The sequence below is a fragment of the Archangium primigenium genome, from assembly GCF_016904885.1.
In the GTDB taxonomy this organism is placed as follows: domain Bacteria; phylum Myxococcota; class Myxococcia; order Myxococcales; family Myxococcaceae; genus Cystobacter; species Cystobacter primigenius.
The window spans coordinates 3,993,192-4,108,534 of record NZ_JADWYI010000001.1 but is presented as its reverse complement, the minus strand read 5'-3'; the positions used below and the strand labels follow the sequence as shown (position 1 = coordinate 4,108,534).

Here is a 115,343-nt window from a genome sequence, read left to right as displayed (position 1 = left end):
CACCTCGCGGAAGCGCGCCGGCTCCTGCTGCTCCAGCACGCCGTCATCCAGCACGCCCGCGCAGTGCAGGACGCCGCGCAGTTGGGGCAGCTCGCCGTGCGTGCGGCCCACCACCTCCGAGAGCCGGGTGGTGTCCGCCATGTCCACGCGCTCCACCTCCACGCGCGCGCCCTCGGCGCGCAGCGCGTCCAGCTCCGCCAGGACGGACGCGGACGGCGCCCGACGCCCGAGCAACAGGAGGCTGCGCGCCCCCCGCCGCACGAGCCACCGGGCCGCCGACAGGCCCAGGCCGCCCAGGCCGCCGGTGATGAGGTAGGTGCCCTCCGCGCGGACGCGGAAGCCGGGCCGGGGCGGCACGATGCGCAGCTTGGGATCGTCCAGGGTGACGACGAGCTTGCCCACGTGCTGGCCCTGCGCCATCTCGCGGAAGGCGTCGGACACGCGCGACACCGGGAAGGCCTGGTGGCGCACGGGCTTGAGCTCGCCGGAGGCCATGAGGTCCATCACCTCGCGCAAGAGCCGGGCGCAGACCTTGGGCCGATGCTCGCGCAGACCCACCAGATCGATCGCCGCGTAGACGAGTCGGCGGCGGAACTGCGACAGGTCGAGCGCGCGCCCGTCGTGGATGTCGCGGTTGCCCACCTCGAGGAAGCGGCCGTCCGGGGCGAGCACCTCCATGCTCCGGGTGATGGCGTCGCCGGACAGGGAGTTGAGCACCACGTCCACGCCCTCCCCGCCCGTCACGCGCAGCACCTCGTCGGCGAAGGCGAGCGTGCGCGAGTCCATCACGTGGCGGATGCCCAGACCGCGCAACAGCTCGCGCTTCTCGGGCGTGCCCGCGGTGGCGAACACCTCCGCGCCGAGCGCCTGGGCCACCTGCACCGCCGCGAGCCCGAGGCCGCCGGCCGCCGAGTGGATGAGGACCCGCTCGCCCTCTTGCAGCCGCCCGAGGTCATTCAAGGCGTACCAGGCCGTCATGAAGACGCTGGGAATGGCGCAGGCCTCCTCGGCGCTCAGCGACGCGGGCCGGCGCACCGCGAAGCGCGCGTCGGTGACGACATGGGACGCCATGGCCGAGGGGGTGAAGGCCACCACCTCGTCGCCCACGGCGAGCGCCGTCACGCCCTCGCCCACGGCCACTACCCGGCCCGCGCAGTCCAGGCCCAGGGGCAGCCCCTCCAGGGGCACGCCCTTCTTGGCGTCCTTCATCACGTACAGGCCCATGGTCTTCATCACGTCGATGAAGTTGAGGGCCGAGGCCTCCACGGCGATCTCCACCTCGCCGGGGCCGGGCCGACGCCGCTCGGCCATGCGCACCACCACCCCGCCGAAGGAGCCCGCCGGGGGCGTCTCCACCTGGAAGGCCCGGCCCAGCACCGGCAGCAGGGGCTCCTGGTGCGGCTCGCGCGTCCCCGAGCGCCGCACCAGCCGCGCCGCCAGTCGGCTGCCCGCGCGCAGCGCCACCTGCTCGTCCTCGGCGCGCGCCAGCAACTCCCGGCCCAGCGCCTCCACGTCCACCAGCGCCGAGGAGGGATCCAGGTCCACGCACGTGCACTGCAACTCGGGGTGCTCGTGCCCCACCGTGCGCCCGAGCCCCCAGAGCGCCGCCTGGAGCGCGCCCGTCATGGGCGTGCCCAATACCGGCGTGGCCCCGCGCGTCACCAGCCACAGGCGCGGAGGATCCCGCCAGCCCAGCTTCACCACCTCCTGCACGGCCCGCAGCGCGCCGCCACAGGCCCGCAGGGCCGCCTCCAGGGCCCGCTCGCCCGTCACGTCCGGCTCCGGCGCGTCCAGGCCCCACAGGTACACCACGCCCGCGCACGAGCCCTCCTCGGGGAAGCACTGGCGCAGCACCGTGTTCAGGTCGTCGCGCGAGCCGGGCGCCACGGTGTAGTGCCGGGAGGAGAGTCGGCGCAGGCTCGCGCCCGCCTCCACGCGCACGCACGGCAGGCCCCAGGACTCCAGCGTCTCGCACAGGGCTCCGCCCACGCCCGAGGCGTCCTGGAAGACGAGCCAGGGCACCTCGGACGGGCCGGGCTCGATTCCGGCGGGCAGCGCCGCGCGGCGCCAGGCGAACTCGAAGAGGGAGCGATCCTGCTCGGCGCGCACCCGGCCCAGGCTCGTGGCGAGCGCGGCCAGCTCCAGGCCCGTCACCCGCGCGAGCTCCAGGCCCTGCGCATCCATCAGGACGACCTCGCCCTCCAGCACGGCGCCCGGACGCCAGGACTCGCGCGGAGGCAGCCGCGCCTGGGCCCACACGGGCGTGCCCCGCCGCCGCACCTCGAAGCGGCGCAGGCCCACCGGCACGAAGGACGTGTCGTCCGAGGGCAGCGCCTGCAGCACCACCTGGAGCGCCGCGTCGAGCACGCTCGGGTGCAGGGGATCCACCGTGCCCAGCACCTCGGGCAGGGCCAGCCGGCCCACGGCCTCGCCCTCCGCGCGCCACACCTCACGCACGCCCCGGAAGGCGGGGCCGTACTCCAGCCCGCGCCGCGCCATCTCCTGGTAGTGCGACTCGCCGATGAGCACCTCGGTCGCGCGCTGGCGCAGCGCCTCCAGCTCGGCGAGCGACGCCGCGGTGGGCCCGGTGTCCTCCGGCGTGCGCACGCGGCCGTGCGCGTGCACCGTCCACATCTCCGGCCCCCCGCCCCCGCCCGCGGGCACGAAGCTGGACACCTTGAAGGAGATGGCCCCCGTGGAGCCCACGTCCACGAGCAGCTCCATGCGGCGCGCGCTGTCGCCCACGAGCGTCAGGGCCTCGTCGATGCGCAGCTCCTCCAGGCACCAGGGCCCGGGGCCGAGCGCCACCTGCACCGCCGTCATCACCCAGTCCAGGTACGCCGTGGTGGGCAGCACGAGCGTGCCCTGGACGCGGTGGTCCGTGAGCCAGGGCACCTGCCGCACGCTCAGCTCCACCTCCCAGAGGAAGGCGCCGGGACGCAGCGAGGAGCGGCGCACCGGGCCGAGGAACGAGGCGCCCGCCGAGCCGCGCGCGCCCGGGCTCGCCCCGCCCACCGGCGGGGCGTCCTGGACGCCGGGCTGGAACCAGCACTCCTGGCGCTGCCAGGGGTAGTCCGGCAGCCGCACCCGCCGGCCGCCCTCGGGGAAGAGCGCCTTCCACTCCACCTCGTGGCCCACGGCGAACAGCGCGCCCAGGGTCTCCAGCAGCACCTCGCGCTCGGACTGCTCGCGCCGCAGCGAGGGCAGCACCGTGCCCTCCAGGCCCAGGTGGGCGATGGTCTGCTCGATGGGGGGCAGCAGCACCGGGTGGGGGCTCACCTCCACGAAGAGCGAGTGGCCCGCGGTGGCCAGCTTCTCCACCACCTGCGAGAGCAGCACGGGGTCTCTCAGGTTGCGCACCCAGTAGGCGGGCGTCATGTCCGCGCCGTCGAGCACCTGGCCCGTCACGGTGGAGTACAGGGGGATGTCGCCCTTGCGCGGCGAGAGGTCCTCCAGGGCGCGCAGCAAGTCCTCGCGCAGCACGTCCATCTGCGGGCTGTGCGAGGCCACGTCCACCTTGACGCGGCGGCAGAAGACCTGGCGGGCCTCGAGCGCGTCGAGCACCTGGCCGAGCGCGTGCGGCTCGCCGGAGAGCACGCACGAGCGCGGGCTGTTGCTCACGGCCACCGCGAGCCAGTCCTCCAGCCCGGCGATGGCGGCGCGCGCCTCCTCCAGGGACAGCTCCACCACCGCCATGCCGCCCTGGCCGCTCACGCGGCGCAGCAGCAGGCTGCGGCGGCAGATGACCCGCGCCGCGTCGTCGAGGCTCAGGGCGCCGGCCACGTGCGCCGCGGCCACCTCGCCCATGCTGTGGCCCACCACCCCGTCCGGGACGATGCCCCAGGAGCGCCACAGCCGCGCGAGCGCCACCTGGATGGAGAAGATGGCCGGCTGCACCTGATCCACGCGCTCCATCCACCCGGGCGCGTCCGAGCCGAGCAGCGTCAAGAGGGACCAGTCCACGTAGCGGCGCAGCGCCGCGTCACACTGCTGGAGGGCGTCGCGGAACACGGGCTCCTCGACCATGAGGCGCCGCCCCATGCCGGCCCACTGCGAGCCCTGGCCCGGGAAGACGAACACCACGGGCTGGTGCCGTCCGTCCGCGTGGCGCGTGGTGGACAGGCCCGGGGGCAGCTCCCCGCGCAGGAAGGCGCCCAGGCCGTCGTGCACCTCGGCGAGCGAGCGCGCCCGGAGCGCGAGCCGGTAGTGCAGATGGCCCCGGTGCGCGGCGGCCGAGTAGCTCACGTCGTGCAAGGACAGCGGGCGCTCGCGCAGGCGCGTGAGGAGCAGCTGCGCGGTGCGCGCGAGCGCCTCGGGCGTCTGGGCGGACAGGGGCAGCAGCTCCGCGCGTCCGCTCGCCGCCATGGGCCAGGGAATCAACCCGCCCTCTCCGGACGGCCCGAGCACGGGGGACTCGGGCGGCGGCATGGCGGACCAGCGGATGCGCACGCCCCGGGCGAACAGCGCCCCGAGCGCCTCGCACAGGGCGGCCCGCGGCTCGTCGCGCCGCAGCGAGCCCACCACCACGCCGGGCCGCGCGGCCTTGCGCAACAGCTGCTCCACCGGGCGGCAGAGCACCGGGTGCGCGCTCAGCTCCACGAAGACGTCCACGCCCTCGGCCACCAGCCGCTCGGCGGCCTGGGCGAAGCGCACGGGCTGGCGCAGGGTGCGGCACTTGGCCTCGCCCTCGCGCGCCACGGTGGACACCCAGCGCGGCCCCGCGTCCCGGGCCTCCAGGCGCGTGAGGGCGGCCTCCAGCTCGTCGCGCAGGGGCTCCCACTGCCGCAGGCGGCACGCGCGGTACACCTTCCACACCGCGTCCGAGGCCTCCAGGCCCCCGGCGATGCACGCCGCGGCCACCTCGCCCACGCCATGGCCCAGCACCACCTCGGGCTCCACGCCCCAGGAGCGCCACAGCGCGGCCAGGCCCATCTGCACCGCGAACGCGAGCGGCTCGGCGGCGTCCTCGTCCTCGGCCATGCGCGCGCTCGGCTCGCGCACCGTCTCCACCAGGGACCAGCCCGCCAGCGGCATGAACGTCTTGTCCAGGGCCTCCAGGGCCGCGCGGAACACGGGCTCGGTGGCCAGCAGCTCCCGGCCCATGGCGGGCCACTCCGAGCCCTGGGGCGCGCACACGAAGGCCACGCGCGGCGACGGCCCGCCGGGCTCCCCGGTGAAGAGGCCCGCGCGGCGCTTGCCCTGGCGCAGGCTCTTGAGCTGCGCCGTCAGCTCCGAGCGCGTGCCGAAGCTCAACGCCGCCCGGTGGCCGCCCGTGCCCGCCGCCAGCGCCCAGGCGCGGCACAGGTCGCGCACGCCCGCGGGGGCCTCGCGGTGCTGCACGCTCTCCTCCGCGCGCGCCGCCTGGGCCAGGAGCTGCTCGGCGCTGTCGGCCGCCAGCACCAGGAGCTCCTCGCCCCCGAGCGGCGCCTCCTCCAGCACCACGTGCGCGTTGGTGCCGCCCCAGCCGAACGCGCTCACGCCCGCGGTGGCCGGCCCCTCCTCGCCCGGCCACGGCAGGAGCTGCCGGGGCAGGCTCAGGCGCAGCTCGCTGAAGGGGATGCGGGGGTTGGGCTCGCCGTGCAGCAGGTGCGGCGGCACCAGCCGGTGTGACAAGGCGAGCGCCACCTTGATGACGCCGGCGATGCCCGCGGCCCCCTCCAGGTGGCCGATGTGCGACTTCACCGAGCCGATGTACAGCGGCCGGTCGATGGCGCGCCCCTCGCCGAGCGCCGCGCCCAGGGCGCTCGCCTCGGTGGGGTCTCCCAGGGCGGTGCCCGTGCCGTGCGTCTCCACGTAGTGCACGCGCTGGGCGGGCACCCCCGCGCGCGCGTAGGCCTCGCGCAGGAGCGCCGCCTGGCCGGGCACGCTCGGCGCGGTGAGGCCGTTGCCCAGGCCGTTGTTGTTCACCGCGCTGCCGCGGATGACGCAGTAGATGCGCGCGCCCGCGGCGAGCGCCGCCGACAGGGGCTGGAGCACCACGAGCCCCGCGCCCTCGCCCCGCCCGAAGCCGTTGGCCCCCGCGGCGAACGCCTTGCTGCGCCCGTCCGGCGACAGCCCGCCGAACTTGGACAGGAGCACGTTCGCCTCGGGCGAGAACATCAGGTTCACGCCGCCCACCAGCGCCAGCCGGCTCTCCCCCGAGCGCAGGCTCTGACACGCCAGGTGCACCGCCACGAGCGACGAGGAGCACGCCGTGTCCACCGTGAGGCTCGGCCCCTTGAGCCCGAGCACGTAGGACAGGCGGTTGGCCACGATGTTGAGCGACTGGCCCGTGGCGCTGTGCAGCGTCACCGCCGCGCGCTCGCGCAGGTGCCGGTCCGCGTAGTCGTGCCAGATGGAGCCCATGAACACGCCGGTGCGGCTGCCCTTGAGGCTCGCCGGCGGCAGGCCCGCGTCCTCCAGCGCCTCCCACGCCACCTCCAGCATCATGCGCTGCTGGGGATCCATCTCCGCCGCCTCGCGCGGGGAGATGCCGAAGAAGAGCGGATCGAACCCGCTCACCCCGTCCAGGAAGTAGCCATGGCGCGTGTTCATCCGCCCCGGCGCGCCCGGGTCCGCGTCGTACCAGGCCCGCGCGTCCCAGCGCTCCGCGGGCACCTCGCGCAGCAGATCCTCCTGGTGACACAGCAGCCGCCAGAACGACTCCGCGTCCGGCGCTCCCGGAAACCGGCACGCCAACCCCACGACCGCGATGGGCTCGCGTGAGCCCTCCTGCCGCGCGACGCCTTCGTCCTGGGCCTCCTCCTCCTGCCATTGCGGCTTGGTGGAAGACTGGGCCCCGGCCCCCTGCGAATTGTCGCTCCCCATCATATTTCGCCTTCCTGTGTCCGCATCGAGGCGCCCGCCCGCCGGCGGAGGCCCCTCAATGACTTGCGCTCTTCGCCGGTTTCGCCGCGCTCGCGCTCCGGTCTGGGCAAACCCCTACCCTGGACAGCCCCCCCCGGAAACATCCGCTCTCCTCACCGCGCCGGGCATCCCTGCCTCCGAGGAGAGCGCGCACAAAATCGCACGCCTCGCCCGATGATGGGGAGCGGGTAAAGGCAGACCCCATCTCCAATGGAGACGCCTGGATTTCCGAGCGCGATCCACTCCTGGACTGGGTCAACCAATTGCTGGCATGACCTACTTCACGAGCTTTTCAATCTCTTCATGATTGAAGCCCGCGTCCGCGAGGATGGCGCGCGAGTGCTGACCCAGCGAGGGCGGCGCACGGGGGGGCACCTCGCCCAACCGCAGGGGCGTGCGCAGGTGGGTCGGCCCGTGCCCAGGCGGGGTGTCCTCGGACCGCAGAAAAAGACCGCGTGCGCGCAACTGTGCGTCCGCGAGCACCTCGTCCCCCTCCAGTACGGGCTCGACGCACACGTCCCGGTCCGCGAAGAGGGCCGTCCAGTGCGCGAGCGGCCGCTCGGCGATGAGCCGCGTGAGCTCCGCCTTGACGCGCGCGGCGCCTCCATCAGACGCGTAGGCGTCCTCCATCCATTCCGGATGCCCGAGCGCCTCGCACACCCCGGCGAAGAAGCGCGGCTCCAACGCTCCCACGGCGAGCGCACGACCGTCCTGGGTGCGGTACACGCCGTAGCAGGGCAGGCCCCCGTTGAGCGCCTCCTCGCCGCGGCGCAGCGCCGCCCCCTGCTCCCCCATGAACAGGCGCGCCGCCAGATGCATGTGCAGGAAGGCCGTGGCTCCGTCCGTCATGGAAATATCCACGAAACGGCCCACGCCGGTGCGCTCGCGCTCGTACAGCGCCGCGAGCACGCCGGTGAGGGCGAAGAGGCTGCCGCCGATGTCGCCCATCTGCACGCCGGGGAAGGCGGGCGGGGCGTCCGGCGCGCCGCCGTAGCCGAGCACGCCCGCGCGCGCCACGTAGTTGAGGTCATGCCCCGCGCGCAGGCGGTCCGGGCCCGTCTGGCCGTAGCCGGAGATGGCGCAGTAGATGAGCCGGGGGTTGTGCGCGCGCAGCGCGTCGTAGCCCAGCCCCAGCCGCTCCATGACGCCGGGTCGGAAGGTCTCCACCAGCACGTCGTAACGCGTCACCAGGCGCCGCAGCGCGGCGCGGCCCTCGGGTGACTTGAGGTCGAGCGTGAGGGAGCGCTTGTTGCGGTTGAGCCCATGGTGCAGCGCGCTCTCGCCGTCCCGGAAGGGCGGCATGTGCCGCACGGGATCGCCCCCGTTGGGCTCCTCCACCCGGTCCACCTGGGCGCCGAGGTCGGCGAGCACCAGCGTGGCGTAGGGGCCCGGCAGCAGGCGGGAGAGATCCAGGACCTTGAGTCCGGCGAGCGGCGATGTGTTCATGGCGAGGGGGGCGGTGGGGGTGACCGGACAAAAAAGAAGCGGCGCGGCTCCCAGCGAGGAGCACGCGCCGCCCGTTGGATCGCCGCGCCCGGGGGGACGCGGCGTTCCGTGTACTCTACCCCAGCAGCTTGGCCAGCTTCATGGCCAGGCCCATGTCCATCGGCTTGAACTTGAGCTTGCCCTGCATGGCCGCCATCTGGGCGTTGAGCTGCTTGGAGACGATCTTCACGAAGTCCTCGTTGGACACGGAGACGGTCATCTTCGACGCGCCCGCGTCGCCCTCGGACACCCAGCCCTCGCTCTTGGTGGTGTCCAGCGTCCACTTGCCGCCACCCTCGCCGCTCACGTCGAAGAGGATGACGCTGTTGATCTCCTTGGCCAGCGCGGGGTTGGCCCGGAGACGCTCCGGGATCTGGGTCTCGAGAATGTCCTTGGACGTCATGACGCACTCCGTTGAGGTGGGTTGATTACTGAATCAACGTCGGGGCGGACCGTAATGACGCCGCCCCGGCAGGTCAAGCCCGCACGTGTCGGGGACTAGGCCGGGTGGACGGGCAGCGCGAGCGTGCGGCGCACCATGTCCAAGAGGTCGTTGAGCTCGAAGGGCTTGGCCAGGTGTCCCACCGCGCCGATGTCGTTGGCCTTGCTGCCCACGTTGCGATCCGCGCTCAGGACGATGATGGGGATGTGGGCCACGCGCGGCCGCTGGCGCATGAGCTTGGCGAACTCCCACCCGTCCATGACGGGCATCATCAGATCCAACAGGATGAGCCTGGGCGGGTCCGGCTCCAGCCGCTCCAGCGCTTCCTGACCGTTGCGCGCGCGGCGGATCTCGAAGTTCTCGGCCTCGAGGATCTCCGAAAGGGCCTCGAGGATATCGGGGTCGTCATCGACGACGAGCACCACGGTGCCCTGGGGTGGCATGGGCTGGCTGTTGGCGGAAGACAGATTCTTCTCCATGAAGTAGCGCGCGGACTCGATTTTCCCTCAAGGCGCGTCAAGGTGAGGGAGAAATCCACCCGCCGGGGATGGGGTGTCACTGGCCCGTTGCAAAATCGACAGTGACGACCCACTCTTGCATTGATCCACGGACCAGGAGACGGCAGGCGTGACGGGCGATCTCGACAGACAGCGGCTGGAGGACGACGGCGAGCCCGGCTTCGCCATCCTCTCGCGGCGAGGGGTCTTGCGGGAGCTGGACGATCGGCTGCGGGGCTGGCTGGGGTGCGAGCGGCTGCCCGAGTCGGTGGCGTCGGCATCCGAGTTGCTGGCCGGCGCGGGCTTCCACTCCCACGGGGGCGCGGGCGTCTGGGAGCGGGGCGAGTGGGCCCTGCGCGTGGGCGAGCGGCGGCTGCCGGATGGCGACCTGCTGGTGTGGGCGCGGCCGGTGACGAGTGGCACGTGTGGCCTGCAGCGCCGCATCCGCTACCTGGGGCTGGCGTCGCACGACCTGCGTGGCTCGCTCGCCAACGTGCGCTCCTACGCGGCCTTGCTGCTCAACGGGCGCATCCCCCTGGAGGCCAAGGCCAAGCGGGGCCTGGAGACCATCCTGCGCAACACCGACAAGGCCCTGTCCTTCGCGCAGGACTTCTTCGATGCGAGCCGGGCGGACCTGGGCATGCTCGCGTACGAGCGGGAGCGGCAGGCCCTGGAGCCGCTGCTGGTGACCGCGGTGGAGCGGCACATGGAGCTGGCGGGAGGCGCGAGCGTGGCGCTCGGCCTGGAGCTGCCCGAGCGGCCCCTGCCCGAGGTGGACGTGGACGCGGGTCGGGTGCAGCACGCCGTGGAGGCCTTCCTGCGCCACCACCTCTTGCGCGCGCAGGCCGGCGAGCAGCTGCGCGTGCGGGTGCGTTCCGAGGGCGCGTGGCTGCGCGTGGAGGTGCGCCGCGACGGCGTGCCGCTCACCCCCGAGGAGCTCGCCCTCACCTTCGTGCGCGAGGAGCGCGCCTTCCAGGAGAAGAAGCTCGAGGACTCCCTGCGCATGGCGCTCGCGCGCCAGGAGGTGGAGGTGCTCGGGGGCGCCGTGGACGCGAGCACCGACGCGGGTGGCACCACGCTGTCCCTCACGCTTCCCATCGCGCTTGCTACCTCCACGAGCGTCCAGGTGTAGGTGCCCCTCGACGTGGCGCTGGCGATGGCGGGGCGCTGGGGCTATCCTGGGCCCGTCTTTGCCAAGGAGCCCGTGATGGGTCTGAAGATGTCGGAGATTCTGCTGATCATGGGAGTGCTGCTCCTCCTCTTTGGAGGCTCGCGCCTGCCGCAGCTCGGCTCCTCGCTGGGGAGCGCCATTCGCAACTTCAAGCGCGGCTTCGGGGGCGAGGACGCTCCGGCCGACGACAAGAAGCCGGCGGCGACGCTCGCCCAGGGTGGCACCGTGGACAAGGACGTCGGCGCGCGCACCACCAGCCATCAGGGCTGAAGCCCCGCCGCTCCCCTCCCCGCTTTCGCGTCTTCCCACGCCCGTGCGAGTGCGACCCCGACCCGGGGCCTCTCGCCCGGGCGTCGTCGTTGGGGCGCGCTACTTGAGCTCCGCCTCGATGGTGGGCTTGAGCTTCCGGGCCTCGGCCAGGGCGCGCTGGGCCTCGGGCGGATCGTACGCCGTGCTCCCCGCGAGGGCCTTGTCCACGGCCTCCAGCGCGGCCTTGGCGTCCCCGTCCTTGAGGCGCGTCTCGGCCAGGTACGTCCAGGCGCGCAGGTTGCCCGGGTGCGCCGCGAGCACCTTGTCGTAGAGCTGGGCGGACTTCTTCAGGTCGCGCTTGGGCCAGGGCAGCTCGAAGTAGTAGCGCCCCTTGGCGATGAGCGGCGCGCCGCGCTCGTACTGGGCATCCAGCTTGATCGCCTTGTCCAGGCGCTCGTTGAACTTGCCCTCGAGCCCCTCGCCCAGGGCCTTCATGATGCCCACCGCCTGCGAGTAGGCGCCCACGCCCGCGGCGCCGTAGTAGTGCCCCTCCACGCGCTCGGGGGCCGCCTTGATGGCCTGATCCGCCACGTCCCAGGCCTGCTTGCCGAGGCTCTTCTTGAGCTTGGGATTGTCGCCGGCGCCATCCGCCTGCCACTGCAGTAGCCGCGCCTTGCGCCAGAGCAGCTCGTAGTCCTGGGGCTCGGCGGTCAGGGCCTTCTTGAGCGACTCCTCCTGCTCCTTGACCGCGACGGCGTCATCGCGCCGCTTGTACTGGGCATCCAGCACGGACAGCTCTTCGGGGGTCGCGGCCAGGGACGGCGAGGCCATCATCAGGGCGAGGACGGACAGCAGACGCGGAGAGGGCATGCGCCGGGTGTTAGCACGCCCCTCCGGCAAAAACGAAGGCGGTGCCCCAGGCACCCGTGAGCCTGGAGACACCGCCCGAAGCGCGGCACGTCATGGGAGCGGTCCTCCCGTTATGCGGCGTCCACCGAGGAAGGCCCCATGCCCTCTTCGTCCTGGTTGAAAGCCGCCAGGTAGCGCTCGAGGAAGTTCTTCGTCTTGAGCTCCACCTGCCGCACGCGCTCGCGCGACACGCCCCAGCGCTGCCCCAGCTCTTCCAGGGTGCGCGGCTTCTCCTGGGTGAGGCGCTCCTGGAGGATGTCCCAGCCCAGGTCGCCAATGCGCTTGCGCACCTTGGCCAGCGCCTCCTGCACCTCGCCGTCCTGCTCGCGCGACAGGAAGATGGCCTGGGGCGAGGGCCCCGAGTCCTCCAGCCGGTCGAGGAACGTCGTCTCGCCGTCCTCGTCGATGCTCGCGTCGAGCGAGAAGTCCGTCATGCTGCCGCGCTCGGACTCGCCGCCGCGCACCTGGCTGCGGTTGTCCTTGAGGTAGCGCGTGATGTAGGCGCGAATCCACCACACCGCATAGGTGGCGAAGCGCACGTTCTTCTTCGGGTCGAAGTGCTCGATGGCCTTCATCAGGCCCACGTTGCCCTCCTGGATGAGGTCATCCAGCCGGGCGCCGCGGTTGGCGAACTTCTTGGCCACCGCCACCACGAACGCCAGATTGGACGAGGCCAGCAACTGCCGCGCCGCCTCGTCACCCTTGCGGGCCCGGCCCGCCAGCTCGTACTCCTGCTCCCGGGTCAGCTGCGAATGATCCCCGAGGTGGCGCAGGTAGTGGGAAAGACCCTCGGCTCCGTACTTCATCGTCCTGGTCGCCATGTTCTCGCGTCCTCCGTAGTCGTTCGAATCGGACGCGCTCGCCCCCTTTTCCGCGTCCACACACAAATAGGACGCACCGGGGCCTAAATGGTTTCTCGGCCGCACACGGGAAAGGAGGCGAGGGGTATTCGTCTGGCTTAAGCTGTCTACAAGCCGTCCGCACCTGCTCCCCCAGGGGCGACCTCGAGCGAGCGCGCGTGCCCACAAGGGCTAGGAACGCACGGGCACGGGAAAGATCTTCTCCGGGTTGAGCAATCCCTTGGGGTCGAAAAAGAGTTTCAGGTTGCGCTGGAACTCCAGCAGTCCCGGGGATTGCTCCAGTGACAGGTATTCCCGTTTGGCATGCCCGACGCCATGCTCGCCGGTGATGGTGCCGCCCAAGGAGACGGTGATCTCCAGCATTCTCCGGATGCCTTGCTCCACGAGCGCCCGTTGGTGCGGCCCCTCGTACAGCAGGTTGGCGTGCAGGTTGCCGTCCCCCGCGTGACCATACGTGGCCACGAGCAGGCCCAGCTCGGTCCCCATGTCCTTGAGGGCGCGGATGACCTCGGGGATGCGCGAGCGCGGCACGGCGATGTCCTCGGAGATTTTATGGGGCCGCAGCGCGCGCAGCGCGGGGGACACCTGGCGGCGCACGGCCCAGAGCTTCTCGCGCTGGGAGGCGTCCTGGGCCACCAGCACCTCGCTCGCGCCGTGGCGCTCGCACACCTCGCCCAGGTGCACGAGCTCCGCGAACACCCCCTCCTCGCCGTGCCCGTCCACCTCGAGGATGACGGCCGAGCCCGCGCCCGGGGGGAAGGGAAAGCCCCGGTCGCGCACCGCCAGGAGGGCCGTGTCGTCGATGAGCTCCAACGTGCGCGGCACGCTGCCGGAGGCCAGCACCGCGGTGATGGCGTGCGCGGCGGTGTGCACCGAGTCGAACACCGCCAGGGCCGTCTTCACGTGGCGCGGCAGGGGCAAGAGCTGCACGGTGATTTCCGTGGCCACGCCCAGCGTGCCCTCCGAGCCCACGAACAGACCCACCAGATCGTAGCCCGCCACGCCCTTGAGCGTGCGCCGCCCCACGCGCAGCACCTCACCCGAGGGCAGCACCCACTCCAGGCCGATGACGTAGTCGCGGGTGACGCCGTACTTGAGCGCCCGGGGGCCGCCGGCGTTCTCCGCCACGTTGCCCCCCATGGTGCAGAGATCCCACGAGTTGGGATCCGGCGGGTAGAAGAGGCCCTGGGCCTCCACCGCGCGCATCAGGTCCCCCGTGATGACGCCGGGCTGGAGCACCGCCGTGAGGTCCTCCGCCGAGACGGAGAGGATGCGGTTCATCCGCTCCAGGCTCACCGACACGCCACCGCGCAGGGGCAAGGAGCCCCCGCTCTTGCCGCTGCGCGCGCCGCACGGCGTGAAGGGCACCCCGAGCGCCTGACACACGCGGAAGACGGCGGACACCTGGGCGGTGTCCTCGGGGAAGACCACCACGTCGGGCGGGTACACGCCCGAGTCGGACTCGTCCCGGGCGTAGCGCTCGAGCGTGGCCTCGTCGCGGCGCACCTGCCCGGCGGAGAGCACCTCCAACAGGGCCGCGTGCGCGCGCTCCACGAGGGCACGATCGGGTCGGGGAAAGGTCCGCTCGGCGGGCAGGCTCATTGGATGGACTCCACGGCGGAGGAGATAACGGGCACGGGCCCGGACTTCAGCGGCGCGCGAGCGTGAGTCGCGCCCACAGCTCACGACGCAGGGCGCCATCGCCGCGCAACAGGCCCTCGTAGGCCTCCGAGTGCGTGACGGCGTCGCGCTGCCGCGGGCCCCGGAGGCGCAGGCACGCCTGCTCCGCCTCGATGATGCAGGCGGTGGCGGGGCTGTCGAGCACCCGGGCCAGGGACTGGGCCACCTCGCGCGCCAGGTCCTCCTGGAGGATGAGCCGGTGGGCGAAGCAGTCCACGAGCTCGCCGAGCCGACCAAAGCCCGTCACCTGCTTCGACGGCACGTAGGCCACGTGGGCCCGGCCCGCGACGGGCAACAGGTGGTGCGGGCACATGGAGTGGAAGCGCAGGTCGGTCACCACCACCAGCTCCCCCACCGAGTCGCGCGGGGCCGGGAACAGCTCACCGAGCGCCTCCTCGGGCGTCCGGCCGTAGCCGTCCAGGAACTCCTCCGTCCAGGCCTCGGCGACCCGCTCCGGGGTCTGCGCGAGGTTGGGGTCGCCCTCGGTCCGCAGGCCCGCCGCGTCGAGGAAGGCCTGGATGGCGGCGGCCATGGCGGCCCGATCGGGTGTCGCTCGGCGATGTTCCATGGAGGCGCAACCTACAGCGAAGCCCCCGCCGGGTCTCCAGGAAGACGTGGGGGACGGATGGCTTGACACCCCCCGGAGGCGTCAGTAGAGCCATCCCACCGTCCCTCATCGATGCGCTCCCGAGCCCACATCGCAGGCCCTCTCCTCGCGCCGCTCCTGGTGGCGCTGTGGCTGGCCCAGTCGCTGGCGGTGCTCGGTCATGGGCGGGAGCACGGCCACCGCTACTGCCCGGCCCACTCCGCGTTCGAGGAAGCGCCGGCCGCCTCGGGCGTCATGCGCGGCGAGCCGCTCGCCGAGGGCCCGGCGGTGGAGCAGCCCACGGAGCTGGCGTCGGACGCGGGCCACCAGGTGTGCCCGTGTCTGTCCTTCAACGAGCGCAAGGGCGTGCTCGCGAGCACCCCCGGAGGCCTGTCCGTGCCCGCCGTGGGGCCTCGGGACGCGCCGCCTCCGCCCGCGCCAGGCCCCGCCCATTCCTCGCTGGCCATCCTCGATCTCGCCCCCAAGGCCTCCCCGCCCGCGCGCGTCTGACGCCGTGGCAGTGGAGTCGTCGGGTCGACGTCCGCCTTCGCGCGGGACGTGTCGTTCGAGGAGTGTTCCGTGTTCCTGTCTTCATGCCGGCTCGCCGGCATCACCGTCTGTCTCGCCTTTCTTCCGCCCGGGTCCACCTGGGCCCAGTCCGCGCCGGAGCCGGCGCCCTCCCCGCCCCCCGCGGACGTCTCCGCCGAGGACCTGGCGGACATCGAGAAGGCCCTCGGTCAGGAGGCCGCCGAGGCCGCCCGGACCTCGGGCACCACCCCGCCGCCGCCCTCCGCCTCGCCCACCAGCTCCAGTGGCATCCTGCTGAGCCCCTCGAACATCAACTTCCGGGGCCTGGAGCTGTCCTTCATCCTCGACGCCGCCGCGGCCGCCTTCACCGCGGAGAAGCCCTTGCAGTCGGGCGGGCACGACCCCACCGCCAACGGCTTCAACCTGCAGCAGTTGGAGCTGTCGGTGCACACGGCGGTGGACCCCTACTTCCAGTTCACCGGCAACATCGTGTTCAGCCAGTTCGGCGTCGAGGTGGAGGAGGCCTACGCCTCCACCAGCGCGCTGCCCGGGAGCCTGCAGCTGCGCGCCGGGCAGTTCCTCACGCGCTTTGGTCGGCTCAACCCCACGCACCCGCACAGCTGGGACTTCGTGGATCAGCCCTTCGCGCTCGGCCGGATGTTCGGCGGCGAGGGCAACCGCGGCCTGGGCGTGGAGGGCTCCTGGCTCACGCCCCTGCCCTGGTACGTGGAGGTCATCGGCTCCGTCACCGACGCGAGCGGCGAGAGCACCGCGCGCAGCTTCCTCGGCTCGGGGGGCGGGGGCGTCTCCTCTCCGCTCGACTTCCAGTTCACCGGCGCCGTGAAGCAGTTCTTCCCGCTGTCGGACGACCTGTCGCTCATCTGGGGCCTGTCCGCGGCCGATGGCCCCACGCCCTCGGGCTACCGCAACCGCGCCGACGTGTTCGGCACGGACGTCTACCTCAAGTACCGGCCCTTGTCGGGCGGCAGCACCACCATCGTGACGCTGCAGGGCGAGCTGTTCTACCGGCGCCGGCAGGTGCCCCAGGACGTGCTCTCGGACGTCAACGGCTATGCCCAGGCGCTCTGGCGCTTCTCCCAGCGCTGGGCCCTGGCGGCGCGCTATGAATTCGGAAGCCCCGCGCGCGGCCTTGGCGGCGCGGTGGCGGACGATCCGCTGGATCCCGAGTGGACCGACTCGCGCGAGCGCCTCTCCGCCAACGTCACCTTCTGGCCCACCGAGTTCTCCCGCCTGCGCCTGCAGGCCGCCACCGACAACGCCCGCTGGCGCGAGCAGCGCGACTCCTCGGTCTTCCTCGCCCTCGAGGTGGTGATGGGTGCCCACGGCGCCCACGCCTTCTAGTCCCTTCCCTCTTTTTGTCTCGGAGTTCCCATGAACCCGCTTCGTTCGCTCGCGGCCCTGAGCGCCGCCCTCTGCGTCCTGCTGTCCCTTCCCGCCCGCGCCGACCTGAGGGTGGTGGCGACCCTGCCGGACCTGGCCGCCCTGGCCAAGGCGGTGGGGGGCGACCACGTCCAGGTCACCGCGCTCGCCCTGTCCACGCAGGACCCGCACTTCGTGGACGCCAAGCCCAACCTGGCGCTCGAGCTCAACCGCGCCGACATGCTGCTCGCCATCGGCTTGGAGCTGGAGGTGGGCTGGCTGCCCACGCTCCAGAACGGCGCGCGCAACCCGCGCATCCTCATCAATGGCGCGGGCTACCTGGACGTGTCCCAGTTCGTGCAGAAGCTCGAGGTGCCCGCGGTGCCCATGGATCGCAGCAACGGGGACGTGCACCCGGGCGGCAATCCGCACTTCCTCTATGATCCCCGCGCCGGGCTGGCGGTGGCCAAGGGCATCGCGGACCGGATGATCACCCTGGACGCGAAGAACGCGGACGCCTACCGCGCCAACCTGGCCCGCTTCACCGACGAGATGCAGAAGGCCATGGGGGGCTGGCAGAAGCGCCTGGAGGGCCTCAAGGGCCAGCCGGTGATCGCCTACCACCGCACGACGGCGTACCTGTCCAACTGGCTGGGCTTCGAGGTGTTCGCCTACCTGGAGCCCAAGCCGGGCATCCCGCCCACGCCCGCGCATGTGGTGGAGGTGCTCGCCCAGGGGCGCCAGCGCAAGGCGCGCCTGCTGCTGCAGGAGGAGTACTACCCGTCCACCACCTCCAAGCTCGTGTCGCAGAAGATTCCCACGCCCCTGGTGCTCATGCCGGGAGGCACCAACTTCCGCGCGGGCGAGACGTACCTCCAGCACATCGAGGACGTGGTGAAGCGGCTGGAGAAGGGCCTGCAGGGAAAGGGGACCTGAGGCATGCGCGCGCGCCTTCTCTTCATGCTGGGGGGCCTGACGCTCGCCGGGTGCGCCTGGGAGCCCGGCCAGGGCTTCGCGGTGGTGGAGCCCACCGTGCGCGCCACGTATGAGCCCGTGGCGGGCCGGGACGCGGGTGACGGCTACCAGCGCCTGAGCTCGGACTACCAGGTGCGCCTGGACGAGGCCTCGCTGACCCTGACCGGCATCGAGCTCATCAGCGCGGGCAGTGGTGGGGCCTCGTTCGATCCCGCCCATCCGCCCCCGGGCTACACCCTGTGCCACGGCGGCCACTGCCACCGGAACGATGGCGCGCTCGTGCCCTACGAGCAGGTGGCGGCGGAGGCCGGCGGCGGCACGGCGGCCAGCGCCGTGGTGACGCTCCTGTCCAGCGCGCCGTGGAACCTGCTCGCGCCCGAGACCCGCGCCGTCGGATGCACGCCCGGCTGCGCCCTGCCCGAGACCCAGGTGGCCCAGGGGCGCTGGAGCCTCCAGGCCCTGCGGCTCACGGGCACGGTGCGCGATGGCCGGGTGCCCGCGCGTTTCTCCGGCGAGCGCCGCTTCGAGATCGATCGGACCGCGACCGGGGAGACGCCGGTGGCGGTGCTCGGGGGCGCGGTGGATCTGCCGTCGGACCGCAAGACGCCGCCCCTGGCGAAGCTGGACCTGACCCTGGCGCTGACCCCGGCGCTGTTCGACGCCGTGGACTTCGACAAGCCCCTGGGCGACGCGGAGGTCTCGGCGCTGCTGGAGCGGCTGGCGAAGGTGGCCCCCCGGGCGGAGGTCACCCGTGGAGACCCCTGAGCCCCGGACCGCCTCGCACGCCCACTCGGATGATCTGCTCCTGTGCTGCGAGGAGCTGCGCATCGGCTATCAGGGCAAGCCCATGCTCCCGCCCATCAACCTCCAGGTCCACCGAGGCACTTTCCTGGCCGTCATCGGGCGCAACGGCTCGGGCAAGAGCACGTACTTCAAGACGCTGCTCGGCCTGCTCAGCCCGGTGTCCGGACGCGTCTTCCGCTCCAGTCCCCAGGTGCGCAGCGCCTACGTGCCCCAGAGCACGGGCATCGACGCGCTCCTGCCCGTGCGCGCCAAGGAGCTGGTGCGCTGGGGGCGGCTGTCGGGGTGGAACTTCCTCAAGCCCTTCTCCTCGCGCGAGGACCGGAGCGCGGTGAGCGCGGCCATCGAGACCGCCGGCGCGGGCCCCATCGCCCAGATGCCCTACCGCGAGCTGTCCGAGGGCCAGAAGCAGCGGGCCCTGCTCGCGCGGGTGCTCGCCACCGAGGCGGACCTGGTGCTGCTCGACGAGCCCACCGCCGCCATGGACGCCGTGGCCGAGCGCGAGACGATGAAGCGGCTGGCGCAGCTCGCGCACGAGCGGCGGCTCGCGGTGGTGGTGGTGAGCCATGACCTGCGCGTGGCCGCCGAGTTCGCCGACCAGTTGCTCTTCGTGGACCGGGAGACGTCCTCCGTGGTGCTGGGAGACGCGAACACGGTCTTCTGCCACCCCGCCTTCCGGCACCAGTACGGCGACGACTACTGCCCGCGCCATCCGCCGTCCCCGCACGACAGGACCGCCCCGTGAATCCGCACGTCGAGACGCCTACCTGGGCCCAGTTCTGGGACGCCTACGAGCTGTTCGAGGATCCCATCCTGTGCGCCCTCATCGCCGGGGGCGTGTTGGGCTTCCTGGGCGTGTACGTGGTCCTGCGGCGCATGGTGTTCGTGAGCGCGGCGGTGACGCAGTCCGCGGGGCTCGGGGTGGCGCTGGCCTTCTTCGCGGAGATCCACCTGGGGATGCACGTGGACCCGACCCTGGGCGCGGTGGTGCTGGCGCTCGGGGCCACGCTGGTGCTGATGTTGGATCCGGCGCGGCTGCGGCTCACGCGTGAGAGCGTGCTGGGCCTGGCTTATGCGCTCACGGGCGGCGCGGCCATCCTCGTGGGCGACCGCATCTCGCAGGAGGCCCATGACATCCAGGGCATCCTCTTCGGCACGGCGGTGCTGGTGGAGCGGCCCCAACTGCTCGCCGTGATGTGGGCGGGCGGGCTCATCCTCGTCATCCACCTGTGGTGGTTCCGAGGCCTCACCTTCGCGAGCTTCGATCGCACCGGGGCGCACGTGCAGGGGCTGCCCGTGCGGATGCTCGACGGCGTGCTGATGATCTCCATCGGGCTGATGGTGGGCGTGTCGGCGCGGGCGCTGGGCGCCCTGCCGGTGTTCGCCTTCTCCATCCTCTCGGCCATCGCCGCGCTGATGCTGGACCTGCGCCTGCCGTGGACCTTCTTCCTGTCCACGCTCGCCGGAGCGGCGGCCGGCGTGGGCGGCTACCTCGTCGCCTACTTCTACAACTTCCCCGTGGGTGGCTCGCAGACGGTGCTCGCGAGCGCGTTGGTGGTGCTGGCGCTCGCGGTCCGCACGGTGAAGCAGGCCCTCACCCACGGCCGGGCGTGAGCCAACCGGGTCACGGACTGGCGCTCCTGGCCCTGGTCGTGCTGGGCCTGGGTTGCGCCACGGGACCCGTACGGGGGGTCCCACGCCTGGGCGCCATGGCGGCACCCGCGGCCGCGCTGTCTCCCCGGGAGGACGTCCGGCGTGACGAGGTCCGGGCGGATCCGGGCTGGCCTGACCTGTCCGCCGATGCCGAGGCGCTCCTGGCGCCGTTCCTGGCGTGTGCCTCGCCCGCCGATTACGTGGCGCTCCAGCGGCGGGTGGACATGCCCCGGGTGGTGGAGGCTCTGGATGACTGGAGCGCCGTGCGATTGGGGGCCTTGGGACCCATGCGCGCGGACGCAGCCGCAATCCTCCAGCGCAAACGCGCCGCGTTTCTCGTCACCACCACCGAGCGTTATGGCGTCCCGCACGCCGAGGTGTTCGCGCTCTTCGTGTTGCACACGGCGCATGACGATGAAGTGGATGCGGTGTTGCGACTGCTCGCTCGGGACAAGCGGTTGGGACAAACGCTGGCGCTCATGCCCACCGTCCTCGCGCAGTTGGAGGCGAGAGGCCTGCCGCTCTCGGCCTACCCCGAGCGTGGAGAGCAGGCCTCGGACGTGCCGCGGGGTCTGGGCAGGGCCGTCCGGGACCTCGTGCGCACCAGTCCCCTGAGCGATGGCGGCCGTTACGCCGAGTTGTCCGCTCGGTGGGCCCTTCTGCCTGCGCCCTACCAGCACGCCGCGAGCGAGGTGGAACGAGCCCTGGCGAGGCGGCACTTCGCGCCAGGCAGCATCGCGACGGGAGGCTTCGACGCGATGACATTCGGCGTGCCGCTGGGCTTCTACTACCTGGTGGCCAGCACGGGACACGGCGTCAGCGCCCTCGCTCGAGGCCAGTACGAACGGGCCACGCAGGAACTGGCGCCCGCGGCCCTGATGGTGGGCCTGTACGCGAGCGGTCGCGGCATGCGTGCTCCACGGCTGGAAGCACTCCAGGAACTGGGACGCCAGTGGGAAGCCCGCTGGGGCGTGGAGGGCATGCGGGAGCTCTTCGGGAATATCCGCGCCCGGAGAGAAGCGGGTTTCTTCGTGGCCGAGGGCGGCATGGACGCGGCGCTCGCCCTGCACGAAACCCGAGGCGATGTGGCCAGGGCCCAGGCGTGGATGACCCAGGGGAAATCCCCACGCGCGGGTCCCTCCTCGGTGAAGAGTGGACGGGCCGCCCTGGTGGACGAAGGCGCGGGTCTCACACGCGAGGTGGTGGAAGCACGCCTGGCCCTGGTGGAGCGGGAAGCCACGGGGCCGCGTCTTCCCAGGGACGTCTCCCTGTTGGAGCGGCAGCAGTCCGCCCTGAAGGCGCCGCCCCCTGAAGCCCAGGGCAACCCTCGATGGATCGAGTACGTCGCCTACCGGGAGCAGCGCCTCGGAGATCTCCGGCGGGGCACGGCCGCCGAGGGACCACTGCTCTGGGACGCCTACGAGGCGATGCGGGGAGGGTTCGCCCGAGGCCTCGCCTTCGAGCGTCATATGGTGGAGCAACTGCGAGCCGACGCGGCCCTGCCCCGGGCCTCGCGTCGCTTCCTCGAGAACTTCGAGCGCCCACGCGTCGAAAGGTTCGTGGGTGTATGGAAGCCAGGGAGCGGTTTGCGGTTCGTGGACGTGCTCGTCATCGAGGAACACCCAGGCGCTGGTTCTCCGCCGCGCGTGGAGACGTTCAGCTTCAAGAGCCGCGACCTCTCGGATCTGAAGTACGAAGCCCTGCAGTCCCAGTTCACCGCTGACGCCAGAGAGGCGCTGCGCAAATATGGCGAGACGCTGGACATCCGCCGAGAATCGATTCAGTCCCTTCTCCACCATGAGCGAGAGGTTCCCGTCATCAGGATCCGCCTCATCTACGAGGGCGGTCGTCTCATGCCCGACCGCCTGGACCCGGTGAGGGCCGCCCTGCGAGATGCGGAGCGAGAGGTCAAGGGCGTGGAGGTGTCCGTCCAATGAAGGAACTGGAACTCTCTCGGCGGGAAGACAGCCTGGTCCTGGTTTTCGACGGCGCCTTCGACCCGCGGGCCGCGTGGGAGCACGAGCTGACGCCTCTGGTTCAATTCCTCGAGGAGTACGCGGGCGAGTGGATGCCGGAGCTCGTGAGTGGCAAGCGACGACGTCGCTACTCCCGCGCCGCCATCCGGAAGTGCTGGGAGGAGAAACGCGGTGAGAGGACCGCGTCCCTCTTCTTCTACCGAACGAAGCTCCCGGCCCTTGAAATGGGGACCAGCCTCACCTTTCCGCCACTCGCTCCCGAGCTGAACATCCTGCTCGAAATCCAGCCCCTCTCCCTGTTCGCGGACGAGGCACGCTGTCAGCGGTTCACGGAGTTGGTGCGCGCATGGGCGTCGCGCTACCCGGGCACCCATGCCGCGGCGCACAGTCTCGCGGACAGGGCCCTGGCGGGTGCGCCCTCGTTCGGCCGGGACGAAAGGCGCTCGCGCCAGGATGGGTTCGATCAGATCTACGAGGTGTCCTGGCTGAACGTCTTCGGTCCAAGACTGGTGGAGACCGTGGGTCGCGACCGCATGCTCTCCACACCCGCCCATCGGGTGGAGTCCTTGCCCGATGGCTCCGTCCTCCTGGTGACGTGGCCCACCCTGGCGGACTTCGCCAGCGCCCCCGCACGCGAGGCCCAGGCGCGCGCCCACGCCCACCTGCGACCGGACCTCGACCTGACCACCGTGCGGCGCACCCTGCACGCGCGCAGCGCGGCCCTCGCCCCCGTGGAGCCACGCTTTCCCTCGGACGTGGCGCCCCTGCTCGCCCGCGTGGTGGACCGTGCCGCGCTCCACGAACGTCAACGCCAGATCGCCGACTTCAACGACTGGAGCCCCCCCGCGCCAGAGGAGTGGCGCCCCGCCAGCGCCGCCCTTCCCTCGGACGTGGAGGACGAGGAACAGGCCCGTGCGCACTACCGCACCCTCGCCGAGCATCTCGTCGCGCTGTTTCACACGAAAGTGCCCTCGGTCCTCGAGGCGACGCCCGAATCGCTCACGGACGTGGACTTCCAGTTCTGGCGGGAGGAGTTCCCTCGGGTGTTCCAGCGCGAGCACATCGAGGCGCACGCGGTGCCCGCCGTGGGCGCCTACCTGGGACAGGTGCTGGTGCACCACCTGGGCGGCCAATGGATTCCCCGCCGACGCATGGAAGAAGCCCAGGTGCTCGTGGGTGAACGTGTCTGGTTCCCTTTCGCACGGGCAGCGCACTACCTGGGCTCGTGCCAGTCGCTGCTGGACTTCTCCCTCACCCAACTCTTCCAGGTCGCCGCGCGGCATCGCCGCTGAACCTCACGGCGTGAGCAGGCCCTCGGCCACGAGCAGCGCGTCCAGGCCATCCAGGAGCCGCGTCCGGCCCCCTCACCGCACCGCCGCGGACACCTTCTTGAACTCGGGCGTCCCCGCGACGCCGAGCAGGTCGAAGAGCGCGGCCTCCACGGTGAGCACCCGGGCGCCCGCGTCCCGGCACATCTCCAGGCCCACGCGCCGGTCCTCCGGGTGGCGCGACAGCACCGCGTCCGCGCACAGCACGGGCGTCAACCCCCGCTCGGCCAGGTCGCGCACCGTCTGGTAGACGCACACGTGGGTCTCCATGCCCACGATCAGCACCTGCGTGCGCGCGCCGAGCGCGGCCACCACCTCGGGCACACAGGCGCTGAACATGAGCTTCTCCACCGGGGTGTACGCGCCCAGGTGCGCCGACAGCCGCGCGTCCGTGCGTCCCAGGCCCTTGGGGTACTGCTCGGTGACCAGGAGGGGCAGCTCCAGGGCCCGGGCCCCCTGGAGGGCGGCATTGGTCCGCTGGAGCATCCGCTCGAGCGCGCCCGGCTCCATGGCGGCGCACAGCCGCTCCTGGATGTCGACGACGAGCAGCGCGGCCTGGTCTCTTTGGAGGCGGAAGGAGGGCATGGGGGCAGTCCATTCCCCACCGGACCGAATCGTCAAGCAGCCCGCCACCTCGCTTCAGGGAGATTGACGCCTCCCCGACGCGTGACCAAGCTCGCGGACATGAAGGGACATGCCCGACACTTGATGACCTCTCCCGTGAAGTCCGTGGCGCCGCACACGCCACTCTCGGAGATCGCCCTGATCCTGGCCGATGCGCGCATCGCCGGCGTGCCCGTGATGGAGGACGAGCAGGTGGTGGGGATGATCAGCGAGCCCGACATCCTCAACGCCCTGCTGGAGAACCGGGCACTGGACACTCCGGCGCGCGAGCTCATGTCCTCGCCGGTGTTCACGGTGAACGAGTTCGAGACGAGCGACGAGGTCTTGGCGCGCTTCCGCCGACACGGCATCCACCACCTGCCCGTGGTGCGCGAGGACAAGCTGCTGGGCATCATCACGCCCGCGGACGTGCTGCGCTACCTGGCGAAGGATCTCGACGAACCGCCCCAGGTGGGCTGAGCGGCGTGATGAGTGATGCCTTGAGGCTGGAGGACCGGGGCGGCCAGGGGCCCGTGCTGCACTTCGCGCACGCCAACGGCTTTCCCCCGGGCAGCTACCGGCGGCTGTTCGACACGCTCACGCCCCACGCGCACGTGTACACGCTGGAGAGCCGCTGCCTGGTGCCTGGGGCGGATCCCCTCTCGATGAAGGACTGGGACGACATGGCGGAGGACCTGGTGCACGCCCTGCGCGCCCGGGGCCTCACGGACGTGGTGGGCGTGGGGCACAGCATGGGCGGCGTGGCCACGCTCATCGCCGCCGCGAACCATCCGGACCTCTTTCGCGCCGTGGTGATGTTGGATCCCGTGCTCTTCACCGGGGGGCGGGCCCTGGCCCTCCAGCTGCTGAGCCTGCTCGGGCTGCGCGGCCGTGTGCCGCCCGCGAGCCTCGCCCGCCGACGCCGCGAGCACTGGGGCTCGCGCGAGGAGGCCGCCGCGAGCTACGCCAAGAAGGCGCTCTTCCGGGGCTTCGATCCGGCGTGCTTCCAGGACTACCTCACCCACGGCCTCACGGAAGCGCCCGGCGGCGGACTGCGGCTCACCATCCCCACGGCCTGGGAGGCGCGCATCTTCGAGACCTCGCCGCGCGCCATCTGGAAGCGGCTGCGCGAGGTGAAGGTGCCGGTGCTCGTGCTGCGGGGGATCCACTCGGACACCCTCACCCCCGAGGCCCTCGGGCGGGTGCGGAAGGCCCAGGCGGGCCTCCAGACGGACGAGCTGTCCGGCGGCCACCTCTTCCCGCTGGAGCAGCCCGAGGCCTGTGGGCGGCGCATCCTCGCGTTCCTCGAGTCGGTGGGCCCGCGGACCACGGCCTGAGGCCAGGGCTCACGCCGGGGCGTTCTCCACGGGGGGCACCAGGCGCATGCGGGACACGGGGCGCGGCGAGGCCCCGCGGAAGGACCGGGCGCGCTGGACCTCGGGCAGGTGGGCCTCCGCGTCCCGCCAGCACGTCAGGCACGAGGAGAAGGCCATGGCGGCCTCGGCCACCGCGCCCCGGGCGAGGTGGATGTCGGCCAGCAGGAGCCAGGCGTGACCGGAGCCCGGCCGTTCCTCGACGAGGGCGCGCGCCAGCTCCAGCGCCTTCTCCTCGCGGCCCAGGCGCAGCCGGTGCCGGGCCAGGGTCTCGCGGACCGGGCGGGAGAAGGCCGGAGGGCCCGCCGGGCGCAAGCGTCGCTCCAGGCGCAGGGCGCGGGTGAGCGTGGCCTCGGCCCGGGCGGGGTCTCCCTGCCGGGCCTCCAGCGCGCCGCGCAGCTCGCACGCCGCCAGCTCCACCACCCGGGTGACATCCCGGGGGCAGAGCAGATGGCCCTCGCTCCGGGACTCGTCGGTGAGGGGCTGCGCGAGCTGCTCGAGCGCCGTGCACAGCCGGTCGGCCTCCGCGAGCGGCCCGGCCTCCAGGGCGCGCAGACCCCGGGCATACAGCTCCATGCCGGACAGCAGCACGCGATCCGCGGGGCGGGCCTCGGGTGACAGCTCCACGCGCGGCTCGGCCGCGGCGCGCAGGAACCCGAAGCGCAGGTGCAGGCCGGACAGGGCCCCCGCGGCGAACACGAGCGCCTGATCGACCCGGGGCGTCACCTCCTCGGCGCGGGCGCGCAGCCGGCGGGCCCAGGTCTGGGCCTCGCCATACCGGCCCGCGTCGGCGCAGGCCTGCACGAGCAGCCGCAGGGCCACGCCCGCCACGGGCGCCGCCGCGCCGGGCAGGGACTCGCGCGCCCGCCAGGCGTCCTCCACGGTGACGGCCTCCTCGAGCACCTCGCGGGCCTCCTGGAGGTGGCCGGTGCGCAGGAACAGGCGGCCCGCGGCGAGCAGGGCCGGGGCGGCCTGGGGCGCCAGCACCCGCAGCCGGCGCGCGCTCTCCAGGGCTTCCTGGGGCCGGGTGCTCTCCTCGCGCAGCCGCACCCAGGCCAGGTGCACGCCCTCGTGCTCCGGGTGGGTGCGCAGGAGTTCCCGCACGAGGAGCTGGGCATACGTCTGACCGGGCCCGGGGCGACCATCCGCCTCGAACCCATCCGCGAGCAGCCCCGCGAGCAAGAGCCGCGCCTCGGCGTCCTCGGGGCAGCGCTCCAGGTGCCCCTCCATCTCCCGCACGAAGCCATGGCGGCCATTGGCGGGGCCCTTGTTGGCCAGGAAGGTGGCCGCGACGATGTAGCGCTGCTCGGCGTCCGGCCCGCCCTCGCTGAGCGCGAGCGCCTTGTAGATGGCCTCGGCGCGCGAGGCGGCGCGGCGGGCGCCCGCGCCCCGGGTCAGCGCCAGGCCCCACCAGGCCATGGCGAGCTGGGGATCGCACCGGGCCGCCTCGGCGAAGGCGCGCCGGGCCTCGCCCCGCCAGCCCAGGTGCAGCAGCCGCAGGCCCTGATCGAACCAGCGCTGGGCCTGGGGCACGCGGGTGTTCACCGGGAGGTGCGCCCGGCCCAGGCCCTCGCACGGCGTGGGCGGGGGCAGGTCCAGGTCCGCGACGTCGTCCCAGGGGGCGGCGGGGAAGAGGGAGGACTCCTCGTTTCGCAGAAGGAACGCCAACATGCTGTCTTCCTCACACCCCGGCGAGCGGGGCCCACGACGTGTCCACGACGGACCGCTCCAGCGCCTCGACCCGCGCCGCCCACCGCCGCCAGGGCGCCGCCAGACCCTCTCCGGGCCAGACCGGCGCCTTCTTCATCGCCGCCAGGCACTCCCGCCGCCACCCGGGACCCAGCCGCGCGTCGATCCACTCCTCGTGTCCGGCCAGCCACCGCGCCAGCGTCACCAGCGCGGCCCGGGCACACGCCCGCTCCCCGTCGGTGGTGGGCAGGCGGGGAAGGCCCAGGTCCATCGCGTTGAAGAGCGGCCGCGCGAGCCGCGCCTCGTCCACCAGCAGGGGCTCGAAGCGGGAGCGCGGCACGTAGACGGACGTGGCGCCCTCGCGGCACACCACCCCGAAGCCCCACAACGTGAGGGCCCCGCCCTCCCCCGGCGCCGTGCGGTAGGCGCTGGTGCCCTTCTGTCCCGCGGGCAGGCGCTCGCGCGACAGGCCCCGGCTCAGCAGCAGGTTCTCCGGATGGAGCACGTCGCGGCCGAGGCACCACATGGACAGGTCGAACAGCCGCTCGCCGTCACGGCGCAGCGCGTGCGGCACGGACAGGGGAAGGGAGGAGCCCATGGTGCCTCAGCTCGCCTTCTTGGCCGTGGGACCCTTGCTGGCCTTCACCTCGCCGAACAAGGCCGGGAAGGTCACCGCCGCGCCGCCCTTCTTGGCGAGGGCGGCGTTCACCGCGCGCACCAGCTTGCCGCGCACCTTGGGCGACAGGGGCTCGTCCGCGATTGCCGCGCCCACCTGCTGGGCGCTCACGCCCCGGCCACTCCGGGGCTTGGCGATGCCCTCGTAGGCCTTGCCCTGCCGCTCCTTGTCGCGGCGCGTGTCCGCCCGCTGCCGGGACAGCGTGCGGTCCGCGTCGTCGCGCGCCTCCACCTGCGAGGACAGGCGCACCAGGGTGCTCGGCTCCAGCTTCTGCTCATCGAGGAACTGCTTGAAGGTACCCATGGGGTTTCTTCCTTGGCGTGAGGGGGGAACGGGAGGGACTTCAGTGCGCGTGGTCCTCGTGGCCCGACTCCTCGATGACGAGGGAGACGGTGCCGGAGCCGGGACCGAACGTCAGGGTGTAGGTGCCCACCTCGAGCGGCGCCACGTGGCGGCCCTGGATGGTGGTGCAGGAGGCGGAGCTCGTCGCGGAGGACTCGAACGTCACGGCCTGGCCGGAGGCGCTCGCGATGCGCAGGGGCACCTCAGTGTTCAGGTAGAACACGTAGTCGGCGGCCTCGCCGGACGCGAACGACACCGAGCCCGTGCCCCCCGAGGGCAGGGTGATGTCGTAGCGCTTGTGATCGTTGCTGACCGCGGGGGCGCCGCTGGCCGTGGCGCTCGCGGTGACGGCCACGCCGGGCCCGTTCCGCAGGTGCTCGCAGCCCTCGCTGTCCGCGTCCTCGGTGTGACCACACCCCACGAGCAGGGCACTCGACAGCAGGCACGCGGACAGCAGCTTCTTCATCATCATGGGAACTCCAGGGGTTGGGTGTGAACGACGCGGAGGTACGACGAAGCCCTCACGTGCCCGAGGCCCCCGGAAAGAGGTGGACGGGACGCGACGTGAGGAGACGAGGCCGTGCGGAGGACACACGGCCACGAGGGGGTGGAGCCGCCAAGGCGCGCGCCTTCCCGGGACACACGGCGCCCGGTCGGGAGCGCGCCACGCGAGACCGGGACCGCCGGTGAGGACGGGCTCGGGCACGCGTGGACGGACCCCGGAGGGAGCCGTCACGGGACGGAGGACTTCAGCGGTTCAGGGAAGGACGGGCGTCGGCGCGAACGCGCTCAGACGCGGGGCGGAGACGCCTTGGGCGCCAGATGCAACCAGGCCACGGGCGGCGCGACGGCCTCCCGCACCGGGGCCAGACCCGGCCCCTCGGGAGGCGTCACCTGCCGCACGGACAGCACGTCCACCGAGGCAGGCAGCTCGCGGCGCGTGAGCGCCTGGGCACAGTGGGCGTCCGAGCCATGCCCGGCCTCCACCGCTTCCGCACCCGTGAAGCGCTCGTCCTCGAAGGAGAGCGCCTGGGCGAGCGAGACACCCGGCGCCGCCGTGTCCGCGTGCAGCAGATCCCCGTGCTCGAGGCACGTGCGGTGCTGGACGAGGACGAAGTGGGCCATGCCGCCCAGGTAGGCCAGCGCGCACAAGAGCACCACGGGCAGCGCCAGCAGGCGCGGCCATCGGTGCTGTGCTTGCTCGCGGCGGGCGATCACGGCGGAACGGCTCCTGGTGCAATCCAGTTGCGACAACTCGGTTGTACGCGAGGCCCCGCTTCGGTGCAAGTGATTGCGGACCGGTGCCAGGCGGGCCTGGGCTCCTGCATTGAACGCGGGCCCACGGAAGACATTTCCGGCCGGGCGGGGGCGGAGTAGGAAGGCCCCCGACAGCAGAAGGATTCCCCGTGCACCCATTCCTAGACGTGTTGCGGCAGCAGGCGGTCCACTTCGGCCCTGGACTGGCGCGTGCCGCCTACGCGCGAGGCCTCGCCGTGACTCAGCGCGACGGCACGACGCGGCCCATTCCCGTCACCGCCACCCCCGTGCTGCTCGACGCGGAGGAGATCCACCGCCGGGCCCGGCTCTCCGCGCACCTGGCCTCGGCCACCCTGAAGATGACGCGCGCGGTGCTCGCGAGCGAGCGCCGCGAGTGGATCCTCGGGGGCCTGTCGCCCATCGAGCGGGCGCTCACCGAGCGCACCTTCGCGAACGTGACGCGACTGGCCACCACGCGCGTGGACTACTTCGTGGACACGCAGCCGCGGGCCCTGGAGGTCAACGCCACCATTCCGGCCATGCAGGGCTACTCGGACATCGCGGCCCACACCTTCATCGAGCACGTGGCGCGGCACTTCGGCCTGCCCGAGCAGGCCCTGCCCGCGCTGCTCGCCGCCAACGGCAGCAACGCGCGCGCCCTGTATGACGCGCTGCTCACGGGCTACGCGGCCGAGCGCGACGGCCAGACGCCCCGCACCCTCGCCCTGCTCAGCCGGCGCCACGACGCCCAACTCACCGAGCAGCACTACCTGTGCGCGCGCTTCCGCGAGTTCGGCGTGGACGCGGACGTGGTGCACCCGGACGAGGTCTCCGGCGAGGAGCACTTCGAGGTGCGCGGCAAGCGCTACGACCTGGTCTACCGGCACCTCTTCTCGCGCCGCCTGGAGGAGACGCCCGCCCCCTGGGTGGAGGACTTCTTCGGCACGGTGCCGGGCCGCAAGGCGGTGCTGCTCAACCCGCCCGCCTCGCCCGTGGAGGTGAAGACGACGTTCGCGCTCGTCTCCCAGGCGCTCGAGGACCCCGCGCTCGCGCACGCCGCAGCGCTCACCCCCGAGGAGCTCGAGGCCATCCAGGCCTCGGTCCCCTGGACGCGGCCCTTCCGCCATGGCCCGGGCCGGGGACCGGAGGGCACGTGGGAGACGGACCTCGTGGCCCGCGTGGCGGCCGAGCCCGCGCGCTTCGTGCTCAAGCGCGCCTGGGACTACGGCGGCCGGGCCGTCTACCTCGGGCGCTCGGTGGGCACGCCGGCCTTCGAGGAGCGCGCCCGGGCGGCCTACGGCGAGAGCCTGTCCTGGGCGGCCCTGTGCGAGCGGGCCGCCACGGACACCGTGGGCGGAGGCTTCGTGGTGCAGGAGATCGTGGAGACCCAGCCCGAGGAGCACCTGCTGTGCGAGGCGCACGGGCTCACCCCCCTGAAGCTGCACGTGGACTACTCGGCTTATGCCTCCGTGGGGCTGGGCGGTCAGCCGGCCTGGGGCGGCGTGTGCCGGGGCTCCACGTCCGAGATCGTGAACATCGTGGGAGGGGGCGGTGTCCTGCCGCTCCTCACCACCGAGGTGGCCAGTCAGTTGCTCCATGCATGGAAGGCCCGCTAATTCCCGCCATCCCACATTCGGGAAGAGCCCGGCCGTTCGTGGGTTGTGCCGACGCGAAGACGCTTTATAGATGAAGGACCGGGTGGAGCTTTCCGCCCAACCTTTACGAAAGGACGAGAAATCCATGGCTTGGGAATCGGAGCAGGGCTGGCAGACGGCTCGAGGAGGCGGGGTCGTTGACGTTCTCGAGCAGGAGTCCCGGCGCGCCTTCATGTCGCGCGTGTACAGCTGGATGTTCGGTGGCCTGTTGGTGACGGGCCTCGTGGCGATGGTCACCGCCGCCACGCCGGAAGTCGTGAATCAGGTGGCGCGCTTCCGCTGGCTGCTCTTCTTCGGGCAGCTCGGCCTGGTGTTCGCCATCTCGGGCCTGGCCACCCGGCTGTCGGGCGTGGTGGCGGGCGCGCTCTTCCTGGGCTACTCGGTCCTCACGGGCCTGACGTTCTCCGTCCTCTTCTACGCCTTTACCCAGGCCTCCATCGCCAACGCCTTCCTCATGGCGGGCGCGACCTTCGGCGCGCTGAGCGTCTACGGCACGGTCACCAAGCGGGACCTGAGCCCCATGCGCACGTTCCTCTTCATGGGCCTCATCGGCGTGGTGGTGGCGAGCATCGTCCAGGTGTTCGTGCAGAGCTCCGCGCTCAACTTCGTGCTCGGCTGCGCGGGCGTGGTCGTGTTCGCGGGCCTCACCGCCTACGACACCCAGAAGCTGCGCGAGATGCACGCGGCCGGTGGCTACCGCTCGGCCGCCGCGGCGAGCATCAACGGCGCCCTGGCGCTCTACCTGGACTTCATCAACCTCTTCATCTCCCTGCTGCGCCTGACCGGCCAGCGCCGCGACTAGTCCCCCGCGCGCACGACATGAAGCACCCCGGCGGTGGGCTCGCACACGGGCCCACCGCCTTTTTCGTGTCCGCCGGGGGGCCTATCCGGCCGCTTCGTGCCCGAACTAACGTGGCGCCCCATGAGCGAGCAGCCAAAGTGGGCCACCGAGGACAGTGGGCTGGAGCTGGACTGGAAGGACCGCACGCAGCCGGAGCAGCGCGCCGAGGCCGTGGCCCGACAGGACATCTCGGGCGCGGGCAAGGGCCTGCCCGGAGAGCCCCGCTACATGGGCCCCGCGCTCACGCACGCGCTCGCGGGTCTGTTCGAGGGCCCGGGCCTGCAGGTGCGCCAGCAGCGCGAGTGGGGCGAGGCCCTGCTGGGTTGGGAGACGCGCAACCGCTACGAGGTCATCGACGCCGACGGCCGCTTCCTGCTGTACGCGGGCGAGACGGGCCAGGGCCTGGGGGACGCGCTGCTGCGCAACTTCCTGCCCATCCGTCCCGTGGAGATCGAGTTCATGACGAGCGGCGGCACGCTCGCCCTGCGCATGGCGCGCGTCTTCACCTTCTTCTTCACGCGCGTGGAGGTGACGGCGTGGGACGGCCGCCCCCTGGGCTACATCCAGCAGCGCTTTGGCCTGCTCAAGCGCCACTTCGAGCTGTGCACGCCCGCGGGCGGCGTCATGGCCCGCCTGGAGGGCCCGATCTGGAAGCCGTGGACCTTCCACGTCTATGTGCATGACGAGGAGGTGGCCACCATCCGCAAGCGCTGGAGCGGCTTCGTCAGCGAGGGCTTCACCGACGCGGACAACTTCGGCGTGGAGTTCCACGCGGGGCTCAAGGACGGGCGGCTGCGGCAGATGGTGCTCGCCGCCACGCTGATGGTGGACCTGTGCTACTTCGAGGAGCGCAAGGGCTCGGGCACCCTCACGGGCCTCTTGAGCGACTGAGCGCGCCCTACTCCTGGGGCTTGGGGCGGCTGAAGGGCATCAGCAGCCGCTCCACGGGCGTGCCCCCCACCAGGTGCTCCTCGACGATGGCCGGCACGTCCTCGGGCTTCACCCCGCCGTACCAGGTGCCCTCCGGGTAGACGATCACCGACACGCCGAAGGCGCACGTGTCCACGCAGCCGGCCGCGTTGGCGCGCATCTGCCCCTTGAGGCCGCGCTTGTCCAACTCCTCCTTGAAGCGGGCGCGCACTTCCTCGCCCCCCTTCGTGGCGCAGCACCCCTTGGGGTTGCCGTCGGGACGCCGGTTGGTACAGACGAATACGTGACGTTTGAACGGAGGCATGTCCTCCTCCTAACGCGGCTTCCGTTCAAAAGCGACGGTTGAGCCCTCGCCTCCCCCTCCCCTTTGTTGCGCCCACCCCTGGCCGGGGGGAGTCTCCGTGCACAGACTCCCAGCAAACATCCGCTTCTGATCACATCCTCTACCCCGAGAGTGACCCTACATGACTCGTCACCCAACGACATGCGGACTTTCAAGAGAGTTGATCAGCGCGGCACATGGCTTTAGATCGCGTCCGGTGAGCGCCTCGCCTGGCTTCCAGGCGAGCCGTCAGGACAGCGTTCGCCAGGCCACAAACCCCTAGCTGTAGGTGGTGCGATCATGACGTGCACAAGATCTAGGGGTGTGACCTTGACGATTTCCGGAAGAGGATCGTACCTTTGCCTACCTGCCCGGTGTACGAGCGGGCAAGCGCGACGACGGCGCGGCTGATTCACCCAGATTCTCCCCGGCCCCTCCCCTGGCGGAGCGGCGAGGGGCTCCGACGAGTCGTCTCGATCCCGAGCGATCTCGCGGACTTGGCTTTGCGCGAATTTCGCAGTCATACCCAGAGTGAATGCGACTGAGGGACCCATGGAACACCACGAGCTGAACGCCACGGCGGGAGTGTTGGAAGGCAAGGAGCTGACGGGAACGAAGGCCCGGGGCGCGGGGCTGCCGGTGGAGCGCTTCTTCACCACGCCCGGCGTGGACCCGGCCGACGAGCTCGCGTGGGAGCTGCGCACCGCGGGCATCTCGGGCGAGGACGGCAAGTCCGTGTTCCAGCAGAAGGACGTGGAGGTGCCCAAGTCCTGGTCCATGCTGGCCACCAACGTGGTGGCCTCCAAGTACTTCCGGGGCACCCCCGGCACCGCCGAGCGCGAGACGAGCGTGCGCGGCCTCGTGGCCCGCGTGGTGGACACCCTCACCCGCTGGGGCGCGCAGGGCGGCTACTTCGCCACCGCCACCGACCGCGACACCTTCCACGCGGAGCTCACCCACCTGCTCCTGCGCCAGAAGGCCGCCTTCAACTCGCCCGTCTGGTTCAACGTGGGCGTGGAGGAGCACCCGCAGTGCTCGGCGTGCTTCATCAACTCGGTGGACGACTCCATGGAGTCCATCCTCGGCCTGGCCAAGACCGAGGGCATGCTCTTCAAGTACGGCTCGGGCACGGGCAGCAACCTGTCCACGCTGCGCTCGAGCAAGGAGCTGCTCGCCGGCGGCGGCACCGCGTCCGGCCCCGTGTCCTTCATGAAGGGCTTCGATGCCTTCGCCGGCGTCATCAAGAGCGGCGGCAAGACGCGCCGCGCGGCCAAGATGGTGATCCTCAACGCGGACCACCCGGACATCCTGGACTTCGTGCGCTGCAAGTCCAACGAGGAGAAGAAGGCCTGGGCGCTCATCGAGGCCGGGTACGACCCGAGCTTCAACGGCGAGGCCTACGCGTCCGTCTTCTTCCAGAACTCCAACAACTCGGTGCGCGTGACGGACGAGTTCATGCGCGCGGTCATCAACGACGGCCCCTGGACGACCCACGCGGTGCGCGACGGCCGCCCCATGGAGACGCTCAAGGCGCGCGACATCTTCCGGGAGATCTCCGCCGCGGCGCACCTGTGCGGCGATCCGGGCATGCAGTTCGACACCACGGTGAACGCCTGGCACACGTGCTCGAACACGGCGCGCATCAACGCGTCCAATCCGTGCTCGGAGTACATGTTCCTGGATGACTCGGCGTGCAACCTGGCGTCGCTCAACCTGATGCACTTCCGCACGCTGGACGGCGACTTCGACGTCACCGCCTTCAAGCACGCGGTGGACGTGGTGCTGCTCGCGATGGAGATCATCGTCGGCAACTCCAAGTACCCCTCCAAGAAGATCGAGGAGAACAGCCACGCCTACCGGCCGCTGGGCCTGGGCTACGCCAACCTGGGCGCGCTGCTCATGGCCGCGGGCCTGCCGTACGACTCGGACGTGGGCCGCAACTACGCGGGCGCCATCACCTCGCTCATGTGCGGCCAGGCGTACGCCATGAGCGCGCGCATGGCGGAGAAGCAGGGCGCGTTCGCGGGCTACCAGAAGAACGCCGAGCCCTTCCTCGGCGTCATCCGCAAGCACCGCAAGGCCGCCTACAACATCCCCGCCGAGGGCGTCACCGAGGAGCTGTACGACGCGCAGAAGCGCGCGTGGGATCAGGCGCTCGCGCTCGGCTCGGACCACGGCTTCCGCAACAGCCAGGTCACCGTGCTCGCCCCCACCGGCACCATCGGCTTCATGATGGACTGCGACACGACGGGGATTGAACCCGACATCGCGCTCATCAAGTACAAGAAGCTGGTGGGCGGCGGCATGCTGAAGATCGTCAACCAGACGGTGCCCTTCGCGCTCGAGAAGCTCGGCTACCGCCAGACCCAGGCCCAGGAGATCATCACCTACCTGGACAAGCACGAGACGATTGAAGGCGCCCCGCACCTCAAGCCCGAGCACCTGGCGGTGTTCGACTGCGCCTTCAAGCCGGCCAAGGGCCAGCGCAGCATCCACTGGATGGGCCACCTGCACATGATGGGCGCGACGCAGCCCTTCCTCTCGGGCGCCATCTCCAAGACGGTGAACATGCCGTCGGACGCCGCGGTGGAGGACATCGAGAAGGCGTACATCGAGGCGTGGAAGATGGGGCTCAAGGCCGTGGCGGTGTACCGCGATGGCTGCAAGCGCACCCAGCCGCTCAACACCTCGAAGGACACGGTGAAGGACACGAAGCTCGCGGTGGCCGAGCCCGCGCTCGCCGCGGCGCGCGACGCCAACGCCATGCGCCGGCGGCTGCCGGACGAGCGCCAGGCCATCACCCACAAGTTCTCGATCGGCGGCCACGAGGGCTACCTGACGGTGGGCATGTACGAGGACGGCACGCCGGGCGAGCTGTTCTGCGTGATGGCCAAGGAAGGCTCGGTGGTGAGCGGCCTGATGGACAGCTTCGCCACGGCGGTGTCGCTGGCGCTGCAGTACGGCGTGCCCCTGCAGGTGCTCGTGGACAAGTTCTGCCACGTGCGCTTCGAGCCGAGCGGCTTCACGGGCAACCCGGCGGTGCCGATCGCCAAGTCGATCGTCGACTACATCTTCCGCTGGCTGTCGCTGAAGTTCCTGCCGGCCGAGCAGGAGGCGGACGGCGTGGAGGCGGCGGTGGAGCAGCAGGTGGCGGCGGCACCGGTCGAGGTCAAGCCCGAGGTGAAGGCGGCCCCGGTGATGGCGCTGCCGATGGCGACGCCGCGGCGCACGTACCTGAACCAGGCGGACGCCCCGCCCTGCCACACCTGCGGCGAGATCATGGTGCGCAACGGCGCCTGCTACAAGTGCAGCAACTGCGGCACCACGAGCGGCTGCAGCTGAGAAACCTGAAGTGAATGAATGAGCCCCGGTGAGCCACACAGGCCCACCGGGGCTTTATTTATGTTGCACTAGACGCACACGAAAAAGGATCAAATGACCACCGCAGCAGTAACCCACCAAAACATACAGCAAATCTACAACATCGCGCAAGAATGCCTCACGCGGTGCGAGAGGACACCCTACCCGTCCAAGGAACGAATCAATCGAATAATGAACGCAAGGGCAGAACTAGCCACGATATCGCTGAGAGCCGACACAATACGCAACGAGATATTGCTACCAGCCAACAAAGCCATCTCCGACACCGCAGAACAGCAGCAGGCCCTTCAATCAACAATAAACAACCTCTCACAAGAATTAGACACACTAAGAATTGATATATCAAAAAAAGAAACCAACTACCATTCGGAAACAAGCAAGATCCCCAACAGCGCCATTGCCATCGAGCGCCTACGCGACGACCTTGAAAAATCCAAAAACGCATACCACAGTCGACAAAAAACCATCAACGAACAATTAAGGCAATCACACACGGAGAACCAAGCCCTTCAAAACAGACTCAGCAACCTACACTCCGAAATTCAAACGAAACACCAGTCACTGCTAATTCCATCCAACACGGCGCTGGAGGAGATTGAACAGCAGATCAGCAACAAGCTCACAGAGCTTGGCGAACTTGAGACAACAATCAAGAATGAAGGCAGAATAAGCGAGGAGTTGGGACAATCGACCCGCGCTGATTTTGAGTCGAAATCAAAAGACTTTGAATCCGCCATGCATCTCCATCAAAAGCAGGCAGGCACCACATTCGCATTTATGGTCATCATGGCCATCATTTTCGGCGCCTTGATCTTCTTCATATTCATCAAGTTCTTGCCAGAAATACCGACTACGTCAACCCTGGCGGCCATCGCAGCTCTGGCATTTTTTGGCCTGGGCCGCATAGCATTATTGGTGCTTTGCGGATGGACAATGAAGTATTTGGCTGAACTCCATCGTTCTCACGCAGAACAATCAATCATCTACAGAGATAGGCGAGCCGCATTGGGTGTAGCCCAAAATCTACTTAACGCCTCCCCAGAGCTCGCGCAAAAACAGGAACTACTTAAAACACTGGCAATTGGTTACTTGGACTTTGAAAAAATGCCTTTCGGGCACACCGCTCAGTGAGCGAACAGGCCATTGGTAATTACGAAATCAAGCAATTAAGAAACCTTGTCAAGGCCATCCACCCCCTCATTGCCACTTCCAAAGAGACGAAGGGAGGAGGGAGGCGGTGAACTGTCTACAACTTCCGATCCTGCGTGGCGACGCTGAGTTCGTCCCCAACATACAGGCAGCGCCGGTACGGTTACGTCTACAGTTCATACTTCTTCGAAGTGTCCGCCCACGAACCCATTTTGATCTAGTGCATTCCTGATTTCCTCGTCAATAATGAGCGCGGGCGACCACCCCCATGTCTTGAAGACACGGACATCGCCCACCTTTGACTTGTCGATGCGCAAGCCTGATACGACCCGATACTCTCCAGCACGCTCCGGCATGAGTCCGTTCTCGGTGAAAAGTTGGATGTCGGAGCAGGCCACATCGTCGATACAGCGAACCGTCTTTATAACAACAAGGAGGTAGAAGGGTTCAGTCTGGCCTTCAACCTCGACTGGGAAAAGCTGAATGTCTTGGGGTGCCAGTTCCTTGAAGATGGCTGCTGCTTTTCCACTGAGGATTGGAGTCAATCCCACCCCCGCCGTAGTAAAATCAAGAGGACGGCCAGGACGCAGCAGTGGGATACGCAGAAACCCAGGCGGCTTGATTGGCTCACCATTCGTGAATGCCCAGACATCCTCGATCTCCTGACCATTGAGCCGAGTGGGTTCGGACATGTACCAGCGGCCGGGAACGTAAGCGTCGATTTGCAGATCGAAAAAACGTCTGCCCATGTTGTCAGGCATCAGGATTCCTCGTAACGAGCTTTCTCAACTGGGTTCCCGCAGTCGTCAGTTCACGTGCAATCTGGCTCAGCGTCTCCCTCAACACAGCACGACACTGCGCTTCTCCCTTGCATAGCCTCATAACCCGATCGAGCCGAACAAGAACTTCTTGGTGGTACTCGCGGGGATGCGGCCCCTTGTGTCCCTTGATGCGCACCTGGTTCGCGACATCACTCAGCTTCATCTTCGCTCGCTTGAAGTAGGACTCGAACAGGGGCGTCCAGGGGCCGCCGGATACCTCGGAGACTTCGTTCTTGTCGGTGCAGATGTGATGGATGTCTCCGTCGGGGTCTCCCTGGATGACCCCACCTGTCTCCATCGCGACCGCCGCCACCGCCGTAGGTACCAACGCGACGTTCAGCACGCCCGTAGAGGGCAATGCGATGGACCGCACATCCCCTGCCAGTACCGCCGACAGTTCAAAGCCGCCTTCGGCTCGTGCGCGCATCGCGGCCTGGGCGGCGCCAGGCAGCCGCGGGCCCTGCGCGGCCATGGCGCTCTTGCCTCCGAGGGCCGTCATCGCCACGAGCACCAGGACGCGCGCCCCGTTGGCCCCAAGTGCCTTGCCGAACCGGTGTCCGGACGCCTCCAGTTCCGTGAGGCCGTGGGCCGCGTTCGACTCCTTCATGAGCCGCACGAAAGCCTGCCCGAGGTTCCACACGGGCCCCACGCCCAGGTAGGCAATCAACGAGGCCGTCAGGCCCATCGCGATGAACTTGGTGATGGGCTCGGGCGCCACCAGCATGACGAGCGCCGTGCCTATGAGGGACACCACCATCGCGCGCAGTGCCTCGGGGTCGGCGACGTCCTTCACCACCTCCGCCACGCCTGTCCAGACCGTGTCCAGCGCAAAGGACAGCGCCAAGAGACTCCTATCCATCGGCTCCAGGGTGAGCTTGCCCGTCAGCAGTCGCGCGCAGGTCGCGGCGTTCCGGTGCCGCTCGCATCGGCGTGCGGCGGGTGTCTCCCGTTGGCCCCGAGCGCCGTCGACGACGCCTCCTGCCGAAGCGAGCAACAACCGGGCTCCCATTGGCTCCGGCCCGTGGCCCACTATCGTCCAGTCCATGTCGAGCAGGATCTGTGCGAGCGCGCCCTGGAACTCCCGCTCACCGATGGTGATGGGTGCGGACGGGACAGGCCGGTAGACAATGGGCGCGCCGTCTCCCGTGTCCAGCGTCACCTTGCGTGTCGTTGTGCACGCCGAGCACAGCCACAGCAACACGGCAATTCCGAGCAGCCTCATTCCCATGGACGCGCCGACCTCAATGCAACGCCCTTCACAAATCAGACCTCTTCAAAATATCCACCCACGATACCCGCCTGCTCCAGAGCGGCCTTGACTTCTCCATCAACGATGAGCGCGGGACACCAACCCCATGTTTTGAACACACGCGCGTCCCCAACCTTCGACTTGTCGATTCGCAGGCCCGAAACGGCCTGATACTCCCCCACACGCTCAGGTCTCCCATCTTCCGGCGTGAAATACCGAGCTTCCTCACAGGCCTCGTCATGAATGCAGCGGACCGTTCGCGCAACAACGAGAAGGTGATAGGGCACGCCTTGCCCCTCGACATCAACGGGAAAGAGTTGGGTGTCGTAAGAAGCCAGCTTTCGGAACACAGCCGCCGTTCGTTCACTCAGGATAGGCGTCGACCCCATACCCGCGGTCGTGAAGTCCAACGGATTGCCTGCACGATAAAGGGGAACGCGTAGTCGACCAGGAGAGGCGATGGGCTCGCCCCGAGTAAACACCCAAAGGTCCTCAAGGCATTGGCCGTCAGAGAGCGTGGGCGCCGCCATGTACCATCGACCTGGAACGTAGACGTCTATCTTCAAATTGAAGAACCGTGTGTTCGTCGCATCAGGCATCTGGATTCCAATGTGGGGCCAGGCGTTGTCAGTTCACGCGCGAGCGGAGTCAACATGTCCAACCCACGCGCGTGGGCATTCCGCAACGCTTCGACATCCAAGCGTGGCTTGGTCGGGGGACACCACCATCGCGCGCAGCGCCTCGGGGTCGGTTACGGGCACGGTCGCGACAGGCCCGTAGACGATCGGCGTGTGCTGTCTCGTGTCCGGCGTCACCCGCCGCGTCGTCGCGCACGACGACGTCAGTAGCAGGAGCACCGTGATTCCGAGCAGCCTCATCCCCATCTCCGTGCGTAGCGCCCACGCATCTCTCGGGGCGTAGCACGGATTGGGTCAGGTCGAGGCGACCTGCAAGCGGCCGTAGGCCTCCGACGCCGCCGCGAGCAGTCGCTCCATCTCGTCGAGCTCCTCGGGGCCGAACGGGGCCGGGCCGCCGTCGATCACCACGAAGCCCACCGCCCGCTGCCGCACCCGGATGGGCGCCGCCAACAGGTTGGAGTACGTCTCCCCCAGCGCCGCGAAGAGCACCTCGTCCGTCTGGCTCAACGGCTTCGAGGAAACCACCGGGCCCCCGTCCGCCTGCGCCTGCGAGAGGATCGACGGCACCGACAGACTCACCTGCAGCGCCGCCACCTCGGGCTTCTCACTCCCCGGGCCGAACGCCTGACCCACCCGCACCGAGCCGAACGTCTCGCCCAGCAGGAAGCCCCGCGGGAAGCGGCCCTGCGCGTACGACAGGAGCGCCTGGCCCAGCTCCCCAGGCGTCGTCGCCCGCTGCACCGCCTCCAGCGCGTCGGCGAGCTGCACCCACTGCACCCCGGGCGAGCCGTTGTCGCTGAACTCCGTGGACGGATCCCAATCCGGAATGAAGTCCACCACCGGCGAGGGCCGCACCGACTCCGGCTCCACCACCGAGAAGTCCACCTCGATGCACCGGCTCTCCCACGACGACGAGCCCGAGTCCGCCTCGACGATCTCGAGGTCCGAGGCCATCGACAGCTCTCCGGACGTCTCCCCGCCCGTGATGGCCGGCAGGTCGAGCATCGTCCGCAGCCGCCGCCCCGGAGGCAGCACCTTCACCCGGGCGACCGTCTCGACCTCGGGCTCGACGGGCGGGCGGAACGGCGGCGGCAACACCTCGACCGCGGGGGCCACCGGCACCAGCGCCTGCGTGACGGGCTCGGCCGGGCGCAGGATGTCCGCCAGCGCCGACTCGAAGCGGATGTCCCGCTCCACCTTCTCCGTCAGCGTCTCGATGGGCGCGTCATCCAGCACCCCCTCCACCACCGGCGGCTCGCTCGCGACGGGCTCGGCGGGCGGCTCGGGCGCGAGGGCCTCCACGGGCGGGGGCGGCGGCGTGACCGCCTCGGGCTCGGCGACCACCTCCAGCAGGAGTTCGGGCTCGGACTCGGACTCGGGTTCCGGCGGCGGAGGCGGCGGTGGGCGCACCTCGACGACGGGCTCGGCCGGGGCGGCCTGCACCACCGTCAGCGGCGGAGGCGGAGGCCGCGGCGGCGCGGCCGTGGGGGCCTCCGCCGCCTCCACCAGCCGGTTGCGCGCGGCGCGCGGCGAGCCGCCCGCGGGCGAGCGGGGAATGAGCCCCGGCGGCCGGTGGGGGAACGACGCGGCGGCGCCGAACGAGAAGGCCGGCGCGGTGCCTGCCGCCAGGGCCAGGGCGGGCGCGGGAGCGGGCGTCGTGGCGAGGACATTGGCCACCGGACGGGGCGCCACCGCGGGCATCGGCACGGCCACGGGCGGCAGCCGAGGCCCCGGCGAGGCGGTGCCAATGCCCTGCCCTCCCCGGGCCGCCATCGGCGCGGACACGGGAGCCGCGGGCACGACGCCCGGTGCCGCGCCCACGGGCCGGGGCGCGAGGCTCAGGGCCACTCCAGGCACGGCCGCCTGACCAGCGGGCGGCCGAGCCTGACCCGCGCGGGCGGGCCGGGTCGGCCGGGGCAGGCCGTAGCGCTTCTCCAGCGCGCGCCAGAGCCTCGGCTCCGCGATGATGGAGGGGACGATGCGCATGCCCGTGGCGAACGCGAGCGAGTCCACGTGCCGGGGATCCTGCGGCTCGGCCAGGGCGATGCGCAGGCGGCGGCCCTCGACCGCGAGCGGGAAGGCCTGGTGCTGGCGCGCGAGCTCGGGCTTGAGCAGGGCCACGGCCTCGCTGGAGACGGACTCCAGCTCCGCCTCGCTGGCCAGCGGGAAGTGGTAGGCATCCGACAGGGCCTGGCCCAGGGTGGGCAGCTCGAGCAGGCCGAGTTCGACCAGGTTCGTGCCCAGGCTGCCGCCGTAGATCAGACGCGACTTGAGGGCCTCATCCAGCTGCGACTGGGAGAGCAGACCCTTGCGGACCAGATGCGTTCCGAGCTGATCGACCATACGGCGGAGATAGTAGGCGTCCACCCCTCCGCTGGCTGTACCTGGAAGCCCCGAGAAGTCCGACACACGCCAGAACTTCGCGGGGCTGTTGGTCACTCCACGCTAATAGGCATTCTTGGACAGGAAACCCCCGAGCGCCGTGCGCACCAGGATTTTCAGGTCCATGAGCAGCGACCAGTTCTCGATGTAGTACAGGTCGTACTCGATGCGCTTCTGGATGGACGTCTGGCCGCGCAAACCGTTGACCTGGGCCCAGCCGGTGATGCCCGCCTTCACCTTGTGGCGCAGGTGGTAGCGGGGAATCTGGCGCTTGAACTCCTCGATGAACACGGGGCGCTCGGGGCGCGGGCCCACGAGGCTCATGTCGCCGGTGAGCACGTTGAAGAACTGGGGCAGCTCGTCGAGCGAGTACTTGCGCAGGAACGTGCCGATGGGCGTGCGCCGCGGGTCGTCCTTGCTGGCCATGAGGGCGCCGGAGGACTCGGCGTCCGTGCGCATGGTGCGGAATTTGAGAATGTGGAACGTCTGCCCGTCCATGCCCATGCGCTCCTGGGCGTAGAGCAGGGGCCCGCGGCTGGTGAGCTTCACGGCCAGGGCGACCACCAGCATGAAGGGGGCGCTCACGAAGAGCGCCACCAAGGCGAAGAGCACGTCGAAGACGCGCTTGGCCACCATGTTCCAGCCCGCCATGGGGTCGCCCTGGAGGCTGATGATGGGCAGGCCGCCGAACTCCTCCAGACCGCCGTACAGGGTGACGTACTGGTAGAGGTCCGGCACCACCTTCACGTCCACCGTGCGCAGCGCCAGCTGCTCCATGAGCGGCTTGACCGCGGCCTGCTCCTCGAGCGGCACGGCGATGATGACCTGGTCCACGGGCCGCGCGTCCAACACCGCGTCCACGTCCCTCACGTGGCCCACCACAGGCACCCCGCCCACCTGTCCGCCCACCGGGTCCGGCGACAGCGACAGCACGCCCTCCACCCGGAAGCCCAGCTCGCGGTGGCCCTCCACCGTGTCGATGACGCGCTGGCCCAGCTCTCCCGCCCCGATGACGAGGATGGACTTGAGGTTGTAGCCCCGCCGGCGCACCGCGCTGAGCACCCCGCGCAGCACCAGCCGCGCCGCGGACACGCCGAGGAACGCGTAGGCGGAGAAGAACGCCAGCATCAAGCGCGAGTAGCGCTCGCGGGTGAAGTACGTGAGCGCCACCACGAGCAGCGTGGCCATGATGGTGGCCTTGAAGACCTCGAACACCTCGCCGATGTGCGTGCGGGCCCGGTTGGTGGCGTACAGGCGCGCCTGCCGGTAGGTGATGGGGAAGACGAGCAGCACCGTCGCGAGCGACAGCAGCGTCTCCTCCCAGGCGGGCATGCCGTAGACGACCGGAATGGGCCCGTCGAAGCGCGACACGTACGCGAGCGCGAACGCCCCCGTCAGCATCACCACGTCGGTCGCGATCTTGATGGACGTGTAGAAGCGCTGGAACCGGCTGAACACGTGGAACTCCTTGGGCCTGACCCGCACACCGCGCGCCCACCCCTTGCAAGGGGCGCACCTCGGAGCCGGGACTGTCCGCGGACGGACACCCCCTGGGCCGAGGCGGCTCGTAACATGGGAAGCGCCCGGAATCCAAGGGGTTGCCCCCCGCCCCCGCCCCGTTGGAGCCCCGACGGCGCCCCGCCTCCCGGGCCCGTCCCTTCACGGAAGTGTGGCGTCCGTGACAGCCGTGTCAGGGTGCGGCGTGCGTTCCCATGAGCGCGTCCACCTCGGCCTGGATGGCGCGCTGGAAGGCGGCGCGGCTGAAGCGCTCGGCCTGGGCCCGCGCGTCGGCGGGCTGGAAGGTGGGCTCCCAGGCCTCGAAGCGGCGCACGGCGTCCGCCAGGGACTCGGGGCTCTGCGTGTCGAAGAAGACGCCCGTGCGCGGGTTCACCGTCTCCAGGGCCCCACCCCGCCCGTAGGCGATGACGGGCCGCCCGGAGGCCTGGGCCTCCAGGGGGACGATGCCGAAGTCCTCCTCGGGGGTGAAGATGAGCGCCCGGGCGTCGCGGTACAGGCCCGCGAGCGCGTCGTTCGCCACCGGGCCGAGGAAGCGGATGTGCGGGGGCAAGGCGCCCGAGGTGAGCTTCGCGGCCTCCTGGCCGGTGCCCACCACCCACAGGGGCGCGTCGAGCCCGCGGAAGGCCCCGAGCGCGATGTCCAGCCGCTTGTAGGGGGCGAAGGCGCCCAGCCACAGGTAGTAGCCGCCCTGCCCGAGCCCCGTGAGCGGGTGCTGGCAGAAGCGCTCCAGGGCCACGGGCGGGTACACCACGGTGGCGTCCCGGCCCCAGAAGCGCTTCACCTTCCGGGCGATGTGCTGGCTGTTGACGAGCACCCGATCCACGCCCGCGGTGCTCTCGCGGTCCCACTTCTGGAGCAGGGGCCGCACCGCGTGCGCCGCCGCCCGCACGGGCAGCGACGCCCGGCCCGGGCCGAAGTAGTCGTCGAACAGGTCCCACATGTAGCGCATGGGCGCGTGCACGTAGGACAGGTGCCGGGCGCGGGGCGGCTTGCGAATGCCCTTGGCCACGCAGTGGCTGGAGGAGATGACCAAGTCGTAGTCGTCCGCCAGGCGCATGGACTCGATGACCTGGGGCAGCACGGGCAGGAAGTGCCGGTAGAGCGTGTGGATGCGCGGCACGTGCTGGAGCACGGACGTGTGGATGGGCCGGGCTTCGATGCGCGGGTGCACGGCGCCAGGGCGGTGCACGAGGGTGTGGATGTCCGCCTGGGGGAAGAGCTCGCACAGGGCTTCGAGCACGTGCTCTCCCCCGCGTTGCGTGACGAGCCAGTCATGGACGAGGGCGACCTTCACGGGCGCGCCTTGTATCACCCCCTGCCCCCGGCGTGTGGTAGTGCCTGGGCCGTGGCGAACGTCCTCATCGACTTGCGCATGGTGCGGGGCCGGCTGCACGGCATCGCCCGGTACGCGCTGGAACTGGCGTGTCGGCTGCCCGCGCTCGCGCCGGACCTGCGCTTCTCCGGGCTCATCGGTCCCGAGGGCCTGCCCGCGGGCCTGGGCGCGCTCACCCCGCGCATCCCCCTGCACGCCTGCCGGGCGGGCTTCCTGTCGCCGCTGGAGCAGCCCGCGCTCACCGCGTCGCTCGTGCGGCTCGCGCCGGACCTCTTCCACGCCACGTCCTTCTCCGTGCCCGCGCTGTGGCCGGGGCGCCTCGTCGCCACGCTGCACGACGCCAACCACCTGGTGCTCGCCGAGGAGTACGGCGCGAGCCACCGCGTCTACTACCGGCTCATCGTGGGCCCGCGCGCGAAGACGGCCCGGGCGCTCATCACCGTGTCGGACTTCTCGCGGGACGAGCTGGCGCGCGAGCTGGGCCTGTCGCCCTACCGCCTCCAGGTCATCCCCAACGGCGTGGACGCGCGCTACCAGCCGCAGACGGCCTCCGAGCTCAAGGACTTCCGCGAGCGCCACCGGCTGCCGCCGCGCTACCTGCTCGCGGTGGGCAACACCAAGCCCTTCAAGAACCTGGGCCTGCTCGCGGACGTGGCGGAGAGCCTGCCCGAGCCCCTGGTGCTGCTCGCGGGCGAGCGCGCCGCCTGGGAGCTGGGCTTCCCCGAGGGCACGCGCGAGCTCACCGACATGCCCGAGGACGACATGCCCCGGCTCTACGGCGCCGCCACGGCCCTGCTCTTGCCCTCGCGCTACGAGGGCTTCGGGCTGCCCGCGCTGGAGGCCATGGCGTGTGGCACCCCGGTGGTGGCCGCGCGCGCCACGGCCCTGCCCGAGGTGGTGGGCGAGGCCGCGCTGCTCGTGCCACCCGAGGATCCGGCCGCCTGGAAGGACGCGGCCCAGCGGCTGGTGCGCGACGACGGCCTGCGCCGGAGCCTCGGACAGAAGGGCCGCGAGCGCGCGAGCCTCTTCACCTGGGACGACTGCGCCCGCCGCACCCTGGCCACCTACCGCCGGGCGCTGGACGCGCGCTGAGGCCTCACGACGCGGCGAGGACCTCGGGCTCCCCCAGGGCCACGGGCACCGTGCGCTCCAGTTCCTCGGGGTGCAGCCGGAACCACTTCGCCACGAGCAGCACCTCCTGGGCCTCGTGGGCACGCAGGCCGATCGTCCGCGGCTCCGGCTTCTCGAAGACGTCCCGCGCCTTGGCCTCCACGGCCAGGCGCTCCTCGAGCGTCGTGGGGGCCGTGAACTCCGCGCGCACGCTGCCCCGGCGGATGAGGTACACGCGGTCCTCCCCTTCCTCTCCCGGCACGGTGTAGACGAAGGACAGCCGCTCGACGAACTGGCCCACCAGCAGGAGCGCGTCGCGCACCCGCTGAAGGGACTCCGAGCGGTCGCGCAGCTCCGCGGCGTGCTCGAACTGGAGTCGCTGGGACGCCAGCGCCATGCGCTCGCGCAGGAGCACGAGCGGCTTGTCCGTCAGGCCGTTGAGGAAGTCGCGCGCGAGCGAGACGCGGGCCTGGTACTCGGTGCGCGTGCACCCGCCCGCGCACGGCGAGAGGCACCGGCCCATCTGCCCGCGCATGCACCGGGGATCCTCCTGCGCGCGGAACAGCTCGATCTGATCCGCCAGCCGCATGGGCGTGTCCGAGGCGCAGTCGCGCAGCTCCAGCACGTCACACACCGCGCGCACCGCCTCGGAGGCGCGGCGCCGGCCCCGCACGGGCCCGAAGTACTCCGCCCCGTCGTTGAGCACCTGGCTCGCCACGAGCAGCCGGGGCACGGGCTCTCGCGTGAGCTTGAGGAAGCACAGGAGGTTGTCGCGCTTGTGCTCGACATTGAAGGGCGGCCGCCAGCGCTTGATGGAGCGGAACTCCAGCAGCAGGGCGGCGAACTCGCTCGGGGTGTACTCCCACTCCAGCGCGTGGGCGTGGCCGATGATCTCCGCGCCCTTCTCGCCCCGGGGCGCCCGGAAATAGGAGAGCAGCCGGGTGCGCACCCGCACCGACTTGCCCACGTACAGCACCTCGCCCGAGGGCCCGCTCATGCGGTACACCCCGGGCAGGTTCCTGGCGCGGGCGCGGACGTCCGCGCGCAACTCTTCGACGCGTGATGCGCTCATGGCAGAGGAGCGCACCCTACCGGGACTCGCGCTACCCCTGAACAGGCGGGCAGGCGAGGCCCTCGTCTACTGGTCGTCGCAGGGGGTGCCCAGGCGGGCCCCGGTGTAGACGCCCAGCTCGTTGTAGATGAGCGGCAGGTTCTCCTCGATGGGAACCGCGCGCAGCTCCACCTTCTTCTTCTTCTCGATCCACGACGACGGGGCCTCGCGGTCCACGAGCAGCCGCAGATCTCCCCGCTTGGTGGAGAAGATTTCACCCTTGGAGTCGGAGACGACGTCCTTCATCTGCTGCGGCTTGAGGTCGCCCTTGGGGCCGATGGAGACGCGGAAGCTGCGGTCCTCGGGCAGGAAGCCCTTCTCCACCAGGTAGTAGCGGCCGGACTGATCGCGCAGCAGCGCGTAGGGCACGTACTTCTGCGGGTTGGGCTCGAAGGTGGCCGCGGCGACGAGCTTCTCCGCCTCGTCCGCCTCCACGCGCTTGAACGGGATGGAGCGCTCGCCGCAGCGCACCGCGCAGGTGTTCTTCTCGTCGTTGATCTCCACCTCCGAGTACAGACCCATGTCGAGCCCCCGGAAGGCGTGGTTCATGGTCTTGTTGTAGAAGCGCGGCTCGAGGAAGTGGTAGCCGGAGATGACCCAGGGCGGCGGGGCGACCTTGACGAAGCGCTTGCCATCGCCGTAGTCGAGCTGCACGGACTGGTTCTCGTGGGGCCGCACCACCACGTAGTGCCCCTGGCCGTCCGTGCACACGCGCAGCTTCTCCAACTCCATGCGCGTGGCGAGCTTCTCGCCATTGCCGCGCGTGGTCTCCAGGTTCTCCGTGAAGTACTTCGTGGCGAAGTCCTCCTGGTTGGAGGCCTCCAGGGCGGTCGTCCACGTCAGGCGGCCCGGCGCCTGCTCTAGCGCCAGCGCACCGCCCACCCGGCACACGACTTCCTTCGCCTTCGCCTGGACGATCTTCTTGGCCTCGGCGGACTGTCCGCACAGCCGGCGCAGCGAGTCGAGCGGCACGCCACAGTAGCCGGACATGCTGCGCTCCTTGATGTGCTCGTCGGTGACGGTTGCCCAGTCCACCTTGACCGCCGACTGCGAGCCACAGGCCTCGTTCATGCTCGCCACGCTGGAGGCCAGACCCTTGTCGATCAGCTCCTGCTCCGCCTTGCGATCGAAGGCCATCCACTTGGCGGTCGAGCCGCTGGACTTCTGCTTCTGGTACGTCGCGTAGACGTCCTCCGGCTTGAGGCCCTGGCTGCGCTTGTCATCGAAGGAGACCGAGGTGCTGTCGCGGCGTCCCGGGATGTGGAGGTAGTACTTGCGGCGCGAGCCTCCGCCGGACACGCTCAGGTAGAGCGTCGCGTAGCGGCGGCCATGCCACTGGGTGACATAGCGCGTGTCCTCGCCGTTCTTCTCGATGTCATGGGGAAGGACCTTGCCATCCAGCTCCGTGTCGGTGCCCTGCACCAGGAGGATGGCCTTCTTCTCGTCCTCGGGGGTGAGCGGGATGACCGCCACCTGCTCGCCGTCCGAGCCGGTGAAGACCTTGCCCGCGCCCACCGGGGCGGCGGCCAGGGCGGAACCCGCCTTCAACACCGCGATCACGGCACACGTCGCCAGAATGCCTCTCACGTCTGTCTCCTGTTGGGGGCGTCAGGGTACGAGGACCGGCTGACGCGACTGAGCACTACTTGAGGTCGAAGCCCTTTTGACGGCAGTACTTCCGCACGTGCCTGATCGAGTGGCCGGCTTTCGCCTTGGGCCAGGTCGCGTTCACGTTGGAGAGGTCTTTCCGCATGCAGTGCGCGAGCAACTGCACGCCGAACGAATCCAAGGCGTAGTCTTGCCGGTACAGCTCCCGGGCGACGCTCTCCAGTTTGTTGGCGTCCTCCGCCTCCAGGGCGGCCTCGGCCTTGGCGAGCAACCGGCGAAGCTCCGCCGTCATGGGCGCCTTCGCGACGTTCCTGTCGGGCTTTCGGGAGGGAGACTTTCCCACCGGCGCGGACACCGTCTCTCCTTGATCGGGCTCGGTCCCCCGCGGCGTCGGCGGTGACGGGTCGGGCGCGGGCGACCGCTGGCCGGGGTATGCGGCGGGATCCTCCGGAGCCTTCTCGGCGGGAGGGACGGGAGCAACGGGCGCGCTCGGCGCGACGGGCGCCTGGACCACCATGGGCGGCGCCGGGAGGGGCGCGGGCGGGCTCCGGGTGAACCACCATGCCCCCGCGCCCAGGGCGCCGAGCACCACGAGCCATGCACCGGCGAGCACGCCCTTGGGCATCGCATGCCGCGCGGGCGGTGAACTCGGCGGCGGCGCGTCCACGGGCGCCGGAGCCACGGGCGATGGAACCACGGGCGCCGGAGGCGGGGCCAGGGACAGCCGGGCCGTCGACACGGGCGTGGGCGGAGAGACGGACAGGTGCGTCGAGCCCAGGCCCAGCTCGTCGGTGGGCCCCGCGGCGGCGGGCGAGGGCGTCGCGAAGCGCGCGGTCGACGAGGGCATGTGCGTGGAGGCCAGGTCCTCCGCGCCGAAGCGGCCCGTGGACGCGGACTCCACCTGGTTGCGCGCCGCGAGCGACGCGGGCATCGCCATGCCGGGCAGCGAGCGCAGGGGCGTGCCGGTCAGCGCCGCGACGAAGGCCGCCACGTCCACGAAGCGATCGTCCGGCGTCTTGGAGAGGGCCCGATTCACCGCCGACAGTACGGACTCGGGCGCTTCCAGGCACAGGCTGCCCAGGGGCTCGGGCTGCATGTGCACGATGCGGAAGATGACCTGCACGATGCTCAGGCCCGGCTCGGCGGCGAACGGCGGACGGCCCGCGAGCATCTCGTAGACGATGCAGCCGAGCGCGAACAGGTCCGTGCGCGCGTCGATCTCGCTGTTCTTGCCCAGCGCCTGCTCGGGCGCCATGTACTGCGGCGTGCCGATGAGCACCGAGTCCTGGGTCTGCAGCGTCTGGGAATCGACCATCTTGGAGATGCCGAAATCCAGCAGCTTCACCCGCTCGCCCACCACGCCGCCCGAGTCGGTGGGCACGAGGAAGACGTTGGCGGGCTTGAGGTCGCGGTGGATGATGCCCGCGCGGTGCGCCGCCTGGAGCGCCGAGCCCACCTGCCGCGTGAGACCCAGCGTCTCCGCGAGCGGGAGCGGGCCGCGCTCCAGGCGCTGCTCGAGGCTCTCGCCGCGCAGGTACTCCATCACCAGGAAGGGCGTGCCATCCGGCAGCGTGTCGAAGTCGATCACCTCGACGATGTTGGGATGGCCCAGCTGGGAGGCGATCTCCGCCTCGCGCTGGAAGCGGGCGTAGAGCTCCGGATTGAGGCTGGCGCTGTTGAGGAGGACCTTGATGGCCACCTGCTTGCCCTTGAGCCGCAGGTGCCGCGCGAGGAACACCGCGCCCATGCCCCCCTTGCCGAGCAAGGAGACGATTTCATACGTGTCCCGCAGGACCGAGCCCACGCGCACGTCACTGGAAGCCGGTTGAGTCATGGATGAACGAGGGCACTTCCCGCGGCCCGGACGAGAGACTTAGCCCGCTTCCGCCCGCTTCCGCCAGACGCGACGCGTTCAAGCCCCGCCGCGGCCCAACCGGCCCTCGCCGCGCAGCCACAGGAGCCCGGCCGCCACGACCAGCAGGAGCGTGGGCATCCAGGCGGCGAGCGCGGGAGACAGCCGCTCGGAGAGGGCCAGGGTGCGCGCCACCACCATGAGGCTCCACATCGCCACGCACACGAGCAGGCCCTCGACGATGGCCACCGTGAGGTGCCCCTTGCGGCTCGGCCGCAGGGCGAGCCCCACCGCCAGCAGCGCCGCGGGAAAGCCCGCCAGCGGGTAGGCGAATCGATTATGCAACGCGAGCGAGAACTGGCGGCTGTCCAGGCCCACCTCCAGGCGCGCGCGGATCTGCTCGCGCAGCACGTACAGGCGCATCTGCTCGGGGCGGCCGGGGCGGATGCGGAACGTCTTGGCCTCCACGCCCAGCTCGTACTCGCCCGCGTCGCGCTCGCTCACGCGCGACTGGCCGTCCGGCGTGAAGGTCCGGTCCACCACGCCCTCCAGCCGCCAGCGGGTGCCCTCCACGTGCCGCATGGCCCGCGCGTCCAGGCGCCGCGCCAGCCGGAACTCCGGCGTCACGGTGAGGATGGCCACGTTCTCGAAGCCGTCCTCGGCGCTGCCCCCGCGCAGGTAGAAGATCTGATCGCCGCGCCGGAACCACTGCTTGGGGTTGTTGTAGAGGCCCCAGTCCCCCCAGCGGTTGAAGCGCTGGGTGGTGATCTCCTCCACGGTGCGGCTGGCCTGGACCACCACCCACTCGTCGAAGGCGACGAGCCCCACGCACGCCACCGCCACGCACGCCGCCACGGGCAGGTAGAGCGCCTGGGGACCGAAGGCGAGCGACCGGATCGCCGTCACCTCGCCGCGCTTGCGCAAGGAGGACACCGAGGCCCCCGCCGCGAGCAGCAGCGCCGCCGGCCCGAGTTGCTGCACGGCGAGCAGCGCCTTGTTGGCGTAGAGCACGAGCACGTTCCACACCCAGCCCTCGCCGGTGTAGCTGCGCGCGCGGTCCACGAAGTCCACGACGAGGAAGACGGCCACGAGCGCGGAGAGGATGCCCAGCGCGAAGAGCAGATAGGTGCGCGCCACGTAGCGAAAGAGGGTGGGGCTCACCGCACCGTCCCCGAGCGGTTGACGCGGTACATGGCCACGAGGCCCGCCGCGCAGAAGATGAGGTTGGCGAGCTGTCCCGCGAGCGCCACCGGCATCCGCCCCTGCTGGCCCATCTGCTCGAACAGCCGCATGAGCAGGTAGAAGAGCACGTAGCCGCCCAGCGTGAGCAGGTAGCCCCAGGCCCGGCCCCCCTGGCGGCGACCGATGGCCAGCGGCGTGCCCAGGAGCGCGAAGGAGATGGGCGCCAGGGCATTGCCCAGCCGGTTGTGCAGCGCCATGAGGAACGCGCGGGCATCGCCTCCGGTGCGCTCGGCCTCCCGCGCGGCCTGGAGCAGCTCGTCCGGGGTCAGCTCCTCCTTGGGCGAGCGGAAGCGGTTGCGCCGGCCCAGCGAGCCCTCCACGCCCACGGCGATCTCCGCCTCCGCGAAGCTCACCACCGAGTAGTTGGAGGAGCCCCGGTTGGAGCGGTGGGCCTCGCCGTCCTGGAGCACCAGGGTGAGCACCTGCCCGGAGGTGTTGGTGTTCACCCGGCCCGCCTGCGCGAGCATCAGCAGCGGCGCGGCGGGATCCCTGTCGTCGTTGAGCAGCACGTGGGTCCAGCGCCGGTCCGCGCCCTCCACGCGCTCGGCGTAGAGCGTGAGGTGGGACAGGTCCTCGTAGAAGACGCCGGGCTTCACGTCGCCCACGACGTTCTTCTTGATGATCTCCGCCACGAACTCCTTCACGCGGGTGAGGCCCCAGGGCTCGGCGGTGGAGGTGAGCAGCAGCATCAGCGCGGAGAGCATGACGCCGACGAACAGGGGCCCGGCGAGCAGCCGCCCCGGCCCGATGCCCAGCGACTGCAGGGCGGTGAGCTCCCGGTCCTCCGCGAGCCGGCCGAGGCCCAGCAGGATGGCCAGCAGGAAGGCGATGGGCAGCGCCATCATCAGGAAGTGGGGCGCGAGGTAGACGAGGATGCGGCCCATGTCGAGCAGCGTCACCGCCGAGCCGAGCAGCACGTCCGTGCCGCGCAGGAACTGCATGACGAAGAGCAAGAGGAACAGGAACACCACCCACACCACGAGCGGGATGACCAGTTCCTTCAGCAGGTAGCGCGAGAGCAGCTTCACGGCGTCGAGGGGGGCGCCCGCAGACCCTTGGCGCCGATGTCCCGGCGGAAATGCATGCCCTCGAAGCGGATGGACGCCAGGGCGGCGTAGGCCTGGGAGCGGGCCTCGGCGAGCCCCGCGCCCCGCGCGCACACGGTGAGCACCCGGCCGCCCGACGTCACCCAGGCGCCCTCGCGCTCCGCCACGCCCGCCACGAACACCGGGCACGCCTCGGACACCGCGTCCACGCCCTCGATGCGCGCGCCCTTGCGCGGCGCCTCGGGGTAGCCCCCGGCCGCGAGCACCACGCCCACCGAGGCCCCCGGGTGCACCGCCAGCGCCCGCGACTCCAGCGTGCCCCGCGCGCACGCGTCCAGCAGCGGCAGCACGTCCTCGGCCAGCTGCATCATCAACACCTGCGTCTCAGGGTCACCGAAGCGCGCGTTGAACTCGAGCACCTTGGGCCCGCTCGGCGTCAGCATCAGCCCGGCATACAGGGCGCCCCGGAAGGGCGTGCCCCGCTCGCGCAGGACCCGGAGGGTCGGCGCGATGACGGACTCGCCCACCTGGGCGAGCTCGGCGGGGGACAGGAACGGCGCCGGCGCGTACGCGCCCATGCCTCCGGTGTTGGGGCCCGTGTCCCCCTCCCCCACCCGCTTGTGATCCTGCGCGGGCGGCAGGAGCACGTAGCGCTCGCCGTCACACAGGGCGATGACGGACACCTCCTCGCCCTCCAGCAGCTCCTCGAGCACCAGCCGCTGGCCCGCGCCGCCCATGGCGCCCACCGCGCGCACGGCCTGCCGCGCGGCCTCGGCGTCATGCGCCACGATGACGCCCTTGCCCGCGGCGAGCCCGTCCGCCTTGACGACGATGCGGCCCTCGGCCACGGCGTGGGCCTCGGCCTCGCCGAGGTCGGTGAAGACGCGGTAGCCCGCGGTGGGCACCCCCGCGGCGATCATGATCTCCTTGGCGAAGGCCTTGGAGCCCTCGATGCGCGCGGCGGCCGCCACCGGCCCGAAGCAGGCGATGCCCGCCTGGCCGAGCGCGTCCGCCACCCCCGCCACCAGGGGCGCCTCCGGGCCCACCACCACCAGGTCCACCGCCTCGCGCCGGGCGAGCGCCACCACCGCGTCGGGGGACTCCGCGTCGAGCGCCACGGGCGTGCCCAGCCGCGCGCTGCCCACGTTGCCCGGCCCCAGGAGCAGCCGGGTGAGCCGGGGACTCTGGGCCAGCTTCCACGCGAGCGCGTGCTCGCGGGCGCCGGAGCCGAGGAGAAGAACCTTCACGTCAACCTCGTTTTTCGAGCTGGTAGAGGACGCGCTTGGCGGGCAGGTACGAGGGATCCAGGCCCAACAACCGCACGAGCCGCTCCTTGACGGGCCCGGGGTTGCTGGACGCCTCCAGCTCGTCCAGCTTCACCTGGGCCGAGTACAGGCGCGGCGAGAGCTGGAGCGCGTCGCGCAGGGCGCGCTTGGCGGGTTCCACCTGCTTCTGCTCGATGAGCACGAGCCCCTGGGCGAGATGGGCGATGGCCACCTGGCGGCCCCCCTCCACCGCGCGTGCGGCGTGGGCCTGGGCCGACTTCATGTCCTTGCGGCCCAGCGCCAGCAGCGTGCGCAGGGCGAGCGACGGCGCGTGCGCGGCATCCACATCGGCCACCTTCTTGAACATCTTCTCCGCGTTGACGCCATCCCCCAGGTGGAAGCGCAGCAGGCCCTCGTACAGGTGCATGAGCAGATCGTCCTCGCCCCGCGAGGTCGCCGCGATGGAGCCCTCGAGCCCCACGAGCAGCTCGGGGGTGCGCAGGAAGAACGGGGTGACCACGGGCCGGGGGGTGAGCCGCAGGGGGTCCGCCTGGATGGCCTGGGAGAAGTAGCGCAGGGCCTCGTCCCGACGTCCGTCCTGGGCGGCGGCGATGCCGGCCAGCAACAGCGCGTCCGTGCGGCGCGGATCCAACCGGTGGGCGTCCGTGAAGAGCGTGATCGCGTCGGCGGGCTTGCGATCGAGCAGCAGCAGGCGCCCCTCGAACATCTTCTCGAGCGAGGCATCCCCCAGGTGGCCCTTGATCGCGGCCAGGTGGGTGGTGGCCTCGGCGGCGTCCTTGCGCGCCAGCGCCACCAGGAACAGCTGCAGGCGCACCGCGGGGTTGTTCTTCACCAACTGCAGGGCCTCACGACCCGCCTTGGCCGAGGCCTCCATGTTGTTGGACAGCCGCTCGACGGCCGACAGGTGCAGCAGCAGCTCCGCCACGTCGCGCTCGTCATACTTGTCCCGGTTGCGCAGCAGGCCGCGGAGGGACGTGAGCGCCGCGGGCACCCCACCCTCCACCTGGTAGCGCATCACCGCGAGCGCGAGCTGCGGCTGGAGCTCGCCGGGCACGCTGCGCAGCCGCGTCTCGAACAACTGCCGGGCCTGTGCCACCTCGCCCACTTCCATGTAGATGCGCGCCAGGGTGCTGCGCGTCTCCCAGTGGTCGGGGTCCTGCTCGAGCCGCTTCTGCAACCGGCCGATCGCCAGCGAGTAGTCGCCCGCGGTCTCGTCCACCAGGGCACGGTAGTAGTGCACGCGCTGGAGATCCGGCGCGATGGCGAGCGCGGACTCGAAGTGCTGCGTGGCCAGCTCGCGCGAGGAGCCCAGGAAGGTGCGGCCGAGCACGAGGTTGGCCTCGGCCTTCGGGGCCGCCGTGGCGGTGCCGTTGGCGAGCACTTCCTCCGCGAGCTTGCGCGCCTGCTCCAGGTTGCCCTCGACGGCGGGGCGCGCGAGCAGCAGGTTGGCGTGCGCCACCAGCAGATCCGGCGCCCGCTGGGAGCGGGCCTCGGCGGCCTCGATCAACAGCAGCGCCTCCTTGAAGGTCCCCTCGTCCATGAACGAGCCCGTGCCCAGCGCGATCGCCTGGACATACCCGCCAATCGCCACGTCGCTGCGCGGATCCAACAGCACCGCGCGCTGGAAGGCCTCGGCCGCCTGCATGTAGGCGAAGCGCTGATCCTTGGCGAGCAGGGCCTGGCCCTGCGTGATGAGCTGCGCGCTGTCGCCGTCCTGGCCATCCACGAACATGAGCTGCCAGCGCGGCAGCACGGCCTCGATCGCGGGGGGCACCGCCGCCGACGCGCCAGCGCCCGCGCTTCCCGCTCCCGCACGGCCTCCACCCTCCGACGTGCCGCCCGTCAGGGCGCGGACCTCGGGCACGAAGAACCAGGCGGCCGCGCCTCCACCCACGAGCAGCAGGACCACGGCGGCGGCCACCAGCGGGCCCTTGCCACCGCCACTGGAGGCCGAGACGGCCACGCCACCGCGCGAGGCCACGGCGCGCGCGGCGCTCCGGGGCTCCGCCGCCAGGGCGGGTGCGGGCACCGGCGCCCGGGCACCACCGGAAGGCTGGGCGGGCGCCGCCGCGGACGACCCATCCATGGGCGGCAGGTCGATGACCTCCACGGAGCGGTTCTCCGGCACCGGCGCGGGCACGGGCTTCTGGGCGCGCTGTCGGCAGTCCTCGCAAGCGCCCAGCGCCTGATCGAACGCGTCCACCAGGGGCTTGCCACACTCGCGACAACCGCGCGGGGTCGCCGCGGGCGGAGGCGCCATCACCGCCGGAGCGGGCGCCGCGACACCGGGCGCGGGCGCCGCGGGAGGCGACCCGAAGAAGTCCATGAGCGGATCCGCATCGGCGGACGCGGACGCCGGCTCGGGATCCGCCACGGGCGGTGGCGTCGAGTAGCCGGGAGGCGCGTTGAAGTCGAACAGCGCGTCGTCCGAGGACTCCGGGAACGCCTCCATCGCGGGCGTCGGCGCGGGCGCCGCCGCGGGAGGCGAGTAGCCAGGAGGCGCGTTGAAGTCGAACAGCGCGTCGTCCGAGGGCTCCGGGAGCGGCGCCATCGCGGGCTTCGGCGCGGGCGCCGGACGGGCCGCCTGCACGGGTGCGGGGGGCGCGGCGGGCGGCGGCTGGACGATGTCGTCGAACAGCAGATCGCCCGTGGGCAACGTGTAGCCCGGGGTATTCGGCCGGTCGTCGTCGTCGGCCGCGAGGGCCTGATGCGAGGGCGAGGACCCGGTGAGATCCGCGAGGTCACCGAACAAGGCGTCCTTGGACACCGCGGGCGCGCCGGGCGAGGGATCCAGGTCATCCAGCAGGGAGCTGGCCGAGGTGTCCGGAGCGTCGGCGGGCGGCGCGAGATCGCCCAGGTCCCCGAACAGCTCGTCGGACAAGGAGGCGGACGGCGTCAGGGGACGCGCCAGCGGCGCCGGCTTGGGCACGGGCCTGGCGGCCGCCGCGGGCTTGGCGGCCACCGCGGGCTTGGGCATGGGCGCGGGCTGGGGAGCCGGAGCGGCGGCGGGCGCGTCCTCGCGCTTCACCAGTTGGAGGTGGCGGCAACGTGGACACTGCGCACGCACGCCCTTGGGAGTGATGACCCGGTCATCGATGGCGTAGGCCGCCGCGCATTTTTGGCAGGAGATCCGCATGGCTCAGTGCCGGAAGTGTCGCACTCCGGTGAGGACCATTGCCATTCCATGTTCATCCGCCGCGGCGATCAGTTCCGCATCGCGCACCGAACCTCCCGGCTGGATGACACAGGTGGCACCCGCCCGAGCGACCTCGTCGAGCCCGTCCCGGAAGGGAAAGAACGCGTCCGAGGCCACCGCGCTGCCGCGCAGGGCCGCCCCGCCCCGGGCCGTGGCGATCTTCGCCGACTCCACCCGGCTCGTTTGACCTCCACCGGCGGCGAGCAGCGCTTCACCCGAGGCGAACACGATGGCGTTGCTCTTCACGTGCTTGCACACGCGCCAGGCGAAGCGCAGGGCCTTCTCCTCCTGGGCGGAGGGCGCGCGTTTGCTGACCACCTTCCATTCCAGCGGGGGCTCGACGGCGTCCTTGTCGTGGACGACCAGGCCGCCCGACACGCTGCGCGCCTCCAACTGGGCGCGCGGACGCGCCGAGGTCGAGGCCAGCGCGGGGCCCGCCTCCAGCAGGCGCAAGTTCTTCTTGGCCGCGAGCAGCGCGAGGGCGTCGGCCGCGTAGGACGGCGCGATGACGGCCTCGAGGAACGTCTCCGCCAGGGCCTCGGCGGTGGCGGCGTCCACCTCGCGGTTGAGCGCCACGATGCCGCCAAAGGCGGACACCTCGTCGATCGCGCGCGCGGTGCGGTAGGCCCTCACCAGCGCGTCATCCACCGCCACGCCACACGGGGTGTTGTGCTTGATGATGACCGCGCAGGGCCGCTCGGGGAACTCGAGCACCAGCCCCAGCGCCGCGTCCAGGTCCAGGATGTTGTTGTAGGAGAGCTCCTTGCCCTGGAGCACGCGCGAGAAGGCCACGGTGGGCTCCGCGGGCGCGGCGTGCTCGCGGTAGAAGGCGCCGCGCTGGTGCGGGTTCTCCCCGTAGCGCAGGCTCTGCACCTTCTGGAAGCCGAGCGTCAGCTCCGGGGGAAAGGGCTCCTGGGCCCGCTCCGCGAGCCAGCCCGCGATGGACGCGTCGTAGGCCGCGGTGTGCGCGAAGGCCTTGCGCATGAGCTTGCGGCGCGTCTCCTCGTGGGTGGCGCGCGAGGCCTCCAGCTCCGCCAGCACGGCGCCGTAGTCCTCGGGATCCACCACCACCGTCACGTGGCGGAAGTTCTTCGCGGAGGCGCGCACCATGGCCGGCCCCCCGATGTCGATCTGCTCGATGACGTCCGCCTCGGCGGCCCCGGAGGCGACCGTCTGGCGGAAGGGGTACAGGTTGACCGCCACGAGCGAGATGGGGGTGATGCCGTGGGCGGCCATCTCCGCGCGATCCGCTTCCAGCTCGAGCCGGCCGAGCAGTCCGCCGTGGATGCGGGGGTGCAGCGTCTTCACGCGTCCGCCGAGGATCTCCGGACTCTGGGTGTGCTCGGAGACCTTGCGCGCCGGGACTCCCGCGGCCTGGAGCGCCGCGAGGGTGCCGCCCGTGGACAGCAGCTCGAACCCGAGCCGCACGAGCCCTTGGGCGAAGGGAACCAGACCGCGTTTGTCGGACACGCTGAGAAGAGCCAGCATGGGTTGGGGGGCGCCTCCACCGCACAGGGGAAGGTCGTCCCTCTAGCAACCACCCCCCGGGGTGTCAACGAACCGGGCGGTCCCAACGGGCCTGTTGCGCCCTGTTATTCAGGGCTTGCGGGCCGACACCGGGGGCTCGGCCTCGGTGGCCTCGCGCAGCTTGAGCAGGCCGCGCGTCTCCACCTGGCGGATGCGCTCGCGGGTGAGGTTCATGATGGCGCCCACCTCCTCGAGCGTGATGCCACCCTTCTCCGCCACGTCCAGGGCGCACGTGTGCTCGAGCTCCCAGATCTCCTTGTCCGGGAAGTTGAGCTTGATGGACCCCGTCTCCGGATTCACGTCCAGGTAGAGGTTGTGTTTGCACGACACGAAAAGGCATGGACGCGCGCCGTTCACGCAGTCCGCGCGCGTCTTGGGCCGCTGGGAATCCACGGCCTGGAGGAGATCGCCTTCCTCGGGGTCCACCTGACCCGTCAGGCGGCGACGACGCAGGTCCCGCGCCATCTCCTTGCGCGACATCGTCTTCGAGCGACGGCGCTCCCCGCCCCCCTCCGCCTCCTCGGGCGCCTCCTCCTCCGGCCGCTGCTGCTTCACTTCAGACATGTCTCCCCTCCAAAAGCTGGGCCTCCTCTATACCCGTTCCCCCGCCTTTCAGACTATGGCGAATGGCGCTTTTCGTCGCGGCACGGCATGCGGACGCCGCCCGGCCTGCTCGGCCAGAGGGTCTGATCACCGGTGAACACTTCATCCATGACACGGGGCCCACACGAGCGCTACGGCTTTCGCGGCACGTTGAACTTCTTCACCAGCTTCTCGTTCGCGGTGATGGTGATGGGCACGGTGAGCGTGCGCGCGGGGTGCTTGAAGGTCAATTGGTAGGTGCCAGGCGCCAGGGACAGGCTCCAGGGCTGCTGCAGCTCGCGCTTGACCAGCTTGTCGTCGACGTAGACGTCGGCGTACGGCACCGCCTGGACGGTGAGTGTCCCCTTGGGCTGGACGACCGGGGCCGGGGCCGGGGTCACCGGCTCGGGCGAAGGCGCGGGCGCGGGCATCTCGACGGGCGGCACGACCTCGGCGGGCGGAGGCTCGGCGCGCACCGCGGTCGGCGCGGGGGCCTCGGGGGGCGCCGAGGGCGCGCGCAGCCATAGCGCCGCGCCCCCGAGCAAGGCCACGAGCCCCACTCCCGCGCCTACCCAGACCGGCATCCGGCCGCGGGGAGGCATGGCGGGCGACGGCACCGGCGGGCTTTCCTCCGCGGGTGAAGCGGCCACCACCGCGGGCAGGGCGCGCGAGTCCCGGGCCTGGGAAGGCGCGGAAGCGGGAGGCGGCGCCACCGCCGCGGCCACGGGGGCGCCACTCCCCTTCCCGTCCCGGGACAGGACCAGGGTGGACGCGGAGACGAGGGAGTCCTCGGGGACGCTCAGCCGCTCGATGCGCTCGCTCGAGGCCGGACGGCCTGGCAACACGGCGGTGGATTCCCGGGGAGGAGGCGTCTCGGGCACGGCCTCGGGTGCCGGAGCCACGTCGGCGCGGACCGGAGAGGGCGCGGTGGGCTCCGCGCCCACGGGCGGCTGGACTCCGGAGCGCGACCGCGCGCGCTCCTGGAGCAGCGCGGGCGCGGGCATGAACTGCGTGAGCGGCACGTCGAACAGCCGCCGCATGAAGGTGCCCACGTCCGTGTCATCCACGCTGCTGGCGCCGCGCAGCACGCATTGGGCCAGCGCGCGCTCCAACTCCCCCGCCGACTGGTAGCGCGCCTCGGGGTCGCGCGCCAAGGCGGTGAGCACCACCGCGTCCAGCGCCTCGGGCACGTCCGGGTTGAGCCGGGCCGGGGGGACGATCAGGCTCTCGCGCACGGCGCGAAGCACGGCGACCTCCGAGTCCCCGTCGAACAGCCGACCGCCGGTGAGCATCTCCCAGAGCACCACCCCGAGCGCGAACACGTCCGTGCGCGCGTCCACGTCCTCGCCCCGGGCCTGCTCCGGGGACATGTACGCGAACTTGCCCTTGAGCACGCCGGGCTGGGTGAGCCGGTTGCCGGCCTTGGCGATGCCGAAGTCGGTGAGCTTCACCGCCCCGTCGAAGGACAGCAGCACGTTGTGCGGGGTGACGTCCCGGTGCACCAGGCCCAGGGGCTCGCCCTCCGAGGACTTGGCGCGGTGCGCGTAGTGCAGTCCCGCCGCCACCTGGGCGCCCACGTGCGCCGTCAACACCGGTGGCATGCGGATGCCCTTCTCGCGGCAGCGCTTGCGCAGCTCCCAGAGCGAGCTGCCCCGCACGTACTCCATCGCCAGGTAGTACGAGTCCTCGTGCTTGTCGAAGTCGAAGATCTGCACCACGTTGGCGTGGTTGAGCCGCGAGACGAGCCGCGCCTCGTTGATGAACATGCGCACGAAGCCCTCGTCGTCCGACAGGAACGAGCGCACGCGCTTGATGACGACGTCCTTCTCGAAGCCCTCCGCGCCCCGGGCCGTGGCGAGGTAGATCTCCGCCATGCCCCCCTCGGCCAGCTTGCGCTTGACCACGTACTTGCCGATGGGGGTACCTGCTTCGAGTGTCACAGGGGCGCTTCCCGGAAGAAGGAGCTAGAACTTCACCACCACGCGGGTGTGGCTGTTGGGCTTCACCTCGACCCGCTGCGTCCGGGTGCCCTTCTCCGGGTTGGAGAAGCGGCACTCATACACGCCCGCGACCAGGCTGACGTCGGGCAGGGGCGTGCTCCCCAGGTTGCGGCCCCCACAGGACACGTCCGCCCAGGGCGTCACCGCGAAGCGCACCGTGCCCTTGCGCGTCTCCACTGGCGCGGGGGGCGGCGGCTGCGGGCGGACCTCCGCCCGGGGCTCCTTCTGCGTGGGCAAGGCCTCGAGCTCCAGGGCCTCTTCCTGCGTCGGGCCCTGCCCCACCACGATCTTCCGGGTGAGGCTCCGGTGGCGCGGGGCCTCCACGCGCACCGTCAATTCCTGGCCGGGCAGCGCGGACATCACCAGCGGCGACCTCGCCGGGCTCTGTCCATCCACCGACAGCGACGCCTGCAGGGGCCTGGCCGTCAGGGTCACCTGCACGGGCACGGGGGCCGGCGGATCCTTGCGCACCACCGCCTCGGTGGGCGGCGGCGTGGGCACTGGCGTCGGCGTGGGAGCGGGCTCCGGGGTCGCGGGCTCGGGCTCCACGGGCGTCGGCACCATCGGCTTCGGCCCCGCGGTGATGGTCACCGGAGGCTCGGGCACGGAGCGCGTCGCCCACAGGCCCCCGAGCACGCCGCCCAGCAGCACGAGCACGCCCACGATGATCAGGGGCCGCCGGTTGGACGGGGGCGGCGGCGCGGGCACCTCGGTCTCGCCGGGCGGCTCGGGGTCCTCGATCGTCTCGGACATCCCGGACAGCTCGGCCGGGGGCGGGGCGACGGCCCGGTGCCGCGGATGGCTGGGCCGCACCAGCGGCGTCTCGCTCAGCGACTCGCTCGGCGCGTCCAGGGCCGGCTCGGAGGGACTGCGGCGCAGGTCCACGGTGCGCTTGCGCTCGACCACGTTGGGCCGCAAGTCGCCGCGCGAGGGCCGCGAGGGCGTGCGCGAGGAGGACAGGGGCAGCGTCGCGCCGTCCATCCGGGGGGCCGCCATCGTGTTGTCGGCGGTGGGTTGATCCAACGCGGGGCGCTCGGGGGCGGGGCGCTCGGGCGGGGAGCGCTGCTCGGGCGGGACCCGCTCGGCCAGCGAGCGCTCCACGGCGGAGCGCGCGGCGCGCAGGGAGGCCTTGGAGCCGCCCGGAGGCGACACGCCCTCCTCCTCCACGAGCACGTCCCCCAGCCGCGCCTCCTCGGCGAGCCGCGCGGCGTACAGGTCCTTCATGTACGCGGCCACGTCCGCCGTGGCCGAGGGCGCCGGGTGCGACGCGAGCCACTCCTCCAGGGCCCGCTGGAAGTGCAGCGCCTCCGAGTAGCGGTGGGCCGAATCCCGCGCCAGCGACTTCATGACGACGGCGTCCAGATCCTTGGGCACGCGCGCGTTGAGCTGCGAGGGCGGCGTGATGTCGCACTCGGCCACCGCCTGCAGCGTGATGATGTCGTTGGCGCGCTTGAACAGGCGCACGCCCGTGAGCAGCTCGTAGAGCACCACGCCCAGGGCGAAGATGTCGCTGCGGCGGTCCACCCGCTGACCGGCGGCCTGCTCCGGCGACATGTAGGAATACTTGCCCTTGAGCACGCCCGAGCGCGTCTCGGTGGCCTGGTCCGCCGCCTTGGCGATGCCGAAGTCCACCACCTTGGAACGCCCCTCGAACGTCAGCAGGATGTTCTGCGGGGAGATGTCCCGGTGGACGATGTTGAGCGGCTTGCCGTTGGCGTCCAGCTGCTTGTGCGCGTGATCCAACCCGGCGCACGCCTCGCTGAGGATGCGGCACACCAGCGGCACGGGGATGAGCTGACCCCGGCGCTCGGCCGACTTCCAGATGCGTCGCAGATCCTCGCCATGGATGTACTCCATGGCGATGAAGAAGCTGTCGTCCTGGGAGCCCAGGTCGAAGATCTGCACGATGTTGGGGTGATCCAGACGCGCGGCGATACGCGCTTCGTCCAGGAACATCTGGACGAACTCCTCGTTCTCCGCGAGGTGCGGAAGAATGCGCTTGATGACCAAGAGCTGCGGGTCACCTTCCTCGCGCGCGAGGTAGATCTGCGCCATGCCACCCATGGCGAGTCGCTTCAGGAGCTGATATTTGCCGTATTTCTCGATTGACACGGTGCGACACGCCCCCACGGCGGAGAGCCAGGGACGGGACCCCCCGGACGCGGATGACCCGAGCGTAAGCGGCCCGGCGCGGAGGGTCAAACCTCCTGTCACACTCTTCCCTGCCTACCCCCCGCGGCGCACCGGGGTCCGGACCTGGCGGGTCTCCCGCATGAGGGCTTCCAGCTCCTCCAGGTGCCGACGGAGGACGGGCAGGAGGACGGGCGCGGCGTCGACCCGGTCGAACAGCTCCAGGACCCGGTCCACCTTGCGCTCGATTTCCGCGGCCCGGACCGGCGTGATGCGGCGCAGCAACAGGTCCACGCCCGCTTCCATGAGGACCCGGGCCACCGCGTCCCGGGACGCCAGGGGCTCGTCGGGGCGCCGCTGCCCTCCCCCCTTGATGACCCGAAGGCCGCCTGGGGACGGCGCGGCCGCGCGACGCCCGCTGCGGGGCTCGGTGGGGGAGTTGTCGTCGTGCTCTCGGGAACTCACGGTCGCCTCCTGCTGCCGGGGTCCCGTCAGGGTACTCAGCATGGGTTACCCTCCAATTTTCCGGTCAACCGCACAGACCGGTCTGGAGCTGTAGCACCCGGGCCCGACATGTCCCCCGGCACCGGCCGCGCGGCGCCGGGGGCGACGACTCACGCCCAGCTCACGAGCAGGCGCGGCGGTAGTAGATGTCCACCTTGGCGCCCGCGGCGGGGGCGGTGGTGAAGATCACACTGTTGGTGGCGCCGTCGTACTGCCACCCCGCCGTCACCGGCGCGCCGTTGACCGACACGGTGATGCTGCCCGCGTCTGGCAGGTCGCTCAGCGGGAAGCGGTCCTGGGGCGAGAAGGCCTTGTTGGCCACCGAGCGCAGGAGCGGGGAGTAGTCCGGCTCGCACACGGAGATGACCTCGCCGCCCGTGCGGGCCGCGGCCTCGGCGTAGCGCGTGCCGCCGCCGCCCGAGGTGGGGCAGCCCTGGGCCGTGGGCGCGATGGCGTAGAGGGTCATGCGCTGCGGCTGGTTCTCGCCCTTGCGCTCCCGCAGGAAGCGCACGTAGGTGTCCACGCTGTCCGGCGAGTGGTCATCCTCGTCGCCCACGAAGACGACCACCAGGGCGGCCTCGTCGCGCAGGAAGCCCCGGTTGCCGTCGTTGGGCACGGGGGTGCGCGGATCATCCGCGTTGTTCACCAGCGGCGGCGACAGGGCGCGCCGCACGGCCTCGAAGCCCTGCTCCAGCGACGCGCACAGGCCCACGTTCACGTTCTGCTGCAACACCGACGTCACGTCCGGCGTCTGCAGCGTGAGGATGCGCGGCCGGCTGCCATCCACCGGGAAGAAGCGGCCCGCCTCACCGCCCTGGGCGCCGCCCGGGCAGGCGTTGGACACCGTGTCGATGCCCGTGGTCGTCACGGCCAGGTGCAGGTCCACGCCCTTGGCGCGCGCCGTGTCGACGAACGCGGGCATGGCCGAGCGCAACCGCGGCTGCTCCTCGACCATGGAGGCCGTGTTGTCCACCACGAAGAGCACGTCCACCTTGGCGCCGTCCTGCTGGACGAACTTGTCCGTCTTGTCCATGCGCTTGGAGGACTCGCCCACGAGCGACACGAGCAGCGGGTCGGGCAGGTCCGAGGACTCCACGAAGAGCGGCGACAGGTTCAGCCCGAACACCTGGGCCAGGTAGTCCACCTGCACGGTGAACGCGCCTCCCGGCGGCAGGGTGATGGGCGGCGGGGGCACGTCACTCAGCTGGAACTCGCCATCCGAGGTGCCCGCGCCGATGTACACGTTGGACACCGTCACCGGGGCGCGGCAGGCATTGAGGTAGTTCACCTCGCGCGGCGCCAGCGAGCAGTCCGGACGTGACACGCCGAAGTCCACGTAGCGCGGAGACGCCACCAGACAGGCGGACTGGGAATGCGCGCTCAGGGGAATGAGCACCCGCGGGTTGGCGGGATCCCACTGCTCGATCTGCACCGAGCCCGTGAAGTCACCACCCCCGAGCGGCGAGGCGAAGGCCACCATGAAGCTGAAGGAGTCCCCGGGGTAGACGATGAGGCCCTCCAGCTCGCCACCCGGCAGGCTGAACACCCCTCCCCCGTTATCGTTCATGCGGATGTTCTTCACGGCGCACAGGTCGCGCGCCTGGTTGTTCACCTTCACGCCCAGCACCGCGCCGCGGCCGGGCTCCACCGTGCCGAAGTTCATCGCCAGCGGCGTCACGGTGATCTGACACGGCGCGTGCCGCTCGCCGACGCCCGAGAACGCCAGCACCGTGTCCTGCTCCTCGAACACGTCCGTGCGCATCACCAGCTGGCTGCGCGCCGCGCCCTCGCGCGTGGGCTCGAAGTAGACGCGCAGGTTGACCTCCTCGCCCGGCAACAGCCGGTGCGGCAGCGTCTGCGCCGTCAGGTGGATGGGATTGGTCTCGGGCGTGGAGCCATCCAGCGGCTGGAGGTCCAGCCCCAACAGGTTGAGCGGCCCACCATTGGCGGCGCCGCAGTTCTTCACGTTGATGACCTGGACGGTCTTGGAGCCCAGGGGCTGGGGACCGAAGTCGCGGCTGAGCGGGGACACGCACAGCTCCGCCGCGCCGCCAAAGCCGCGCAGCGCCACGTCCGTGGTGGGATGGCGTCGGCTCTCCACGCGGAAGGAGGCCACGTTGAGCGCCTCGCCCATGTGGCCCGGGCTGTAGCGGAACTCCCAGGAGCGCGTCTCGCCGGGCTGGAGCACCAGCGGCACGTCGATGGCGGCGTGGGTGAAGGAGGCCTCGGTGGACGTCAGCGCGAACGCCGTCACCGCCATGGGCTCGGTGCTCAGGTTGTGCAGCTTCGCCACCCGGAGGCTGTCCTTGTCCACCGGGATGGAGCCGAAGTCGAGCTCGGGCGGCTCGGCCACCACGGCGCGCTCGAGCGCCTCGGCCGTCATCTGCACGGCCACGTCCGAGCACCCCCGGCACGGCGACACCGCGAGCGCCACCTGCTTGGCGCCCACCAGCACGGGCGCGAAGGTGACGGGCACCTCGCGCGTCTCGCCGGGCTGGAGCACCACCGGCTCCGCCTGGAACTCGTCCTTCTGCGCGCCCAAGAGCTTGGGCGTCACCTCCACGGGCAGATCCGTGGGGTTGGTGGCCGTGAAGGACAGCGTCTTGGTGGAGTCCGCCTCGATGCGGCCGAAGTCCAACCGCTTGGGTGACAGCCGCGCCCAGGCATCCACGGCGGTGCCCTGCAGGCGCACGCGCACGAGCGGCTCCTGCCGCGCATCCGAGCGCACCACCAGCGTGGCCGGCATGTCCCCTTCCTGCTGGGGACTGAAGCGCACGCGCACCACGCACTCACTGCCGGGCACGAGCGAATGCGGACCCTCGTGGGTGAACTCCGCCCGCCAGGCGCCGGCGGCGCCCTCCACCCACGCTTCATCGATATTGATGCGGGCCCGGCCGACGTTGCGCAGGACCACCTCCACCTCGCGCCCGTCGAACACCGCCACCCGCTGCAAATCCAGGCCACCTGGCGTCGCCGTCAACCGGCCGTCCGCGATGACCGAGCGATCCCGATCCGCGCACCCCGCCAGCACACCCAGCACCGCGAGGACCCACAGCCCCCAGCGCTTGCTCATCGCACCCTCTCCCCTTCCCCCACCCACCCGGGACCCACACCGTGTCCCCTGCGGCATCACGGTGCGAAACTAGGCACCCATCCAGGGGGGGGCAACGTCCACACCCGATCACCCGTCCTTCCAACCGGGACCACTGTCCGATTCCCATCGGCCTGCGCGGACCCACCTCCGGGCCCCCCCCCCGGGCCCCCTCCTGGGTCCGCTCGGGGTTCTCGGAGGGAAAAACAGGGCGAATGTCGCCAGATGCGCTAAGCCTGGGCCCGCCACGCCCCTCGGGGCCGCGGAGGAATCACATGCCGACGGAGTCACCACAGAGACGTGAGCCGCGCCACTTCTCGATGATCCGCACCTTCACGCCCGCGGATTTCGTCACCCTGGGCAATGCCTTCTCCGGCGCGGGCTCCATCCTCGCCCAGATGCAGTACCTGGCGTCCCGACAGCCCCACTGGCTGTGGCTCGCCTTTGGCCTGATGCCCCTGGCCTTCATCCTCGACGCCCTGGATGGACGCATCGCCCGGTGGCGCTTCCAGTCCTCGCCCCTGGGCGCGGATCTGGACTCGCTCGCGGACGTCATCTCCTTTGGAATGGCCCCCGCGGCGCTCGCCTTCAGCATGGGCATGCGCGGCGAGCTGGACGTGCTCGTCCTGCTCTACTTCGTGGGCTGCGGCATCAGCCGCCTGGCGCGCTTCAACGTCACCGCCGCGAGCCTCTCGGACGACACGGGCAAGGTGCGCTACTTCGAGGGCACGCCCATCCCCACCAGCCTCGCGCTGGTGATGGTGCTCGCCTTCTTCTTCTGGAAGGGGAGCACCGGGGACGCGCTGCCCTTTGGCTCGCTGCACCTGGGCGGCTTCGAGCTGCACCCGCTCGTGCTCATGTACCTGGCGAGCGGCAGCGCCATGATCAGCAAGACGCTGCGCATCCCCAAGTTCTGAGCCCTACTTCCCGCCTGGGGCCAGGCGCCCCGGCGGGCGGCTCAGTCGTCCTGCGGCGCCTTGGGGCCCGCCTCGCCGATGCCGGCGAAGATGGACTGCATGGTGCCCATCAGGAAGGAGCGCGACATCTCCTGCACGGCCAGCTTCTGCTGCTGGGCGGCGTCGGGCGGGGCGGCGGCCGTCCCCGAGGACGCGGCCGACTCCTGACGGGCGGCGGCGATGGCCGAGGAGACGACCGCCCGACCGGGGACCGCGGCCGACGGCGCCGGCGACGGGCCGGCGGCCCCGCTGGCGGTGGCCTGCACGCGCGACGCGAAGCCCGGGCCCGACACGGGGCGGGTCGTGGACGCGGGGACCACGGGGGCATGGGGACCGGGCAAGCCGTTGATGCGGGACATGGTGCCTCCAGGGACGGAAAGCACCCGATGGAGTGCTCCGTCTCCATTATCGCCGGGGAGCCCGCGGGGGTTGCATGGAGAACAGCGTCGGGCGTTCCGCGCCCCTCACGGCGTGAAAAGGTCAGCAACCGCGGGTGCGAACCCCTCCCCCCTTTCCCGCCCCCGCCCCCCTGAATCCGATACGGGCGGATTTTGACCGTGGGCGTCACGACACTTCATCCACGGACATACGATCACCCGGAGACAACGGGCCGGACGCGTTAGCATGAGCGGACGATGAGCAAAGCCGCCTCGGGTCACCGGCCAGCAGCCGCTTCAGGTCGTTCCCGCGCGCGCCCGCTCGCAGGGCAGCGGGCGTCCGACATCCGCCAGCGCCTGCTCGAGGCCCTGGGCCCGGCCCAGCTCGAGTTCGCCCGCCACGGCGACTTGCGCGGGGTGCTCTCCGGCCTCCTCCGGACCCTGCTCGATGTCACCCAGAGTGAATACGGTGTGATCGGCGAGGTGCTCGTCACCCCGAGGGGCCCGCAGCTGAGGCCCCATGCCCTGGAGCACATCGCCTGGCGCGAGCCGGCCGACGCGCCCCCGGCGGCGCCGGTCCTGACGGACGTGGATGCCCGGGAGTTGTCGGCGCCGTTGGGCTCGCTGCTCGCGTCCGGCGAGCCCGTGCTCACCCAGACCCACGGCCAGCCGCCCCGGGAGAGCAAGGGCCTGTTGCCCGGCCTGCCCTTCCCGCGCGCCTTCCTCGGCATGCCGTGCAAGGCGGGGGAGGAGTTGGTGGGCGTGGTGGGCCTGGCCAACCCGGCGGAGGACTACACCCCCGAGCTCATCGACACGCTCAAGCCCTTCCTCGCCACCTGCGCGGGCCTGCTGCTGTGCGAGCGCGGCGCGCGGGAGCAGCGCCGGACCGAAACGGTGCTGCGCCGACAGGAAGAGGAGATCCAACAGCAGCGCGTCCAGATGGAGGAGCTCGTCGAGCAGCGCACGGAGACGCTGCTCGTCACCACCGTGGCGCTCGAGGAGCGGCAGGCGCAGCTGATGCACGCCGAGCGCATGGCGTCGCTCGGCCAGCTCGTGGCCGGCATCGCCCATGAGATCAACAACCCCCTGGGCTACATCACGAGCAACCTGGCCACGCTCACCCAGTACCTCGCGGTCTTCACCGAGCTCATCACCCGCTACCGCGAGCTGGCCTCGCGGCTGACGCCCGCCCCCGAGGACGCCACGGCCGAGCTGCTCACGCGCATCCAGGCCTACCAGGAGGAGGAGGACGTCGACTACCTCCTGGGCGACGTGAAGGACCTGCTCCAGGACTCGCGCGAAGGCGCCCACCGCGTGGCGGACACCGTGCAGAGCCTCAAGGCCTTCGTGCGGGAGGACTCGGGCCAGATGGAGCTGGTGGACGTGAACAAGGAGCTGGCCACCACGCTCAAGGTGGTGTGGAACCAGCTCAAGTACCGCTGCGAGGTGAAGAGCGACTACGGCCAAGTGCCGCCCATCCTCGGCCGGCCCGCCCAGCTCAACCAGGTCTTCACCCACCTGCTGCTCAACGCCGTCCAGGCCCTGTCGGACCCCGGCACCATCCAGATCGCCACCTGGCTGCAGGGTGACGAGGTGCGGGTGAGCATCACCGACTCCGGCCAGGGCATGACGCCTGACGTGCTCGACAAGATCTTCACCCCCTTCTTCACCACCAAGCCCCCGGGCAAGGGCGCCGGCCTGGGCCTGTCCATCAGCGCCGACATCGTCGCGCGCCACATGGGCCGCATCGAGGTCCAGAGCCAGTACGGCCAGGGCAGCACCTTCACCCTCCGGCTCCCCGTGGCCCACGATCCCTGAGCCCTCCGGCCCACCGCCCCCTACATCCACCCCTGTCCCCGCAGGGAACCCCCGGTGTACGCCGGAACGAAAAAAAACACGGGACTGGCAACTCTTCCGCCACGACTGCGATAATCTGCCGAGGCTGGTATTTCCCCCAGAAGGCGAGGCAGGCGCGCATGTGGATCGAGACCATCGTCATGCCCCGGGAAGAGCCGGTCGTCGTGATGGCGCCGCCCTCGCGGGATCGCTCCGCGGTCCATGCGGCGGCCTGTGCCGAGGGACAGCGCTTTCGCGACACGGTGGTGGACTATCTGCACCGCCATCAGTTGATGGACGCGGTGCAGTGGGTCAGCGCGGCGGGCAGCGTGCCGCTGGTCACCCTGTTGTGCTCCGCGCTCGTGTTGGAGCAGCTGCAGCAGGAGCCCAGCTTCGAGGCCGGCCGCGCGCTGGAAGCCCCGCTCTACTAGCCTCCTGAGCGAGCAGGCCTCACAGCAGGCAGCCGGGCGCGGGGGGGGTGGTTCTGTTATTCAGGAGCCTCATGACGGACACGCTTCAATACGCGCCGAATATTCCCTTGGATGCCACTTTCATCTCGCCCTCGTCCGAGGGGGGCGCCGTGAAGACTCCGCCCCGCGTGAACGTGTCCGCGGCCGCGGCGGCGCACCGCACCACGGTGCTGCCCCGGGTGGAGTGGGCGGGGGCCCAGCCCAACGTGATCCCCCTGGAGCGTGAGCGCTTCGAGGAAGTGCGTGCCCTGGGCCAGGGCGGCATGGGCGAGGTGGTGCTGCTCAAGGATCACGACATCGAGCGGCTGGTGGCGCTCAAGCGGCTGCCGGAGTCGCCCGGGCTGGATCAGGTGCTGCGCTTCGTGGAGGAGATCCGCACCGTCGGACAGCTCGACCATCCGAACATCGTCCCGGTGCACGACGTCGGTGTCGACCCGGCGGGCCGGTACTACTTCCTGATGAAGCACCTGCAGGGAGAGACGCTCGAGTCCATCATCCTCAAGCTGCAGCAGGGCGATGCCGCCGCGCACGCGCGCTTCCCCTTCGCCATGCGGGTGCAGGTGTTCATCGGCATCCTCAACGCGCTGACGTACGCGCACCGCAAGGGCTTCATCCACCGCGACCTCAAGCCCGCCAACATCATGGTGGGCCCCTATGGCGAGGTCACCGTGATGGACTGGGGTCTGGCCCGCCGCATCCACACGCCCGCCACGGGCGCGGAGCGGGTGCCGCCCACGGTGCCCGCGAGCCCCCGCGATGCCCTGGCGATGCGGACCCAGATGGGCAGCGTGCTGGGCACGCCGCTCTACATGTCTCCCGAGCAGGCGCGCGGCGAGCATGATCGGCTCGACGAGCGCAGCGACCTCTACAGCGCGAGCGTGCTGCTGCACGAGTTCCTGTTCCTGCGCCACTACCTCGCGGGACGCGAGAGCCTCCCCCAGGTGCTCGAGGGTGTGCAGCACGAGCAGCTCAAGCTCTTCCCCCACCCGCCCGCGCATCCCCACCAGCCGCCCGTGCCCTCGGAGTACGTCTGGCTCACGCGCAAGGGCATGTCGAAGGATCCCGCCGAGCGCTATCAGTCCGCCGAGGAGCTGATGACCGAGTTGCGCGGCATCCTGGAGGGGCGCATCCACGTGCGCTGCTCGCGGACCCTGATCAAGCGCGGCCTGCACGAGACGCTGCGCAAGGTGGAGTCCCACTCCGCCCTGATGATGGGCGCGGGTGGGGTCGTGGCCCTGCTCCTGCTCGCTTCCCTGGCCCATCTCCTGTACGTGCTGTTCTCCTGAGCCACCGGGGAGGCCGCCGGGGGATGTCCTTCCCGGGGCTTCTCGGCTAGATTTCCACCTGCTGGTGGCCTTCCGCTTCTGCGTTCTTCAAGGTTCCGCGCCATGTCCTTGCCCGCCCAAGATCCCACTCCGGGCTCCCGGGATCGGTCCGGTCTGCCCCGCGACACACCGGGCTTCACCGAGGACGGCGCGGGAGCACGCGAGCGCCTGCTCCACGTGTTGCTCTCGGTCCAATCCGACATCATCCGGGGCGCGCATGCGCCGAGCGCCCTGGAACGGCTGCTCTCGCAGCTCCTCGCGCTGACGGGCAGCGAGGCCGTGCTGCTGGCCGCGCCTGTCCACTCCGCGGACGCCCCGTCGACCTATCACCGCGTGGTCGCCCTTCCCGCGGACGCGCTGCCCTCCTCCTGGGACACCCCGACGAGCCGGGAGGGCACGCCGTGCGCGGCGCACGAGCTGCGCGCGCTGGTGGAGACCGTGTGCGCCACGGGCGGCGTCACCCAGACGCTGACGCCCGGCGCCCGGCGCCCGGTGCTCGGGCTGCCCCTGGAAGTCGAGGGGAGCGTGGTGGGCGTGCTGGGACTCGCGGGCCGACCCGACGGCTACGACGCCGGTCTCATCGAATTCCTGCGACCCGTGGTGCACACCTGCGGCGGCATCCTGTGGGAGTGTCGCAACGAGCAACGGCGCCAGCGGGCCGAGCAGGAGGTCCGTCAGCAGCAGCAGCAGAGCGCCGAGCGGCTGCGCCTGGTGCTGGAGAACATGCAGGATGGGGTCTGGGATCTCGATCTGCTCACCGGCGAGGTGTTCGCCAATCCGCGCTGGATGGGCATGCTGGGCTATGGCGAGGGAGAGATGCCCCGCGCCGCCGCGACCTGGATGGCGCTGCGCCACCCGGACGACGTGGTCCCCGGAGACAAGATCCGGCGCGATCACCTGGAAGGTCGCATCCCGCTCATCGAGATCGAGCAGCGCATGCGCCACCGGGACGGCCGGTGGATCTGGGTGCTCACGCGCGCCAAGGTGGTGGCGCGGGATGCCAACGGGCGGCCCCTGCGCATCGTGGGCACCAACGTGGACATCACCCCGCACAAGCTCAGGGCCAAGCGCCTGCAGGACCTGGTGGACGTCCTGCCCGACCTCGTCTTCCGCCTGGGCGCGGACGGCACCTACCTGGACCACTACGACAAGAACCCCGATGAGCTCGCCATCCCGCGCCAGAGCATCATCGGCTCCAACATCCGCCAGCTGCCCCTGGCGCAGTCCGTGCTCGACAAGATGCTCGCGCACGTGGCGAAGGTCATTCGCGACGGCAAGGTGGACACCTTCGAGTACATGATGGCGCTTTCGCAGGGCCCTCAGTACTACGAGCTGCGCACCATGAAGACCGCCCCCGAGGAGGTCATCGCCATCGTGCGCAACATCACCGAGCGCAAGCTGACCGAGTTCCGCATCCTGCAGCAGGAGGAGGAGCTGCGGCGCCACCGCGACAGCCTGGAGGAGCTGGTGCGCATCCGCAGCGAGAAGCTGCTGCGCGCCACCCTGGACCTCGAGGAGCAGCAGGCCCAGCTCGTCCAGAGCGAGAAGATGGCGTCGCTCGGGCAGATGGCCGCGGGCGTCGCGCACGAAATCAACAACCCGGTCAGCTACGTGATGAGCAACCTGGGCACGCTCGACCAGTACGTCTCCGGGCTCACCCCCCTGCTGGAGGGGGTGCGGGAGCTGACGCGCCTCGGCGCGCCCGAGGAGTTCCGCGCCGAGCAGCTCGAGCACATGCGCGAGCTGTGGCAGCGCGAGGACGTGGACTACGTGCTCGGGGACATGCCCCAGCTCATCGAGGAGTCGCTCGGCGGCACGCGGCGCATCAAGGAGATCGTCCAGAGCCTGCGCTCGTTCGCGCGCGAGGACACCGGTGAGCCGCAGCTCGTGAACGTGAACGAGGAGCTGGCCTCCACGCTGAAGATCGTGTGGAACGAGCTCAAGTACAAGTGCGAGGTCAAGCGCGACTTCGGGCCCCTGCCGCTCGTGAGCTGTCACCCCACGCAGATCTCCCAGGTGTTCACCAACCTGCTCGTCAACGCGGCCCAGGCCATCGAGACGAAGGGGGAGATCCGCATCCGCACCCGGCAGGAGGGCGGCGAGGTGGTGGTGGAGATCGCCGACTCGGGCAAGGGCATGACGCCGGAGACGATCTCCAAGCTCTTCACCCCGTTCTTCACCACCAAGCCCCGGGGCCAGGGCACGGGCCTGGGGCTGTCCGTGAGCTACGGCATCATCGCGCGCCACCAGGGCCGCATCGACGTGCAGAGCGAGCCCGGCAAGGGCAGCACCTTCACCATCCGCCTGCCGGCCTCCGCCCCCGAGGCGCCCGCCGAGAGCTGAGCGGCTCAGCGCGGGGGCGGCTTCGCGTCGTGCGCCGAGAACACCCGCGTGACCATGCGCACGGTGCGCACCCACGCGTCCATCTGCTCGATGAGCTGCCGCTGGCCCTCCTCGGTGAGGGAGTAGAAGCGCGAGCGGCGATTCGTTTCCGAGTGGCCCCACTCGGAGGAGATCCACCCCTTCTCCTGCATGCGGTGCAGCGCCGGGTAGAGCGAGCCCTCCTCCACCACGAGCTGCCCCTGCGTCACCTGCTCGAGCCAGCGCACCAGGGCCGCGCCATGCCGCGAGCCCAGACTCAGGGACTTCAGGATGAGGACGTCCAGGGTCCCCTGAAGCAGCTCCACCTCCGACTTCGACATGTGTCCCCTCCTCCGGGCGCTGGCGTAGCATGCACCGGCGTGAGCGCGGCGGGCACCCTCCTCTTCCTGCTCCTGGTGATCCTCCTCATGGGGGCGATGCTCTCCATCGTCTTCCACACGCTGCGCACCGGCATCTCCCCCATGCCCAGCTCCCGCCGGGTGCGCCAGCAACTGCTCTCGCTCGTGCCCCCGGACCTGGAGGGCCCCGTCCTCGAGCTCGGCGCGGGCTGGGGCACGCTCGCCTTCGCCCTGGCGGACCACTGCCCCCGGGCGGAGGTCCACGCCTATGAGCTGTCTCCCCTGCCCTACGCGTTCTGCCGGCTGCGCCAGCGTCTGGGGCCCCGGCCCAACCTGCGCTTTCTGCGCGCGGACTTCTTCGCCGTGTCCTTCACGGGCGCCTCGGCCGTGGTCTGCTACCTCTACCCCGGCGCCATGCTCCGCCTGGCCCCCAAGCTGGCGGCGGAGCTCGCCCCGGGCACGCCCATCCTGAGCCACACCTTCGCGCTGCGCGGCTGGACTCCCACACACACGCTCGTGACGGCGGACCTGTACCGCACCCGGGTGTACCGCTACGCGGCGCCGGGCCGGATTTAACCTCTCCCCGGGTCCGGGGTTTTTCAGGGCAGAAGGCGCCGGGAAGCACCTCCGGCGCTCGACACCGCAGTCCTGGAGAGCACCTCATGCGCACGAAGATCGCCCTGTCCGCCGCCATCGCCTCGCTGCTGTTCGCCGTGCCCGCCCTCGCCGCCCCCGAGGCCCCCGCGCCCAATGCCCAGGGCAAGCACGAGGGCCCCCGGGGCAAGCACCACCGCAACAAGCACGGGGGCATGGAGCGCCGGCTCAACCGCGCCGTCGAGGACGGTCGTCTCTCGCGCGCCCAGGCCGATCAGTTCCTCGCCGAGGCCCAGCAGCTGCGCCAGGAGGTCCAGGCCCAGCGCCAGGCCGCGGGCTGCCAGCTCAACCCCGAGCAGAAGCAGCAGTTCAAGGAGCGCAAGCGCGCCCTGCGCGAGAAGGTCCGCACGGCCCTGATGGCCTCGCGCACCCCGTGACGCCCTCACCGGCGGCCAGGGCACGGGAGCGAGTAGCGCGCCTCATGCGCTCTCGCCCGCCTGCCCGGCACGGAACAGGTCCGCGGGAGGGTGCGGGCTGCTAGGCTCGGGGGTGTCGCCTCCACCCCTTGCGTGAGGAAAGTCACGTCATGAGCAGCGCTGCCTCCGTCCCGAGCCCGGATCTCAACCGTGTCGCGGTGGAAATCGCCCCCGAGACGTTCTGGGTGGGCAAGCGCGAGCCCGGCGCCATCTTCTACGCCAACCCGTACCTGCGCCGCTTCCGCGGCACGGACGCGCGCACGCAGAAGGCCTCGGAGTTCAACCTCCTCATCGATCCGGGCTCGAGCAGCGACTTCTCCACCATCCACACCAAGGTGGTGTCGCTCATCGGCGGGATGGACCGGCTGTCCGCGCTGTTCGTCAACCACCAGGATCCGGACGTGGGATCCTCGGCGAGCATCATCTCCGCGCGCTACTCGCCGCGCGCGAGCATCCTGTGCTCCGAGGACACCTGGCGGCTCATCGTCCACTTCAACCTGCCGCGCAACCGCTTCATCCCCACGGAGAAGTTCTCCCAGGGGCTCCACGTGCCCACCGGGCACAAGCTCTTGCCCGTGCCCTCGCCCTTCTGCCACTTCCGGGGCGCGGTGATGCTCTACGATCCGCAGACGCGCGTGCTCTTCACGGGAGACCTGTTCGGCGGGCTCACGGACTCCAAGGCCCAGGGCCTGTGGGCCGAGGAGTCCGATTGGACCGGCATCCGCGCCTTCCATCAGATCTACATGCCGGTGAACTCGGCGCTGGTGCGCGCGGTGGCCGCCATCCGCGCGCTCACGCCCGCGGTGGAGATGATCGCCCCGCAGCACGGCCGCGTCATCCGGGGCCGGCTGGTGCAGCAGTTCCTCGAGCGCATGGAGCGGCTGCAGGTGGGCCTGGACATCATCGATGAGGCACAGGACCGCACCCACCTGCAGGCGTGGAACACGGTGTTGGAGCGGGTGCTGACGCTGGCGCGCGGCTACCTGGGCGAGTCGGTGGAGGCCAAGCTCTCGGCGAGCGATCAGCTCTCGGACACGGCCCAGTTCAAGGGCAAGGCGCTGGTGGCGCACCGCATGGGCAAGTGGACGCTGGAGCACGTGGTGGACCTGCTGTGCCAGGGCGAGCCACAGGAGATCTCCGGCCCCATCATGGTGGAGGCCACGACCGCCGCCGCCGAGTACAACCTCCCCACGCCCCACCTGGACATCGAGGGCTCGGGCGCTCCGGCCCCCGTGTCGCTCCTGGAGTCCTGAGCCCCCGGCCCGGACGAGACGCGGAGGAAGACGCGGTGCACTCAACGGATGACGACGCCGAGGGCGTGACGTACCTGAGCCCGGAGGGAACGCCCGCCGCCGGGACCTCCGGCATGGGACGGGCCCGGCGTGTTCCCACCGAGGAGCGCGTGGATCCGACCTTGCGGCAGGTGACGCCGCCGGTGTCACCCAAGGGCACGCTGCTCCTGGGCGCGGTGACGCCGCCCACCTCGCCGCCAACCCGGGGACTGGTGCCGGGCCAGGTGGTGGCCGAGCGCTACCGGGTGGAGAAATGGCTGGGCGCGGGTGGCACGTCGACCGTGTACCAGGCGCTGGATCTGACGAAGAACCAGCGGGTGGCGCTCAAGGTGCTGGCGGTGCCGCACGCGGACGACGCCCTGGTGACGCGCTTCCGGCAGGAGGTGCAGCACGCGCGGGCGCTGGAGCACGTCAACATCCTGCACGTGTTCGACGTGGGCTTCGACGGCGAGCGGCACTTCCTGACGGTGGAGCTGCTGGAGGGCAAGGACCTGCGGCAGCTGATGCAGGAGCGGCGCCCCACGCTCGCGGATGCCCTGCGCTGGCTGACCCACGCCGCGGTGGCCCTGGAGCACGCACACGGGCACGGCGTGCTGCACCGGGACGTGAAGCCCGGCAACCTCTTCATCACCCGCACGGGGGTGCTCAAGCTGATGGACTTCGGCCTCGCCAAGAGCACGCACGTGATGGGCACGACGGCCCAGGGCGCGACGCTCGGTACGCCGGAGTACATGGCCCCCGAGCAGGTGATGGGCGCGCCGCCGGTATCCCCCGCCACGGACCTGTACGCCCTGGGGGTGGTGGCCTACGAGCTGTTCACCGGGCAGTTGCCCTTCCGCCACAGCCAGCCCGTTCCGTTGATGTTCCTGCACGTCCAGGAGGCGCCCGTGCCGCCCAGGCACCTGAGCCCGGACCTGCCCGAGCCCTTCGAACACCTCGTGCTCAAGCTGATGCAAAAGCGCCCCGAGGACCGCTACCCGAGCGCGACCGAGTTGCGTGCCGCGCTCGCGAAGCTGTGGCCCCTGGTGCTCAAACGCCCCACGTGAAGGAGAGCGAGGCCTCGCTACGACTGGCGCGTCCACTACCCACCATGCACAAGAAGCGGGGGGCGTATGGGATCGACGGGCAGGTCCACCCCTGTCAGGTTGGGTCCCAGCCATTGTTGCCGCGCGCATGCGACGACCGGCTCATGAGGTCACTTGAGCAATCCCAAGAGTCCCGCCGTATTCGTGCTGGAGAATCAACCGGAGTGGGGCGCCGGCATCGTCCTGGAGGACCGAGACGGCAAGTGGGTGCTTCTGTTCGAGCAGGGGGGAAGACGCGTCTTCAACAAGCTGCTCATCAAGGGATTGAAGTCCGCGGACATGAGCCCGGGTGATGCGATCGCGCTCGATGCGAAGCTGCGAGGGCGACCGCTGAAGGCGGCCACCGCGAAGAGCACGAAGAAGGGCAAGAAGCCCACGGCTCCGCCCCCGCTCTACGCCGCGTTCGCGGATCAAGTCCGCTGGTTCGAGACGTTCTTCGTCGGAGGATTCGAGGGAGAGCGCTTCATCGAGGAGGAGCGGGGCCGCGCGGATCGCAAGGGCAAGAACGGGTACAAGACCGCGGCGATCGCCTTCGCCCAGGAGCACCTGTCCCCCGAGCGCTTCGAGACGGCCAGCGAAGAGGAACTCCTCGCGGCCACGAAGAAGCTCATCCAGTTCACGAACATCGTGCACCCCATGGAGGGCGCCATCGCGCTGGGGGCGATGAAGGCCGAGGACCACGCCCCGTTCATCGCCGCGACCAAGACCCTGCTGCATGGCACGAGCGACTACGCCGGACGCTTCGAGCGCTTCGTCGACACGGTGAACATCTCCGACGCCGAGGGAAAGGCGAAGAAGGTGACCTGGCCCCTGGCGACGCTGCTCTCCGCCATGTACCACCCCACCGAGCATGTCTGCGTGAAGCCCACGGCCTTCGAGGCCCAGGGGGCGCTGGTGGGGCTCCCCGTCGACAAGTCACAGCCGGTGACGGGGGCCGCCTACGCCCGTTTCCGAGAGGTCGCGCTCGCCACCCAGAAGCGGCTCATCGAGGCTGGACACCACCCCCGAGACCTGATGGACGTGTACTCGTTCATCTGGCGTTCGCACGCCGAGAAGCCCGCCCGCGCGGCGCCACCGGCCACGCCGTAGCCCTTCCGGAAAAGAAAGAAGCCCCCGAGTCTTTCGACTCGGGGGCTTCTTTCTGAGTGCCCAAGGCGGGATTCGAACCCGCACACCTTTCGGCGCCAGCCCCTCAAGCTGGTGTGTCTACCAGTTCCACCACCTGGGCTTGCTGCGAACCGCGAACCGCGTTGCGACGGGGCCTCTAGTACCACGAACCTCGCCGCCGACAACAACTTTTAGCGACCCCGGCCCTCGTTTTTCCCCGAGGGCCGGGAGGCCGCTCGCCCGCCTACTGCTGGGGCGCCGGGGCCTGCGTCTCGGCCGGACGCGGCTGCTCCACGCTGCCCGGAGCTCCCGGAGCCGGCGTGGGCGTGGTGCCCGGGTTCGGGCCCGCCGCGTCCTGCGGGTTGGCCGCGGGAATCTGCCCCGCCGGGGGCGCGCCCGTGGTGGACGGACCCGGGGCCGGCGCCTCGACCGGCGCCGCCGGCTTGGCCACCACACCCGCCGCCACCGAGCCGCGCATGCCCACGAAGGACAGGCCCAGCGAGGTGATGAAGAACAGCGCCGCGCAGACGCCCGTCACCTTGGTGAGGAACGTCGTCGCACCGCGGCCGCCGAACGCGCTCGTCGCGGCGCCACCGCCCAGCGCCGAGCCCATGCCCGCGTCCTTCCCAGGCTGCAACAGGATGACGAAGATCATGAACACGCACAGCAGGACGTGCACGATCGTCACGAAGGTCAACATGCTTTCGCTCTTCTTTCCGGTCCTGAAATAAAGGTCGCGCAGCCTAACCGAACGGTGCGGACACTGACAATGTTCCTACCTACGCCCCCACCCCGCCCCGGATGATGGCCGCGAAGTCCCCCGCCTTCAGGCTCGCGCCCCCCACCAGTGCCCCGTCCACGTCCGGCTGGCCCAGCAACTCCGCCGCGTTGTCCGGCTTCACGCTCCCCCCGTACTGGATGAGCACCCGCTCGGCCGTCCCCGCGTCGTACAGCTTCGTCAGGTGCGCGCGCAGGGCCTTGTGCACCTCCTGCGCCTGGGCGCTCGTGGCCGTGCGGCCCGTGCCGATCGCCCACACCGGCTCGTAGGCCAGCACGAACGTGGCCACCTCGGCCGCCTGGAAGCCCGCGAGCCCGCCCGCCACCTGGCGCTCCACCACCTCCAGCGTGCGGTTCGCCTCGCGCTCGGCCAGCGTCTCGCCCACGCAGAGGATGGGGATGAGCCCCGCCTTGAGCACCGCCCGGGCCCGCTTGTTCACCGTCTCGTCCGTCTCGCCGAAGAACTGCCGACGCTCGGAGTGGCCCAGGATCACGTAGGTGCAGCCCACGTCCTTGAGCATGCCCGCGGAGATCTCCCCGGTGAAGGCGCCGCTCGCCTCCCAGTGGCAGTTCTGCCCGGCGAGCTTCACCGCCGAGCCCTCGAGCTCCTGGGCCACCGCGTGCAGCGCGACGAAGGTCGGCGCCACGGCCACCTCCACCCGCTCCGCCGGAATCGAGGCGACCAGGCCCTTGAGCTCGCGCACCAGGGCGAGTCCCTCGGAGACCGTCTTGTTCATCTTCCAGTTGCCCGCGATGAGCTTGCGTCGTGCCGCCATGATGAGAACCGCCTCCCGGGGAGGTGTGGACCGCGAATGGGTGGGGAACTACTTCGTCTCGAGCGCCTTGACGCCCGGCAGCTCACGGCCCTCGAGGAACTCCAGCGAGGCGCCGCCGCCGGTGGACACGTGGCTGAGCTTCTTGCCCAGGCCCATGTCGTTGACCGCCGCGGCGCTGTCTCCGCCGCCCACGATCGTCACCGCGCCCCGGTTGGCCACCATGGCCTCGGCCACCGAGCGCGTGCCGGCGGCGTAGCGCGCCACCTCGAACATGCCCATGGGGCCGTTCCACACCACCGTCTTGGCGTTGCGGATGTGCTCGGCGAACATGGCGCGCGTCTTCGGGCCGATGTCCAGGCCGATGAGGTCCGCGGGGATGTGCCGGTCGGGAATCTCGCGCAGGGGGCCCTTGTCGCCCAGCTCCGTGCTGCAGATGTGGTCGACGGGCAGCACGAGCGACGTCTTGAGCCGCTGGGCCGCCTCCAGCATGCGCTGCGCCAGGGAGAGCTTGTCCTCCTCGACGCGGCTCTTGCCCACTTCAATGCCCTGGGCCTTGAGGAACGTGTAGGCCATGGCGCCGCCCACGAGCAGCGCGTCCACGCGGGGCAACAGGCTCTCGATGACCTTGAGCTTGTCGCTCACCTTGGAGCCGCCCAGGATGGCCACGAAGGGCTTGGCCGGGTTCTTCATCGCTCCGCCCAGGTACTCGAGCTCCTTGCGCATGAGCAGCCCGGCGCCCTTTTCCTTCACGTGGGGCACCATGCCCGCGGTGGAGGCGTGCGCGCGGTGCGCGGTGCCGAAGGCGTCGTTGATGTAGACGTCGGCGAAGGAGGCGAGCTCACGCGCGAAGGACTCGTCGTTGGCCTCCTCCTCCTTGTGGAAGCGCAGGTTCTCCAGCATCAGCACCTGCCCTTCCTTCTGATCCTTCACCAGCTTGCGCACGCCATCGCCCACGCAGTCATCCGCGAGGATGACCTCGTGCTTGCCGCCGAGCAGCTCGGACAGGCGCGAGGCCGCCGGCTCCAGGGACAGCTTGGGCTCGACGCCCTTGGGACGGCCGAGATGCGACGCCAGGATCACCTTGCCGCCCATCTCCAGGGCCTTCTGGATGGTGGGCAGCGCCTCGCGGATGCGCGTGTCATCGGTGATGCGCTTGCCTTCCTGGGGGACATTGAAGTCCACCCGGATGAAGACGCGCTTGCCGGTGAGCTGCATGTCGTCGATGTAGCGGATCGTCATGGGTCTGGTCTCGGCACGTCCGGGGACGGATTACAGGCCCTTGGCGACGAGGAACTTGGCCACGTCCACCATGCGGTTGGAGAAGCCCCACTCGTTGTCGTACCAGGCCATGACCTTGGCCATCTTCTCGCCCACCATCATGGTGTTGGTGGAGTCGAAGATCGCGGAGTGCGGGTTGCCGTTGTAGTCCACCGACACCGTCTGCTCGTCGTTGTAGAACAGGATGCCCTTGAGCGCGCCCTCGGCGGCCTTCTTGAAGGCCTCGTTGATGGACTCCGCCGTGGCCTTGTTGTTGAGCGTCACGGTCAGGTCCACCAGGGACACGTTGGGCGTGGGCACGCGCACCGACATGCCGTTGAGCTTGCCCTTGAGCGCGGGCAGCACCTCGCCGATGGCCTTGGCGGCGCCCGTGGAGGACGGGATCATCGACAGGGCGGCGGCGCGGGCGCGGCGCAGATCCTTGTGCGCCAGGTCCAGGATGCGCTGGTCGTTGGTGTAGCTGTGCACCGTGGTCATCAGACCCTGCTCGATGCCGAAGGTCTCGTGCAGCACCTTGGCCACCGGCGCCAGGCAGTTGGTGGTGCAGGAGGCGTTGGAGAGGATGTGGTGCTTGGAGGCATCGTACTGCTCGTGGTTGATGCCGTAGGCGATCGTCAGGTCCGGGCTCTTGGCCGGCGCGGAGATGACGACCTTCTTGGCGCCCGCGGCCTGGTGCTTGGCGGCGGCGTCACGCTCGGTGAACAGGCCCGTGCACTCGAGCACGATGTCCGCGCCCAGGCTCTTCCAGGGCAGGGCCGAGGGGTCGCGCTGCGCGGTGACGGCGATCTCCCGGCCGTCGATGATGATGCTCTTCTCGGTGGCCTTGACCGTGCCCTCCCAGGGGCCGTGCACGGAGTCGTACTTGAACAGGTGCGCGAGCGAGGCGGGCGCGTCGAGGTCGTTGATGGCGACGAACTCGAGGTCCTCCTTGCGGCTGAGCGCCGCGCGCAGCACGCAGCGGCCAATGCGACCGAATCCGTTGATGGCAATCTTGGTGGCCATGTCTCAATCTCCTGAGAGAGGGGGTGTTCTGATTCTGGTGGTGAAAAGGCGGGCGACCGTAGGCAGGTGCCGCTCGCGAGTCAACGCTGGCAACGCGCCGAATGCCGCATCCGCCGCCGCTGCACAAGCCGCAAGAGCAACAGCCCGGCGAAGGGCGCCGTTCCGCCCGCCGCGCCGCACCCGCAGCCCGTCTCCGCCGGATCGTAGGAGATCGGTAGGCTCCCCAAGGAACACGGCGCGAGCGCCGCCGCCGAGGCCGCCATTCCCAGGGACAGGTCCGCGGGGAGCGCCTCGTCCAGCAGGGAAGGCAGGGGCCGCTCGGACAGGAGCCCGGCCCGGTACAGCACGTCCCCCATCAGGAACGCCCGGCGCTCGGGGATGACAAGCCCCTCGAAGGGCACGCCGAGGAAAAGCACCTGTCCACCTGGCGACGCGCGCACGCCCGCCACGGCCTGGGTGCCGGTGTAGAGCAGGGCCGCCGTCGCGCCCGAGCGCGGCACGAGCGCCTCGGTCCCCCCCACCGCCGAGCCTCCGCGCCACCCGTCATCCAGGAGGGCCGCCCCCATTCCCGGCAGCCAGCCCCTGCCCGTCCCGCTCACCCGGGGCCCCGGCTCGGCGCAGCTCGGCAGGGCCTGGAGCACCTCGGACAAAAAGGGCGTGCCCGCCGGCTCCGCCGCCAGGGCGGAGGCGATCTGACTGCCCGACAGCAGCAGGTGGCCGCCCCCGAGCACGAAGGCGCGCATCAGGTCCTGCTCCGCGAGCGTGGGCGCCGGGCCCTGGGCCTGACCCCGGCCCGAGAACCAGTCGAGCACCGCGTAGCCCACCGGCGTGAGCAGCCCCGCCGAGACGGCCTCGCTCGTCGCGCCATCGAAGGCCACGGCGTTGCGCGCCACCGCGTCCCCGTGGCGCCGCAGGGCGGTGCCGTCGTTCATGGCCTCGAGGAGCAGCCGCGCCGGCGAGCCCAGATCGTAGGCCGAGAGGTCCTCGGTCAAGGCCATGCCCGCGTCCAACCGGCGGAAGGCGTTGACCACGAGCACCCGCGTGGTGCCGTCCGCCTCCGGCACCCGCACGCCCACCACGTCCGAGGGGAAGGACTCGCCCCCCGCGTTGACGGCCGCCACCCGGAAGTAGCGCGTCGTCCCCGGCTCCAGCGCGAGCGCCCAGGTGGGGTCCACCGTGTCCGTGCCCTCGTCCCAGCCGAGGCCGTCCTCGCTCTGGTAGACGCGGTAGCCCGTGGCCCCGTCCACCACGGGCACCCGGCCCTTGGGATCCGGGGGCGCCACCCACCGCACCTCGACCCGGCCCGCCCCCACGTGGCGCGCCACCACCGCCGGGGGCGGCTCGGGCGGCAGGTGGACCGCGACCTGGTCCTCGGCCGCGAAGTACTTGATGATGCCGTGCAGGAAGGCCCGCGCCGCGATGCGCCGGAAGGCCGGCTCCTTGAGCCACGCCGCGTCCTGGGCGTTGTCATGGTAGGCCACCTCCATCAGCACCGAGGGGATCTCCGGGTTGTGCCGTGGGTTCACCTCGCCCAGGTTGGCCGAGCGCAGGTTGCGCACCCGCCAGGTGGGGTCCACCTCCCGCTGGATGTCCGCCTTGAGCTCGTCCAGCAGGCTCTGCCCCAGCCGCTGGCTGCCCTCCACGCCCGTGAACTGGTAGGTGCCATCCACCGGGTTGGGGCCGTAGACATAGGCCTCCGTCCCCCGCGCGGTGCCGTTGGCCGAGGCGTTGGTGTGCCACGCCACGTACACCGCGTCCTCGCCCTCCTCGTGCAGCCAGGCCGCGAAGCGCGGGCGCGCGGAGACGTCGTCGTTGCGCTCGTTGGCCAGCGCGTTGATGCCCGAGGGCGCGAACACCTCGGGAGGCGCCCCGCTGAACTGCGTGTGGTAGCGCGCGCTCTCCTCGGCCCGGGGCCGGGGCAGCGCCCCCAGGGCCGCGTCCCCCACGTCCCCCGTGCCGCCGCCCAGGCGCACCGCGTCCAGGGACAGCGTGCCCGCCTCGGCCGAGTCGTTGTACGCCACCACCGAGGCGCGCTCCACGGGCGCGCCCGCCTTGAAGTAGAAGCGTCCGAGCAGCACCCAGGTGCCTCCGTGGCGGCGCTGGTTCACCCGGAAGTGGCTCTCGCCGCCCGCGTGCCGCACCACGTAGTGCGCGTCCGTCACCCGCCCCGGGTCCGCCCCGTAGGCGATGGAGACGGAATAGGCCCCGTCCGCGGGCACCCGGGGCGCCCACGTGGCCGAGGCCGTGACGGAGGGCGCGGCCGTGAGGACCCGGGCGTCCCCCAGGAGGAAGGGCTGGACGGAATTGCCCATGGGCGTGGGCGGCGGGCCCCACCCTGGCCGCACCGTGGAGAAGAGCCCCGTGGGCCCCGTCTCCGTGTACCCCTCCGCGCCGTTGTCGAGCAGCACGCCGCGCGGATTCATGTCCGGCTCGCGCACGGGGATGACCGTGGCGCCCGCCCCCACGAGCATCGGCAGGAGGTACTGGTCCAGCGTCTCCAGGGAGACCAGGTCCTCGACGACGCCGTTCGTGTTGGGCCGCTGGGTGGCCCAGCGTCCCAGGGGCGCGCTGCGATAGAAGCCGTGACCCGGGCTCAGGTAGATGGTCTTCCCCGACAGGGCCCCGGCCCGCGTCCGCGTCTGGGGCAGGCCCGAGAGCGGCCCCACCGGCCGGGAGCGCGATTCGCGCCGCACCAGCGCGGGCTCGCCGTCGCGCCAGGGCAATTCCTGGGCGCGGGGGCCGGGCAGCGGCACGTAATGGGCGTCCGGGGGCTCCTCGCCACACGCGTGGGCGGAGTCCTCGTCCACCTGGGCCCGGGCGGCGAGGGGAGCGCACAGCCACAGGGACAGCGCCCAGGACAGGGCACGGAAGGGTCGGGAGGGAGCCATAGGGGGGCGCGAGGTTAGGCGTCCTGATGCACGCCGCCAATCGAATCGTGGGTCCCCGCCCGCTCTCCCGCTAACGTGTCCGCCCGATGAGTCCCTCTGTCCCACCTCCCCCTCCCTCCGAGCCGCCTCGGCCGCCCACGTACGCCTCGCAGGGGGGCTCCGGCATGCTCGCCTCCTTCTTCCACGCGTGGAACGGGCTCATCCACACCGTGGTGCACCAGCGCAACATGCGCGTGCACGTCGTCTCCGCGGTGCTCGTGGGCCTGGTGGGCAGCGGCATCCCCCTGGATGTCGCCGAGAAGGTGATCCTCATCTTCTGCGTGCTGCTCATCTTCTTCGCGGAGATCCTCAACAGCGCGCTCGAGCACCTGGTGGACCTGGCCACCCGCCACTTCGACGAGAAGGCCCGCCTCACCAAGGACGCCGCCGCCGCCGGCGTGCTCGTGCTCGCCATTGGCACCGTCGTCATCTTCGCCGCCATCCTGGTGAACAACTGGGAGACCGTCGCCAGCAGCGGGCCGCAGATCGCCCGTCAGGTGGCGCTCGGCCTGCCGCTCGCCCTGTGCGTGATGGTGCTCGTGCTGCCCCAGCCGCGCGCCGTCTGGGTGGACGCCGTCGCCTGCCTCGGAGGCGCCGTGCTGCTCGGTGTGCTGGCCACCTACACCGTCAGCTCCGTCTTCAGCGCCATCAACGCGGGCCTGCTGCTCATCGCCACCTCCGCCGCGCGCCAGCGCCGCCGGGAGGCCCAGAAATGAAAAAACCGGCACTCGGCCGGTCTTCACGTGCCACCTAGGGGTGCTGAAGTCCCAAGACCCGCCCGGAACCCGGCCACCCGCTAGGGACAGTCCGCAGGGTAGGAACTCAGGCCTCCTGGCGGAAGTCCTTCAGGCCCTCGGCCGTCGCCTGGGCGACAGTGGCGTGGACCTTGATGTCCTCCGTCACCAGATCCAGCAGCTCGGTGGCCATGCCGACGACCTGCATGGGGGTGTAGCCGCTCTCACGCAGCTGGTTGAAGAACGTCTGGGCGAGGAGACGGGTGTTCTGCTTGTGGGTGCTCATGGTCGTATCCTCCGGGGGGGAAACAGCGGCAAGCTCGACCCCAGGCCTCTTCAACCCCCGTGCCAGACGTTGGGTACCCGACGAATTCCTCAAGGGCTCCGGGCGTTTAGGTGGGGGATGGGGGGGGCGGCGGCCGGTCTTGCTGCGAAGTGTCATTCGCACCCCCACCCGGCTGACGGGGTTTCAGCGGCCACAGGGGTGTATCGCCCCGTTCGCACCCCCGGCGTCCGCCCGCGTGTGCGATGACTTGCATTCGGGTGCCCGGACGGCGCACATACGCGATTTTTCCGGCCTCGGGGTTCCAGGGAGACGAGCAGCACATGGCTTATCGGGTGAACAACATCGGGTTGTGGTTGGACGAGCCGGAGGAGCTGCTGGGCCAGCGCGCCGCGGAGAAGCTCGGCGTGACGCGGGGAGACCTGGCCTCGGTGCGCGTCGTGCGCTCGGTGTTGGACGCCCGCAAGAAGGGCAGCCCGCGCTACATCTATACGCTCGAGGTGGAGCTGGCCCCGGGCCGCGCCCCCCGGCAGCTGCCGCCGGACGTGGGCGAGACGGCCCCCGCGCCCGAAGTCCTGCCCCGCGTGAAGGAGCCCGAGCGCCTGCCGCTCATCATCGGCACCGGGCCCGCGGGCCTCTTCTGCGCCCTGGCGCTGCTGGAGCGCGGCGTGCGCACCATCCTCATCGAGCGCGGCCGCGAGGTGGTGGCCCGGCGCAAGGACGTGGCCAGGCTCATGCGCGACGGCTCGCTCGATCCGGAGAGCAACATGAACTTCGGCGAGGGCGGCGCCGGCGCCTACACGGACGGCAAGCTGTCCACGCGCATCAACCACCCCATGGTGCGCAAGGTCATCGAGACGTTCGCCCGCTGCGGCGCGCCGGACCACATCCTCATCGAGGGCAAGCCCCACATCGGCTCGGACCTCCTGCCCGGCGCGGTGGCCAGGCTGCGCGACGAGCTCATCGCCGGCGGCAGTCAGGTGCTCTTCGAGCACCGGGTGGACGAGGTGCTCTACCGCGACGGCCGGGTGTCCGGGGTGCGGCTGTCAGACGGGCGCACGCTGGAGAGCGACCGGGTGGTGCTTGCCCCGGGCAACTCGGCGCGCGAGCTCTACGAGCGCTTCGTCGCGGACGGCCAGGTGGTCATCGAGCCCAAGCCCTTCGCGCTGGGCTTCCGCGCCGAGCACCCCCAGGGGCTCATCAACTCCATCCAGTACGGCAGCGCGGCGAAGAACCCCAAGCTGCCCCCGGCCGACTACAAGCTCGCGGAGAACCTGGACGTGAACGGCGAGGTGCGCGGCATCTACTCGTTCTGCATGTGCCCGGGCGGCATCGTGGTGCCCACGCCCACGCAGGACGGGCTGCAGTGCACCAACGGCATGAGCAACTCGCGCCGCAACGCGAAGTACGCCAACGCGGGCATCGTCGTGACGGTGTCGGTGGAGGACTTCGAGCGCGAGGGCTTCCGGGGACCGCTGGCGGGCCTGGAGTTCCAGCGCCACTGGGAGTCCAAGGCGTACGCGCTGGGCGAGGGCCGCTTCTTCGCGCCCGCGCAGACCATCCCGGACTACATCGCTGGCCGCGTGAAGAAGGAGCCGGGCGGCACGAGCTACCGGCCGGGCCTGGTGCACACGGACCTGAACCGGCTCTTCCCCGAGCGGCTCACCCAGTCCCTCAAGCAGGCCCTCAAGCTGTTCGACCGGAAGATGCGCGGCTTCGTGAGCGACGAGGGCAAGCTCATCGGCATCGAGAGCCGCACGAGCTCCCCGGTGCGCATCACCCGGGGCGAGGACATGCAGTCCGTCTCCATGAAGGGGCTCTACCCCGCGGGCGAGGGGTGTGGGTACGCGGGCGGCATCGTTTCCTCGGCCATTGATGGACTGCGGGTGGCTGAGCAGATTGCGAACGAATTGGCCTGAGGTCCGGGCTCGGGAGGGGAAGCATGCGCTATCAGGTACGGACACCGGACGGGGAGCTGGACTACCTCTCCTTCCGGGAGGTCGAGGTGGCATACGTCCAGGGGCTCGTGGGGCCCGATGACGAGGTGCGCGAGGAGGGGCAGAAGCTCTGGCGCAAGGCGTCGACCATCCCCCAGCTCGTGCGGGCCAGGCCTCCGGAGCGCATCCCCCGCGACACCATGCAGTTCATCGCCATCCTCTGCGCCCTGGCACTCGGCCTCGCCTCCCTGGTGCTGCTGATGAAGGGCCTGTGGTGGGGCCTCGTGACGGGGCTCGCCACCACCTTCTTCGTCAGCCACCTCGCCTACACGGCCTTCCGCAAGCCCAAGCGCGGCTAGGGCCCGCCCGCCCGACCGCCCCTCGGGCCAGGAGGCCATCGCCCCTCGCCCCCCGGACATTGTTCTCCACCCGACGGATGTTCTCTCCGAGGACATTCGAGCGCGGCCCGCGGCCGGCGCAGGGAGAGGGCACCTTGGTCAATACCTATCTGTCCCGAGATGCGGCGCGCAGGCTCAAGCACGGTGCGCCCTGGGTACGCCGCGAGGACATCCTCTCCATGGAGGGGACGCCGGCCCTCGGTGAGGCCGTCCAACTGCGCGACGAGGAGGGACAGCTGCTCGGGCTCGCGGACGTGGACCTGGAGTCCTCGTACGCGGTGCGCCGGCTCGGCTCGGCCCAGGAGCCCGCCGAGGGGCTCATCCCCCGCCATGTGCGCCATGCCTTCGAGCGCCGGGCCCGCACGGTGGACGACCCCCGCTTCTGCCGCGTCATCAACGACGACGGCGACGCGCTGCCCGGGCTCATCGTGGACCGCTATGGCGCCCACCTCGTCGTGCAGACGCTCACGCGCGCCATGGATGCCCGGTTGCAGGAGATCTCCCGGGCCCTGGTGGAGGTGAGCGGCGCGGAGTCCGTGCTGCTGCGCAACGACACCGCCCGGCGCCGACAGCTCGGTCTGCCCGTGCAGCGGCCGCACACGCTCCATGGCAACCCGCCCCGCTGGACGCGGGTGTTGGAGATGGGCGCGCGCTTCACCGTGGATCTCAACTACGGCTCGGGCGTGGGCTACCCGTACGACCAGCGCGAGCTGCGGCGCTTCCTGTCCCGGCTGTCGCCCAACGCCCGGGTGTTGGATCCCAGCTGCCACGTGGGCGGGCTCTTCGTGCACGCGGGCCGCCATGGGGCGCGCTCCGTGCTCGCCTTCGACAGCGACGCGGACACCGCGGACCTCGCCCGGGAGAACGCCGAGGCCAATGGCCTGATGGGCCGCTTCCAGGTGGAGCGCGGGGACGCACTCGACGTGCTGCACGGCATGCAGGACACCTTCGACCTGGTGCTCCTGGACACGCCCGGGGTCTCCTCGGCCGAGACCTTCGTCGAGCAGGTGCGCCTGGGGCTCAAGGCCACGCGGCACGGCGGCGTGCTGCTCGTCATCGGCTACCAGCCGCCCCTGCCCACGGGGGGCTTCGATGACCTGGTGGCCGAGGCCTGCGAGCAGGAGGAGCGCCGCAGCTTCCGCATGGCCCGCTTCGGCCTGCCGCCGGACCACCCCACCCTCGTGGGCTTCTCCGGCACCGACTACCTGTCGGGCCTGGTGCTCGAGGCGAGCTGATGCGGCGTCCTACTTCGCCGTGGCGTGTTTGCGCACGGCGCGCAGCAGGTCCGGCACCGAGGACTTGTTGGCCTTGTCCGCTACCCACGCGGGCAAGGAGCCTCCCGGGTGGGTGTAGATGTAGTAGGTGACGAAGGTCTTCTTGCCGTCCTCGCGCGGCTCCAGGAGCCAGTAGCCCCGGTTGACCTTCACGCGCACCACGCCCTCGCGCTCGGCGGGGGCGCCCTGGGTGGCCGCCGTCCAGGTGGCCTTCATGAAGCCCTTGCCGTCCTTCCAGTCCGACTCGTCCAGGATGCGGATGGCGAAGTCGCGCTTGTCCACCAGCGGGGCGTTCACCAGGCAATAGAAGGTGATGACCTTGCCCTCACCCTCCGTGGACACCACCCGGCTCTCCTCGGTGTACGGCATGGTCTTCGAGTAGTTCGCGTAGTCACGAATGACCCGCCACACGTCGGCGGCGGGGGCGTCGATCAGGGTGCTGGCCTTCACCTCGGAGACGTCGCTTCCCTCGGGGGTCCGGGCCAGCACGGAGATGCCGTCGTCTCGGGCCACCTGCTTCCAGGGGACTTCGTCGGCACCCGACAGCAGGACGAGCAGGGACAGCGTGGGAAGAAAGGTCATGAGGGCATCCTAACCGCTCGGGTGGTGGTAGTGTGCCGCGCCGAGATGACGACCGACCATCAGGCTGACCCGACCCCCACTGCCTCCGACGCCGCCTCCGTGGAAACGGTGCGCAAGGTGTATGCGAAGGACCTGCGAGAGAAAGACCAGGTCCACACCGTCTTCCGTGTCTCGCAGAAGAGCCGCGTCACGGCGCGCAGCGGCAAGGTGTTCCTCTCCCTCGTGCTCACCGACAAGAGCGGCGAGATCGACGCGCGCGTCTTCGACAAGGTCGAGGCGCTCGAGCCCGTGTTCGCCGCGGGGGACTACGTGCTGGCCAAGGGCCACACCATTTCCTTCCACGGCAAGACCCAGGTGGTCATCGAGGCGCTGGAGAAGCTGGACCCCGAGCCCCTGGACCCCAAGGAGTTCGAGCCCCCCGCCCCCGCCGCCAAGGAGGAGCCGGCCGCCAAGACCGAGGCCCGGCCCGCCGAGGCCAAGGCGGACGAGGCCTCCGCGCCCAAGCGCGACGAGGCCCCGCAGCGCACGGGCGAGGGCCCGGGCGGCGCGCGCGCCGTGGGACAGATCCGCGAGCTCGTCTCCGAGCGCGTGAGCGATGCGAACGTCAAGGCGCTGCTCCTGGCCTTCCTGGACGACGCGCAGATCTCCGCGGCGCTGCCCCACGCCCACGCCGTCAAGGGCGTGCACCACGCCTACCGCGGTGGCCTGGCCGAGCACCTCCTGTCGGTGCTGCGGCTGACGCTCCGGGTGGCGGACCACTACCCCATGGCGGACCGGGACCTGCTCCTGGCCGGCGCCCTCCTGCATGACGTGATGCGCGTGGGCGAGTCCTCCCAGGACAAGGGCGGCGAGCCCTCCGACGAGGGCCGGCTCGTGGGCCACCTGGTGATGACGGCGCAGAAGATCCGCGAGAAGGCGCTCGGCATTCCTCACTTCCCGCCCCTGCTCGAGCAGCACCTCACCCACCTGGTGATCGCGCAGAACACCTCGCCCGAGGGCGGCACGGTGCGCTCGCCGGTGACGCTCGAGGCGCAGATCATCCAGACGCTCTCCTCGCTGGACGCGCGGATCGCCTCGTGGGTGGACGCCATGCAGCGCGACCCGCACGAGCGCTGGACGGAGAACCTCAAGCTCTACAACCGCTCGCTCTGGAAGGGCCCGGCGCCCACCTCGCGCGGCCGCGCGCCCGTGGAGGGCGGAGGCCGCCGCAAGAAGGACAAGGACAAGAAGCCGCCCCGGGAGCGCGCGGAGAAGTCCGCTGGCGGCGAGACGGCCCCGGCGCCGGAGCGCGCCGAGCGTCCGGAGCGCGCCGAGCGTCCGGAGCGCGCCGAGCGCCAGGACAAGCCCCGCGAGCCGCGCCCGCCGCGCGAGCCTCGGGAGCCCCGGCCGCCGCGCGAGGCGAAGGAGGGTCGCGAGCCCCGGGAGCAGCGCGAGCCGCGCGAGCCCCGTCCGCCGCGCGATCCGGTGAACGTGCCCAAGGAACTGACGTTCAAGCCCTTCAGCGTGCTGACCAAGACGGAGCCCACCAAGCCCGAGGGGGGCTCGGACTCGGAAGGCTGAGCCATGGCGAAACGACTGGGCGAGAGGCTCGTCGAGGCGGGCCTCGTCACGACCGAGTCCATTCACAAGGCGCTGGAGCACCAGAAGATCACCGGCCACCGGCTGGGGGACTGTCTGGTGGAGATCGGCCTGCTCCAGGAGGCGACGCTGCTGCGCTTCCTGGCGGCCGAGTTCCAGACGCGGTTCGTCTCCGCGGAGAAGCTGGCCAAGGCCCGCATCGCCACGGAGGTGCTCGACAAGGTGCCGGTGCGGCTGGCGGAGGCGCAGAACGTGCTTCCGCTGGCGATCGACACCGAGCGCGGCATCCTGTCCGTGGTCGCCGCCGAGCCCCAGAACAAGAAGCTGCTGGACGAGATCGCCCTGGTGACGGGCCTGGAGGAGGTCTACGCGTACGTGGGCCTGCGCAGCTCCATCGCCGCCGCCATCCGCAAGCACTACTACGGCGACCCCACGGCGTTCGCGTCGCTGGAGTTCGGCGGGCAGATCCGCGCGGACGTCAACGCGATGACGTCCGCCTACGAGAACACGGGCGGCACCGCGCCCAAGGCGAGCCTCCAGCTGCGGCTGGACACGGAGACGCGCCTGCGGCTGCAGCGCCCGGCCACCCAGACGCGTGGCACGCGGGGCGACGCCCTCACCGGCTCGCGCGGCACGATCGCGGACGCCGACTACATCGAGACGCTGAACATCCTCGTCACCCTGCTCGAGCGCGAGCGCAAGTACCACCGGGGCCACTCGGCGCAGCTCGCGCGCCAGGCCGCGGTGGTGGCGCGCCGGCTGGGCATGTCGCCCAAGGACGTGTCGGCGGTGAGCATCGCCGGCTTCCTGCATGACCTGGGCAAGCCCGCGGACCGCCACTTCTGCCTGGCCAGCAACGCCGTCAACGCCGAGTGGCTGGCGGACTCCAAGCGCTACGCCCGCGTGCCGCCCAAGGTCTTCGAGACCGTGCACCTGCCCACGCAGGTGAACACCATGCTCGCGCAGATGTACGAGGCCTACGACGGCTCGGGCTCGCCCCAGGGCGCCAAGGGCGACGACATCACCCTCGGGGCGCGCATCCTCGCGGCGGTGGACAGCTACCTGGAGCTGACCAAGAACCCCACCAACGCCCTCGGCAAGGTGCTCAGCAAGGCCAAGGCGCTCGAGCACCTGCGGGAGAACGCGGGCACGCTGTACGATCCGCTCGTGGCGGACATCGTCGCGCAGGTGCAGAGCGGCGAACTCCTGCGGCACCGGCTCACCAACGATGGCCGTCAGGTCTTCATCGTGGAGCCCGAGGAGAGCACCCGCACGGATCTCCTGGTCTCGGCCCAGAAGCAGGGGCTTGTCGCCTACACGCTCTCGCAGATGGAGGGCGCCTACGACGCGCTCGCCCACCAGGAGTGCGACGTGCTGGCGGTGGGGCTCAAGTTCGGCCTGGAGGAAGTGCTGGCGCTGCTGCAGGCGGTGCGCTCCTCGGCGGAGCACGCGGGCCTGCCCGTGGTGGTGCTCGGCAACCCGGACGCGGGCACGCGCGAGCGCCTGATGATGGGCGGCGCGACGGCGGTGGTGGCCCCCACCACGCCGGAGGAAGCGGCCCACACCCTGCGCACGCTCTACGACGATCGCATCCAGCACAACGGGCCGGCGCGGGTGGTCCGCGGCAGCCTGGACGAGATGCCCGCGCAGGAGCTGCTCAAGACGCTGGGCACGCAGAAGAAGTCGGGACGGCTCCACCTCAAGCACCACGCGCACGAGGGCTTCCTGCACCTGGAGCAGGGCCGGGTCGTCTTCGCCGCCGTCGCGGGACAGACCGGCGAGCAGGCCCTGCAGACGCTGCTGGGCTTCCACCACGCCGACTTCCGCTACGATCCGGACTCGCTGCTGGTGGATGCGCCGCAGATCGACAAGGCGATGGACAGCGTCATCCAGCAGATCACGGCGGTCCGCCGACCTTCCGTCGCGGTCCCCACCGTCTAGGCGCTCGGCTTCACGCCACCGTGAAGCCGAACAGCCGCGCCGCGTTGGCGGTGGTGACCTGGGCCACCTCCTCCACGGACACGCCCTTGAGCTCGGCGACCTTCTTCGCCGTCTCCACGACGTAGGACGGCTCGTTCTTCTTGCCCCGGTAGGGCACCGGCGCCAGGTACGGGCTGTCCGTCTCCACCATCAGCCGATCCAACGGGGCGAAGCGCACCGCGTCCTGCAAGGCCTCGGTCTTCTTGTAGGTGACCACGCCGGAGAGCGACAGCAGGAAGCCCCGGTCCAGGTAGCGCCGCGCCGCGTCCGTGTCCCCCGTGAAGCAGTGGATGACGCCGTGGTGCAGCCCCTGCTCCTCGAGGATGGCCTCGCAGTCGTCATGCGCGTCGCGCACGTGCACCACCAGGGGCTTGCCGAGTTGCTTCGCCAGCGCGCACTGCCGGCGGAACACCTCGGCCTGCACCTCTCGCGGCGAGTGGTCGTAGTAGTAGTCGAGCCCCGCCTCGCCCACGGCGCGCAGCTCCGGCCGGGCGCAGGTGCGCGCCAGGTGCTCGAAGTCCGCTTCCGTGGCCCGGGCCGCCTCGTGCGGATGGATGCCCAGGGTGGGCGTGAAGAAGTCCGGATGCGCGGCGGCGATCTCCAACGCCGAGCCCCAGTCCCCCGGGCCCTGGAACTGGCCCACGATGACGGCGTGCACGAGGCCCGCGGCGCGGGCGCGCTCCAGCGCGGCATTCACCCGCTCGGCATCCGAGCGGTCGAAGTGACAGTGCGAGTCCACGAACTTCATGGCACCTCCTGGATGAGCTCGGAGAGCTCGGTACGGGCCTCGGCGGAGAACGACGGCAGGACCGCGCGCACGCGCGCACGGCCCTCGGGAACGGCGAGCAGCCACAGGCCCTCGGCGGCGTCGAGCCGGAAGTCCTCGGGCACCCCCGGCTCGTCGAGCAGCGCCAGGAGCCACGGCAAGGCCACCGTGTCCCCCAGTCGGCCGAGGCCCCGCGCCGCCGCGCCCCGGCACTTGTCCTTCGGATCCTGGAGGATGCCGCGCAACCGCTCCAGCGCCCCGGGCGCCTTCACCTCGCCACACAGCTCCACGGCGAGCGCCCGATCCTGGGCCCAGTTCCACCGCCGCTTCTCCGAGCGCTTGAGCAGCCACGCCGCGCCGTCCGGATCGCCCAACCGCGCGAGCACCCCCGCCGCCTGGGTGCGATCGAACGCGGGCAACAACAAGCGGTGGAAGAGCGTCTGGACGGCGGGCAAGGCGCGCGCATCCCCCAGCTCCGCCAGCGCCCCGAGCGCCCGGAAGCGCAGCAACTCGATGTCCAGCGCCTGAACGAGGGTGTCGAGGCCCGCCGGATGCTGGAGGGACGCCATGCCGCGCGCGGCCTCGAAGCGCACCTCGAACACGGCGTCTTCCAGGAACCCCGCCAGGGTGCCCCGGCAGTCGGCGCGGCCCAGGTCCGCCAGCCGACCGGCGGCCTCCAGGCGCACGAGGCTCTCGGGATCCGTCAGGCGGGCGGCGAGGAAGCCCGGCAGCTCGTCCGCCGGGAGCACCACGGTCGCCAACCCCACCCCCAAGCGGCGCACCGCCACCTGCTTGTCCTCGAGCAGCCGGGCCAGGGCGGCGGAGAACTCCGGAGCCCGCGAGGTGTCCTCCGCCGCCAGGTGGAAGAGCAGCTCGGCCGCCTCGGTGCGCAGGGCGGGATTCCGCTCGCGCTCGAGGGCGAGCAGGGCCCCGTCTCGTTCGCCGCGCCAGTCCGTCACGCTCACTTCACCTCGGAGCCCGGGGGCATGTCCCCCGGGTCCAGCAACGACAGGTTCTTGCCGCCGGGGCCCGCGGTGAGAATCATCCCGCGCGACTCGATGCCCCGCAGCATGCGCGGCTTGAGGTTGGCCACCACCACCACCTTGCGCCCCTGCACCTGCTCGGGCTGGAAGGCCTCGGCGATGCCGGAACAGATGGTGCGCGGCTGCCCTTCCCCCAGGTCCACGGTGAGCTTGAGCAGCTTGTCCGCCTTGGGCACCCGCTCGGCGGCGAGGATGTGGCCCACGCGCAGCTGCACCTTGGAGAAGTCCCCGATCTCGATCTCTCCCGAGCCGGCCTCGGCGGGCGCGGCCTTGACCTCGGCGGGCGCGGCCTCCGGGGCCTTCTTCTCGGCCTTGCCGCCCTTGGCCGGCTTCGCCTCGGCGGCGGGCGCGGGGGTGGCGCCGAGAATGGCGTTGACGCGCTCCTCTTCCAGCCGGGGCAACAGGGGCTCCGGGGTACCCACGGGGCGCGAGCGGTCGAGCAGCGGGTAGCGCGCGGTGGCGAGCCCCTCGAAGGTGAGCGGCGGCGCGTTGAGCTGGGCGAAGAGCTTCTCCGTCACCCGGGGGATGACGGGCGTGAGCAGCGCGCCCAGCAGGTAGGCCACCTCGGCGGCGTCGCTCAGGTCGGCGCGCGCGGCCTCGGGGTCCGTCTTCACCTTGGCCCAGGGCGCGGCGGTCTGCAGGAAGGCGTTGGCGGCCTGGGAGATCTCCGTGATGACGCGGATGGCGGAGCGGTACTCGAGCTTCTCGAAGGCCTCGCGCACCTCGGGCACGCGGGCGAGCGCGGCCTCCACGAGCGCCCGGCCCGGGCCCTCCTGGGTGGCGGGCGCCAGGCGCTTCTCCAGGGCGGGACCCGCGAGCATGGACAGGCCGCGGTTGGCCAGGTTGCCGATGTTGTTGACCAGCTCGCCGTTCACCCGCAGGCGGAAGTCCTTGAGGCTCAGGTCGAGGTCCTCGACGCCCGGGCCGAGGTTGGCCGCGTAGAAGTAGCGCAGGTAGCTCGGGTCCAGGTGCTCCAGGTAGCTGCGCGCGGGGATGAGCGTGCCGCGGCTCTTGGACATCTTCTCGCCGTTCACCGTGAGGTGGCCGTGGGTCTTGATGGCATCGGGCTGCTTGAGCCCGGCCACCTTGAGCACCGCGGGCCAGAACAGGGCGTGGAAGTAGACGATGTCCTTGCCGATGAAGTGGATGATGCGCGCGTCACTGCCCTCGCCCCAGTAGTCCAGGGCGCTCTGGGCCTTGCCCGTGGTCTGGGCCCACTTCTCGGTGGTGGCGATGTAGCCGATGGGGGCGTCCAGCCAGACGTAGAAGTACTTGTCCGTCTCGCCGGGGATGTTGAAGCCGAAGTAGGGCCCGTCGCGGCTGATGTCCCAGTCGGCCAGGCCCTTCTCGAAGAAGCCCTGGAGCTGGGTGGCGAGCCCGGGGTTGATGAAGTCCGGCCGGCGCAGCGTCTGCTGGAGGAAGTCCGCGTGGCGCGACAGCTTGAAGAACAGGTGCGAGGAGTTGCGGCGCACGGGCGGCGTGCCACACAGGGCGCACCGGGGCTCGACGAGATCCGTGGGCGCGTAGGCCTTGCCGCACTTCTCGCACGCGTCGCCGTACTGGTCCGCCGCCTTGCAGTTGGGACAGGTGCCCTTGATGAAGCGGTCCGGCAGGAAGCGCTTGTCCGTCTCGCAGTAGGCCTGCTCGATGTCGCGCTTCTCGATGTCGCCGTGCGCCTTGAGCCGGCCGTAGATGAGCTCCGCGTAGTGCTTGTTCTCGGGCGAGTTGGTGGAGTGGAAGTAGTCCACGCTCACGCCGAAGTCGCGGAAGTCCGCCTGGTGCGCGTCGTACCAGCGGCCGATGAACTCCTCGGGCTTGAGCCCCTGCTTCGCGGCGTTGATCTCGATGGGCGTGCCGTGCGTGTCGTCGGCGCAGAAGTAGACGACGTCCTTGCCGCAGGAGCGCAGGAAGCGCACGTAGATGTCGGTCTGCACGTACTCCACGAGGTGGCCGATGTGGATCGGGCCATTGGCGTACGGCAGTGCGCTGGTGACGAGGATTCTCTCCGCCATGGGTTCTCCTGAAGGGCGGCGGACCTTAACCGCTCGGCGGGCGCGGGTCATCGGGAACCCGCACGGAGGGCGTGGACATGCGGGCGCCCCGGGAGTCTGTTATCGCTTGGTTCACGATGTGTACCGTCCTCATCCTCCGCCAGGCCCACCCCGAATGGCCGCTCATCGTCGCGGCCAACCGCGACGAACGCTACGACCGCCCCGCCGAGGGGCCCCAGGTCCTCCGCCAGACGCCCCTCACCGTGGGCGGGCTCGACCTGGAGCGCCGGGGGACCTGGATGGGCGTGACCGCCCAGGGCTTCGTCGTGGCCCTGACCAACCAGCGCTCCTCGGCCAACCTGATGCATTCCCCCCTGAGCCGGGGTGATGTCGTCCTGAAGGCCCTGGAGGCGGGCAACCGGGAGGGGGTCGAAAACTACCTCGCGGGACTGGATGCCCGGGCCTACCGGCCCTTCAACCTGCTCTTCGGGGACGCCACGGTGCTCCGGGTGGCTTATGCCCGGCCCGACCAGGCCCGCCTCCGGGTGGAGGACGTGCCCCCGGGCGTCCACGTGCTGCCCAACGACGTGCTGGACTCGCCGGTGCTGCCCAAGGCCGCGCGGGCCCTGGTGTTGGCGGAGAAGGCCGCCCACCGCCCCTGGCCAGAGACGGTGGAGGCGCTCCGGGCGGCGCTGGCCGACCACGTCCTGCCGGAGACGGTGCCCATGCTGCTGCCCGAGGAGGCGGACTCGCCGGAGCTGCGCGCGCTCATCCGCCGCTACCAGGCCCTGTGCATCCACACCGAGAGCTATGGGACGCGCTCGTCGGCCATCCTCGCCCTGGCGCCGGGGCGGGTGGGCCACTACCTGGCGACCGACGTGGCCTCCTGTCAGGCCCCGTTCCGGGACGTCACCGGGCTGCTGAAAGTCCCGCCGTCAGGAATTTCCGCGCCCGTGCGTCCCTGAAAGCGCTGCCCGGCCGAGGATGCCGAACACGCTCTGGTACTCGCCTGAAAAGCGAGCGGTTCGACTCCGCCTGGGCCCGGAAGGGTCCGCCCAAAAAAACGGCGTCCTCACTCGGGCAGCACCCTTTTTTCTTCCGTCCTCAGGCGCTGCCGCAGACGGTCCACAACAGCCGCTCGATGACGAGCTTGCCGCTCGCGCTGGACTTGAGCGCCAGGTCCGACTCCGCGCAGGCCACGAGCGAGTCGAGCAGCTCGCGCCGCTTGTAGCGGGCCGCGCCCTGCATGGCGAGGAAGGCCGCGTACGGGTGCGGCGCCTTGCCCTTGGCCGCCTTGGCCTCCTCCTCCACGCGGGGGAAGACCTTCGCCTTGAAGTCGTTGAAGGAGCGCGGCAGCGTGCCCCCGGCGAAGCGCTCCAGCCGCTCGTGGTTCTCCAGCATGCCGCGCACCACGGAGGCCACCGCGCCGAGCAGTTGCAACCCGTGCACCCCCTGCCCCATGGCGTCCACGGTGTAGTCCAGCGCCGCCTTGAAGTTGCGGTTCTGCAGGGCCTCGGACAGCTCGAAGAACTCCTCCTCGCGCGTGTGGGCCACCAGCAGCGCCACGTCGGCGGACTCGATGGTGGCGCCCTCCACGTACGTGGCCAGCTTCTCCAGCTCCGACTGGAGCAGCCGCACGTTGCCGCCGATGCGCTCCTTGAGCAGGTCCGAGGCCGCCTTGCTCAGCTTCTTCTTGAAGGGCCAGAGGAACTCCTCGGCGAGCGGACCGATCTCCAGATCCTTGTGGCGCGCGGCCACCTTGCGCTCGACGAACTTGCCCTTGTCCTGCGCGAGCTTCACCAACGGGTTCTTCGCGTCCACGTCCGTGGCGGCGAGCACCAGCGTGTGGCCCGGGGGCAGCCCCTTCTCGTAGAGCGACAGCAGGGCGCTCGCGTCCCCTTCCGGGGAGCTGATGCGCTCCTCGCGGCAGAAGACGGCCACTTCCTTGAGGAAGAGCAGGTCCGCCTCCGCCAGCTCCACGTTCAGCTCGTCCTTCCACTCCTCCACGGACGGGGCGCCCGGGGCATCCGGATCCAACTTGTCCGCGCCCCACCCCGCCCGCGCCGCCAGGGCCAGCAGCCGCCGCGCGCCTTCCTTGCGCTTGCCCGCGGTCCACGCCTCGCGCGCCTTGCCCAGCGCGTTGCCCCGGCCCTTCTTGGGCGCGAGGAACTCCGGGTCGCGCACCAGCACCACCTTGCGCCCGGGGAACAGCGGCAGCGTGGCCAGCTCCTGCGCCACCTCGCGCGGCGAGCCCGCGTCCAGCACGGCGAAGTTCAGGCCCGCCGAGGCATCCGGCAGGAGCGCCTTCACCAGATCGTCCGCGCCCCGGCGCACGAGGTACTCCTCGCCCCACAGCAGGTAGAGCGGGTGGACCGTCTTGCCCGCCCGGGCCTCGTCCAGCACGTCCTCGATGTCCGCGCTCATCGTCCCTCCAACAGTTCAATGAGCATCCGCTCGAGCTGCAGCCGGGCCGAGCCGTTGCGCTCCACGATCGTCGCCCGGGCCTTCTCCATCAGCGCGTGCCGACGGTGCAGCGTGCCCTCGTGGGTGCGCGCCGCCACCTCGTGCGCGAGCGGGGCCAGGTCCCGGTTGGCGAGCCGCTCTCCGCCCGCCTTGGCCAGCGCCACGTCCCGGGTCCACAGGGAGAGGATGCCGAGCGCCTGCTCCGCCGTCTCGCGCGACTCGCCGAAGGTGCCCGCCCAGCGCAGGAGCGCGCCCACGTTGCCGGGGGTGAGCGCCTCGAAGCCCTCGATGACCTCCTTGCGCGCCGCGAGCGCGTCCAGGTCCAGGGCCAGCGCCCGGCCGAGGCTGCCACCCGCCATCACCGCCGCGAGCGCCGCCGTCTCGGCGTCCAGCTTGCGCTCGGTGCGCAGGCGCTCGGCCACGAAGTCCGCGGGCAGCGGGTTGAACTGCACCTTGCTGCACCGGCTGCGGATGGTGGGCAGCATCTTGTCCGGCGCGGACGCGAGCAGCACGAGCGTGGTGTCCGCGGGCGGCTCCTCGAGCGTCTTGAGGAAGGCGTTCTGCGCCTGGGGGTTCATCTGGTGTGCGTCCACCACCAGGGCCACCTTGCGCTTGGACTCGAGCCCGTGCAGGGCGAGGCGCTCCAGCAGGCCGCGGATCTGCTCCACGCGGATGTCGCGGCTGGGCGTGCCGGTGAAGTCCGAGCGGCCCGCGAGCCCGCGCTCCACGCGCTCGGCGTCCGGCATGAGCCAGGTGACGTCCGGATGGGAGCCCTTGCCGATGCGGATGCAGCTGGCGCACGTGCCGCAGCCCTCGTTGGGCTTCTCCGGACAGGTGAGTGCCTGGGCGAGCCCCACGGCGGCGCGCTCCTTGCCCACGCCCGGAGGGCCCGCGAAGAGGTAGGCGTGATGAACCGCGCCGCTGCGAAGCGCCGCTTGGAGCGCGTCGATGGCGCGCGGCTGTCCGACGACCGAAGCCAACGTCATGGCGCGTGTATCCCCGCTCGCGTCCCAGGCGTCAACCACTCAGCGGGTAGCGCGCGCCCCACCCGCCTTCACCGTCCGGCGTCCCGTCCCACAGGAGGGCAGCAGCAGACACCGGGCGCAGTTGTCCACCACGGGCCGGGTGGGACACACCCCACTCATGCCGTAGTGACACAGGGCGAAGTCGAAGCGCACCGGATCCTCCGCGTCGAGCGCCCGGAGCGACGCCGTCACCTCCTCGGCGGTGCGCCAGCTCAGGTCGTTGCGCCGGGTGAGCCCCAGGTGCTTGGAGATGCGCCCGATGTGGGTGTCCAGGGGGATGAGCAGCGCCGAGGGCCGCACGCGCGTCCAGATGCCCAGGTCCACGCCGTCCGGGCCGCGCACCATCCACCGCAGGAAGAGGTTGAGCCGCTTGGCGGCCCCGGCCCCCAGGGGCGAGGGCAACAGGTGCTGCAGGCCACGCTCCGGGCCCATCGCCGCGCGCAGCGGGGCCATGGGCACGTCCCGCAGCGCCGTGGTGAAGGCCGCCAGCGCGCCATGCCACGTGCCGCTCGCCTCCAGTCCCCGGACGAAGAGCGCCTCCAGACTCCCGTGCTCGCGCAGCGCCCGCCCCATGCCCAGCAGCAGCACCGCCACGTCCGTGCCCACGTTGAAGCGGTAGACGAAGCCCTCGAGCAGCGCGCGCGCCCCCGCCACGTCCAGCTCGCGCACGAAGGCGGCCGGCGAGGGCCCCATGCGCCGCAGCAGCGCATCCACCTTGGGCCGGAACAGGTCCGCGCGGCCATAGGCCAGGGCCGCCGCCAGGAGCGCGCTCACCTCCATGTCCCGGGGGTCGCGGTAGCGGTGGGGGAACTCCAGCGGATCGAACGCGATGCGCGCCCGGCTGTCCGTGGAGGCCAGGAAGGACGTGAGGCACGGCAACAGGCGCGCGGCGTCCCGCGTGCTCAAGCCAGGGGGGGTGGGTTTTCGCGGGGCCATGGAGTCGGACGGGAGGGGACTTCCGATAACACGTGACCGCCGAAGTCTCATCCCTCGGAGGTCCCCTCGTACCGCCCGGACCAGCAAGCCAGGCGAGCCCTAGCGCGTCAGCTCGCGCACCGCGTGGCCCAGCTCGGGGAGGATGAGCTTGTGCAGGCCCAACCGGACCGCCTGGGGCGAGCCCGGCAGCGCGAAGAGGATCATCCCCTGCCAGGTGCCCGCCGTGGCGCGGGACATCATCGCCGGGCTGCCGATCTCCTGGTACGACAGCATCCGGAACAGCTCGCCGAAGCCGGGCAGCTCCTTCTCGAAGAGGCCGCGCAGCGTCTCCACCGTGCTGTCGCGCCGGCCGATGCCCGTGCCCCCGGTGAAGAGGACCGCCCGGGCCCCCGCCTCCCGCGCCTCGTTCAGCGTCGCGCGGATGGCGTCCGGCTCGTCCGGGATGAGCTTGTAGCCGCTCACCGTGTGCCCCTCGGACTCCAGCACCTCGCGCAACACGCGGCCGCTCTCGTCCCGGGCCGTGTCCCGGCTGTCCGAGCACGTCACCACGAACGTGCTCACGTGCACCGGCGCGTGCGCCTTGTGCTCCGCCGCCGCGGGCGACTCGTGCGTGTGCTCGGGGTGGTGGTGGTGGTGCCCATGCCCGTGGTCGTGCGCGTGGTCATGTCCATGCTCGTGGCCATGGTCATGCCCGTGCTCGTGGCCATGAGGGTGGTGGTGGTGCCCGTGGCGGTGGTCGTGTCCTTCGTGTGCCATGCCGTCCTCCTACAGGTCCTTCTCGGACAGTTCGACGAGCAGATCCCCGTCCTCGACCGAGACGGCCATGGTGGGCTGATCGTCACACACGCCCGGCGAGGTCTCGTTCTTCCCCGAGTCCATGTCGAAGCCCACCTCGTGACACGGGCAGACGACCAGGTTGCCCTCGATGCGGCCACCGGACAGCAGGCACCCGGCGTGGTTGCACGAGTCATCCAGGCCCTTGTAGCGGCCATTGATGCGGGCCACGCACAGGCTGCGCTTGCCCACCTCGTAGCCCCGCATCTCCTTTTCGGCGAAGTCCGCCGGACCGAGCTTGATCTTCATCGCGTGTGTCTCTCGTAGCAGTCGGGAATCCCGCGCCCCCTTGTACCCCGCCCGGCGGGAGCCAGGGAAAGTCTTGCGCGGGACGGGGAGCTTTGCGCCCGCCCGCCCGCCGTGTCGTCCAGCCGTCGTCACCTTTCCGCTCGCCTGCACCCCCTCCCCGAGGGCATTACATTTCCCAACGTGAAGACCCCTGACAAAACCACCGTGGTCCAGGTCCTCCGGGACATCTCGCTCCTGCTCCAGATGAAGGGGGAGAACCCTTTTCGCAGTCGGGCCTACGACATCGCCGCCGACCGCGTCTCGGGCCTCGCCGAGGACCTGGGGACGCTGCTGCGCGAGGGCCGTCTCCAGGAACTGCCGGGCATCGGTCAGGCCATCGCGGACAAGGTGTCCGAGCTCTTGTCCACCGGGCGACTGACCTTCTACGACAACCTGCGCGCCGAGCTGCCCGCGGGCGTGCTGGAGCTGGTGCGCGTGCCGGAGCTGGGCCCGAAGAAGGCCGTGCTGCTCGCCCGACAGTTGGGCGTGGACGGCGTGGACGCGCTGGAGAAGGCGTGCCGCGAGGGCCGCGTGCGGCAGGTGGCCGGCTTCGGTGAGAAGAGCGAGGCCAAGCTGCTCGCGGGCATCGAGCTGTTCCGGCGCACGTCCACGCCCCGGCGGCTGCTCGGGGAGGTGCTCCCCGTGGCCGAGCGCCTGCTCACGTCCGTGCAGACGATGCCCGGCGTGGTGCGCGCGAACGTGGGCGGCAGCCTGCGCCGGCGCGCGGAGACGGTGGGCGACGTGGACCTCATCGCCTCGGCGGCCGAGCCGGGCGCGGTGTTCGACGCGTTCTGCCAGGCCCCGGAGGTGGCGAGTGTCATCGGCCGGGGCGAGAGCAAGTGCTCGGTGCGGCTGCACGAGAAGGACCTGCAGGTGGACCTGCGCGTGTTGCCGGACGAGGACTTCGCCACCGCGCTGCACCACTTCACCGGCTCGCGCGCCCACCACGTGCGCCTGCGGGGCCTGGCGCAGGAGCGCGGCCTGAAGATCTCCGAGTGGGGCGTGCACCGCGCCGACGGCACCAAGCTGCGCGTGCCCGACGAAGCGGCGCTCTACCGGCTGCTGGACATGCAGTACATCCCCCCCGAGCTGCGCGAGGACACGGGGGAGATCGAGGCGGCGCTCGCGGGGCGGCTGCCGGAGGACCTGGTCGCCTGGGAGGACATCCAGGGCGCGGTGCACGCGCACAGCACCTGGTCGGACGGCCGCAACACGCTCGAGGAGATGGCGCGCGCGGCCCAGGCGCTGGGGCTCAAGTTCCTCACCGTCACCGAGCACAGCGAGGCGTCCATCTATGCCGGCGGCCTCACGGTGGATGCCCTGCGTCGGCAGTGGGACGAGATCGACCGCGTCAACGACACCGTGAAGGGCCTGCGGCTGCTCAAGGGCATCGAGGTGGACATCCTGGAGACGGGCGCGCTCGACTACGCGGACAGCGTGCTCGAGCAGCTGGAGGTGGTCATCGGCTCCATCCACGTGCGCCACAGCATGGACGAGGAGCAGATGACGCGCCGGCTGCTGCGGGCCTTCGACAATCCCCACCTGCAGATCCTCGGACACCCCACCGGGCGCCTCATCCAGAGCCGGGACCCCTACCCCTTGCGCATGGAGGCGGTGCTCGACAAGGCGGCCGAGCGCGGCGTGGTGGTGGAGGTCAACGGCAAGCCCGAGCGTCTGGACCTCAAGACCGAGCACGTGCGCATGGCGACCGAGCGCGGCGTGAAGCTGGTGGTGAGCTGTGACGCGCACCGGACCACGGATCTGGCCAACCTGGCCTTCGCCGTGGCCACCGCGCGCCGGGGCTGGGCGCGCAAGGGCGACGTCCTCAACACCCTGCCCGCCGAGCGCTTCATCACCGCCCTGCGCGAGCAGCGCGCGGGCTGAGCCTCAGTAGGACAGGAGGGCGTGGACCTTGTCCCGCCCCAGCCGCTCGCGGCCCGGCAGGAAGTCGAGCGCGATGAGGAAGCTGTAGCCCACCAGCTCGCCGCCGAGCTGCGCCACCAGGCGTCCGGCGGCGGCGGCCGTGCCCCCCGTGGCCAGCAGGTCGTCCACGATGAGCACCCGGGCGCCCGCGGCCAGCGCGTCCTCGTGCATCTGCAGCCCGTCCTCGCCGTACTCCAGGGAGTAGCGCTCGGTGCGGGTGCGCGCGGGCAGCTTGCCCGGCTTGCGCGCCGGGACGAAGCCCGCCTGCAGCTTGAGGGCGAGCGGCGCGCCCAGCAGGAAGCCCCGGGCCTCGATGCCCACCACGTGGGTGATGTGCTGGCCCTGGAAGGGCGCCGCCATGGCATCCACCACCCGGCCAAGCAGCCGCGGGTCGGCGAGCACGGGCGTCATGTCCTTGAAGAGGATGCCCGGCTTGGGGAAGTCCGGCACGTCCCGGAGCCGGGCGTTCACCTCCTCCCGCAGGGAGACATCATGGAGGGGAGGAGACGCGGCGAAGGTCTGGGTCATGGCGTGGCTCCGGCCACCGGGGTGGACGAGGGCGTGGGTTGCCGGCCCACGGTGAAGCGGCGGGCGATCAGGATGGAGAAGAAGACGTAGATGCCGATGATGCCGATGGGCAGGGAGGGCCCGAAGGCATCGGCGACGACCCCCGCGACGAGCGTGCTCACGGTGAGCGCCATGTCCGCGCCCAGCCGCCAGATGGAGTACACCCGGCCCGAGTGCTCGGGCGGACACGCGACGTGGATGGCGCTCCAGAGCGCGATGTTCTGGATGGCCATGGACGCGCCCGCCAGCGCCGTGAGCAGGATGACCATGGGCAGCGTCGTGGCGAAGTACATGAAGCCGAACGAGGCCCCGATGCCAATCCAGGCGACCGTCGCGTAGTTGAGCGCCTTCTCCCCCATCTTGAGCCGCGTGGAGAAGAAACCCGCGAGCAGCCCGCCAATGCCATACGCCGTGACGGCCGAGGCGTGGCCGGCGGTGCCGCCGCCCGTGGTGTCGAGCGTCAGGCGGGGCAGGAGCACGTAGTAGCAGGCGCCGTAGGCGAGGTTGAAGAGGATCTCCGCCACGATGATGTACTGGAGCGCGGGCTGCTGGCGCACCACGACCATGGCGTCCTTGAAGTCCGCCACCAGCCCCTTGCGCTGCTTGCGCTCGGTGCGGAACTCCCGCACCTCCAGCTTGCGCCCCGCGAAGGCCATGCCCGCGTAGAAGACGCCGATGAGCGCGTAGAGATTGAAGACCGGCATCAGGCCGCGCATGGCGTTGGCGAGCAGCGGCGCGGTGAGCCGGGCGGCGCGCTTGGCCGTGTCCGCGATGCCGTTGAGCTGCTGCGTGTCCGCGCCCTCCCGCGCCAGCCCGCGCACGAGCGAATAGAAGCTCGGCGCCTCGAAGGTGCGGCACGTGGAGATGGCGAAGGCGAACATGCACAAGAGCGGCACGCTCATCCACCCGAGGTTGGACAAGCCCGCCACCAGCAGCGCCAGCGCGCCACACAGCAGGTTGGTGAGGATGATGGTCCGCCGGGGCGGGGTCGCATCCGCGTGCGAGCCCGCGGGCAGACTGAACAGCCACAGCGGCGTGCGGCTGGACATGCTCGCGAACGCGGTGGCGGTCGACGAGTGCGTCAGCTCCCAGACGATCCAGATGAGCGCCACGTCTTGGATGACGTCCGCCATCAACACCGACAAGCGGCCCAGGAAGACCACCCGCACGTTGTGCTGGCGGAAGAGGCTGACCGGGCGCTCGGCCTCGAGGGGCGCGGAAGACACGTTCATGGACAATCCTCAGACAGATGCGGGCGTGAAGACGCGGCGCCAGGTCTCGCACGCGGACGCCCGGGAAGCCACCGCCTGGGCGGCGTCGATGGGTTGGAGGGGGAGGCCCTGCTCCCTGGGCAAGGCACCCGCCGCGCCCACCAGGACGACCTTGTGATACTTCCGATAGATGGCGCAAGCCTCGGGCGTCAGCATCCAGTCCAGGGCGCGAGCCGCCGCTTCCTGGCGAACGGAGCCCGCGCGCATCGCGAAGCCCTCGGGCTCCGAGCCCGCCGCGTCCGCGGGAATCACCATCTTGACGGGCAGCCCCATGCGCGCCGTGCGCTCGGCGGCGATGGACACGGTGACACCGATGGACGCCTCGTCCCCCGCCACCGCCAGGCAGGGCGCGAACGCCGAGCGCTCGATGAGCGGCCGGTTCGCGGACACCCCGCGCAGGATCTCCCACGTCTTGGCCTCACCCGCCTGCTGCAGGAGGGCCGTCAGGTGGAGGAAGCCCGCCCCCGAGTAGGTCGGGTCCGGCACCACCAGCTCGCCCCGGTAGCGCGCGTCCGCCAGGTCCTCCCACCGCGTCGGCAGGGGCAGTCCCTTGCGCGCCAGCCGCGCCTCGTTCACGCAGAAGGCGGGGACGAAGGCCGACGGACAGAACCAGCGCGATTCGGGGTCCCGCGCCGCCTCCGGCAGGCTCCGCACGCGCTCGGACGCCAGCGGCGCGAACCAGTCCCGCAGCTCCGGGGCGAGCATCGTGGTCAGCGCCCAGCCCAGGATGAGATCCCACTTCCCGTCGGGCCCCTCGGCGAGCAGCCGATCGAGCAGGGCCGCCGTGGACATGCGCTCGATGCGGATGTGGAGGTCCGGGTGCGCCGCCTCGATGCCCCGGGCGTACTCGGCCAGCTCGTACTCCTCCATGGCGCTGTAGGCCACCACGGTCTGCTTTTGAATCACGTCTGTCATGACGATGTCCTGGACGAAAGCAGACCCGGGCCCGACGGGCGGACTCCGGGAACCACTCTCAGTCGAGCAACCCCGCGAGCTTCGCGTGTTGCAAGAGCATGATGGTCTTGCCGTCCATGATCTCGCCCGTCGAGATCATCTTCAGCGCCTGGTCGAGCGGCAGCTCCAGCACCTCGATGTCCTCGCCATCCGAGTGCACGCCGCCGCCCTCCCCCGTCTTGTCCCGGTCCGTGTACTCGCCCACGAAGAAGTGGAGGATCTCGGTGACCGAGCCCGGGCTCATGAAGGCCTCGAACGCCTTGCGGACGTTGTTGACCAGGAAGCCCGTCTCCTCCTCCGTCTCGCGCTTGATGCACGTCTCCGCGTCGTCCGTGTCCAACAGGCCCGCGCAGGCCTCGATCAACATGCCGTGATGGCCATTGACGAACGCGGGGAAGCGGAACTGGCGCGTGAGGATGACGGTCTTCTTCGCCCGGTTGTAGAGCAGGATGGTCGCGCCGTTGCCCCGGTCATACGTCTCCCGGCTCACCTTCTGCCAGGAGCCGTCCTTGCGCTGGAAATCATAGGTCGTCTTCTTCAAGACATACCAGTCATCCGACAGCACGACGACGTCGTGGATGCGGATGCGCTCTCGCATGTCATTCTGGGAGCCGGCAACGCGCGCGATTTCGCTGCTCATACTATTGGGAACCTCCACTCGGGGGGGTGATGAGGCGGGGCACGACGAAGCCCAAGCGTAGCATCATCTCGGGATCGCGCGCGGAAGGATGGGTCATGATGGCCGTGTCGAGCGCGTGATCACACCCGCGCGGGCACGCCGTGCGATGCTGGGCGAGCATGCCACTCACTTTCTCGACAAGTGAGTTGGCCTGCACCGCGATGCGCTCCATGCGCTCGGAGACGAGGCTGGCCGTCACGGCTTCGTGACTGTCGTACCAGCAATCATAGTCCGTGGGCATGGCCACCATGGCGTAGCAGAGCTCCGCCTCGCGGGCGAGCTTGGCCTCGGGCATGGCCGTCATGCCAATCACCGTGCCGCCCCAGCTGCGGTAGAGATTGGACTCGGCCCGCGTGGAGAACTGCGGTCCCTCCATGACGACATACGTCCCCCCGTTGACGTGCTGCAGCTTCAGCGTGGTCGCCACTTCCGCGAGCGCCATCCGCATCCGTCCGCACACCGGATCGCCAAAGGGAACATGCCCCACCAGGCCCCGCCCGAAATAGGTCTTTTCGCGCTGGATGGTCCGATCGATGAACTGGTCCACGAGCACGAACGACCCGGGCGGACAGTCCTCCCGCAAACTTCCAACCGCACTGAGCGAGAGCACCTGCGTGCAGCCCACGTGCTTGAGCGCGGCCATGTTGGCGCGCACGTTGATCTGCGCCGGGGGAATGCGGTGGCCAGGGCCGTGGCGTTGGAGGAACGCGACCGGCGCCCCACCGAGCTGGCCCAGGATGAGCTCGTCCGACGGCTCGCCGAAGGGCGTCTCCACCTTCACCCGCTGGATGTCCGACAGGGCCAGCAGCTTGCTCAATCCACTGCCCCCGATGATGCCGAGCCGGGGAACCTTCTTGTGCGTGTCCATTACCGTTCCTCTTGGATGTAGAGCGTTGCTTCGAGCGGGCTCTCCGTGACCAGGCGCTCGTTGAGCTCGGAGAGCGCGGAGGGAATGCCGTCACGGGAGAAGAACAGGCCCTCGCTCGCATGGGCCGTGTAGCGGGGCTCGTCCACCTTGAGCACCGCGTCGATGGCGGGCAGGTAGTTCCAGCGCACGCCCGGGTAGAGCGAGTGCGCCAGGTGGTAGGCATCCGAGCTCGGGCAGATGAACACCCGCACGAGCCACCCCGTCACGCCCCGGTAGTCCGTGGGGCGGCCCGCCAGGAACTCCCGCGTGAGCCGGTCCTCGGACCAGCTCGGGCTGATGAACCAGCGGTGCTCGGTGAGCAGCGACACCCAGGCAAACAGGGAGTAGGTCGTCATCAACGGCACGAGCCAGCCCCAGGCGATGCCCTTCCAACCCGCGGCGGCGTACAGGAGCGCGCCCAGCGCGAGCAGCGTCACCACGCGGGCCCCGGCCGTTGTCCGGCTGTGATTGAGCAGGCTGTTGCGCACCATGGTCCGGAAGCTCACCCACAGGCCCGCGGGCGTCAGCGGGTAGAACAGCCGCGCGATGAATTGTGCCTGCGTCAGGCCCGACTGCATGCCCCCATCCCGAACGCGTGCGCGATTGGGATCGAGCTGCTCGTGGTTCGGGTGCCGGTGGTGCTCCTGGGTGTGGGTGATCTGCCGGCTGTGCATGTCCCGCTTGAAGGCGGTGAACTGGTAGAACACGTCCGACAGCCACCACTGCCAGCCGCGCGAGCGGCACAGGGCGTAGTGCACGGCGTTGTGCCCGAACTCCTGGAGCGCGCGGAAGCGGCCGCCCACCCAGAAGGTGAGCGCGAACCACGCCAGGGGGTGATCCACCCAGCGCGCGAGCAGCACGCCCACGAAGATGTCGAGCCAGGCCCAGAGGAATGGCAGGGGCGCGAAGAACTCGTCCCCGCGCTGGTAGAGCGCGTCGCGCTGCCCTTCCTTCCGGGGACGGAGCCGCGAGACCCGCAGGGCCTGCTCGGGATCCGAGTGGTGGAGGAACACCGCCGCGCGGAACGACAGCGTCACGGCCACCAGCACGGCGATCCACAGGGGCAACGACTCAGCGGGAATCATGGAGGACACCTCGCAGATGGGGCACGGACCCGATGACGGGCCACGGCAGCGCCTCGAAGAGCGCGGGAATGCCAGACACCCTCAGGGCATTGCAGGACGCCAGCCGCGCGTCGTCCTGATGTCCGCGGGAGATGATGCAGCTCTTCCAGCCCAGCTCCGCGGCGATCTCCGCGTCATGGGTGGTGTCTCCCAGGTAGACGATCCGGTCTCCCTCCAGGCCCAAGGCCTCCTGGAGGCGCCGCCCCTCCTCCAGCTTGCTCGTCGCCTGCTCGTCGCCGAGCCCGCACACATGGGTGAAGTGGCCCGCGAGCCCCTTGGCCTCGAGCGTGCGCACCAGCGTGGGCCGGTAGGACGCGGACAGGATGGAGGACTCGATGCCATTGCGGCGCAGGCACTCGAGCAGCTCCAGCGCGCCCTCGTTCAACGCGCAGTGCCGCACCCGGTCATCGAAGATGGACAGGTACTCGCGGATGATGTCCCCGAAGGGCACCCGCACCAGGTCGAACCCCAGCGCGGCGTAGAACTCGGAGATGGGGAACTGGAACCGGGCCCGGTACATGTCCCGGGTGACGGCGGGCACGCCGAAGCGGGCACACACGTGGTTGACGCCCGTCACGGCCAGCTCCACGTCGTCGAGCAGGGTGCCGTTCCAATCCCAGACGACGTGTTGAATCCGACTCCAGACCTCACGCATGGGAAGGACTCCCGGTCTTGCCGAAACGAGGACGCAGCTTGTTGAGGACCACCCGGGCCGCGATCTCGGGCCGGAAGAGCTGACTGGGCGGCACCACCAGGTTGGTGACCCCCACCTGCGTCTGCAGCGTCAGCCGATGCGACGCGGCCAGCTCACACAGCCCCGAGCCGTACCAGTGATGGAACTTCAGGCTGAGCGAGCGACGCCCCTGGGTCTCCGGGAAGCGCATGTCCTCGGAGACGGCCATGTTCCAGGCGGGCTCGATCACGTCCACCAGCTGGCGCTGGATGACCTGCAGCCCGAGGCCCCCCCGCAGCCACACGGGGAGCTGCCGCCGGAGCACGTCCGCCTCCAGCGCGCAGAGCGTCATGCCCTGGCTGTACAGGGGGTTCATGCTGCACAGCGCATCCCCCATGACCAGCAGGCCCTGGGGCCACACCGGGACGTCCTCGTAGTGGCGCCGGAAGCTGCCGGGGATCCCGAAGCCCGCCACGTCCGACAGGGGCTCGGCGTCGCGGATGATCTCCTGGATGTCCGGCACGGGCAGCGTGCCGAGGAACCGGAGGAACTCGTCGGGGTCCGCCTTGGGAAACTCCCCGAACCACCCGCCCGTGGTGACCAGCCAGCGGTCCCCCTCGATGGGGCTGATCACCCCCATGGCGCGGTTGTGCGGCGGCTTGGGCAGCACGAGCAGCACCTTCCAGCGGTCGGCGAACTCGGGCCGACGGCGATAGACGCGGGACGCGTAGCCCAGCTTCGTCTCGACGAGCGTCTTGCGCACCTCGCCCAGGCCCTCCTTGGCCAACCACTCGGCCGTGCGGGAGCCACGCCCGCTGACGTCCACCACCAGGTCTGCGGCCAGCTCCCGCGCGGGCTCCTCCAGCACCACGCCGCGCACACACGGCGCGCCCCCCTCGTGGAACTGGAGACCCAGCACGCGCGTCTTGGAGAGCACGGTGATGCGCGGGTTGGCCCGGATGCGCCGCCGCACCAGGTTGTCGAGCAAGCCCCGGCTGCAGTAGTGCGCGCTCACGCCCGTGCGGAAGCGGTTCTTCCAGTTCCCGTAGTGGAAGCATTTGACGTCATGGCCCTGGTCCGCGACGTCGGCCCCCGCCTGCTCCAGCTCCTGGAGCAGCCCGGGGAAGATCTCCTCCATGACCTGCTTGCCGCGCAGCAGCAGCAGGTGGACGTGCTTCTCCTGGGGAACGCTCCGGCGATCCTTCAGGTCGTCCTCGAAGTCGCCCTTCTCGATGAGGGTGACCCGGCCGAACACCGACGACAACACCTCGGCGGCGAGACAACCCCCGATGCTGCCGCCGAGGACGATGGCGTGTCTGTCTTGAGCATTACCCGTCATAGGCATTCACCGTGTCGACGATGTGCTGGAGATCCTCGGGCGACAGCTGGGGATGCAGGGGAATCGTCGTCAGCGAGCGCAGGAGCCGCCGCGCGTTCTCACACTCCCGCCGGTAGGGCGCCAGGAGCTCGTAGTTGTACAAAGGCTGGTTGTCGTACTTCTTCACGTCCGAGGGAACACCGTGCGCGACCAGGTGCTCGACGAAGCGCCGGCCATCCCCACGCACCACCTGCATGAGCATGGCGTAGCCGTTGATGACGCCGCCCTCCACGAGCGGCAGCTCGCGCACGAGCGGATTGTCGATGCGCTCGAGCAGGAACTGGCGGTTGCGCGCCCGCACCTCCAGATGCCAGTCGATGGCATCCAGCCGCGCGAGCCCCACGGCGGCCTGCAAACCGCCGAGCTTGTAGTTGAGCCCCACGCGCTGGCCATCCAGGTTGCCAAAGCGCGTGTAGGCCCGCATCCGCGCGTCCCGGGCGGCATCGTTCGTCATCACGAAGCCCCCCTCCCCCGTGGACATGAACTTGCCCTCGTGGGTGCTGAAACAGGCGATGTCGCCATACTCGGCCAGCCACTTCCCGTGGAGCCGGGTCACGTGGCAGTGCGCCAGATCGAGGATCAATGGGATATCCAATGAGCGCGCGAGCGCCTGGAGCTCGTCCGCCTTCGTGGGATAGCCCCACATGGGGACCTCGATGATGGCGCGGGTGCGCGGAGAGACGACCCGCGCCAGGGCCAGCGGATCGAGCCCGAAGCTGTCCGGACGCACGTCACAGAACACGGGCGTGAGCCCGCGCGCCATGAGCGGCAGCACCGTGCAGATGGGGCAACTGGGCGGCACGATGACCTCGTCACCCACCTCCCAGTCCACCCCCTCCAGCGCGACCGCGACCGCCGCCGAGCCCGAGGAGACGGCCAGCACATGGCGCAGGCCGTAGCGCTCGGAGATCTTCCGCTCGTACTGCTCCACGATGGGCGCGGTGCCG

General features: G+C 70.7%; 96 protein-coding genes and 1 tRNA gene (2 of these 97 cut by a window edge). 36 read left to right on the top strand and 61 right to left on the bottom strand.

Features of this window, described 5'->3' with window-relative positions:
* The 4 genes from I3V78_RS17075 to I3V78_RS17060 form a co-directional block, all read right to left on the bottom strand.
* A protein-coding gene (locus tag I3V78_RS17075; protein WP_204489381.1) for a type I polyketide synthase crosses the window boundary here: on the bottom strand, nt 1–6,810 show its 5' portion. Its footprint begins 915 nt before the window's first position; the window shows 6,810 of its 7,725 coding nt (coding positions 1–6,810); its start codon is at nt 6,808–6,810; its stop codon lies beyond the left edge, outside the window.
* 312 nt (nt 6,811–7,122) lie between these two features.
* A complete protein-coding gene (locus I3V78_RS17070) occupies nt 7,123–8,292 on the bottom strand; it encodes a CaiB/BaiF CoA transferase family protein (RefSeq protein WP_204489379.1) in 1,170 nt (389 codons plus the stop codon).
* 115 nt (nt 8,293–8,407) lie between these two features.
* Entirely contained in the window at nt 8,408–8,734 is a 327-nt protein-coding gene (locus tag I3V78_RS17065) for an SCP2 sterol-binding domain-containing protein (RefSeq protein WP_204489376.1), read from the bottom strand.
* A gap of 95 nt (nt 8,735–8,829) precedes the next feature.
* A complete protein-coding gene (locus I3V78_RS17060) occupies nt 8,830–9,216 on the bottom strand; it encodes a response regulator (protein ID WP_204496678.1) in 387 nt (128 codons plus the stop codon).
* A 184-nt stretch (nt 9,217–9,400) separates the two neighbouring features.
* On the opposite strand from I3V78_RS17060, the gene I3V78_RS17055 reads away from it, so the two are divergent.
* Together I3V78_RS17055 and I3V78_RS17050 are read left to right on the top strand one after the other, a co-directional pair.
* Complete coding sequence (locus tag I3V78_RS17055) at nt 9,401–10,402, top strand: sensor histidine kinase (RefSeq protein WP_338023631.1); 1,002 nt, start codon at nt 9,401–9,403, stop codon at nt 10,400–10,402.
* Nucleotides 10,403–10,477: 75 nt separating this feature from the next.
* Nucleotides 10,478–10,711, top strand: a complete 234-nt coding sequence (locus I3V78_RS17050; protein ID WP_239576464.1) for a twin-arginine translocase TatA/TatE family subunit — start codon at nt 10,478–10,480, stop codon at nt 10,709–10,711.
* A 99-nt stretch (nt 10,712–10,810) separates the two neighbouring features.
* On the opposite strand, the gene I3V78_RS17045 is transcribed toward I3V78_RS17050, so the two are convergent.
* The 4 genes from I3V78_RS17045 to folE all read right to left on the bottom strand — a co-directional run bounded on the left by I3V78_RS17045 (nt 10,811) and on the right by folE (nt 14,671).
* Nucleotides 10,811–11,560 carry a tetratricopeptide repeat protein gene (locus tag I3V78_RS17045; RefSeq protein ID WP_204489373.1) on the bottom strand — a complete coding sequence of 250 codons (750 nt, stop codon included), beginning with the start codon at nt 11,558–11,560 and terminating at the stop codon, nt 10,811–10,813.
* A 110-nt stretch (nt 11,561–11,670) separates the two neighbouring features.
* The gene (locus I3V78_RS17040; protein WP_204489371.1) at nt 11,671–12,420 is read right to left on the bottom strand and encodes a sigma-70 family RNA polymerase sigma factor; all 750 of its coding nucleotides are present in this window, start codon (nt 12,418–12,420) and stop codon (nt 11,671–11,673) included.
* Between the two features lie 210 nt (nt 12,421–12,630).
* On the bottom strand, nt 12,631–14,061 hold the full coding sequence (locus tag I3V78_RS17035) for an FAD-binding oxidoreductase (protein WP_204489368.1): 1,431 nt from the start codon (nt 14,059–14,061) through the stop codon (nt 12,631–12,633).
* 46 nt (nt 14,062–14,107) lie between these two features.
* The gene (folE, locus tag I3V78_RS17030) at nt 14,108–14,671 is read right to left on the bottom strand and encodes a GTP cyclohydrolase I (protein ID WP_420840452.1); all 564 of its coding nucleotides are present in this window, start codon (nt 14,669–14,671) and stop codon (nt 14,108–14,110) included.
* A gap of 195 nt (nt 14,672–14,866) precedes the next feature.
* Between folE and I3V78_RS17025 the strand changes: the two genes are divergently transcribed.
* The 8 genes from I3V78_RS17025 (at nt 14,867) to I3V78_RS16990 (ending at nt 23,330) form a co-directional block, all read left to right on the top strand.
* Nucleotides 14,867–15,235: a hypothetical protein gene (locus tag I3V78_RS17025; RefSeq protein WP_204489364.1), complete on the top strand. Its 369-nt coding sequence runs from the start codon at nt 14,867–14,869 to the stop codon at nt 15,233–15,235.
* A 69-nt stretch (nt 15,236–15,304) separates the two neighbouring features.
* Nucleotides 15,305–16,615, top strand: coding sequence for a porin family protein (locus I3V78_RS17020; protein WP_204489362.1), 1,311 nt, complete (start codon nt 15,305–15,307; stop codon nt 16,613–16,615).
* Between the two features lie 30 nt (nt 16,616–16,645).
* Nucleotides 16,646–17,569 carry a metal ABC transporter substrate-binding protein gene (locus tag I3V78_RS17015; RefSeq protein WP_204489360.1) on the top strand — a complete coding sequence of 308 codons (924 nt, stop codon included), beginning with the start codon at nt 16,646–16,648 and terminating at the stop codon, nt 17,567–17,569.
* Nucleotides 17,570–17,572: 3 nt separating this feature from the next.
* Entirely contained in the window at nt 17,573–18,373 is an 801-nt protein-coding gene (locus I3V78_RS17010) for a hypothetical protein (RefSeq protein WP_204489350.1), read from the top strand.
* The gene (locus I3V78_RS17005) at nt 18,360–19,154 is read left to right on the top strand and encodes a metal ABC transporter ATP-binding protein (RefSeq protein WP_338023630.1); all 795 of its coding nucleotides are present in this window, start codon (nt 18,360–18,362) and stop codon (nt 19,152–19,154) included. The genes I3V78_RS17010 and I3V78_RS17005 overlap by 14 nt, the downstream gene beginning before the upstream one ends.
* A complete protein-coding gene (locus I3V78_RS17000) occupies nt 19,151–20,023 on the top strand; it encodes a metal ABC transporter permease (RefSeq protein ID WP_204489347.1) in 873 nt (290 codons plus the stop codon). The genes I3V78_RS17005 and I3V78_RS17000 overlap by 4 nt, the downstream gene beginning before the upstream one ends.
* The gene (locus I3V78_RS16995; RefSeq protein ID WP_204489345.1) at nt 20,020–21,999 is read left to right on the top strand and encodes a hypothetical protein; all 1,980 of its coding nucleotides are present in this window, start codon (nt 20,020–20,022) and stop codon (nt 21,997–21,999) included. Before I3V78_RS17000 ends, I3V78_RS16995 begins: the two co-directional genes overlap by 4 nt.
* Nucleotides 21,996–23,330: a hypothetical protein gene (locus I3V78_RS16990; RefSeq protein ID WP_204489343.1), complete on the top strand. Its 1,335-nt coding sequence runs from the start codon at nt 21,996–21,998 to the stop codon at nt 23,328–23,330. Before I3V78_RS16995 ends, I3V78_RS16990 begins: the two co-directional genes overlap by 4 nt.
* Before the next feature lie 72 nt (nt 23,331–23,402).
* Here the strand turns inward: I3V78_RS16990 and I3V78_RS16985 are convergent, their stop codons facing one another.
* Nucleotides 23,403–23,951 (bottom strand): isochorismatase family protein, encoded by a 549-nt coding sequence (locus I3V78_RS16985; RefSeq protein ID WP_204489341.1) that lies wholly within the window; start codon nt 23,949–23,951, stop codon nt 23,403–23,405.
* A gap of 123 nt (nt 23,952–24,074) precedes the next feature.
* On the opposite strand from I3V78_RS16985, the gene I3V78_RS16980 reads away from it, so the two are divergent.
* Together I3V78_RS16980 and I3V78_RS16975 are read left to right on the top strand one after the other, a co-directional pair.
* Nucleotides 24,075–24,449 carry a CBS domain-containing protein gene (locus I3V78_RS16980; protein WP_239577908.1) on the top strand — a complete coding sequence of 125 codons (375 nt, stop codon included), beginning with the start codon at nt 24,075–24,077 and terminating at the stop codon, nt 24,447–24,449.
* A gap of 8 nt (nt 24,450–24,457) precedes the next feature.
* Nucleotides 24,458–25,306 carry an alpha/beta fold hydrolase gene (locus I3V78_RS16975; RefSeq protein ID WP_204489328.1) on the top strand — a complete coding sequence of 283 codons (849 nt, stop codon included), beginning with the start codon at nt 24,458–24,460 and terminating at the stop codon, nt 25,304–25,306.
* A gap of 9 nt (nt 25,307–25,315) precedes the next feature.
* Here the strand turns inward: I3V78_RS16975 and I3V78_RS16970 are convergent, their stop codons facing one another.
* The 5 genes from I3V78_RS16970 to I3V78_RS16950 all read right to left on the bottom strand — a co-directional run bounded on the left by I3V78_RS16970 (nt 25,316) and on the right by I3V78_RS16950 (nt 29,267).
* Complete coding sequence (locus tag I3V78_RS16970) at nt 25,316–27,013, bottom strand: tetratricopeptide repeat protein (protein ID WP_204489326.1); 1,698 nt, start codon at nt 27,011–27,013, stop codon at nt 25,316–25,318.
* 10 nt (nt 27,014–27,023) lie between these two features.
* Nucleotides 27,024–27,629 carry a hypothetical protein gene (locus I3V78_RS16965; protein WP_204489323.1) on the bottom strand — a complete coding sequence of 202 codons (606 nt, stop codon included), beginning with the start codon at nt 27,627–27,629 and terminating at the stop codon, nt 27,024–27,026.
* A 6-nt stretch (nt 27,630–27,635) separates the two neighbouring features.
* Nucleotides 27,636–28,010 (bottom strand): hypothetical protein, encoded by a 375-nt coding sequence (locus I3V78_RS16960; RefSeq protein WP_204489321.1) that lies wholly within the window; start codon nt 28,008–28,010, stop codon nt 27,636–27,638.
* A gap of 40 nt (nt 28,011–28,050) precedes the next feature.
* Nucleotides 28,051–28,521, bottom strand: a complete 471-nt coding sequence (locus I3V78_RS16955) for a hypothetical protein (protein WP_338023629.1) — start codon at nt 28,519–28,521, stop codon at nt 28,051–28,053.
* Nucleotides 28,522–28,838: 317 nt separating this feature from the next.
* Nucleotides 28,839–29,267, bottom strand: a complete 429-nt coding sequence (locus tag I3V78_RS16950; protein ID WP_338023627.1) for a hypothetical protein — start codon at nt 29,265–29,267, stop codon at nt 28,839–28,841.
* Nucleotides 29,268–29,455: 188 nt separating this feature from the next.
* On the opposite strand from I3V78_RS16950, the gene I3V78_RS16945 reads away from it, so the two are divergent.
* The 3 genes from I3V78_RS16945 (at nt 29,456) to I3V78_RS16935 (ending at nt 32,693) form a co-directional block, all read left to right on the top strand.
* Nucleotides 29,456–30,922, top strand: a complete 1,467-nt coding sequence (locus I3V78_RS16945) for a hypothetical protein (RefSeq protein WP_204489318.1) — start codon at nt 29,456–29,458, stop codon at nt 30,920–30,922.
* A gap of 124 nt (nt 30,923–31,046) precedes the next feature.
* Complete coding sequence (locus I3V78_RS16940; protein WP_204489316.1) at nt 31,047–31,763, top strand: Bax inhibitor-1/YccA family protein; 717 nt, start codon at nt 31,047–31,049, stop codon at nt 31,761–31,763.
* Nucleotides 31,764–31,883: 120 nt separating this feature from the next.
* Nucleotides 31,884–32,693, top strand: coding sequence for a phospholipid scramblase-related protein (locus I3V78_RS16935; protein WP_204489313.1), 810 nt, complete (start codon nt 31,884–31,886; stop codon nt 32,691–32,693).
* 7 nt (nt 32,694–32,700) lie between these two features.
* On the opposite strand, the gene I3V78_RS16930 is transcribed toward I3V78_RS16935, so the two are convergent.
* The gene (locus tag I3V78_RS16930) at nt 32,701–33,036 is read right to left on the bottom strand and encodes a (2Fe-2S) ferredoxin domain-containing protein (protein ID WP_204489310.1); all 336 of its coding nucleotides are present in this window, start codon (nt 33,034–33,036) and stop codon (nt 32,701–32,703) included.
* Between the two features lie 570 nt (nt 33,037–33,606).
* Between I3V78_RS16930 and I3V78_RS16925 the strand changes: the two genes are divergently transcribed.
* Together I3V78_RS16925 and I3V78_RS16920 are read left to right on the top strand one after the other, a co-directional pair.
* Nucleotides 33,607–36,396: a vitamin B12-dependent ribonucleotide reductase gene (locus I3V78_RS16925; protein ID WP_204489308.1), complete on the top strand. Its 2,790-nt coding sequence runs from the start codon at nt 33,607–33,609 to the stop codon at nt 36,394–36,396.
* Nucleotides 36,397–36,489: 93 nt separating this feature from the next.
* Nucleotides 36,490–37,566, top strand: coding sequence for a hypothetical protein (locus I3V78_RS16920; protein ID WP_204489305.1), 1,077 nt, complete (start codon nt 36,490–36,492; stop codon nt 37,564–37,566).
* Nucleotides 37,567–37,760: 194 nt separating this feature from the next.
* Here the strand turns inward: I3V78_RS16920 and I3V78_RS16915 are convergent, their stop codons facing one another.
* The 6 genes from I3V78_RS16915 to I3V78_RS16890 form a co-directional block, all read right to left on the bottom strand.
* The gene (locus tag I3V78_RS16915) at nt 37,761–38,345 is read right to left on the bottom strand and encodes an imm11 family protein (RefSeq protein WP_239576463.1); all 585 of its coding nucleotides are present in this window, start codon (nt 38,343–38,345) and stop codon (nt 37,761–37,763) included.
* Nucleotides 38,338–39,627, bottom strand: coding sequence for an AHH domain-containing protein (locus I3V78_RS16910; protein WP_204496671.1), 1,290 nt, complete (start codon nt 39,625–39,627; stop codon nt 38,338–38,340). Before I3V78_RS16910 ends, I3V78_RS16915 begins: the two co-directional genes overlap by 8 nt.
* A gap of 41 nt (nt 39,628–39,668) precedes the next feature.
* A complete protein-coding gene (locus I3V78_RS16905) occupies nt 39,669–40,253 on the bottom strand; it encodes an imm11 family protein (protein WP_204489302.1) in 585 nt (194 codons plus the stop codon).
* A 333-nt stretch (nt 40,254–40,586) separates the two neighbouring features.
* Nucleotides 40,587–42,635 (bottom strand): GspE/PulE/PilB domain-containing protein, encoded by a 2,049-nt coding sequence (locus I3V78_RS16900; RefSeq protein ID WP_204489299.1) that lies wholly within the window; start codon nt 42,633–42,635, stop codon nt 40,587–40,589.
* Nucleotides 42,636–42,737: 102 nt separating this feature from the next.
* On the bottom strand, nt 42,738–44,132 hold the full coding sequence (locus tag I3V78_RS16895; protein ID WP_204489281.1) for an undecaprenyl-phosphate glucose phosphotransferase: 1,395 nt from the start codon (nt 44,130–44,132) through the stop codon (nt 42,738–42,740).
* Between the two features lie 232 nt (nt 44,133–44,364).
* Complete coding sequence (locus I3V78_RS16890) at nt 44,365–45,486, bottom strand: glycosyltransferase (RefSeq protein WP_204489273.1); 1,122 nt, start codon at nt 45,484–45,486, stop codon at nt 44,365–44,367.
* Between the two features lie 78 nt (nt 45,487–45,564).
* Between I3V78_RS16890 and I3V78_RS16885 the strand changes: the two genes are divergently transcribed.
* Nucleotides 45,565–46,617 (top strand): glycosyltransferase family 4 protein, encoded by a 1,053-nt coding sequence (locus I3V78_RS16885; protein WP_204496670.1) that lies wholly within the window; start codon nt 45,565–45,567, stop codon nt 46,615–46,617.
* Nucleotides 46,618–46,621: 4 nt separating this feature from the next.
* Here I3V78_RS16885 and I3V78_RS16880 read toward each other — a convergent pair whose 3' ends face one another.
* From I3V78_RS16880 to I3V78_RS16820, 13 genes are all read right to left on the bottom strand, one after another.
* Nucleotides 46,622–47,707 carry a UvrB/UvrC motif-containing protein gene (locus I3V78_RS16880; RefSeq protein WP_204489271.1) on the bottom strand — a complete coding sequence of 362 codons (1,086 nt, stop codon included), beginning with the start codon at nt 47,705–47,707 and terminating at the stop codon, nt 46,622–46,624.
* A 66-nt stretch (nt 47,708–47,773) separates the two neighbouring features.
* Nucleotides 47,774–49,333 carry a hypothetical protein gene (locus tag I3V78_RS39280; protein ID WP_239576462.1) on the bottom strand — a complete coding sequence of 520 codons (1,560 nt, stop codon included), beginning with the start codon at nt 49,331–49,333 and terminating at the stop codon, nt 47,774–47,776.
* Between the two features lie 55 nt (nt 49,334–49,388).
* Nucleotides 49,389–51,188, bottom strand: coding sequence for a serine/threonine-protein kinase (locus I3V78_RS16870; protein ID WP_204489268.1), 1,800 nt, complete (start codon nt 51,186–51,188; stop codon nt 49,389–49,391).
* A gap of 78 nt (nt 51,189–51,266) precedes the next feature.
* Entirely contained in the window at nt 51,267–52,367 is a 1,101-nt protein-coding gene (locus I3V78_RS16865) for an LptF/LptG family permease (RefSeq protein WP_204489266.1), read from the bottom strand.
* The gene (locus I3V78_RS16860) at nt 52,364–53,476 is read right to left on the bottom strand and encodes an LptF/LptG family permease (protein WP_204489264.1); all 1,113 of its coding nucleotides are present in this window, start codon (nt 53,474–53,476) and stop codon (nt 52,364–52,366) included. Before I3V78_RS16860 ends, I3V78_RS16865 begins: the two co-directional genes overlap by 4 nt.
* Entirely contained in the window at nt 53,473–54,741 is a 1,269-nt protein-coding gene (purD, locus tag I3V78_RS16855; protein ID WP_204489261.1) for a phosphoribosylamine--glycine ligase, read from the bottom strand. The genes I3V78_RS16860 and purD overlap by 4 nt, the downstream gene beginning before the upstream one ends.
* A 1-nt stretch (nt 54,742) precedes the next feature.
* On the bottom strand, nt 54,743–57,916 hold the full coding sequence (locus I3V78_RS16850; protein WP_204489259.1) for a tetratricopeptide repeat protein: 3,174 nt from the start codon (nt 57,914–57,916) through the stop codon (nt 54,743–54,745).
* A 3-nt stretch (nt 57,917–57,919) separates the two neighbouring features.
* Nucleotides 57,920–59,464 carry a bifunctional phosphoribosylaminoimidazolecarboxamide formyltransferase/IMP cyclohydrolase gene (gene purH / locus I3V78_RS16845; RefSeq protein ID WP_204489257.1) on the bottom strand — a complete coding sequence of 515 codons (1,545 nt, stop codon included), beginning with the start codon at nt 59,462–59,464 and terminating at the stop codon, nt 57,920–57,922.
* A 108-nt stretch (nt 59,465–59,572) separates the two neighbouring features.
* Nucleotides 59,573–60,067 (bottom strand): sigma factor-like helix-turn-helix DNA-binding protein, encoded by a 495-nt coding sequence (locus I3V78_RS16840; protein WP_204489255.1) that lies wholly within the window; start codon nt 60,065–60,067, stop codon nt 59,573–59,575.
* Between the two features lie 170 nt (nt 60,068–60,237).
* Entirely contained in the window at nt 60,238–62,025 is a 1,788-nt protein-coding gene (locus I3V78_RS39920) for a protein kinase domain-containing protein (RefSeq protein ID WP_204489253.1), read from the bottom strand.
* A 24-nt stretch (nt 62,026–62,049) separates the two neighbouring features.
* The gene (locus I3V78_RS16830; RefSeq protein WP_204489251.1) at nt 62,050–64,197 is read right to left on the bottom strand and encodes a protein kinase domain-containing protein; all 2,148 of its coding nucleotides are present in this window, start codon (nt 64,195–64,197) and stop codon (nt 62,050–62,052) included.
* A gap of 114 nt (nt 64,198–64,311) precedes the next feature.
* The gene (locus tag I3V78_RS16825) at nt 64,312–64,680 is read right to left on the bottom strand and encodes a hypothetical protein (protein ID WP_204489248.1); all 369 of its coding nucleotides are present in this window, start codon (nt 64,678–64,680) and stop codon (nt 64,312–64,314) included.
* A 160-nt stretch (nt 64,681–64,840) separates the two neighbouring features.
* Entirely contained in the window at nt 64,841–67,792 is a 2,952-nt protein-coding gene (locus tag I3V78_RS16820) for a choice-of-anchor D domain-containing protein (protein ID WP_204489246.1), read from the bottom strand.
* A 293-nt stretch (nt 67,793–68,085) separates the two neighbouring features.
* Here I3V78_RS16820 and I3V78_RS16815 point away from each other — a divergent pair, with 293 nt between their 5' ends.
* Nucleotides 68,086–68,727: a CDP-alcohol phosphatidyltransferase family protein gene (locus I3V78_RS16815; protein WP_204489243.1), complete on the top strand. Its 642-nt coding sequence runs from the start codon at nt 68,086–68,088 to the stop codon at nt 68,725–68,727.
* A gap of 41 nt (nt 68,728–68,768) precedes the next feature.
* Here I3V78_RS16815 and I3V78_RS16810 read toward each other — a convergent pair whose 3' ends face one another.
* Nucleotides 68,769–69,125, bottom strand: a complete 357-nt coding sequence (locus tag I3V78_RS16810) for a hypothetical protein (RefSeq protein WP_204489240.1) — start codon at nt 69,123–69,125, stop codon at nt 68,769–68,771.
* Between the two features lie 276 nt (nt 69,126–69,401).
* On the opposite strand from I3V78_RS16810, the gene I3V78_RS16805 reads away from it, so the two are divergent.
* The 4 genes from I3V78_RS16805 (at nt 69,402) to I3V78_RS16790 (ending at nt 75,117) form a co-directional block, all read left to right on the top strand.
* Nucleotides 69,402–70,961 (top strand): ATP-binding protein, encoded by a 1,560-nt coding sequence (locus I3V78_RS16805; RefSeq protein WP_204489238.1) that lies wholly within the window; start codon nt 69,402–69,404, stop codon nt 70,959–70,961.
* Between the two features lie 158 nt (nt 70,962–71,119).
* Nucleotides 71,120–71,410, top strand: coding sequence for a hypothetical protein (locus I3V78_RS16800; RefSeq protein WP_204489236.1), 291 nt, complete (start codon nt 71,120–71,122; stop codon nt 71,408–71,410).
* A gap of 149 nt (nt 71,411–71,559) precedes the next feature.
* Complete coding sequence (locus I3V78_RS16795; protein ID WP_338023622.1) at nt 71,560–72,735, top strand: serine/threonine-protein kinase; 1,176 nt, start codon at nt 71,560–71,562, stop codon at nt 72,733–72,735.
* A 102-nt stretch (nt 72,736–72,837) separates the two neighbouring features.
* Nucleotides 72,838–75,117, top strand: coding sequence for a PAS domain-containing sensor histidine kinase (locus I3V78_RS16790; RefSeq protein ID WP_204489231.1), 2,280 nt, complete (start codon nt 72,838–72,840; stop codon nt 75,115–75,117).
* Nucleotides 75,118–75,122: 5 nt separating this feature from the next.
* Here the strand turns inward: I3V78_RS16790 and I3V78_RS16785 are convergent, their stop codons facing one another.
* Nucleotides 75,123–75,476 carry a PadR family transcriptional regulator gene (locus I3V78_RS16785; RefSeq protein ID WP_204489228.1) on the bottom strand — a complete coding sequence of 118 codons (354 nt, stop codon included), beginning with the start codon at nt 75,474–75,476 and terminating at the stop codon, nt 75,123–75,125.
* A gap of 39 nt (nt 75,477–75,515) precedes the next feature.
* Here I3V78_RS16785 and I3V78_RS16780 point away from each other — a divergent pair, with 39 nt between their 5' ends.
* The 5 genes from I3V78_RS16780 to I3V78_RS16760 all read left to right on the top strand — a co-directional run bounded on the left by I3V78_RS16780 (nt 75,516) and on the right by I3V78_RS16760 (nt 80,030).
* A complete protein-coding gene (locus I3V78_RS16780) occupies nt 75,516–76,070 on the top strand; it encodes a class I SAM-dependent methyltransferase (RefSeq protein WP_338023621.1) in 555 nt (184 codons plus the stop codon).
* An 86-nt stretch (nt 76,071–76,156) separates the two neighbouring features.
* The gene (locus tag I3V78_RS16775) at nt 76,157–76,525 is read left to right on the top strand and encodes a hypothetical protein (RefSeq protein ID WP_204489225.1); all 369 of its coding nucleotides are present in this window, start codon (nt 76,157–76,159) and stop codon (nt 76,523–76,525) included.
* A gap of 149 nt (nt 76,526–76,674) precedes the next feature.
* Nucleotides 76,675–77,817, top strand: a complete 1,143-nt coding sequence (locus tag I3V78_RS16770) for an oxygen-binding di-iron domain-containing protein (protein ID WP_204489223.1) — start codon at nt 76,675–76,677, stop codon at nt 77,815–77,817.
* A 35-nt stretch (nt 77,818–77,852) separates the two neighbouring features.
* Nucleotides 77,853–78,902: a protein kinase domain-containing protein gene (locus I3V78_RS16765; protein WP_204489221.1), complete on the top strand. Its 1,050-nt coding sequence runs from the start codon at nt 77,853–77,855 to the stop codon at nt 78,900–78,902.
* 153 nt (nt 78,903–79,055) lie between these two features.
* A complete protein-coding gene (locus I3V78_RS16760; protein WP_204489219.1) occupies nt 79,056–80,030 on the top strand; it encodes a hypothetical protein in 975 nt (324 codons plus the stop codon).
* A 57-nt stretch (nt 80,031–80,087) separates the two neighbouring features.
* On the opposite strand, the gene I3V78_RS16755 is transcribed toward I3V78_RS16760, so the two are convergent.
* The 6 genes from I3V78_RS16755 to I3V78_RS16730 all read right to left on the bottom strand — a co-directional run bounded on the left by I3V78_RS16755 (nt 80,088) and on the right by I3V78_RS16730 (nt 86,769).
* Nucleotides 80,088–80,169, bottom strand: a tRNA-Leu gene (locus I3V78_RS16755).
* Between the two features lie 123 nt (nt 80,170–80,292).
* Nucleotides 80,293–80,748: a preprotein translocase subunit SecG gene (gene secG, locus I3V78_RS16750; RefSeq protein WP_204489217.1), complete on the bottom strand. Its 456-nt coding sequence runs from the start codon at nt 80,746–80,748 to the stop codon at nt 80,293–80,295.
* A 79-nt stretch (nt 80,749–80,827) separates the two neighbouring features.
* Nucleotides 80,828–81,601 (bottom strand): triose-phosphate isomerase, encoded by a 774-nt coding sequence (gene tpiA, locus I3V78_RS16745; RefSeq protein ID WP_204489208.1) that lies wholly within the window; start codon nt 81,599–81,601, stop codon nt 80,828–80,830.
* A gap of 48 nt (nt 81,602–81,649) precedes the next feature.
* Nucleotides 81,650–82,840, bottom strand: a complete 1,191-nt coding sequence (locus I3V78_RS16740; RefSeq protein ID WP_204489206.1) for a phosphoglycerate kinase — start codon at nt 82,838–82,840, stop codon at nt 81,650–81,652.
* Nucleotides 82,841–82,870: 30 nt separating this feature from the next.
* Nucleotides 82,871–83,881 (bottom strand): type I glyceraldehyde-3-phosphate dehydrogenase, encoded by a 1,011-nt coding sequence (gene gap, locus I3V78_RS16735; RefSeq protein WP_204489203.1) that lies wholly within the window; start codon nt 83,879–83,881, stop codon nt 82,871–82,873.
* A gap of 80 nt (nt 83,882–83,961) precedes the next feature.
* Nucleotides 83,962–86,769 carry a golvesin C-terminal-like domain-containing protein gene (locus tag I3V78_RS16730; RefSeq protein ID WP_204489195.1) on the bottom strand — a complete coding sequence of 936 codons (2,808 nt, stop codon included), beginning with the start codon at nt 86,767–86,769 and terminating at the stop codon, nt 83,962–83,964.
* 164 nt (nt 86,770–86,933) lie between these two features.
* On the opposite strand from I3V78_RS16730, the gene I3V78_RS16725 reads away from it, so the two are divergent.
* Entirely contained in the window at nt 86,934–87,524 is a 591-nt protein-coding gene (locus I3V78_RS16725; protein WP_239576460.1) for a diacylglycerol kinase family protein, read from the top strand.
* 106 nt (nt 87,525–87,630) lie between these two features.
* Here I3V78_RS16725 and I3V78_RS16720 read toward each other — a convergent pair whose 3' ends face one another.
* Nucleotides 87,631–87,828 carry a hypothetical protein gene (locus I3V78_RS16720; RefSeq protein WP_204489190.1) on the bottom strand — a complete coding sequence of 66 codons (198 nt, stop codon included), beginning with the start codon at nt 87,826–87,828 and terminating at the stop codon, nt 87,631–87,633.
* A 320-nt stretch (nt 87,829–88,148) separates the two neighbouring features.
* Between I3V78_RS16720 and I3V78_RS16715 the strand changes: the two genes are divergently transcribed.
* From I3V78_RS16715 to I3V78_RS16705, 3 genes are all read left to right on the top strand, one after another.
* A complete protein-coding gene (locus I3V78_RS16715) occupies nt 88,149–89,744 on the top strand; it encodes an NAD(P)/FAD-dependent oxidoreductase (RefSeq protein ID WP_204489188.1) in 1,596 nt (531 codons plus the stop codon).
* A 23-nt stretch (nt 89,745–89,767) separates the two neighbouring features.
* Entirely contained in the window at nt 89,768–90,121 is a 354-nt protein-coding gene (locus I3V78_RS16710) for a hypothetical protein (protein WP_204489179.1), read from the top strand.
* A gap of 134 nt (nt 90,122–90,255) precedes the next feature.
* Nucleotides 90,256–91,395, top strand: a complete 1,140-nt coding sequence (locus I3V78_RS16705; RefSeq protein WP_204489177.1) for a class I SAM-dependent rRNA methyltransferase — start codon at nt 90,256–90,258, stop codon at nt 91,393–91,395.
* Between the two features lie 9 nt (nt 91,396–91,404).
* Here I3V78_RS16705 and I3V78_RS16700 read toward each other — a convergent pair whose 3' ends face one another.
* Nucleotides 91,405–92,016 carry an START domain-containing protein gene (locus I3V78_RS16700; protein ID WP_204489174.1) on the bottom strand — a complete coding sequence of 204 codons (612 nt, stop codon included), beginning with the start codon at nt 92,014–92,016 and terminating at the stop codon, nt 91,405–91,407.
* A 45-nt stretch (nt 92,017–92,061) separates the two neighbouring features.
* Between I3V78_RS16700 and I3V78_RS16695 the strand changes: the two genes are divergently transcribed.
* Complete coding sequence (locus tag I3V78_RS16695) at nt 92,062–93,576, top strand: HD domain-containing protein (RefSeq protein WP_204489171.1); 1,515 nt, start codon at nt 92,062–92,064, stop codon at nt 93,574–93,576.
* A gap of 3 nt (nt 93,577–93,579) precedes the next feature.
* Nucleotides 93,580–95,535 carry an HD domain-containing phosphohydrolase gene (locus tag I3V78_RS16690; protein ID WP_204489169.1) on the top strand — a complete coding sequence of 652 codons (1,956 nt, stop codon included), beginning with the start codon at nt 93,580–93,582 and terminating at the stop codon, nt 95,533–95,535.
* Between the two features lie 10 nt (nt 95,536–95,545).
* Here I3V78_RS16690 and I3V78_RS16685 read toward each other — a convergent pair whose 3' ends face one another.
* From I3V78_RS16685 to metG, 3 genes are read right to left on the bottom strand one after another with little or no spacing between them, the layout of a single operon-like run.
* On the bottom strand, nt 95,546–96,322 hold the full coding sequence (locus I3V78_RS16685) for a TatD family hydrolase (RefSeq protein WP_204489167.1): 777 nt from the start codon (nt 96,320–96,322) through the stop codon (nt 95,546–95,548).
* On the bottom strand, nt 96,319–97,299 hold the full coding sequence (locus I3V78_RS16680; protein WP_204489164.1) for a HEAT repeat domain-containing protein: 981 nt from the start codon (nt 97,297–97,299) through the stop codon (nt 96,319–96,321). The genes I3V78_RS16685 and I3V78_RS16680 overlap by 4 nt, the downstream gene beginning before the upstream one ends.
* Nucleotides 97,300–97,301: 2 nt before the next feature.
* On the bottom strand, nt 97,302–99,395 hold the full coding sequence (gene metG, locus I3V78_RS16675; RefSeq protein ID WP_204489162.1) for a methionine--tRNA ligase: 2,094 nt from the start codon (nt 99,393–99,395) through the stop codon (nt 97,302–97,304).
* 116 nt (nt 99,396–99,511) lie between these two features.
* Between metG and I3V78_RS16670 the strand changes: the two genes are divergently transcribed.
* The gene (locus I3V78_RS16670; RefSeq protein ID WP_204489153.1) at nt 99,512–100,339 is read left to right on the top strand and encodes an NRDE family protein; all 828 of its coding nucleotides are present in this window, start codon (nt 99,512–99,514) and stop codon (nt 100,337–100,339) included.
* Between the two features lie 139 nt (nt 100,340–100,478).
* Here I3V78_RS16670 and holA read toward each other — a convergent pair whose 3' ends face one another.
* The 5 genes from holA to I3V78_RS16645 form a co-directional block, all read right to left on the bottom strand.
* The gene (gene holA, locus I3V78_RS16665; RefSeq protein ID WP_204489151.1) at nt 100,479–101,798 is read right to left on the bottom strand and encodes a DNA polymerase III subunit delta; all 1,320 of its coding nucleotides are present in this window, start codon (nt 101,796–101,798) and stop codon (nt 100,479–100,481) included.
* Nucleotides 101,795–102,823, bottom strand: coding sequence for a DNA polymerase III subunit delta' (holB, locus tag I3V78_RS16660; RefSeq protein WP_204489149.1), 1,029 nt, complete (start codon nt 102,821–102,823; stop codon nt 101,795–101,797). The genes holA and holB overlap by 4 nt, the downstream gene beginning before the upstream one ends.
* 39 nt (nt 102,824–102,862) lie before the next feature.
* Entirely contained in the window at nt 102,863–103,798 is a 936-nt protein-coding gene (locus I3V78_RS16655; protein WP_204489147.1) for a TIGR02757 family protein, read from the bottom strand.
* Between the two features lie 99 nt (nt 103,799–103,897).
* Nucleotides 103,898–104,365 (bottom strand): molybdenum cofactor synthesis domain-containing protein, encoded by a 468-nt coding sequence (locus I3V78_RS16650; protein WP_204496667.1) that lies wholly within the window; start codon nt 104,363–104,365, stop codon nt 103,898–103,900.
* Nucleotides 104,366–104,563: 198 nt separating this feature from the next.
* A complete protein-coding gene (locus I3V78_RS16645; protein ID WP_204489145.1) occupies nt 104,564–104,881 on the bottom strand; it encodes a Rieske (2Fe-2S) protein in 318 nt (105 codons plus the stop codon).
* Between the two features lie 180 nt (nt 104,882–105,061).
* Between I3V78_RS16645 and polX the strand changes: the two genes are divergently transcribed.
* Nucleotides 105,062–106,804: a DNA polymerase/3'-5' exonuclease PolX gene (gene polX, locus I3V78_RS16640; protein WP_204489138.1), complete on the top strand. Its 1,743-nt coding sequence runs from the start codon at nt 105,062–105,064 to the stop codon at nt 106,802–106,804.
* Nucleotides 106,805–106,807: 3 nt separating this feature from the next.
* Here the strand turns inward: polX and I3V78_RS16635 are convergent, their stop codons facing one another.
* The 9 genes in view from I3V78_RS16635 to I3V78_RS16595 are tightly spaced (at most 58 nt apart) and all read right to left on the bottom strand, a layout consistent with a single transcriptional unit that may run on beyond the window.
* Entirely contained in the window at nt 106,808–107,371 is a 564-nt protein-coding gene (locus I3V78_RS16635) for an adenine phosphoribosyltransferase (RefSeq protein ID WP_204489136.1), read from the bottom strand.
* Complete coding sequence (locus tag I3V78_RS16630; protein WP_204489134.1) at nt 107,368–108,642, bottom strand: MFS transporter; 1,275 nt, start codon at nt 108,640–108,642, stop codon at nt 107,368–107,370. The genes I3V78_RS16635 and I3V78_RS16630 overlap by 4 nt, the downstream gene beginning before the upstream one ends.
* A gap of 9 nt (nt 108,643–108,651) precedes the next feature.
* Entirely contained in the window at nt 108,652–109,596 is a 945-nt protein-coding gene (locus I3V78_RS16625) for an extracellular solute-binding protein (RefSeq protein ID WP_204489131.1), read from the bottom strand.
* 58 nt (nt 109,597–109,654) lie between these two features.
* Nucleotides 109,655–110,233, bottom strand: coding sequence for a GDP-mannose pyrophosphatase NudK (nudK, locus tag I3V78_RS16620; RefSeq protein ID WP_204489124.1), 579 nt, complete (start codon nt 110,231–110,233; stop codon nt 109,655–109,657).
* Nucleotides 110,234–110,276: 43 nt separating this feature from the next.
* Entirely contained in the window at nt 110,277–111,182 is a 906-nt protein-coding gene (mtnP, locus tag I3V78_RS16615; protein WP_204489122.1) for an S-methyl-5'-thioadenosine phosphorylase, read from the bottom strand.
* On the bottom strand, nt 111,182–112,306 hold the full coding sequence (locus tag I3V78_RS16610; RefSeq protein ID WP_204489114.1) for a fatty acid desaturase family protein: 1,125 nt from the start codon (nt 112,304–112,306) through the stop codon (nt 111,182–111,184). Before I3V78_RS16610 ends, mtnP begins: the two co-directional genes overlap by 1 nt.
* Complete coding sequence (locus I3V78_RS16605; protein WP_204489112.1) at nt 112,293–113,000, bottom strand: HAD family hydrolase; 708 nt, start codon at nt 112,998–113,000, stop codon at nt 112,293–112,295. The genes I3V78_RS16610 and I3V78_RS16605 overlap by 14 nt, the downstream gene beginning before the upstream one ends.
* Complete coding sequence (locus I3V78_RS16600) at nt 112,993–114,357, bottom strand: NAD(P)/FAD-dependent oxidoreductase (RefSeq protein ID WP_204489110.1); 1,365 nt, start codon at nt 114,355–114,357, stop codon at nt 112,993–112,995. Before I3V78_RS16600 ends, I3V78_RS16605 begins: the two co-directional genes overlap by 8 nt.
* A protein-coding gene (locus I3V78_RS16595; RefSeq protein ID WP_204489108.1) for a DegT/DnrJ/EryC1/StrS family aminotransferase crosses the window boundary here: on the bottom strand, nt 114,347–115,343 show its 3' portion. The gene runs 122 nt beyond the window's last position; the window shows 997 of its 1,119 coding nt (coding positions 123–1,119); the start codon falls outside the window, past its right edge — the gene reads right to left on this strand; the stop codon is at nt 114,347–114,349. The genes I3V78_RS16600 and I3V78_RS16595 overlap by 11 nt, the downstream gene beginning before the upstream one ends.

Coding starts and splice junctions, on each gene's coding strand:
- I3V78_RS17070 (WP_204489379.1), bottom strand. CDS start 8,292: ATGAACACATCGCCGCTCGCCGGACTCAAGGTCCTGGATCTCTCCCGC.
- I3V78_RS17065 (WP_204489376.1), bottom strand. CDS start 8,734: ATGACGTCCAAGGACATTCTCGAGACCCAGATCCCGGAGCGTCTCCGG.
- I3V78_RS17060 (WP_204496678.1), bottom strand. CDS start 9,216: ATGCCACCCCAGGGCACCGTGGTGCTCGTCGTCGATGACGACCCCGAT.
- I3V78_RS17050 (WP_239576464.1), top strand. CDS start 10,478: ATGGGTCTGAAGATGTCGGAGATTCTGCTGATCATGGGAGTGCTGCTC.
- I3V78_RS17045 (WP_204489373.1), bottom strand. CDS start 11,560: ATGCCCTCTCCGCGTCTGCTGTCCGTCCTCGCCCTGATGATGGCCTCG.
- I3V78_RS17040 (WP_204489371.1), bottom strand. CDS start 12,420: ATGGCGACCAGGACGATGAAGTACGGAGCCGAGGGTCTTTCCCACTAC.
- I3V78_RS17035 (WP_204489368.1), bottom strand. CDS start 14,061: ATGAGCCTGCCCGCCGAGCGGACCTTTCCCCGACCCGATCGTGCCCTC.
- folE (WP_420840452.1), bottom strand. CDS start 14,671: ATGGCCGCCGCCATCCAGGCCTTCCTCGACGCGGCGGGCCTGCGGACC.
- I3V78_RS17015 (WP_204489360.1), top strand. CDS start 16,646: ATGAACCCGCTTCGTTCGCTCGCGGCCCTGAGCGCCGCCCTCTGCGTC.
- I3V78_RS17010 (WP_204489350.1), top strand. CDS start 17,573: ATGCGCGCGCGCCTTCTCTTCATGCTGGGGGGCCTGACGCTCGCCGGG.
- I3V78_RS16990 (WP_204489343.1), top strand. CDS start 21,996: ATGAAGGAACTGGAACTCTCTCGGCGGGAAGACAGCCTGGTCCTGGTT.
- I3V78_RS16985 (WP_204489341.1), bottom strand. CDS start 23,951: ATGCCCTCCTTCCGCCTCCAAAGAGACCAGGCCGCGCTGCTCGTCGTC.
- I3V78_RS16980 (WP_239577908.1), top strand. CDS start 24,075: ATGACCTCTCCCGTGAAGTCCGTGGCGCCGCACACGCCACTCTCGGAG.
- I3V78_RS16975 (WP_204489328.1), top strand. CDS start 24,458: ATGAGTGATGCCTTGAGGCTGGAGGACCGGGGCGGCCAGGGGCCCGTG.
- I3V78_RS16970 (WP_204489326.1), bottom strand. CDS start 27,013: ATGTTGGCGTTCCTTCTGCGAAACGAGGAGTCCTCCCTCTTCCCCGCC.
- I3V78_RS16965 (WP_204489323.1), bottom strand. CDS start 27,629: ATGGGCTCCTCCCTTCCCCTGTCCGTGCCGCACGCGCTGCGCCGTGAC.
- I3V78_RS16960 (WP_204489321.1), bottom strand. CDS start 28,010: ATGGGTACCTTCAAGCAGTTCCTCGATGAGCAGAAGCTGGAGCCGAGC.
- I3V78_RS16955 (WP_338023629.1), bottom strand. CDS start 28,521: ATGATGATGAAGAAGCTGCTGTCCGCGTGCCTGCTGTCGAGTGCCCTG.
- I3V78_RS16940 (WP_204489316.1), top strand. CDS start 31,047: ATGGCTTGGGAATCGGAGCAGGGCTGGCAGACGGCTCGAGGAGGCGGG.
- I3V78_RS16935 (WP_204489313.1), top strand. CDS start 31,884: ATGAGCGAGCAGCCAAAGTGGGCCACCGAGGACAGTGGGCTGGAGCTG.
- I3V78_RS16930 (WP_204489310.1), bottom strand. CDS start 33,036: ATGCCTCCGTTCAAACGTCACGTATTCGTCTGTACCAACCGGCGTCCC.
- I3V78_RS16925 (WP_204489308.1), top strand. CDS start 33,607: ATGGAACACCACGAGCTGAACGCCACGGCGGGAGTGTTGGAAGGCAAG.
- I3V78_RS16920 (WP_204489305.1), top strand. CDS start 36,490: ATGACCACCGCAGCAGTAACCCACCAAAACATACAGCAAATCTACAAC.
- I3V78_RS16915 (WP_239576463.1), bottom strand. CDS start 38,345: ATGCCTGACAACATGGGCAGACGTTTTTTCGATCTGCAAATCGACGCT.
- I3V78_RS16910 (WP_204496671.1), bottom strand. CDS start 39,627: ATGAGGCTGCTCGGAATTGCCGTGTTGCTGTGGCTGTGCTCGGCGTGC.
- I3V78_RS16905 (WP_204489302.1), bottom strand. CDS start 40,253: ATGCCTGATGCGACGAACACACGGTTCTTCAATTTGAAGATAGACGTC.
- I3V78_RS16900 (WP_204489299.1), bottom strand. CDS start 42,635: ATGGTCGATCAGCTCGGAACGCATCTGGTCCGCAAGGGTCTGCTCTCC.
- I3V78_RS16885 (WP_204496670.1), top strand. CDS start 45,565: ATGGTGCGGGGCCGGCTGCACGGCATCGCCCGGTACGCGCTGGAACTG.
- I3V78_RS16880 (WP_204489271.1), bottom strand. CDS start 47,707: ATGAGCGCATCACGCGTCGAAGAGTTGCGCGCGGACGTCCGCGCCCGC.
- I3V78_RS16870 (WP_204489268.1), bottom strand. CDS start 51,188: ATGACTCAACCGGCTTCCAGTGACGTGCGCGTGGGCTCGGTCCTGCGG.
- I3V78_RS16850 (WP_204489259.1), bottom strand. CDS start 57,916: ATGCGGATCTCCTGCCAAAAATGCGCGGCGGCCTACGCCATCGATGAC.
- purH (WP_204489257.1), bottom strand. CDS start 59,464: ATGCTGGCTCTTCTCAGCGTGTCCGACAAACGCGGTCTGGTTCCCTTC.
- I3V78_RS16840 (WP_204489255.1), bottom strand. CDS start 60,067: ATGTCTGAAGTGAAGCAGCAGCGGCCGGAGGAGGAGGCGCCCGAGGAG.
- I3V78_RS16820 (WP_204489246.1), bottom strand. CDS start 67,792: ATGAGCAAGCGCTGGGGGCTGTGGGTCCTCGCGGTGCTGGGTGTGCTG.
- I3V78_RS16815 (WP_204489243.1), top strand. CDS start 68,086: ATGCCGACGGAGTCACCACAGAGACGTGAGCCGCGCCACTTCTCGATG.
- I3V78_RS16810 (WP_204489240.1), bottom strand. CDS start 69,125: ATGTCCCGCATCAACGGCTTGCCCGGTCCCCATGCCCCCGTGGTCCCC.
- I3V78_RS16805 (WP_204489238.1), top strand. CDS start 69,402: ATGAGCAAAGCCGCCTCGGGTCACCGGCCAGCAGCCGCTTCAGGTCGT.
- I3V78_RS16800 (WP_204489236.1), top strand. CDS start 71,120: ATGTGGATCGAGACCATCGTCATGCCCCGGGAAGAGCCGGTCGTCGTG.
- I3V78_RS16790 (WP_204489231.1), top strand. CDS start 72,838: ATGTCCTTGCCCGCCCAAGATCCCACTCCGGGCTCCCGGGATCGGTCC.
- I3V78_RS16785 (WP_204489228.1), bottom strand. CDS start 75,476: ATGTCGAAGTCGGAGGTGGAGCTGCTTCAGGGGACCCTGGACGTCCTC.
- I3V78_RS16775 (WP_204489225.1), top strand. CDS start 76,157: ATGCGCACGAAGATCGCCCTGTCCGCCGCCATCGCCTCGCTGCTGTTC.
- I3V78_RS16770 (WP_204489223.1), top strand. CDS start 76,675: ATGAGCAGCGCTGCCTCCGTCCCGAGCCCGGATCTCAACCGTGTCGCG.
- secG (WP_204489217.1), bottom strand. CDS start 80,748: ATGTTGACCTTCGTGACGATCGTGCACGTCCTGCTGTGCGTGTTCATG.
- tpiA (WP_204489208.1), bottom strand. CDS start 81,601: ATGGCGGCACGACGCAAGCTCATCGCGGGCAACTGGAAGATGAACAAG.
- I3V78_RS16740 (WP_204489206.1), bottom strand. CDS start 82,840: ATGACGATCCGCTACATCGACGACATGCAGCTCACCGGCAAGCGCGTC.
- gap (WP_204489203.1), bottom strand. CDS start 83,881: ATGGCCACCAAGATTGCCATCAACGGATTCGGTCGCATTGGCCGCTGC.
- I3V78_RS16730 (WP_204489195.1), bottom strand. CDS start 86,769: ATGGCTCCCTCCCGACCCTTCCGTGCCCTGTCCTGGGCGCTGTCCCTG.
- I3V78_RS16725 (WP_239576460.1), top strand. CDS start 86,934: ATGCTCGCCTCCTTCTTCCACGCGTGGAACGGGCTCATCCACACCGTG.
- I3V78_RS16720 (WP_204489190.1), bottom strand. CDS start 87,828: ATGAGCACCCACAAGCAGAACACCCGTCTCCTCGCCCAGACGTTCTTC.
- I3V78_RS16715 (WP_204489188.1), top strand. CDS start 88,149: ATGGCTTATCGGGTGAACAACATCGGGTTGTGGTTGGACGAGCCGGAG.
- I3V78_RS16710 (WP_204489179.1), top strand. CDS start 89,768: ATGCGCTATCAGGTACGGACACCGGACGGGGAGCTGGACTACCTCTCC.
- I3V78_RS16700 (WP_204489174.1), bottom strand. CDS start 92,016: ATGACCTTTCTTCCCACGCTGTCCCTGCTCGTCCTGCTGTCGGGTGCC.
- I3V78_RS16695 (WP_204489171.1), top strand. CDS start 92,062: ATGACGACCGACCATCAGGCTGACCCGACCCCCACTGCCTCCGACGCC.
- I3V78_RS16690 (WP_204489169.1), top strand. CDS start 93,580: ATGGCGAAACGACTGGGCGAGAGGCTCGTCGAGGCGGGCCTCGTCACG.
- I3V78_RS16685 (WP_204489167.1), bottom strand. CDS start 96,322: ATGAAGTTCGTGGACTCGCACTGTCACTTCGACCGCTCGGATGCCGAG.
- metG (WP_204489162.1), bottom strand. CDS start 99,395: ATGGCGGAGAGAATCCTCGTCACCAGCGCACTGCCGTACGCCAATGGC.
- I3V78_RS16670 (WP_204489153.1), top strand. CDS start 99,512: ATGTGTACCGTCCTCATCCTCCGCCAGGCCCACCCCGAATGGCCGCTC.
- holA (WP_204489151.1), bottom strand. CDS start 101,798: ATGAGCGCGGACATCGAGGACGTGCTGGACGAGGCCCGGGCGGGCAAG.
- holB (WP_204489149.1), bottom strand. CDS start 102,823: ATGACGTTGGCTTCGGTCGTCGGACAGCCGCGCGCCATCGACGCGCTC.
- I3V78_RS16655 (WP_204489147.1), bottom strand. CDS start 103,798: ATGGCCCCGCGAAAACCCACCCCCCCTGGCTTGAGCACGCGGGACGCC.
- I3V78_RS16645 (WP_204489145.1), bottom strand. CDS start 104,881: ATGAAGATCAAGCTCGGTCCGGCGGACTTCGCCGAAAAGGAGATGCGG.
- I3V78_RS16635 (WP_204489136.1), bottom strand. CDS start 107,371: ATGACCCAGACCTTCGCCGCGTCTCCTCCCCTCCATGATGTCTCCCTG.
- I3V78_RS16630 (WP_204489134.1), bottom strand. CDS start 108,642: ATGAACGTGTCTTCCGCGCCCCTCGAGGCCGAGCGCCCGGTCAGCCTC.
- I3V78_RS16625 (WP_204489131.1), bottom strand. CDS start 109,596: ATGACAGACGTGATTCAAAAGCAGACCGTGGTGGCCTACAGCGCCATG.
- nudK (WP_204489124.1), bottom strand. CDS start 110,233: ATGCGAGAGCGCATCCGCATCCACGACGTCGTCGTGCTGTCGGATGAC.
- mtnP (WP_204489122.1), bottom strand. CDS start 111,182: ATGGACACGCACAAGAAGGTTCCCCGGCTCGGCATCATCGGGGGCAGT.
- I3V78_RS16610 (WP_204489114.1), bottom strand. CDS start 112,306: ATGATTCCCGCTGAGTCGTTGCCCCTGTGGATCGCCGTGCTGGTGGCC.
- I3V78_RS16605 (WP_204489112.1), bottom strand. CDS start 113,000: ATGCGTGAGGTCTGGAGTCGGATTCAACACGTCGTCTGGGATTGGAAC.
- I3V78_RS16600 (WP_204489110.1), bottom strand. CDS start 114,357: ATGACGGGTAATGCTCAAGACAGACACGCCATCGTCCTCGGCGGCAGC.